Genomic DNA, 115343 nt, shown 5'->3' on the forward strand with positions numbered 1-115343 from the left:
TAGAAAACTGAGATATGAGCCTCGCTAAAAGCCTTAGTTTATGCTCCCATAGAAAATGCGAGATTTTGTGAGAATATACCGCCTGAAGGCCGGGGTAACATAGCAATACCTCTAAAGCATTCCTTGCCGCAGGGTCTCTTTCGTAAACGATATTTATATTTTCTCTTAAAGTCTTTAGCATCTTATAGTTCTCTATATATATTATATTAATTAATATAACAGAAATGCAAATAATTTAAAAGTGCGTAAGCATTATTTGCATTTATACTATATTATAGTATAATGATTCAATAACTGCAGGAACGACAAAAAACAATAAGATATAAGGCGGTCGCAATGGAAAAAGAGCCGGTAGAAGTAAAAATCGTTACCAAATGTCCTCCGCATGGTAGATGTAAAATGTACTCTTCCGTAGTGTGGCTTATTATTTCCACCTTTAAAAACGTCAAAATTTCGATTATACCGTCTGATTTTAGAGGCAAAGACGACCTCGACGGGCCTTGCGTTATAGTAAACGGAGAAGAGATAGAACCATCCAATACCATATATGTTTCCGGAGAAGATTTTATTAATAAGCTTAATGCGGCGGGTGCCATACCATATGATGGAGTGAGTCCCGATGCTTCCGTATTTGACGATATAATTGAAAAATGTTTAGAATAACGTAAAGGTCAAATCCTTTATATCTCCTTTTAAATAAATTGCATAAAAGTCATTCGTATCTCAATGCCTCGGCAGGATTCATTCTGGAGGCTTTGTAAGCAGGATAAAAACCGAAGAATATTCCTACCGCCAAAGAAAATATTAAAGAAATCACAACCGGTTCCGTCGTGACGATGGTCTTGAGCGGCGATAATAAAGATATCATATTGGAAAGGCCTATTCCGAAGCCTACACCAAGTAATCCGCCGAAAAGACTTAATACCGAAGATTCTATCAGGAACTGTTTCAAGATATCTTTTTTCTTCGCCCCCACGGTCATTCTTATCCCTATTTCTTTAGTCCTTTCCGTAACCGAAACCAGCATTATATTCATTATTCCTATTCCTCCGACGAGTAAAGATATGGCGGCTATGCTTCCGAGAAGAATAGTAAACGTATCCGCGCTTGAATTTGCGGTTTTCGCAATTTCAGAAAGATTTCTTACAAAGAAGTCGTTAGGCTTATGTAACGGAATATGATGTCTCTGTCTTAGGAGCGCGGTAATTTCCGATTGTGCCCTTATGGTATCTTTGTTGGATATTGCGGATACAGCTATAGCACGCACCCATGTCGTCCCTGCAATCTTTTCTAACATCGTGGTAATAGGTATTACCACGATGTCGTCTCGATCCCTGCCGAATGCGTTAAAGCCCTTGGCAGATAAAACGCCGATTACCGTAAAAGGAATGTTGTGTATGAGTACTATATGCCCTACGGGATCCATAAGTCCGAAAAGTTTAGTCGCTACGGTATCGCCGATGACGGCGACGTTTGCGACTGACGTCACTTGCCGCCGATCGAAGAATACCCCCTTTGCGACTGACCAGCTTCTTATCGTCGTAAATGTCGAGTTCGCGCCGTCAATCAATGTCGCCCAATTATTGCCTCGCCATATAACCTGCTGGGTTGCGTTAAGCATTCCCGAATCGGTTCTTACGGCAGGGAGTTTTCTAATTGCATATGCATCGTTCAGGGTTAACGTCGGTAGTATTCCGAATCCGCGATGAATGCCGCCCAAAGAAGATGAACCGGGGAGTACGAAAAGCAAGTTCGAGCCCATAGAATTTATTGAGTTTTGTATTGCCTCGGAGGCTCCCTGTCCTATGCTTATGGTTGCGATAACCGAGCTTACGCCTATAATTATTCCAAGTATTGTTAAAAGAGACCTTATTTTGTTTCTTAAGAGAGTTTTATAAGCGTATTCCAAGTCTAAAAAAAATGCAAATTTTACCTTTTTTTGCTTCATAGTCTTTTCTTCGCTCCGGTTATAATATTGCCGTCGTCGATACTCATCTCTAAGATATAATTGCCCCGTCTCTCATAGTAATAAGCCTTCTTCCGTAATCGGCTATATTTTTATCGTGTGTTACTAAAATTATAGTAGAGCCCCTTTCGGCATTTATTTTCAAAAAGAGATTCATCACGTCTGATCCCCTGACGGAGTCAAGATTGCCGGTAGGTTCATCCGCTATAATCATCGGCGCGTCATTTACTATTGCCCTTGCGATAGCCACTACTTGCTGCTCTCCGCCGGATATCTGGTTTGGGAATTTGTTTCCTTTTTCATAAAGATTTACGAGTTTTAAAGTTTCCGATGCCATATGTTCGGCTTCTTTGGAATGAAATCCCGAATAATAAAGCGGTAGCATTACGTTTTCAACAAGAGTAAGCCTTTGGACCAAATTAAATCCCTGAAAAACGAATCCTATTTTTTTGTTTCTGATTTCTGCAAGCTCATCGGATGTTAAATCGGATACGTCCCTATCCTCTAAAAAATAACTTCCAGAGGTAGGTTTGTCGAGGCAGCCCAATATATTCATAAGAGTAGATTTGCCGGAACCGGATGCCCCCATTATTGAAACAAATTCTCCGTTATTTATCTTAAGAGATATTCCCCTCAGCGCTTCGTATGGAATATCTCCGATCTTATAAATCATACCTATATCTTCAAGCCTTATAAGCGATGTATTTACCATTTAAAAGAAGAACCTCCTTCTATGCCTTCCCCCCGTTTGATAGTCTGATTCTACGCCTGTTATCACTTTAGTTCCGGCTTTAATGGCCATGGATATAATCCCGGTATAATCGTCATTATTTATGCCGAGCCTGACAATAACCGGTTTCGGTTTTTCATTTTTCAATATCCATATGACGCCTTCTCCAATTTTTAGTCTTTTGGATAAGTCGTTCAAAACATGTTTATTTTCGTTGGGCGGAATGAACCGTAAGGCGGAATTAGGCACGCCGAGTACCCCTTTTTCTTCCGAAACGTAAATTTTTGAAATTGCCGTCATTCCCGGAAGGGCTAATCTCTTTTTGTTTTTAAAATATATCGTGACGTTGTAGCTTACTACTCCCGAAACGGTCGTGGGATTTATTCTAATATTATGCACATAACCTTGAAATATTTTATCCGGATAAGCATATAAAGTAAAGGATGCCTCGTCGCCTTTCTTTATTTCTCCTATATCCGCCTCGTTGGTCGTCGTATCTATCTCCATTTCGGTAAGATCTTTTCCTATCGTAAAAAGATTAGGGGTTTGAAAATTTGAAGCTACGGTTTGACCGACAACCACGTTAACGTTTATTATTATACCGTTTACGGGGGAATATATTTTGGTGTATGAAAGATTTATATTATCTATTTTAAGTTGAATATCGGCGGCTTTAACGGCACCTTCTAAGTACTTAAGCTGAGCTGCGTTCTGAAGATAAATACTGTAAGAATTTTGTTCTGTTGCATGAGATATAAGGTTTTCTTTCCATAATTCCTTATCTCTTATATATGTCAGTTTGCCGTAATCCGCAATGGCTCTTTGCTTTGAAACGCTTGCCCTCGCCGATGAGAGATTGGCCTTATCCCGATCAATCCTTAAAATAAAAGGCGTCGGGTTTATTTCGGCAAGAAGTTGTCTCTTCTTTACTACTGAGTTGTACCAGACAAAAAGCCTTGAAAACGTTCCCGAAACCTGCGCGCCGACGTTTATCGTATTAATCGGATTTGCCGTACCGTCTGCCGTAATGTATTTCCGTATCGTTATGGGTTTCATGGTATAAAATTCGTAAGTCTGTTTTTTTACTCCGGATTTGATTATAAAATAATAAGAAATAAATATAACGAATAAAATAGCTAATGCTATTAAAACTATCTTTTTATTATTTTTCATTTTCATCCCTTATCTTTTATATTTTTTTGTTTAACGTAGTGTTTCAACATTAATCCTAAATCAGAATAGAGTTTTGCCTTCATGTAATAGTAAGTATATTCGGAATTTATATAATTCGTTTCCGCCGATGTATAGGCAGCATTTGCGGTTATTAACCGAACCATAGGGGTTATGCCGACTTCATAACCCTTCAGTGCAAGCTTGTATGCGAGTTTAAACGCCTTTTCGGATGACCTTAACGCCTTTATCCTTGAATATTGGCTTAAAATAGCGTAATAATCGCTGGAAATATTATAAATGAGATTATCTCGGGATAGTCGTTCATTCCAGATATTGCCGTTTAACACAGCCTTAGACCTGTCAATTCTATTTTTAGTCAGGAACCCGTTAAAAATAGGTATAGAAACGGACAGTCCCACTGAATAGTTTCTGTTTAGCGGGAACGAAGAATTCTCCCCCGTATATGATAAATCGACGTTAACGGTCGGAAAATAACCGCTGATAGCTTGTCTTACCGAAGCCCTGGATGCTTTTAGGGTATAAATAGCCTGCTTTAGACGCGGATTAAACCTAATTGCCGTTTTTATGAGGTTGGCAAGTTTACTTTGGAGAGATTTAAAGTCAAGCGTATTTATGAAATGGTATTTTTTAGACGCGGGAAGCCCTATGGAATTCAAAAGCGCAAGTCTCGCAATTTTTACGTTAAATATTGAGTTTATGTATGTCGCCTTTGCCTTTTCCATCGTCGCCTTCGCCGTTTTTACATCTAAAAGGTCTCCGGTTCCTACTTTATAAAATGCGGCAGCGGCTTTATACTGAATTTTATCGTTTTTCAGATTTTCCTTATCGGTTTTCATTAAATTTTTATTTTCAAAATATGTTGCAAAATTAAGTATTACCTTGTAAAGGTTACTGTTTACCGCGTAATTATATTCGGACTTTGCCGCCTTCATTTGATATTTAGCATTGAGATAGTCGTAGTATCGCGAACCGAAAGAATAAAGCATGTATGTTGCGTTGATACTTCCGGAATAGCTCCTTATGGAGTAATTTAATCCCGATCGGTAAGATATTTGTCTGTTAGAAATTATGCCGTTGTTGTTAACATTCATAAAGGAATTTTTTGAAAAATTGGCAACCCCGGAAATTTGAGGATAATATAGGTAAAGCGATTGATTTTTAGCATATACGGATGCCTTATAAGAGTATTCCGACGTCATTATCCCGGGATATCTCTTGAGAGTAAGTAACAGAGCCTCTCTTAAATCTATCTTTTTACCGGTTTTTAAGCCGACGATACCCCCGTTCAAGTTAATCGAAGCGGCAAAAGAGGTTTTATCCTGGCTCGGCAATATAATCAATAAAAAGGCAAAAATGAATAGAATAAAAAATAAACTTGTCGGTAATCTATCTATGGGCTTAGAATTTGGCATGTTTATTAATTTTTGCTGGTTTTAGATTAGGTTTTATATTATCATTGTAATGACCTTAAGGTCATTTGTCAACAATCATAAAATATAAATTTAAAAGATCGATTAAATCAAATGTCTTTTAGCTTTAATCTTATAAGTTTGGGATGCCCGAAAAATCAGGTTGATTCCGAAGAAATGTTTACAGGACTTAAAAACATCGGCATAAAGTTTGTCGATAGTTCAGACGCTTGCGACGTTTGCGTTATCAACACCTGCGGGTTTATAGAAGCGGCAAGAAAAGAATCCATAGGCGTTATCATGGAGGTAATACAAAAAAAACAAAATGGGAGCCCTAAATACATCGTAGTTACGGGATGCATGGTAAATAGCAATTTAGCCGTTCTTAAAGATGAATTGCCGGAAGTAGATCTGTTTTTACCTACGTTTGATGAACATAAAATAGTTAAAGAGATCGCCGCCCTTTCCGGCAAAAAAAATATAAAGAAAAATTCCGGCGATTTAAAAAAATTCGAAAGAGAACACTTTAATCTAGAAAGAACTGCATATATTAAAATTTCAGAGGGTTGCAACAGAACCTGTTCTTTTTGCACTATTCCGTCCATTAGGGGGCGCTATAAATCCAGACCTATAGATGAAATTAAGAGAGAAGCCGAATATCTGGCGCAAGCGGGGGTTAAAGAGCTTATAATAGTATCGCAGGATTCTTCCTGCTACGGTATGGATTTAAATATAAAAAATGGATTATACAAACTTCTGAGAGAGCTTGTAAGGGTTAAAGATATAAGCTGGATAAGGATACTTTATCTTTATCCTAAGAGCAGTTTATTCACTAATGAACTAATAAGCATTATAAGGGATGAAGAAAAAATCTTAAAGTATATTGATATGCCGATCCAACATATAAGCGGAAACGTTCTAAATCTTATGAAAAGAGGGGATACTGAAAGAGACATTGATATGTTAATACAAAAATTAAGAGACGGCATAGAGAATATCACTCTCAGAACATCCCTTATCGTTGGTTTTCCGGGAGAAACCGATAGTGATTTCGAGAAGCTCCTGGGATTTGTAAAAAACGTTAAATTTGACAACATGGGGGTATTTAAATATTCCGATGAAAAGGGCACGCTATCCTTCGAATATCCTGCTAAGTTTAATGGCAGAATCAAGAATGAAAGATATAGGTTATTAATGGAAACACAAAAGGGTCTTTTGCCTGAAATATTATCAAAACACGTTGGCAAGACCTATAATGCCATAATCGACGAGGTCGGCGATAAAACAATAAAGGCAAGGACATATTTTCAGTCTCCTGATGTCGATGGATGCACATATCTATACACAGTAAATTCAAACGACGGGCTCGAAATAAAATTAAAAAAAAGGTTTTTGCCGGTTAAGATAACGAAAATAAAGGGTTATGATTTATTAGGTACCTACGAAGCATTAAAAGTCTTGACTAAAGATTGAAAATAAACTAAAATGACAAAAGTTACCTTTTTAATAACCGTTTTAAAAAATATTAATGCCAAGGTATAACCAAATAAAAATTATCGGTACAAGAGAATGAAAATAGTCATAAATGAACAAAATAGACGAAATTTTGTATCACAAGTAGAGTCAATGCTTCATGATAAATTATCTAAGTGTTATCAGTGCGGAAAATGTTCCGCCGGTTGCCCGGTAAACTTTGAGATGGATTATACCCCGAATCAGATTATAAAAATGACGGAACTCGGCATGGAACATACCGTGCTTAATTCCAAAACCATCTGGCTCTGTGTTTCGTGTAACACATGTTCCACACGATGCCCAAAGGGTTTTGAGGTTGCTGAAATTATGGACGTATTGCGGGAAATAGCCGAGAAGAGGGGCATTAATTCAAAAGTCGAAAAAGAGATTCGAATGTTTCACGAAGTCTTCTTGAATAACGTAAAATCAAACGGGAGAATATTTGAATTAGAACTTGTAGGTAAATATAAGTTAAAAACGAGACATCTGTTCAGAGACGTATTTTTGGCTCCAAAAATGATTGAAAAGGGCAAACTTAAAATGCATGGGGAAAAGATATCTGATTTAAACCGAATAGCCAAGATTTTTAAGGACTTTGAGTAAAACATTAAAATTACCGGGAGAAATTATATAAATGAAATTAGCATATTATCCTGGATGTTCGCTTAAGGGAACATCATTTGAATATGAAGTGTCGTTATTAAAAATTCTTGAAGTATTAGATATAGAAATTAAAGAAATTCCAGATTGGAATTGTTGCGGAGCTTCGGCGGCACATAGCATAAATCACAATCTTTCCGTGGCTCTTCCGGCCAGAAATCTTGCTATAGCGGAAAGCGGAGGATACGAGTCTATTCTGGCTCCGTGCGCCGCATGCTCTAATAGGCTTAAAACGGCTGATTATGAACTTAAAACGGATGATATTCTGAAAGACAAGGTTGTAAACTCCTTAGGGATGCCTTATGCTGCTGATATTGATATAAATAACATGCTTGAGTTTTTAAGCGGCGTAGTGGGTGAAGACAAAATAAAATCTACGGTAAAGAAACCGTTAAAGGGTCTCAAAGTGGCTTCTTATTACGGTTGCTTATTGGTCAGACCCCCAAAGATTATGCAGTTCGATGACCCAGAGAATCCGGTATTAATGGATAATTTGGTTGCACTGACTGGTGCCGATCCGGTTGATTATTCTTATAAGACCGAATGTTGCGGTGCCATTAATTCTCTTTCCAACCCGGATGTCGTAACAACTTTGACCGGCAATGTTTTATACGATATTAAAAAACATGGAGCAGATCTCATAGTCGTTGCCTGTCCGCTTTGTCATTCAAATTTGGATGTGAGGCAGAGGGAGATAGAGAGAAAATATGGTGAGAAAATCGGTTTGCCTGTCCTTTTCGTAACTGAACTTTTAGGGCTTTCATTTGGAATAGATCCCAAAGATCTTGCAATAGACGGTCATATGGTTGCGGCAGATAAGGTTCTAAAGAAGATTAAGGAATTATAGAGATAACTTGCCGTCCGGATTTATGTGGTTAATAATCTGCATTTTGACAGGGTAGTTATATAAACGGTATCTTTAGGTTTGCATAAAAATAGTATGATAAGTAGAGTTAGTTAAGTAAAAATTGAGTTATCCGAGCGAGGTAAAGTGTTATGTCGAGAATAGGCGTATTTGTGTGCTGGTGCGGTTCTAATATTGCCGGAACCGTAGATGTGGAAAAGGTCAGGGATGAGGCGTCAAAAATCCCCGGCGTCGTTAGTGCCGTAGATTATAAATATATGTGTTCGGATCCCGGACAGAACAGTTTAAGGAACGTTATCAAAGAAAAAAATCTTACAGGTGTGGTCCTTGCTGCTTGTTCTCCCCATATGCATGAAAATACATTCAGAAAAGCTGCCGTCAAGGAGGGTCTAAACCCTTATTTCGTTGAAATTGCAAACATAAGAGAACAGGTTTCTTGGGTTCACGACGATAAAGAGAGGGCTACCTCAAAAGCGGTAGATCTAATGAAAATGATGGTGGAGAAGGTCAAAAGAGATAGATCTATTGACGACGTCAAGGTTCCCTTGCATAAGAAAACTCTAGTTATAGGAGGCGGAATATCCGGAATACAAGCCGCTTTAGATATTGCTAACGGTGGCATTGAGGTCTTACTTGTCGAAAAAGAGCCGTCTATCGGCGGGAGAATGATACAGTTGGACGAGACGTTTCCGACGCTTGATTGTTCTAGTTGCATAATGACACCTAAAATGGTTGAGGTAAATCAGCACCCCAATATAAAATTATATACTTATTCTGAGGTTACCGATGTATCAGGATATATTGGTAATTTTAAGATTAAAATAAAGAAAAAAGCAAGAAGTGTCGTCGAAAAGGATTGTACAGGATGTGGCAATTGCTGGAATGTATGCCCGATGCATAAGAATGTAAAGAGCGAATTTAACGTAAACCTTTCCGAAAGGACAGCTATATATGTTCCTTTTCCACAGGCAGTTCCGCTGATTCCTGCATTAGATAGGGCGGTTTGTCTCCATTTTAAAAAAGGGGGAAAATGCGTCAAATGTTATGAAGCATGCGGTCCAAAGTGCATAGATTTCAATTTGCAGGATGAAGTAGTGGAAGAAACGGTCGGTGCAGTTGTTGCCGCAACCGGTTATGATCTCATGGAAAATTCTTTATACGGCGAATATGGTTACGGTCAATATAAAGACGTTGTATCCGGTTTGCAGTTTGAGAGGCTTTTGTCTGCTTCCGGTCCCACGGAAGGACTTATTAAACGGCCTTCCGACGGAGTAACTCCTAAGACGATTGTTTTTATTCAATGCGTAGGTTCGAGAGACCCAGAAAAAGGAGTCCCGTATTGCTCTAAGGTCTGTTGTATGTATACGGCAAAACATGCAAAATTATTTGCACATAAGGTTCATGGTTCGCAAAGTTATGTTTTTTATATAGATATAAGGGCTACGAGTAAGGGGTATGAAGAATTTGTCCGAGGAACTATGGAGCAGGACGGCGCTATTTATTTAAGGGGTAGGGTTTCTAGAATTTATGAAGACGAAGGCAAGCTTATCATCAGAGGTGCGGATACTCTTTCCGGAAATCAGGTGGAGATTGCGGCGGATATGGTTGTTCTTGCAACGGGTGTAATACCGAAGAAAGGGTCAGATAAAGTAGCTCAGATGCTTGGAATATCTTATGATAAATATGGCTTTTATACAGAATCTCATCCTAAACTTCGTCCGACAGAGTCTTCTACCGCAGGGATTTTTCTTGCCGGTATGGCTCAGGGTCCCCGGGATATTCCGGAATCGGTAGTTTCCGGCTCGGCGGCGGCATCTAAAATACTGGGTTTGTTTTCAAAGGACGAATATGAGGTAGAAGGGACTATTGCCAGCGTTAACGAAGCAACCTGCGTCGCCTGTTTTTATTGCAGGAGGGTTTGTGCGTACAGTGCTATTAGCGGAAAAGATATCAAGGATAGAAGCGGAAAATTAATAAAGGTCGTTGCTAATGTTAATCCCGGACTTTGTGTGGGATGCGGGGCATGCGTAAACGCTTGTTTCTCTAAATCTATAGACGTCAAAGGATTTATGGACGATCAAATATATGCCGAGATTAGATCGCTGGCTGTTTAATTCATAAAATATATAGCAAGCCGTCACAGTAAGCGGCAAGAAATAAATATGAAAATCAGTGAAAAGGAGTTTGCCAGAAATGGAAGATAAAAAAGAAGAGCTTGCAAAAACGAGCGGTGATAATGACCCTCGAATTATTGCATTTGTCTGTAATTGGTGTACTTATAGCGGTGCAGACCTTGCCGGGACGAGCAGAATGAAGTATGCTGATAATGTGAGGGTGATCAAGCTTCCTTGTTCCGGAAGGATAGATCCTATATTTATCGTGGAAGCATTCAAAAAAGGTGCTAAGGGCGTATTGATTTCAGGTTGCCATCCTGGAGATTGTCATTATATAAGCGGAAATTATCATTCGAGAAGGAAGTATGCCATCTTTAGAAATTTATTGGGTTTTCTCGGGGTTGATTTGAATAGGGTAGAGTTTTCATGGGTTAGCGCTTCAGAGGGTAATAAATGGGTTCACATAATTAATGAATTTACCGATAAAATTAAATCGCTGAAAAATAGTTCAAACGATATATTTAAAAAATAATACAAATTAAACGTTAGTCTCTGCCCGTTTCTTTTTTATGCGGAAGTTGGAAAGGGATGGTGTAAGTAAGTTTAAAATTAACTTTTGGGATATCATATGGCAAACATAGATGAAAAGTTGCAAAAAATAGCAAGGGACCTCTTAGAAAGTAAGGAAGTTAGCCTAATAATCGGCTATACCGGGGGGTCACACCCACAAAAAATGCGTCCTGTGTTCGTTACGAAGCCGGAGGACGTGGACAAGTTATCGTTTAATCGTCACTCCGTGCAAGATTTGGCTGTATTCCTGAAGAAACAGGAAGTTAAAAAATTCGGCAGGATAGGTATAGTTGTTAAGGGTTGCGATGAAAAAGCACTTAATGTTCTGATACAAGAGTATCAAGTCTCAAGAGAAAATATAAAGATAATCGGTGTCGAATGCAACGGTGTGATAAGGCAGGACCTTGCCGATAAGGGTGAGACCGATCTTTCCGAAAATACCGTTTATGACAAGTGTCTTATGTGCAGCGAGCATACTCCTATATTACATGATTATCTTATCGAATGTGCCGACCCGCAGATCAGTATATCAGGCAATATTAAGCCTTTTGCAAAAATAGAAGAACTCGATTCTATGAGTTCTGAGGAAAGGGATGTCTTCTGGGAGAAGGAGTTTGATAAGTGCATAAGGTGCTATGCCTGCAGGCAGGTTTGTCCTTTATGCTATTGCTCCAGGTGCATTGTGGAAAAGAATATGCCGCAGTGGATAGACACAAATTTTGGCGAGATTGGCAATGCTCAGTGGAACTTGATTAGGGCTTACCATCTTGCGGGACGCTGTATAAGGTGTGGCGAATGCGAGCGTGCTTGCCCGGTGAATATTCCCCTTATGTTGATTAATGGAAAAATGGCAAGGAGTACGCATGACCTGTTTGGATATAAATCGGGGCTTGATATCGATGCCAAGCCGGTATTCGGAGTTTTTAACGAAAGCGATTTTAATGATTTTATAAAATAAAGAAAATAAATAAGGTTAGATGTAGGAGAATCTATCATAATGGAAGAAAAATACTATGAAATTTCGGCGGAAGATCTTAAAAAATTTGTAGATTCCATGATAAAGGATAATTTTGAAATAATTGCGCCGATGGATAGGGACGGAGATGTCTTTTACGGTAAAATCGGCAAGTTTGATGATGCTAATTTAGATATTCTTTTGCCGAAAATATCTTATAAAGAGTACCTTCTTCCTAAAACAGAGACTCTTTTCGAATATTCCTTTTCCGGCGTAGATATAGACATAAAAGACGGGATAGAGTCGGTTGAGGGAGAAAATCGGAAGAGGGTTATTTTTGGTGGAAGACCTTGCGATGCCGGTGCCGGGCCGATTATGGAAAAGGTTTTTAATTGGGGCTATAAAGACGATTTTTTTAACGAAAGGTTTAAAAATTTGACGATAGTTTCTATTGCATGTGAAAAGCCTGACGATTATTGTTTTTGTACGGAAATGCAGCTTTCTCCTGAGAGCTCTCACGGTTCCGACGTGCTTCTTAAAAAGACCGGAGATAAATATGCTGTCGTCATAGTGAGCGATAAGGGATTGGAACTGGTAAAGTCTTACTTGAATTTGTTTAAGGAAATAACCAAGGATGAATTCCCCCCGGATAAAGACTGGAAGAAGATTTTTGAGATAGAAAAGGCTAAGAGTTTTTTAGATAAAAATTTTAAGCATAATTATTTTCAGGACAGATTTTTATCCTGCATAGGGTGCGGAATATGTACCTATACATGTCCTACTTGTCATTGTTTTGATATCCAGGATGAAGGAGATATGAAGGAAGGTAAGAGAATTAGAAACTGGGATTCATGTCAGTTTGCCATATTTACTCTTCATACGTCGGGACATAATCCTAGAAATACACAAGGAGATAGGTATAGACAGAGGCTTATGCACAAATTTAAAATTTACAGCGAAAAATTTGACAAGTATCTATGTGTGGGATGCGGAAGGTGTTCGAGAAATTGTCCTCAGGATATCAATATTAAGGAAGTAGTTCAGGATTTGGCAAAATTGGCTTAGTATCATCGATAATTATAAGTAAAGTTTTTTATTTTTTAACCTGTAGCAGGAGTAAATAGTTAATGAAAAATATTTATTTACCGAAGTTGGCGGAGATAAAAGAGATAATTCAGGAAACTGTAGATACTAAAACGGTGCGGCTTACCATAGATAATGGTAGTATATTTTTTTTACCGGGTCAGTTTGGAGAATTTTCTTTTATTGGAGAAGGCGAGTCGACTTTCGGATTTTCGTCATCACCGCTTAGGAAAGAGTATTTCGAATTTAGTTTTCGGTCTTCCGGGAGGGCGACTACCGGTATAAACGGTCTAAATCCCGGAGATAAGCTGGCCTTTAGGGGACCTTACGGAAATCATTTCGATACATCTAAGATGAAGGGGAAAGATCTTGTCTTTATCGGAGGCGGTATCGGTATGGCGCCGGTGAAATCTATTTTAGAATATTGTCTTGACGAACGCGCCGATTACGGCAAGATAACTGTTTTATACGGCGCAAGGTCAGTAGGCGATCTGCTGTATAAGACTATTTTTGAAGATTGGAGAAAATATGAAAATACGGATGTGGTTATTACCGTAGATCCCGGCGGAGAAACCCCGGATTGGACAGAAAAAGTCGGTTTTGTTCCAACTGTTTTAGAGCAGTTGCCTCTGAAGGGGGAAAATACCATTGCCGTTGTATGTGGACCTCCTATCATGATAAAATTTGCATTAAAGTCTTTAGAGGAAAAAATGGGTTTTGATAAAGGCGATATTATTACTACGCTTGAGAATAGAATGAAATGCGGCCTGGGAAAGTGCGGGAGATGTAACGTTGGGAGTGTTTATGTCTGCAAAGACGGTCCTGTTTTCACGGCGAAGGAGATCGAAAGTCTTCCTGACGACTTTTAACGCCAATATACGATATGCAGTTACTAATCATTCATGCTGACGAGTTCGGTTATTCTTTGACCGGGAAAACTCCGGTTGCCGAAGAAATAGATTCCGTTAAGGGTGAGGTCTGTTTCGAAGAGCCCCTGGTGATTTTCTGTACTGTGGAAAGGGGTGATGCGAATGATATTGTCGAACGGGCTGTTAATGCGATTAAGGAAATTGCAAACAAATTAAAACCTCGGATATTAGTCTTATACCCCTATGCTCATCTTTCCAGTAATCTATCTGAACCGTCTTCGGCAATTGCCGTTCTCAATGCTTTAAAAACCGGTATCGAATCTTTTTATCCGGTATACAGGGCGCCCTTCGGATGGTATAAAAGTTTTAAAATAGCATGCAAGGGGCATCCGCTGAGTGAATCGTCCATACATATTTCCGGCGCTACTCCGCTTCTTAAAAAAACAAGAGAAGACGCAGTAAAAGACGTAAAAAGTAAGTTTCTTATTTTAAATTCCGACGGCGGCGAGACGGTAATAGATTTAAAAAACAAAGATATATTAAACGATGATGTACTTAAGGATTTTCCTTCTTTGAGAAAAGTTATTGCTTATGAGGAATTTAAGGTAAAAGAATGTGAAACTCCTCCATCCGTTTCGGCAATGAGGCGGCTTGAAATAGCCGATTACGAGGAAAATTCCGATTCCGGGCATTTAAGATTTTATCCTAAAGGGACGCTGTTATATAAACTGTTATCCGGTTGGGCAGAGGATATTGCCCTAAACAGTCTTAAATGTATGGAGATAGAGACTCCATTGATATACGACTGGAATAAGCCGGAGATTAAGGGGCAGGGTGAGTCTTTTCACGAGAGACACTATTCCGTTTTCGTGCCGGACGAGAAGTCCGAGACCGGCAGATTTGCGGTTTCTAAGGAATTCGTTTTGAGATTTGCCGGAGATTTTGGGCTTTTTTCCATGCTTAAGGATGCTAAAATCAGTTATAAGCAGTTGCCACTCAGATTTTATGAGTTTTCTAAAAGTTTCAGATACGAAAAACGTGGTGAGTTATCAGGCTTAAGAAGGCTAAGAAGTTTTACTATGCCGGATATTCATAGTTTCTGCCTTAATATAGAAGAGGGTTTTAATGAATATCAGGTGCTTTATAAAAAATACGCTGATTTAGCAGAGGCTGCCGATATAGAATATGCCATTGTATTCCGTATAGTGGAGGAATATTATGATAAATACAAAGACAAAATAGTGGAGCTCTTAAAATACTCTAAAAAACCCGCGCTTATTGAGGTATTATCTAAGATGAAGCACTACTGGGCGCTTAAGCATGAATTTCAGGGTATAGATTCCGTAAACGGCTCATGTCAGCTTTCTACCGTGCAACTTGACGTGGAAGACGCTAAAAGATACGGAATAAATTTTGTAAGTGATACAGGAGAAAAGACAGGTTGTATAATATGTCATTCATCGATTGGGGCAATAGAAAGGTGGATGTATCTTTTAATTGAAGAAGCACTTAAAAAGGATATCCCGGTTTTTCCGCTGTGGTTAAGTCCTACTCAGGTCAGAATTATTCCCGTGTCCGATAAGTTTGTCGATTTTGCGGTGAAACTTAAGGAAAACATTTATAAATCCGGCGTAAGGGTAGACCTTGACGACAGAGATTTCAGCCTGGGCAAGAAGATTATGTTTGCCGAAGAAGAATGGTCGCCGTATATTGTGGTAGTCGGACGTAAAGAGGTTGAAACCGGCATTCTTTCCGTTAGAAATAGGTATAAAGGGAGAAAAAATTTTAATCTTACATCTGAGGAGCTTGTAAAAGAAATTAAAAACGGAACAAAAGATATGCCATATAGGAATTTGATTTTACCCGATATGCTTTCAAAAAGGCCGGTGTTTTTCGGTTAATTCCAATATTGATGTTTTTACGAAAATAAAATATAAATCAGACTAATAAAATTAATTTAGAGGTATTTTAATGGACAACGACAATACGCTCAAGGATATAATAATTGAGGATGTTTCTCCCGTTAGTAAAAGAATTGATTTAAAACTTGACGAAGAAAAAACTAAATATATTTTTAATAAAAAACTCGTCGATGCTTCCAAAAAATCTAACATTAAGGGTTTTAGGCCAGGCAAAGCTCCATTATCTGTTATTGAAAAACATTACGGTTTAGAGCTTTATGGGGATGCTGTTGTAGAAGTATTAAATACAGAATTCAAAAAAATAGTTTCCGAACATAACTTGCATGTCGTAGGAGAGCCTAAACTCGAAAACAAGCAAGGCGGTGATAGCATTGACTTATCCGGGACAGGTGATGCCCTGACGCCTTCGGAAGGCGGTGAATATTCTATTACCTTCGAAGTCATGCCGACGGTTAAGGACTTAAATTTGGATATAAAGGTTAAAAGAATCAATAAAAGAGATATCACGAGTGATGTTATTGACGAAGAGATAAATTTTCTTCTTGAAAGGCTTGCGGAACCGGAGGAACTTAAGGATTTAGAGACCATTAACAAAAACGACAGATATTTCGTTAAAATAGATTATATCACTATTGACGGAGAAACGGGCAAAGAGGTCGACAGCGCAAAAGATTATTCCATAAGCATTAATTCAAGCATTATCGACAAATCTTTTGAAGCCTCTTTTGTCGGAAAGAAAAAAGGAGATGGTTTCGAATTCAACGATAAAGAGAGAAGCGTTATAGTCAAGGGGTTCATTAAAGAAATAGATAAAAAGATATTGCCAGAATTAAATACTGAAACAATTAAAAATTTCGGAGATTTTAAAGATGTTGAAGAATTTAAAAAATATGTGGAAAGGAACCTGGATAAATATGAGGAAAAGAGACACACGGATACCTTAAGGTCTGAGATATCCGAAGAACTTGTCAATCTTAACCAGATGGAACTTCCCGAGAGTGTCGTAGAAGAAAGTGCCGAGGCAAGATTGGAAGATCTTAAAAGACAGGATAAGTATAAAAATTTAAGTGATAAACAGAGTGGAGACATGATCAACATGTTGAAAATTATGGCCAAAAGGGATATTCTGCTCTATCTTTTGCTTTCCGAAACGGCGAAGTCGGAGAATATAACCTTATCAGAAACGGATTTTGAGGAATTTTATAAAAAAACGGCATTGGAATCCAACATGAAAGAAGAAGAAGTTAAGAGTTTTTATGCGGCGCAAGAGGCGCAAGAAAATTTAGGACAGGCATTATTGGATGATAAGATATTTGATTTTCTGATACAAAATAAGATATCATATATCGAAGAGTAAATAAAATTAATAAATAGGAGAATATTGGAGATGTCGCTTGTTCCGATTGTCATTGAACAAACTCACAGGGGAGAGAGGGCTTACGATATATACTCCCGTCTTTTAAAAGATAGAATTATATTCGTAGGGGATGCTATAGACGATACCTTTGCGAATCTTATAATAGCGCAGCTTTTATTTTTGGAATCAGAAGACCCGGGGAAAGACATTAATCTTTATATAAATTCTCCAGGAGGTATTATAACCTCCGGTCTTGCAATTTATGATACCATACAATACATAAAACCCGACGTTTCTACGTTGTGCATGGGGCAGGCGGCAAGCATGGGGGCCGTTCTTTTGGCTGCAGGGGCAAAAGGTAAGAGATTTGCCTTGCCGCATTCTCGGATTATGATACACCAACCTGCCGGAGGATTTCAGGGGCAGGCAACGGATATAGATATCCAGGCGAGAGAAATTTTGAGAATGAAGGAAGAAATAAACCAAATATTAGCATTTCATACCTCACGACCTATAAATAAGATAGTTGAAGATACCGAGAGGGATTTTTATATGAGCGGGGCACAGTCTGCCGAGTATGGTATTGTTGATAAAGTGGTAGAAAAAAAAGAAATTAAAGGCTTAAAATAATCGTTTTTTAAAAAAATGTAGTATATAATATAAATATGTATTAACGCTGTTACGGTAGGTATAAAGGCAATTGTTTAATAAATGAATAGAGGTAATTAAATATGGCGAGAAAAAATAATAATAACGACGATAACTCAGGAAAAGAGCTTTATTGTTCTTTTTGCGGAAAATCCCAGGACGAGGTCAGGAAACTTATAGCCGGTCCTTCGGTTTATATCTGTGATGAATGTATTAGTCTTTGCAACGATATTATATCTGAGGAAAATAAATTTGTCCCGTCAGAGGTTAAAGCAAAGAATTATCTTCATAAACCGGCAGAAATTAAAGCCTTTTTGGATCAGTATGTTATAGGGCAGGAAAGAGCAAAAAAGGTTCTTTCCGTCGCTGTTTATAATCACTATAAAAAAGTAGAGCATAATCTGTCATTAAAAAATGCCGGATATTCCGAAAATAAACTGTCGAAGGGTGCCGATCACGACGGTGCGGACGATAAGAACGATAATATTGATGTTGAAATGCAAAAGAGCAACATTTTAATAATAGGTCCTACCGGAAGCGGAAAGACTCTGCTTGCTCAGACGCTTGCCCGCATGCTTGACTTGCCTTTTGCTATTGCCGATGCTACTACTCTTACCGAAGCCGGTTATGTAGGCGAGGATGTCGAAAGTATATTGCTTTCTCTTTTGCAGAATGCCGATTATGATGTGGAAAAAGCCCAAAAGGGCATTATATATATAGACGAAATAGATAAAATAGCAAGGAAATCGGATAACGTATCCATAACGAGGGACGTATCCGGGGAAGGCGTTCAACAGGCTCTCTTAAAGATAATAGAGGGGACGGTCGCCAATGTTCCGCCGAAAGGCGGCAGAAAGCATCCTCATCAGGAATTTTTAAGAATAGATACGAACAATATTTTATTCATTTGCGGAGGGGCTTTTAACTGGCTCGATAAAATTATCGAAAAAAGGATGCATTCTCAGCCCATAGGATTTACTGCTGCCGTTAAATCCAGCAAACCCATTAATTCCTATGAAATAATAAAACAGGTTGAAACTCGCGATTTATTAAAATATGGACTTATTCCCGAATTTATCGGAAGGCTTCCGGTTGTAGCTACGTTGGAAGAGTTAGATGAAAGGGCGCTTATTGAGATTTTGACAAAGCCTAAAAATGCCTTAGTCAAACAATATCAGAAATTACTTGAGCTGGAAGACGTGAGCTTAAGATTTACTGATTCGGCTATTAAAGAAATCACTAAAAAAGCCATGGAGCATGGTTCGGGGGCGAGAGGTTTGAGGACTATTTTGGAATCGATAATGCTTGACGTTATGTATGAAATACCGACCGATCCGGCTATCAAAGAATGCGTCATAAACGATGACGTCATTATTAACAGCAGTCAACCTATTCTTCTCTATGAAAAAGATGCCGATGCAAAATCTATTTAAGTATATAGGAAAAATATTATAAGTTACCTTTTTTTGTTGACATATCTGTTAAAAACATATATATATTATATATACTTAAGTAAAACTCTTGTAAATGCTGAATTTATGCAGAGTTAAACCATTAAAAACCTTAAATAGTAGGGAGGAAGTTGGTATGACGAAGGCAGAATTGGTCGATGCAATTGCAAAATCATCTAAACTCACAAAGGCTGACAGCGAAAAGGCTCTTACCTCTGCAATTAACGCGGTCATAGGCGCTTTAAAGAAAGGAGACGCTGTAAGGCTCGTCGGTTTCGGTACGTTTGAAGTAATAAAGAGAGCTGCAAGGAAAGGCAGGAATCCGCAAACCGGAAAAGAAATTCAGATTAAAGCCTCTAAATCGCCAAAGTTTAAGCCGGGCAAATCTTTTAAAGAGGAGGTTAACTCCGGGAAATAATTAATTTCCGTTAAAGTTTCGGCGAAAATGGTTTATTCAAACCCCTCCTTATATTTAGGATGTAGGGTTTGTATTGCGTGTGTCCCTCCATTTTTATATTTTTCATGTTATAAGGTCTATTTAAAATTTATAAAAATGGGGGGCAACTTTTTTTGGGCGGATAGCTCAGCTGGTTAGAGCACCGGTTTTACAAGTCGGGGGTCACAGGTTCGAACCCTGTTCCGCCTACCAATTAAAGAAGCGGCAAATGAATCTTTTTTTGGGCAGAGAGTTATGAATTAGGTCGTTGCATTGATTTTTTATTTTTTATAGGTTATTATATTTAGTCAGCACTATTATTTTTTAAACGGGACCGTAGTTCAGATGGTTAGAACGCCGGCCTGTCACGCCGGAGGTCGCGGGTTCGACCCCCGTCGGTCCCGCCAAAAAATACTGCATTATTTATACGCCGTATACACTGCTCTCATACATCCAGCTATTAAATATTTTTACTTTTTAACTAATTTTGATATAATTATTAAATTCAAGAGATATTTTTTGTTCTTGCGAGAGTGGCGAAACTGGTATACGCACTGGACTTAGAATCCAGCGGGGCAACCCATGGGGGTTCAACTCCCCCCTTTCGCACCATTTAATGAGATTGTTATTCGCATATTCTTATTTTTTTAAAATTTTGGAGGTTTTATGTCCGGTCATAGCAAATGGAGTACTATTAAAAGAAAAAAAGGGGCATTAGACGTAAAAAGGGGCAGGATTTTTACCAATATTATTCGTGAGATTATAACGAGTGCAAGAATGGGGGGTAAAGACTTATCGTCAAATCCGAAATTAAGGCTTGCCGTCGAAGAAGCTAAAACCAACAATATGCCGAAAGAAAATATTGAAAGGGCAATAAAGAAGGGAGTCGGAGAGTTGGAGGGCGAGACTTACGATGAGATGATATATGAAGGATACGGTCCCGCCGGCGTAGCCTTACTCATAGAAACCTTAACGGACAACAAGAATAGAATCGTTTCCGAGCTTAGATATGCATTATCGAGGCACGGGGGGAGCCTGGGGGAGTCCGGATGCGTTATGTGGATGTTTGATAAGAAAGGTATAATAGGATTCGATGCCGCAGGTAATGAGGAAGATAATATTATGGAAATTGCCTTAGAAGCAGGTGCGGAGGATATAAAGATTGAAGACGGCGAAATATTAGTTTACAGTGACATCAAAGACTTTGAAGCCGTAAAATCGGTATTTGAATCTAAAGGGATAAAGGAAAAATTTTCGGAGATTTCATATATACCTCAATCAAACGTTGAACTTAAAGGCAAAGAATCTGAACGGATGATGAAGCTTATGGATGCGCTTGAAGAAATAGAGGGTATTCAAAATGTTCATGCGAACTTTGACATGCAGGATACGGTGGCTTAATTAATTTTAAGTGTTCGGCTCGTTGATTTAGCGGTAATATGTATAATCTAAAATTATCTTTTTATGAGTTATAGGATATTAGGGATTGATCCGGGTTCGCATTTAACAGGGTGGGCGGTGCTTGATTTACCATCTTTCGGAAAGAACATAGATTTGATATCATGCGGAGTTATAGATGTTGGGAAATCAGAATTTCCACATAATTTAAACAAAATTTTTGAAGAATTAAAAGTGGTAATAGAGGAATATAATCCGGGTTTTATGTCTATAGAGTCTGTATTTTCCGGCGTTAATCCGGCTTCCTTGATAAAATTGACACAAGCAAGGGGCGTTATATGCCTTTTGTCTTCCGTCTATGATTTACAGCTGAGGGAATATTCGCCAAGATTTGTCAAGAAAAGCATAACCGGATATGGAAATTCAAGCAAGAACCAGGTGAAGGATGCCCTTAAATTTTTTTTATCACTTAAAAACAACGAGGTGATATCCTTCTTGGACAATAATATATTGGACAATAATATATCGGATGCCATTGCGATTGCCGTTTGTTGCGCCACAGATATGGGTAGTTTTATCAAAAATTAAAAAATACGGCTGAATAATAATGATAGCATATTTACGGGGAAGAATAATATATAGGGATATCGAAAAATCCTTAATTATATTAGAGGTCAACGGCATAGGGTACGAAGTATACGTTCCAGTAGGGGGTAAGACTCCCGATATCGAACGTGAGACAAGCCTCTTTATATATATGTATGTCCGGGAGGATAAGATAACTCTTTACGGTTTTGATACGACTCTTCAAAGAGAGATTTTCGGTTTTCTTCTAAATGTAAAAGATGTCGGACCAAGGCTTGCTGTTGCCGTTATTTCAAATATAGATGCAAACAACTTCCTGAATATTCTAGCCACTCGGGATGTATCGGCACTATCCCGGATTAAAGGTATCGGAACGGCAAAGGCGGAACGCATAATAATGGAGCTTAAAAACAAGGTTCTTAAAAAGGTTGCGCTTTTAAGCGACGTAAACGCGCAGGACCTTTATGTAAATAACGGCATAGGCAAAGGCATAAATGATTTTAATCATTCCGAAAATAGAACCTCAAATGAGGATAAAACCGTTTTAAATGCAGGCATTAAGCAGTCCGCCGATATCGTAACGGAGTCTGCCGGAGCACTTGAAGCCCTCGGTTACTCTAAGTTTGATTCCATTAACCTTGCAGGCAAGGTATTCGGTATTCTTAAAACCGACGGGAAGGTGCCTGCCGGTACGGAAGATTTGATGCGTGAGTGTTTAAAATATATATATTCCAGAAAAAAATTATAATACGATATGAGTTCCTTTAAAAAAGAATTTAAAGATACCCCCATGCATCAATCAGACGCCTCAGTTTCCCCTGATAAAAACGATGCTTACGACTTTGATAACCCGGTAAGACCCTTATCCTTTGATGAATACGTGGGGCAGACGAAACTTAAGACGAATTTGCTTATCTTTATAAAGGCTTCTAAAGAAAGGGCATTGAATCTCGGGTACCATGACCTTGATCACCTATTATTTTTTGGACCTCCCGGTCTCGGCAAGACCACCCTTGCGAGTATCATAGCAAAAGAACTTGGGGTCAACATTAAAATAACATCCGGGCCATCCATAGAAAAAGCCGGTGATATTGCGGCTCTTTTGTCTGCGGTATCTAACGGAGATATAATATTTATAGATGAGATACACAGGCTGCCTAAGCCTGCGGCGGAGATGCTTTATCCCGCCATGGAAGACTTTAAGCTCGACATTATAATAGGAGAGGGAGCTACCGCAAAATCTATAAGAATTAACTTACCACGGTTTACCCTTATAGGGGCTACTACAAGAGCGGGACTTATTCCGTCTCCGCTTCGGGATAGGTTTGGATTTACGTCTAGGCTTGAATATTATGAAACAGATGAGCTTGCGGATATCGTAATCAGGAGTGCAAGGCTTTACGGTATAGGTATAGAAAATGACGCCGCTTTTGAAATTGCCAGTCGTTCCAGAGGGACGCCCAGGATTGCAAATAGATTGCTCAGGCGGCTAAGGGATTACATGGTTCATTTAAAGAAGGATAGAATAACCGCTGAGGTCGCAAAATTCGGAATAGAAAGCCTCGGAATCGATAATATCGGATTAGATGGCAACGATAAGCTCTTCTTGAGGACGATAATAGATAAGTTCGGAGGCGGACCGGTAGGTATAGATACCATTGCCCAGGCGATAAACGACGAAAAAGGCACTCTCGAGGATGTCGTAGAACCCTATTTGGTTTCATGCGGTTTTATAATGAGGACTAAAAAAGGCAGAATTGCTACGGAACTTGCCTATAAGCATTTTGGGCTGGCGAAGGGAGACTCCTTGCCCTGATGTTTATGCAGGTATTTACCGTATTATATATGTATGATTAAAAATGAAAACATAAAAACGGATAAAACAAAGCTTTTGCTTCACATATGCTGTTCTCCGTGCCTGATGTATCCATATACCGTCGTAAGCGGGAAATTCGATGTCGTTATGGGGTATTTTTATAATCCCAATATTCATCCATATAGCGAGTATTTAAGGAGGGAGGAGTCGCTAAAAAAATTTACGGACGATAAGGGCTTTAAGGTCATTTATGAAAAGAATTACGATATGGAAGAGTTTATCAGAAACGTGGCATTTAGGGAGGAGAATCGTTGTTATTACTGCCTAAGCAAGCGACTTGAAAAAACGGCAAGTCTTGCCAAATCGTCTAAATTTACTCATTTTTCTACCACCCTTTTATATAGCAAACATCAAAAACATGATTATATCAAAGAAGTCGGTCGTAATCTTGAAAAAAAATACGGTATTATTTTTTATTATGAGGATTTTAGGCTTAGATATAAAGAAGGTATCAAATTATCTCTCGAATATAACCTTTATAGACAAAATTACTGCGGATGTATTTATAGCGAAAAAGAGAGATTATTCCATCGCGTTTAGTTCGCACTTTATCGTGCAATATGTGCGAAAATAAATTCACACCTATAAAAATATTGACCATATAATTTTTATGATAGTAGTAACTTATTAATTTTATTAAGTTTTTATTTGTCTATATTTTTATGAGTAATGGCATATTTATTGCATTTATACAGTATAGAATAAAAAATACATTTGTAATTGTGAGGACAGGTGATTTATGGAAGATTATGTCGTACTAAAAGAAAAAGAGGGTGAATCGCAATGCACTGTTGCAAACATATTATATTTTAGGGGAATAGGACTGCATACGGGGAAAGATGCCTCGGTTATCATTAAGCCCGCCAAGGTTGATTCAGGCATTACCTTTGTCAGGAAGGATCTGAAACCCGCCGTTATGATAAAAGCCAAAGCCGGCAATATATGTTCTACTATGTTGAGAACAAGTATAGGTAATCCCGGAGAAACCCCTATGAGTGCCGGTTCCGCTGACTGTATTTCTACGGTGGAGCATCTGATGTCGGCGTTATGGGGTGCCGGCATAGATAATGCGTTAATAGAGGTTTACGGAAATGAAATTCCTGCTATGGACGGAAGCTCTATGGTCTTTTACGAAACTTTCAATGAAAGTGGAATCAGGGAGTTAAACGCAAACAGGAAATATATAGAAATACTTAAGCCGATAATAGTGGAAAACGGAGAAGGTGACAGAGACGTGGCTATAGCATTATATCCGTCGGAAGATTTTGAAATATCCTACACTATGGATTTTAAACACCTGCTGGTTCACTCCGGTTTTTTTGATATGAAAATAGATAGATTCAATTTTTATAGCGAAATCTCCAAAGCAAGAACGTTCGGCTTTTTAAAGGACGTGGAATATCTCAAAAAAAGCGGACTTGCACTTGGTGGAAGTCTGGATAATGCCTTAGTACTCGATGAGACATCCATTCTTAACAAGGAAGGGTTGAGGTACAAGGACGAATTCATAAGGCATAAGGTTCTGGATTTAATTGGTGATTTATACCTGTCCGGTTATAGAGTCAAGGGACGGGTGCTGGCTAAAAAAACGGGGCATGATATGAATTCTAAGCTGGTAAAAAAGATAGCGGAATATTTAACGGTTCGTAAAATTTCTCGAAACGGGTACGAAGCCGCCTGCCGTTCCGACGAAAACGAAAGTCCCGAGATAATGAGTAAGAGAGTTACGCAGTTTGCGTGAATATATAGCGCTATCCGTTTTCTAATCGTTTGACTCAATTCTTTATATCAAATTTAGCCGTATATCTCGGCAAATATCCTTAACATTCTGTAATATTTTTATGTTTTATACGATCTGAGTCGCAGGCAATTTTTTCATTTATTATCTGATAATTGTGTGATATAATTCAACAATATCTATGAGTAAAAAAGATAAGGAGGCTTGAAATGTATGAATAAAAAATTTGGAATACTATTAATTCTTTTGCTCTCTATTTTTATTGCCTCATCTTCATTAAGCGGGTGTGCGACCTCTAGGTCTACTGCTGCAAGCGGAGTAACCGGAGCATTATTCGGAGCCGGCACAGGCTTTGTCATAGGAGCATTAACCGGAGGACCGATAGGTGCGGTTATAGGAACTGCCGCCGGTTTATCCATCGGTTACGGTGTTGGTTATGCTACCGGAAAATATGTTGTTACCAGGGAAGGCGGAATCAGAGGCTTGTCCATGATAGATTCCCCATATAAATTAGCGAGTAACGAATTTGTTTATGCCCCGCCGGGTAGGTTAAAAATAGATTTTAATAAAGTCAAAGGTGTATTGATATCCAATTTTAAGATTTACACTACCCCCAAATCGGCAACGATTGGTAAAAAGATAAATCTGATTATGGAATATGACGTGCTTGGATCTCCGGTTAATATCAAAAATTCTTCTATCCGGGAAACAAGAGTATTAGAAGGATTAAGGGGAAAGATTTTTTATAATCATACGACGGGCGTAGATATCGGAAAAGAAGGTTACTATCAAACCGTTCTGTCGGTAATGATTCCAAAAAAAACCCCGAAGATTTATATTTACGAAGCTATTATTAAAATAAACGATGTTGTAACGGCGCTGAACTCTAAATTGGTCGTCGTAAAATAAAGAAGTTCATTTTTTTATTTTTATTTCATGTTCCGTTCCACTTAAAAGTCGTTTTATATTGGGATAATGTTTATATATTATCAAGATCGCGACCATAGAAGAAGCGGCAAATATATAAATATTTTTTAGCGTGTAAAATATTAAGAAAGGCATAAAAAAAGCACTTACCATTGAAGAAAGAGAGACATACTTAGAAAAAAGCAGTATTAGCAGAAATATTGAAAAAGCTATTATAACCGCTTCCGGAGAAATTGCAAGAAAAACGCCCAACCCCGTAGCTACGCCTTTTCCGCCTTTAAATTTTATAAATACGGAATAGCAGTGCCCCAACACCGGAGCGATAATTATAATAGATATAAGAATTAAGGATGCGGGGAATAATTTTATAGCAATAAAAACCGGTATAAAACCCTTAGCGGTGTCTACTGTTAACGTAATAATGCCGAACTTTCTACCTATTACTCTCGACACGTTAGTCGCGCCGAGGTTCCCGCTCCCCTCGGCAGCAAGATTTACCCCCTTTAGCCTTGCTATTACGGCAGAAGTAGGAAAACTCCCGATTAAGTACGAAGCTATTATATAAAATATTTCCGATAAAATAATCAAGCCCCTTTATATTTTAAACTTAAGCAACTTTTTCTCCGCAATATGGGCAATATTGAAGTCCCGGCATTAACGGTATTTTCATTTTACATTTTTTGCTGGGACAAATTTTGTTTGATCCTATTGTGTCTAATTTATTCGTTATTGCATTGTTTAACTGGTTGACGAATGTCTCAAATTTTTTTTCATCCTCTTTTTTAAAGCCTTTTAGGATTTCATCTATCAATATTGTGTCGCCCAAAAGTCTCTTTTCGAGATTTTTCCTATTGATATAAAAATATACCTTGAATTTATTTATTTCCTTTCTTATTATAATATCTTCATCTATAAATTTTTTAAAACTTTGGCTAATAATCGAAGGGGCAAGGCCGGTTTCCTCTTTAACCTTTTTGGTGGTTATCGGTCTTTTTTCACGTTTGATATAAGATCTGATTATCATTGCGTAAACCATAAATTCGGACGGTCCCATTAATTTAATCTGGAAGTTTGTAATGAGATATCTGCTTGTCCATAACGCGAGGGCAATGTAATAAAATTTATGATAGTTATCTGCCTCGGATAAAAAAATAGCAAGGTTTTCTTTTTGTAAGGCGCTTATAGTGTTATTGTTTTTTAATAAATTAATCGTCCCATTGATTAGATTGTTGATAACCAAGGTATCGGATTCGCCGAAATTACAAAACCTTAAAGCGATCATATTAATTTCATTAAATTTCTTAAGTTCGTTATAAGGGAGAATATAATTAGTTTTTCGTTTGTCCTCGGTCAGCGTGGATTTTTTAATCAATTTGGCATCTTGCAAGTTCTTTAACACGGTTGCAAGATGAGGAGTAGAAACATATAATCTATTTAATTCTTTATAAGAAACAATTATTCCGTTTTTCTCGTATTCTCTTTTCTCTTTTTCCAAGGAATGGGTAAATTTATATGCAAAGTATCCGAATATGGTAAACTCTATATCGCTTAGGTATGCGACATCTTTATATTCGGTTGGTATATTGGTTATCGTATCCTTTATTAATTTTTCTCTACTGAGAAAAAAAAGACTAAAAAGAATGTACAGCTTAGCCTTAAGTATTTTCATTTGGTATCTCCGATTAAATTAATGTTATATTTATATATGAAGACATAAAGCTTTAATAATAAATAAATCTATTTTATACAATTATCTTAATTAATTATAATATTTTTTTTTGTTAATGTAAAGGAAAACCTAATTTTCATTAGTAATTGAATTTTTTTGCAGGATATAATAAAATAAAGCATAATGAAAAAAGATAATCTTACCGGTTTAGAGTTTTTTATAGAAAAATACGCCGGCTCACTGAATCGGGAAGCTATTATAAAAGAAGATATTTTGAGGCAAGGGATTTCTTTCGATAAAATTAATGAGAAAGAAAATTTTTCGAGTAAGTCCTATTTTATTTTTTCGTTCAATGTAGATAACGACGACGATATAATCAATCAAAGATATCCGGAAGAAATTGCCGTTATGAACGGGCCTTATAATTTAAAACGAACTATCATTTCGGTTAGAATAAATAAGTCTTCTCCGTATAAAATTAAGTTTGATCAATTGTCCGAAGGGTATCGACTTTATCTTGACGACAGCTTTATAGGCGATGTCGCTTTTTCTCCGGAAAGGTCTTATATGCTTAAAACAACGGACTCCGGAAAATCGGTAAGGGATGTCGCTCCTACTATTGAATGGGGTTACTTGATATACCTTGCGGTTTTTAGGATGTGCCAATATTTCGAAAATGATGACGAATGCGCATTTTGCGATATGAATTCCAATTACGTAAATCAAAGAAAATCCAATAAAGGTTATTCGGCCGTCAAATCCGTAGAAGATATAATAAGCGCTCTTTCCGTAATCGAGTCTTCCGGTGATTCGGAAGCCGGTGCATATACTTTAACGGGCGGCAGTATTACAGACGATATTAAATTTAAAGGGGATACCGAGATAGATTTCTATGTTAAATTTATAGAGGCAATAGAAGAAAGGTTTAGCGGCAGGTGGATAAGCAAGGTTGTAGTGCAGGCGCATACGCCGAAAAATCTTAAGAGGTTAAAGGATGCGGGGGCGCATATTTACCACACGAACTTCGAAGTCTGGGATAAAAATCTATTCGAAAAAATTTGTCCGGGAAAATCTAAATCCATAGGCAGGAATGAATGGATAAAAAGAATAGCGGATTCCGCGTCTATTTTTGGGGAATGCGGGGTCATACCCAATTTTGTTGCCGGGGTTGAACTTTCCAAGCCGTTTGGGTTCGACGGTGTTGACGACGCTATAAATTCTACCGCTGAAGGCCTTGAGTTTTTCATGTCTAAAAATATTATTCCGAGATATACTACGTGGTGCCCCGAGAAGACGAGTAAACTCGGAAAGTTCGGGAATTTACCTGCCCCGTTGGAATACTACGTTAAGCTATTGATTAAGTGGCACGAGCTTCATTACAAATATAATTTGCCTATTCCGGAAGGTTATGGTGCTGCCGGTGCCGGAAAAGCAGAATTTTCAGTAAGCGCATTTATGGATGCTTTTTAATGTTGAAACCGTCTAAAATTTATGCTATCATGGAAAGACGTGTATATTCATATAGTTAACATAATTAAATATAATTAAAAAATTAGGGAGATTTCATTCTATGAATAACGATGAAAAAGAGATGAGCGGTCATACAGAGGACGGCGGCAGTTCCTGCGGGTGTGCCTCTGAAAGTAACGGCGGGCATGGAGGCGGCAAGAATCCATTCGACGAACAGTTACCCATTAAAGGAGTAAAAAATATTATAGCGGTTGCAAGTGGCAAGGGCGGCGTAGGAAAATCAACATTCAGTGTTAATCTTGCAATAAATTTAGCCCAGCAAGGGAAGAAAGTAGCGCTTATGGATGCGGATCTCTACGGACCCAGCATACCTACCATGATGGGAATCAATAAGAGACCGGATGTAACTTCCGATAACAAGATAGTACCTATAGAAAAATTTGATATTAAACTTATGTCTTTAGGGTTTTTGGTCCCGGAAGATGCTCCCGCAATATGGAGAGGACCCATAGTAATGCAAGTTATAACCCAGTTTCTAAAGGATGTGGAATGGGGCGATATTGATTTTCTCGTTGTGGATTTTCCTCCGGGTACCGGAGACATTCAGCTTACGATGGTTCAAACCGTTCCGATTAATTTCGCCATAGTTGTTTCGACCCCGCAGGATATTTCTCTCATAGATGCTAAGAGGGCTCTCGGAATGTTTGATAAGGTGCATGTTCCGGTTTTCGGAATAGTTGAAAATATGAGCTATTTTATATGTCCCCATTGTGATAAGCGTTCGGATATATTTAAGCATGGCGGAGCCAAGAAAACCGCTGAGAAACTAGGCGTAAATTTTCTGGGAGAAATACCTATAGTTGAAGAAATATGTGAACTGTCTGATAAAGGCGAGCCTATAATAACCAAAGATACACACCCCGAAGTGAAGTCGGTTTTCAATAAAATTTCTGATTCTTTAATTTTAAGATCGGAACAGAGGGTAGGTTAAGGCTGTAAACATAATAAATTTTAAATTTAGAAGGGGGAATTATTAAATGGCTTCAGAGAAGGTTTTAGCTTTTACGGATTCAAATTTTGATACTGAGGTTTTAAAATCCGATAAACCGGTACTTGTGGATTTTTGGGCGGTATGGTGCGCTCCATGCAGAGCAGTCGCTCCCATAATAGACGAAATGGCATCAGATTATGACGGAAAGGTCAAGGTAGGAAAGGTCAATGTCGATGAAAATCGGGTTGTTCCGGGCAAATACGGTATAAGGGGAATACCCACTGTTATTTTATTTAATGACGGAAAGGTTGTCGATCAGATTGTCGGGGCAGCTCCAAAAACCTCTTTTAAGCAAATGATAGATAAGGTCGTTACTAATTAAATATCGGCTGTTAATCAAAAACTTAATGTTACCTCTTTTATTGATTTGTTCGTTGATTTGGATATGGTAAAATTAATATTATCTATGGTAAATTTCTCACCCGGAACGGGTATGCGTCCGAGTCTATCCATTATTAAGCCGGATATTGTCTCGTAATCTGCTTCCGGGTGGTTTATCACGCTTATATTTAACAACTCCGATAATTCATTTAAAGTTAATCTTGCGTTAATTAGATATGTATTTTTGCCTATTTTTTTGTACAGAGGTTCTTCTTCGTCGGTTTCATCTCTAATTTCTCCCATTATTTCTTCAAGGATGTCTTCAAATGTTATTATACCGGAAGCCCCTCCGTATTCGTCTACTATGACGACCATTTGTTGACGGCTTTTTTGCATTTTTATCATTATTTCGGATATTTTGGAGGTTTCCGGTATGAATAATACCGGCCTTGCTATTTCACTTACGACTTTATTCGCATTTTCGGGATTATATATATCAAAGGCAAAGACGATGCCCGATAGATTGTCTATGCGGTCTTTATATACGGGAATTCTTGAATAATTAGTTTCCTCGAAAACCTGTCTTGCCTTGTCTGCGTCATCGTTTTCATTTAACGCTATCACGCTGATCAGTGGAATCATGATGTCTTTGGCGATTTTATTGCCGAATTCGAATATTCTTCTTATTATTTTTTTGTCGTATTCTCTAAATTCTTTAACATTGCTGCTTATAGTAAGGACCTTAATAAGCTCGTCTTTCGTAAGGAAAACATCTTTGGATTTGCTTTTAAGCAGCATATTTAATAATTTAGACAGGGCTATGAAAATGATATTAATCGGAAAAAATATAACCGAAAATACGGCTATTAACGGAATGCTTCTCAACATAAGGCTGTTTGCGTGTCGCCTATATAGCATTTTTGGAATTATTTCACCGAAAATTACCATAATCGGAGTAAGGAGTATTACTACGACAAGCGGCGTATAAGACTTTGCATACGCATATATAAACGTAGTCGCGAGAATAGTTGCCGACGTGTATGCTATGTTATTCCCTATTAGGGAGGTAGAGTAGGTGTTCTCCGGCTTCTTAGTCATTAACAGCAAAAATTTTGCAAGTTTGCTGCCCTTGGATTCTTTATGTTTGACCTTGATTTTATCGTAACTAATAATACCTATTTCGGAGCCGGCAAAGAATCCCTCGAAAAATATTGCCAGAACGATAAGAATTATATAAAGATATAAATTATACAAACTATTAGATATCATATTCATCCTCTATTTCGCCAAAAATTTCTTCCAATAAATCTTCCATAGTTACTATACCCTCCATTTTTCCATGCTTGTCGACCAATACTGCAATATGAATTTTTTTCCTTTGGAGTTCTCTGAAAAGTTCCAGGGCGTTTTTTGAAGAAGATATAAAATAAGGCTTTATCAAGAAAGAATTAAGCGTCCTTTTTTCTTCACCCTTGTTGTAAACCTTTGCTAAAATATTTTTAGCAAGGATTATCCCTATTATATTATCTTTTTCTTTAAAATATATCGGGATTCTTGAGAAATGATTTAACTCTATGAGTTCTATCGCCGTTAAAACAGGCGTATTTATATCTAATTCGAAGATGTCATCTTTTTTAGTCATAACATTTCCTACCTTTAGATATGAGAGCTTTAGAAAATTTTTAATGAATTCATATTCTTTTTCTTTTATTTCTCCTTCATTTTTACCTATTTCTATAATTATTCTCAATTCTTCGTTGGAGATAGATTCTTCCTTTTTCAGCTGAAGCCGCCTTGTCTTAATCCCTATTTTTTCTAAAAACAATCCCATAAGAAAAGTGGCGGGATAAAATATCTCCGAAACAAATAAAGATAATTCTACAGGTTTCTTAAGTGCTATTATTTTAGGAACTATCTCCGCTAAAATAATGAGTATAAGCGAGATGAATATAATTGAATAGAAAACCGGGACGTGATTGAAATATTTATGCAATATTAGGGCTCCGAGACTTGCAGTTATCACATTAGCGGTCATATTTCCGATTAAAATTATAACGAGAAATATTGAAGAGTTTTTTATTAAAAAGATGACCTTATTTTTTTTTCTTGAGTTTAATTCGTCTATATCGGCTTGCTTAATGGAAAAAATAGACGATTCAGAAATAGAAAAAACTGAAGAAACTACAAGAAATAAAACAAATAAAGTGAGAAGAAGCGTTAGATCCATAGATTTATAAGTGTTTAAACGTGAAGTTTTTCAGGCAATACCGCCGTCCGTCTTTAAAAAATCTGGCGCCCGTAAATTTATCCACGATATGTCCTATTTTTTTTATCTTAGTCCCCGTGGTTTTCGATAATTCTAAGATTTCTTCTTCTTTATCCGCCCCTGCCGTCCACAAAAGTTCATAGTCTTCTCCAAAAGAAACGGCATTATCGATGAAGTCGTCTATTTTTAAAATATTAGCAATATATTTTAAACGTTTATTAAAGGGAACTTCGTCTAATTTTATATTGCCGCCGTGATTCAAATCCAATACATTAAAGATATCCTTGGACAACCCGTCGCTAATATCGGTCAAAGAATTTGCAAGTTTTTTTGCGGATAGCTCTCTTCCAAGCTTTACCCTCGGCTTAGGAAGCTTAAATTTAGCTATAAAATTTTCTATAAGTTTTTTATCGGAACTCCTAATGTTCGGATTATTTTCATATATATACTTTTTATTGCTTTGAAGATAATATGCCATCCATGAATTTCCAAGTTCTCCGGAAACAAATATCTTATCGCCTATTTTAGAACCAAATCTTCTTACAACGTTATCATGCTTATAATCGCCTATTATCGTTACCGATATTGAAAATTCGGATGATTTGGATATATTGCCGCCCACAAGCGATACCTTGTATTTTCTTGCGGTTTTAATAATGCCGCCGATCGTCTGTCTAATTTCATTTTCGCTTACATATTCGGGTATAGAGAGAGATAGTGTAAACAGCCTTGGGATTCCGCCCATAGCAGCGATATCACTTATATTAACGAGAAGGGATTTTTCTCCTATCTCATGAAAATTATAAAAATCCAGCTTAAAATGCACGTTCTCGGTTATATTGTCGGAGCTGACGAGAATATGATTTTTATCTTTAAAAATGGCACAGTCATCACCGACGGAATTAATAATCAAGGATTTATTGAATTTTCCAGTCGCAAGACTCAGTTGTTTTATTTCCTCTATTAACCTTGTTTCGCTAAATTTTTTTTCTTTTTTTGTCACCCTTATTTTTGCTCAATATATTATTTGGTTTCGGTTTTAACGGCTTATCCGAATAGGTGTCTGATATGCCTATTATTGCATACTTTATAACCTCATCCATATGTTTCACCGGTATAATTTTTAAATTTTTCTTAACCAGTTGAGAAATTTCTTCCAGATCTTTTTTATTTCTTTCGGGAATCAGCACGGTTTTTATCCCCACTCTTAAAGCGGCCAAAGTTTTTTCTTTCAGTCCGCCGATAGGCAGCACGTTTCCTCTTAAAGTAATCTCTCCGGTCATAGCAATGTCTTTTCTGACCGGTTTTTTTAATAGTGCCGAAATTAAAGACGTTGCCATAGTAATTCCCGCAGACGGACCATCTTTAGGTATGGCGCCTTCCGGTATATGTATGTGTATATCGTTTTTTTCAAACGTATCCGGTTTTATGCCAATTTCATCTACTTTTGACCTTGCATAACTGATAGCGGCATGAGCGGATTCTTTCATTACGTCGCCGAGTTGACCGGTAAGGGATAATGCCCCTTTGCCTTTAACGATAACCGTTTCGATGTATAAAATTTCTCCGCCGAACGGTGTCCATGCAAGCCCCGTAGAGACCCCGATTTCATCGGTCTGCCTTCCTTCATCGGGAAGGATTTTAATAGTGCCGAGGTATTTATGTACATTTTTGTCGGTTATAACATATTTTTTAATTTTATTTTCGGCTATCAGCCTTGCAATCTTTCTGCATATCGTCCCTATTTCCCGCTCCAAGTTTCTCAAGCCTGCCTCCCGCGTATAGCCTGATATGACGGTTTTAACGGCGCTCGGTTTAAAAAGTATATAATCTCCCTTCAGGCCGTTCTCTTTAATTTGTCTCGGGACAAGGTATTTTTCGGCTATTTTTTCTTTCTCCTCCAGCGTATATCCTGATAGATTTATGATTTCCATTCTATCCCTGAGCGGAGAAGGTATCGCATCCGCGACATTTGCGGTTGCGACGAACATAACGTTAGACAGATCGAATGGAACGTTTAAGTAATGGTCTGAAAATGAAAAGTTCTGCTCCGGGTCTAATACTTCTAAGAGCGCAGAAGACGGATCTCCTCTAAAATCTGTTCCGACCTTATCGATTTCGTCTATCATAAAAACAGGGTTGTTTGTTCCTGCTTGCTTTATTCCCTGTATAATTCTTCCGGGTAAAGCCCCCACGTAAGTTCTCCTATGCCCTCTAATTTCCGCCTCATCATGCACCCCTCCGAGAGAAATTCTGATAAATTTTCTATTCATCGCCTTTGCGATAGATTTTCCCAAAGAGGTTTTGCCGACGCCAGGAGGTCCGATGAAGCAGAGTATCGGCCCCTTCATCTTTTTATTTAATTTTCTAACACTGAGATATTCAAGTATTCTTTCCTTTATTTTTTCTAAGTCGTAATGATCTTCGTCTAATATCTTTTTGGCAGTTTCTATGTTGAGATTGTCTTTTGTCTTTTTTGACCATGGAATATCGGTAAGCCATTCCAAATATGTCCTGATAGTAGATGCCTCTGCAGCATCCTGATGCATTGCTTCTAATCTTGAAAGTTGTTTCTCCGCTTCTTTTAAAACATCTGACGGCATTTTCGCCGCAAGCATCTTCTCCTTCAATTCGATAATTTCCTGGGTTTTTTCATCTGTTTCGCCTAGTTCCTGTTTGATTTGTCTTAGTTGTTCTCTCAGAAAATAATCTTTCTGGGTTTTTGTCATTTCTTCCTTTGCCTGAGATTGAATCTTGGCTTGCATAGAAAGAATTTCTATCTCCCTTGCCAATATATCATTTACTCTTTTAAGCCTCTCTATTTGATTGGTTTCTTCAAGTATTTTCTGCGATTCGTCTACCTTTAATCCCAAGTTCGATGCTACTATATCGGCAAGTCTCCCCGGATTATTTACGTTTTCTAATATTATCAGTATATCTTGAGAAGGGAGCCTGCCTAAGGAGACATATTTCTCTAACTGTTCCTTTACGTTTCTCATAAGGGCATCCACTTCAGGAGTGATTTCGGTTATATTTTCTTCCTTTATTTTAGATACGTTTACGAGGTAGAACGGCTTTATTTGAACGTAAGTTTCTATTTTGGCTTTTAATAAACCCTGTACTAATATTTTAACTCTTCCGTCGGGAAGCTTTAACATTTTCATAATCATTGCGGCAACTCCCACGTCGTATATATCGTTTTGCGAGGGTTCCTCAACGATTATATCTTTTTGAGCCGATAAAAGTATTAATCTATCCTTGGAAAGGGCTTCATCTACGGCCTTGATAGAGGCTTCTCTGCCTACAAAGAGAGGAATTATCATGAAAGGAAAAAGCACGATATCCCTGACGGGTAAAAGCGGAATAACCTCCGGCATTTGTATTTCTTCCGGTAAATCCTGCCGTTCCGTATCCTCTCCTTTTCCTATGATGATATCGCCTATACTGCTATCGGTGCTGCCGGTTAACTCTTCAAAACCGTCTATGCCGCGCATATTAAACCTGTTCATATTGTATTCCCCTGTTAATTATGTACATTGTATGTATTTATTATCGGCACTATATAATATATAGTAGATCTCATGCCCGTTATGCTTTCGTTATAGGTATAACCGCTTCTGCATTTACAAAAAGATCTCCTATTTCAAAGTTTATGCTTAAAACCCCGTTGGATAAAACAGCGTTTATATTGTCTTTGGCGGGAGCGATAGGTAATAAAATGAATTTTTCGAATCTGTCAAATTTTCTTTCTAAGCAAAAAAAATTAACGTTTGTTTTTATTTTCGGTTCCAATTTCCATCTTATTGCAAGAATATTGCCGTGAACCCCTATTGAAATATTTTCTATGGGGGTTCCAGGCAGCTCTATTTCTACCGTTAAATTACTTTTATTCATATAAATGTCGATAGGTGAGGAATTAGCCTTAAAAGAATAGGGTAAATCCTCTGACGAAAAAGGACTAAAATGATAATAAAAAAGCCTCTCTACCGCTTTTTTAAATTTTGTCATCTTTTTACTGAAACTTGCGTTTTCATCAAAAAATTCCATAATTCTAATCTACGCACCATTTCGATTTTTTTATAAATTCCATTAAACCGCTTTTAGTTTCATGATTTTTAAGTCCGTAAACTATTTGCGCTTTAAGCAAATCTAATTTGTCTCCTCCGTCGTACCTATCTCCTTTGAATTCAAGGGCATAAATCGGTTGAACCGAGAGGAGAGAACGGATAGCGTCGGTAAGTTGAATTTCGCCGCCTTTTCCTGGCTTTATATCTTTCAGAAAATCAAAGATATTTGGGGTTAAAATATATCTTCCTACTATAGCAAGATTGGAAGGTGCATCTTTAAGTTCCGGTTTTTCTACAAGGTCTTCAATTTGATATAACCCGTTTTTAATCTCTTTTCCCTGTATTATTCCATATTTTGAGACATCTTTGTCTTCGACTCTCTGGACAGCCAACACGGAATACCCGTAATTTCTATATATGTCTATCATTTGTTTCATAACCGGAATATCGGAATCTATAATATCGTCGCTTAAAACTACTGCGAACGGTTCTTCTCCGACCATATTTTGAGCGCATAAGACTGCATGCCCTAAACCTAATGCTTCTTTTTGCCTCGTATATGTAAGGTTAATACGGTCTGATATATCGTCTACCGATTTTAGCAAATGATGCTTCCCTTTTTCTTTTAATAAAATTTCGTGTTCTATCGATCTGTCGAAATAATTCTCTATGGCGGTCTTACCCCTACCGGTAATAATAATAATATCGGTAATTTTTGCACTCAAACATTCTTCCACTCCATACTGTATGAGCGGTTTGTCTACCAGCACAAGCATTTCTTTCGGGATTGATTTAGTTATCGGTAAGAGTCTTGTTCCGAGACCGGCAGCCGGAAACACTGCCTTATTAATCCTCATCAAAGTTAAAAACCTCCGCATATTTTGAAGCGATTATGAAATCAGTTTTATGTTTTCATTTAATATATCATAAATTAAAAATTTTTTAAAATTATTTATTGAGCAAATAAGCGATTATTTTTTTGATAATGTTTTAACTTTATGATAAAATATTTAGCATTGCATAAAGTAAAAGATATTATGAACATAATCGCTTAAATATATAAACGATATCTGGTAATTTTGAGATATTCGTATAGTTTATAAAACGGAGAGATGGCCGAGTCCGGTTGAAGGCGATTGACTCGAAATCAATTGTAGGTGCAAGCTTACCGGGGGTTCGAATCCCTCTCTCTCCGCCAGCTAAAAGTAATATATTCTATTTTTGATGTAAGTTTTGTAACGGTACTGCAAGGCTATGAAATTTAAATACGATATGGAATACGTCCTAAAGATCACCGGGCTGAGTAAAGAAAATATATCGGAATTACTTGAATATTTCGATGAACTCCCTCTGGTCGCTAAACTTGAGGCTTTTTATATAAGTAAGCTCATAGAAGAAGAGGATGAATTTGCGTTTCTTCAGCACCATTTTGATAAACAAAAAATAGGCGAGTATGGGTTTTCGTTATTCATTCTTGCGGTCAACAGATTGTATTGTTTAGAAACTAAGGATGCTGCCGATAAGAATCTTTCTTCATATATGCTCAATACCATTGCGAAGATGAAAATGCTCAGGAATCAGGATGAATAATATTAAAAGCGGTATCAAGCATAGTAACAAAGGTAATGGGGTCGTTAATGGTATTTATATAGCCGCCGCGAAAAGAAATTCCGGTAAAACTACTGTCTCTATTGCATTATCTCGCCTATTTAAAAATAGAGGTTTATCCGTTCAACCGTTTAAAAAAGGCCCAGATTTTATAGATTCGATGTGGCTCAATATTGCGTCCGGTAAAAAAATTTATAATTTGGATTTTTATTTTATGCCCAGAAATAAAATAAAAAAACATTTTTTGACGCATTCTTTGGGTTCAGATATTAGTATCGTCGAAGGAAATCATGGATTGCACGATTCTTTAGATATGCACGGAAGGTCTTCCAATGCCGAAATGGCGAAATTATTGGGTCTTCCTGTGATTTTCCTAATAGACGTCGGAGAGCTAAATAGGGGAGTAGTTCCGCTTATAATGGGTTTTCAGCAATTTGACAGGGACGTGAATATAAAAGGAATAATTCTCAACAAGGTCCATAGCAAGAGACATGAAAAAAATTTAATAAAAGCAATTCATTATTATACCGATCTAAAAATAGTGGGCAATATTCCGAATAATTTGGAATATTCCATAAAACAAAGACACCTCGGTCTCTTATCCACTCTTTCTTCCGAAGAAAGAGAAAATTTCGTTGCAGATATGTCCTCTAAAATTTCAGATTTTATAGATACGGATAGTATTATAAAGATTTCTAAAATAGCTAAAAAATCTTGTTCCGTTGTTAAAGATTCAGCGGTTTTGCCGCCGAACAAAAATAAGAAAAGAATTACTCGGAATACCGTTAAAATAGGCATTGCTTATGACAATGCATTTAATTTTTATTATAACGAAAATATCGAAGTCCTTGAGAGATTAGGATGCGAAATAATAAAGTTTTCTCCGCTCAAGGATGCGTTTCTTCCAGACGTAGATGCATTTTATATAGGCGGTGGGTTTCCTGAAATTTTTTCAGGAGAGCTTCAAGCAAATATAAATATAAGAAGGGAAATGAAACGAAGAATAGAGGAGGGTATTCCGGTTTATGCGGAATGCGGGGGGCTCATGTATCTATGTAAAAGCATATCTTACGAAAATAATTTTCATGAAATGGTCGGTGTAATAGACGCAAACGTGAAATTCACAAAAAAACCCAAAGGACACGGTTATACAAAACTCAGCCCTTTTTTTTACGATAGGAAGGAAGGATTATGGTTTAATAAAATTAAGTCAATAAAGGGACATGAATTTCATCATTCGTTTATAGATATGTCTTCCAGTATTAGTAGCGACTTAGTTTTTAACGTAAAAAAGGGTTTTGGGGTTAATGGTACGGGGGACGGCATTGCGTATAAGAATATCCTCGCCGGATATACACATATCTATTCGGCTTCTTCTTCCGGATGGTTTAAAAACTGGGTAGCCTTCATAAAAAAAACTAAAACCGTTTTGCAAAAAAACGAGTTTTTAACGTAATTTTATATATTTTTAATCGGATTTTTTGTTTCAATATATTTTTAGATAGAATAAAATATCGGTCATTTTTCTTGCAAAATCATTTTTTTCTTGACAAAAGTTGTATGAAAGATTTATAAATATAAAAAGTGTGATTATCGTTTAAGCCGTTCAATCTTAACAAATACATCATACATGTGTATGTATTGGTGGTTTTTTTGTGTGTTATTATGCATGTATTAATGCGCTTTAAATACGTGCATGCGTCGTTTTGATCGGTGGATTTTTTTGTATCAGTATCACACTCTTGCGTATTTTCGTATTAATTATAAATAAATTTATTCGAGGAGGTTTTTTATTATGGGTAAAAAACATGAAACCCCGCTTCTTGACGAACTAAAAAAGGGAAAGTGGGTCAGTTTTGTCAGGGAAATCGAAAGAGCGGCTGAGAAGAGCGAAAGAACTGAAGACCTTTTAGGTCAGGTTGAGCAATCTTACAGGGATAAAGTTACTCACTGGAAACATGGTGGTATGGCAGGTGTCAAGGGATACGGAGCCGGAATGGTCGGTAGATTTACCGAATTTCCTGATAAATATCCCGGTGTTAAAGAGTGTCATTCAATGAGAATTAACCAAGTATCGGGCTTTTTTTACAATTCGGATGTTCTTAGAAAAATTGCGAATATCGCCGAGAAACATGGTGGAGGACTTTTAAATTTACACGGTTCTACCGGAGATATCCAAGTTTTGGGTCTTAGGCAGTCCGAAGCAGAAGAAGCTTTTCAGGCATATGCAGAATTAGGATTTGATTTAGGCGGAGGCGGTTCCGATCTAAGAACTCCTTCCTGCTGCGTAGGTCAGGCAAGATGCGAGTTCGCTAATTATGATACTCTTAAGATTTGCTATGATTTAACACAAGCGTATCAGGATGAACTACATAGGCCGCTTTTTAATTATAAATTCAAATTCAAATTTTCTGGTTGCGCTAATGACTGTGTTGCATCGGCTTCAAGGTCAGATATGGCTTTTATCGGGACGTGGAAGGATAGCATAAAAATAAATCAGGATGAAGTAAAAAATTACGTAAAGAAATTTAATGTCCAGAAGTATGTTATTGATAAATGCCCTACAAAATGCATATGGTTTGAAGAAGATAATCTCGTCATAGACGATCCTAACTGCGTTAAATGCATGCATTGTATAAATAAAATGCCTAAGGCATTGAGACCTGGAGACGAAAAAGGCGCATCTATTTTATTAGGCGCTAAAGCACCGTTAGTTACCGGTCCCAGGATGGGCATGATGTTTATTCCGTTTTACGATATTTTGGAAGACAGCAAAAATAATTATGAATGGTTGAAACAGTTGATAAGCAACATATGGGATTTCTGGGATGAATACGGCGTCACGAGAGAGAGAATAGGAGAACTTATGCAGAGGGTCGGGGTCGTAACTTTCTTAGAAGGGATAGGATTAGAACCTACACCGGAAATGGTCGATCATCCAAGAAGCAATCCGTTTATTAAATTTGAGGACGAGGAAGCGGAAGAAAACGATTGATTTCATTGATGCAGGATATAATTATTTAATCTTTATTTAATTAAAATTGTCATATATAAATATTTGGAGGTTGTTATGCCGGAAGAGGCTAAAAATAAAAGATTGACGGACATTGGTCCACATGACTTTCATGATTATTTACCACCTGTTATCAAAAAAAATTACGGCAAATGGGCATATCACGAAATTTTAGATGCCGGAAGCATGGTACATGTTGCAGAAAGCGGTGATAAATTATATACGGTAAGAGTCGGTTCTCCAAGATTGGTGAGTGGTAGTTTTGTTAGAGATTTATGTGATTTAGCGGATAAATATTGCAGTGGTTACTTAAGGTTCACTACAAGAAATAACGTTGAGTTTTTACTTGAAGATGAAAAAAATATTGAACCCCTTAAACAGGATATTGCCAAATTAGGCTTAGCCGCAGGGGGTATTGGAAATGTAGTTGCAAATATTGTTCATACACAGGGCTGGGTGCACTGTCATACTTCTGCCAGTGATGCATCCGGTGTTGTAAAATCCGTTATGGATGACTTATATGGATATTTCGTTGAAGAAAAATTGCCGGCAAAAGTTAGAATTGCTTTTGCGTGTTGTCTTAATATGTGCGGTTCGGTCGCTTCGTCCGATATTGCTATACTCGGAACGCACAGAAAGCCGCCTAGAATAAATCAGGAGAGGCTTTTAAATTTATGTGAAATACCAAGTACTATTGCGGCATGCCCGACTAATTCCATAAGACCTGATACTCAGGACGGTAAACAGACCTTAAGGATTAATGAGGAAACCTGCGTATTTTGCGGAAGTTGTTATACGGTTTGTCCTGCGATGCCTATTGCGGACCCTGCTACTGACGGGCTTTCCATATGGGTTGGGGGTAAAGTGTCTAATGCGAGAACAAAGCCTACATTTTCAAAATTAGTTATTCCGTTCATTCCTAACGACCCGCCTAGATGGCCTAAGGTAGTTGAAGCGGTAAAGACGATATTGGATGCATACAAAGAGGGAGCGGAGTCAGGGGAAAGGGTTGTCGAATGGATAGAAAGGATCGGCTGGCCGAGGTTCTTTAAGATAACCGGGTTTAAATTTACCAAATATCATGTAGATGACTTTAGACTTGCTGAAACTACGATGAACTATTCGTCTCATACAAGGCTTTAATCTACAAATTAAAACAAACTAAGAGGAAAATATTATGACCGACGAAACAAAAAAAAGGTTGGAAGATAAAATTATCGGAACTGTTAAAGAATATACCGGTAAGAAGAGATTTAAGCCTATAGATATAGTAAAGGAGATGGAAAAAGAATTTTCCGGAGATGGCCTATCTAAAGCTGAGATTAAGGGAACCTTAAAGGAAATAATGGACGAAGGCAAGTTGGTCTATGGGTATGCCGGAGGGAGCTATCTGGCTATCCCTGAAGAAAGTAATTAATCGTAACTTCAACATGTCTCAATAATATTTTGGAATTATTATGAGGATAATTTTATGCTTGAATTAAAAAAAATTAAAAAACCGACGAAGGTATCGTTGAGTTCGGGAGTAGGGATGGAGCAGTCGCCTTTTAGACCTAAATATGTCGAAAAAAGGCCTCCCTGCATGGATACTTGTCCTAATGGTACGAGAGTTAGGGATTATATACAGTATATAGCGCAGAGCGAATCATACGAGAGGTCGCTGGATGAATCGTTGACGGAGGCTTTTTATCTGCTTACCGAATCTAATCCTCTGCCTTCTACGACCGGAAGGGTATGTCCCCATCCGTGCGAGGATGAATGTAATCGTAAATACAAGGACAAGTCTGTTGCGATAAACGCGATAGAAATGTTTGTAGGAGATTACGGAATAAAAAACAATTTAAGTTTTAAGAAACTTTCGGACACCCAAAGGAAGGAAAAAGTTGCCATAATAGGCGCCGGTCCTGCCGGTCTTTCCTGTGCCTATCATCTATCTATAAGGGGTTACGGAGTTACCATATATGAAAAATTTAAAGAACCGGGTGGATACTTAAGATATGGGATACCTTCCTTTAGGCTTCCGCTTGATGTAATAGATGCAGAAGTAAAGCGTATTAAGGATTTAGGAGTAGAAATAAAAACCGGTATCAATATCGGTTCTGATATCTCTATAGACAAACTCAAATCAGACTATGATGCCGTTTTTGTTGCCATCGGTACGCATGAGCCCATCAAGATGAGAATGGATGGAGCCGATGCGCCTAATGTTTATACGGGCATTGAGTTTCTTCAAAAAGCCGCTTCCGGAGAAATTAAAGATGCCGGCAAAGAGGTAGTCGTTATAGGGAGCGACAGCGCAATGGACGCCGGTATGGTTGCAAAAAGGCTTGGCGCAAACGTAACGTTTATTTATAATAAGGGAACACTGAACGATATTTCCGAGATAGAAGAAAAAGGCTCTACGGAGGTCAAGGAAGGTCATGCCGAAGGGATTAATTTTGAATTCTTATTCGCTTTGGATAAAATTATCACGGAAAACGGAAAAGCGACAACGGTACAGTTAAAAAAGATGAAGCTTTCCGAAAAAGACGCTTCAGGAAGGGTTCATCCTATTATAATAGAGGGTGGCGTGAATCTTAACCTCAAGCTCGACACGTTGATATATTCTTTTGGGCAAAAGCCTGATTACAAAGGATTAGAGGGTTTTACGAAAAACGAAAACAACGAATTTCTCAATGTGGATGATAAGTATCTGATTGCAAACGAAGATAAGGTTTTTGCAGGAGGAGATATATTAAAATTCGGATTAGTGACGGATGCTATCGGCATGGGCAGGTATGCCGCTTACTCTATACATGAAAAGTTGAGTGGGGAACCAATAAAGAAAGACGAGAGAACGGTTGTTAAATACGGAGATGCGGTAAACTATGAAGGCAAAAATATGTATTTGGCATATTTTCAAGAAGCGGAAAGACATGAAAGGACGGCAAGAGACGCTTCTGTCAGGATTAACGACTTTGATGGTATACTGAACGATTTAAGCATGGATGATTTAATTGCTGAGGCTAAAAGATGTATCAGCTGCGGCATGTGCTTCGATTGCGGTAGCTGTTTTGAATATTGCTCTCAGAGTGCCATCAAAAAATTACCTAAAGGACAGCATTTTGAATTTCATCTTGAAACATGTAATGGCTGTAAAAAATGTGCTGAAAGTTGTCCTTGCGGCTATATAGACATGATTTAATTTAATGTTGATTAATATTAAAAAATAAAATTAAAGGAGGATTCACTTTATGGCAAGTTTTGAATATAATGGGAAGACGATTGAAACAGACGACGAGGGGTATCTTCAAAATTTAGTTGACTGGGACAAGGGTCTTGCTGAAGTTCTCGCAGAGCAGGAAAGTGTGGAACTTACTGACAAGCACTGGAAACTTATCGAATGGATAAGGGATTATTTTCAAAAGTATCAAGTAGCTCCGGCTATTAAGTCTCTTGCAAGAGAGGTTATGAAGCTTGAAAATTTACCGGATAAAAAGGAAGCAAATAGATTTGTTTATGAATTATTTCCTGAGGGTCCGGCTAAACAGCTTGCTAAAATAGCAGGGCTTCCTAAGCCTACAGGCTGCGTTTAATTGATTCAAATTATAATTTTATTTATAAATTCATGAGTTTGCTCAAAGTTCAAGGTATAAGGGAAGGTCGGATAATTATCCGACCTTCCCTATGGAAAATAGGATTTTTATTAAAATAATATAATTTATCATTATTTATTTAGGGAGGGGAATATGGTGCCTCTTAATTTAACCACGGCAATATTTTTATTATTAACGTATACGGCTGGTTTAATTTTTGTAATAGGAGTAGTATTAAGAATATATCAATATGCAACGACTCCTCAGCCTATTAAGATTCCTCTTACGCCGGCTCCGTTAACTTCCGGTGGGGCTTTTATCCGAATTTTAGGAGAGGTCTTTTTTTTTAGAAGTCTTTTTAGATCTAATAAATGGACATGGATTTTCGGATATTCTTTTCATGTTGCGTTTTTCGTTTTGATATTTATGCATTTTTTAAGGCATTTTGTATACGTAAGTCCGTTACCCTGGTGGTACGGCATATTCGTAGGTATAGGAATAGTCTGCGGTATCGTTATGGTTTTGGCCCTTTTTCTTCTCTTCTTAAGAAGAATAATCATAGAGCGCGTTAAGTTTATTTCGTTGTTTGCAGATTATATCATACTGATTCTTTTAATGCTTATAGCGTTAGCAGGTTTGTTTTTGAATTACGTTATATCCCCGACCGCCTTGACTGTAATAGACAAGCATCTTGGTCCTTACGTAAACGGGATCTTAACCTTGCAATTTGCAAATATTCCGTCAAGCCCTCTTTTTTTAATTCATTATTCGCTTGTGTTGCTGCTTATAGCTTATATTCCATTCAGCAAAATAATGCATTTTGTGGGGATATTCTTTTCACCTACAAGAATCATGTCCGATAATCCCGTGGAGAAGAGATATTATAAGCCGCGCGCAAAAGATTTGTCGATTTAAAAGAGGAAAAAGCACATCTTGTTTGCGATATAGGCGATTTGTGATTTTAATTGTATTAATTTAACGGTTAAAAACGGAGGGATATATATATGGCTAAGCCAAAAGAGAAATATAAGGTTCCTGTTTTAGATGGAAAAATTCCTATACCTAAAATCGTTCCGGGGGCTTTTGCATATGAGCATATGATCGGAGCTCAAGAAGAAGATATGCAGGCATTGGGTTTTCCGGCTAAATTGCAAGACGGTTGGAAGGAAAAGGCTATCGGCGTGTTTAAAGAGATACTCGACCATAATAAAGCGGTCAGAGATTATATGGATATTTGTGTCAGATGCGGTGCTTGTACAGATAAATGTCAGTTCTTTTTAGGGACTTCGGATCCTAACAATATGCCTGTTCAGAGGCAAGAGCTTATGAGGAAGGTATACAGATATTACTTTACCCCCTCTGGATTTTTTAAGACGCTTTCTAATTCTCAAGAGTTGACCGAAGAAGTTTTGAAAGATTGGTACACATATTATTATCAGTGTTCGGAGTGTAGAAGATGTTCCCTTTTTTGTCCTTATGGTATTGATACCGCGGAAATCACTATGGCGGCAAGGCATATAATGGATTCAATAGGATTGGGACATAAATACGCAACCGAGGTTATTCATAAAGTATATAAAACAGGTAACAATATAGGGATACCGCCTCTTGCCTTAAGACGTACGCTTGATGACTTGGAAGAGGAAATGAATGAAGAATCGGGTAAAGACGTTAAAATTCCTATGGATGTGGAGGGTGCCGATGTTTTATTGGTACCGCCTTCCGCGGATTTTTTTGCAATGCCTCATATGGAATCGCTCAAGGGGTATGCAAAGGTGTTTCATAAGGCGGGTATAAGCTATACTGTTTCTTCATATGCCTCGGAAGCCGGTAATTTCGGTATGTTTTTGGGGAGCTATAAAAATGCCAAAGAAATTAATAAGCGAATCTGGGATGATGCCAGGAGATTAAAGGTTAAGAGAGTTATTATGGGTGAATGCGGACATGCATGGAGAGCCGCTTATAATTATTCTAATACAATGAACGGTCCATTTGATTTCTTGGATAGCAAATATAGACAGCCTACGCATATCTGTGATTTTACCTTGGGACTCGTAAAAGACGGGGTTATAAAGCTTGATCCTTCGGCTAACGACGACAAGGTGGTTACATTTCATGATTCGTGTATGATAGCGCGGTCATCGAGAATAGGTGATTTTGCCGGCGGTCAGTTTGTTATACCTAGGGAACTTATTAAAGCGGCAGCTAACAAATTTGTTGAGTTAAGGGTAGGCACGACTAAAGAAAAGACTTTTTGTTGCGGGGGCGGAGGCAGCCTGCTGGCAGAAGAGGTTATGAACGTTCGTATAGCCGGGGCTATGCCGAGAATGCAGACGATAAAGGAAGCGGTTGATAATCACGGCGTTAACTTTTGCGCTTGTATCTGTGCAATTTGCAAGACTCAATTTACGAAAATGTTTCCTATTTACGGGTTTGATGCCGAAATGGTTGGAGGAATCCATCAGTTAGTCAGTAATGCAATATTAATGTAAAGAAATAAAGTAGGCTTTGAATACAAACTTATAATTTAAACAGTTAAGGAGGGTTTAATGAAATTCGGTATTCTTGTCAAAGACGGTCCGTACATGCATCAGGCTATGGATACTGCATACAACTTTATAGTTGCGGCAATGGAGGCGGGGCATGAGATAACCGGCGTGTTTTTTTATAACGACGGGGTTTATAATAGATGTAGCGCTATGGAACCCCCGCGGGATGAAAGAAATATTATGAAAATACTTTCAGAGCTTGAGCTTAAGGGAGTAAAGATGATAGTATGCGTCGCCGCAGGAAAGAGAAGGGGAGTTGTTGATACAACGGTTTGCGACGCTAATGAGATATCGGGTCTCGGTCAGCTTTTAGAGCTTTGCATAGTGTCCGACAGGATGATAACATTTTAATATTATTTTTGGCAGGAATATAATATATATAATTTTGTAAATTATCTTTTATATAGGAGCCGGTAGAATGTCTGAACAGGAAAAAACTAAGGTAATGTTTGTTTGCAGGACAGCTCCGTACGGAGTTGCTTTTGAGCAGGAAGCAATTGAAGCAATGGTTATGTTTGGCGCATATGAGCAGGATGTGAGCGTAGCTTTTTTGGACGACGGAGTTTTCTCTTTAAAGAAGGGGCAGGATCCTTCATTACTCGGAAAGAAGAATTTTTCAAAGACATATGAGATTTTAAAGGATGATTTTGATATTTCCAATATCTATGTAGAAAAGGAATCATTAGAAGAAAGAGGCTTAAGCGAAGGAGACCTTGTTGCAGAGGTTGAAATTTTGGATAGAAATGCATTGAGACAAAGAATGAACGAGATGAAAGCACTTTTATCATTTTAATTTTAACGAGAACGGTAAAAACCTATACGATATCGGGAGGAAATAAATATGCTTCACATTATTAAAAAGTCACCTTATGAAACCAATGCTTTGAATGATTCTATTAATTATTTAATGAAAAATGATATAGTCTTATTAATTGAAGACGCCGTATATACGGTAAAAAAAGGAGGCAAATTTGAAAATACTGTAAAAGGTATTTTGCAAAATAATAAAGTTTATTGTCTTGAAGCGGATATAAAAGCGAGGGGGATTTCGGAAGGCGAAATCGTAGAAAACGTCAAATTAATAGACTACAAAGGATTTGTAGAAAAGGTCTGCGAACAAAATCCGTTAACATGGCCGTAAAGATATTCGTACGGTCACCCATTTGCGCTATTTTTATTGGTGCATCTTTAAATTAGTGATTGACATTTCTTTAAAATAATAATAAATATATTACAATTGTTTTTTAAAGAGATGATCGATCTATACCTGATTAGCAAGTTAATAAGACAAATGAAATTAAAATAAATACAAAATTATCGGAGGAATAAATATATGGCATTAGTCAATCCTCACGGCAAGGAAAAGAAATTAAAGCCCTTATTACTTTCGGGCTCCGAGCTTGAAGAGGCAAAGAGTTATGCAAAAACGTTAAAGAAGTTGTCTATGACGTCAAGAGAAACATCTGATCTCATTATGATGGGAATAGGGGCGTTCACTCCGTTAGAAGGATTTATGGGCAAGAACGACTGGAGAGGTGTTTGTGATAATTTTACCATGGAAGACGGAACGTTTTGGCCTATACCCATAACCCTTTCCATAGACAAGGAAATGGCAGCCGATGTTAAAATAGGTGAAGATATAACATTACTTGACTTGGAAACCTCTGAAATTATGGGAATAATTACGGTAAGTGAGAAATATTCTATCGACAAGGCATATGAGTGCGAGAAGATATTCAAAACGACCGATACGGAGCATCCCGGAGTTCAAAAAGTCATGGCCCAGGGAGATATTAACATAGCCGGAAAAGTCAAGGTATTAAGCGAAAGCTACTATCCTACTAAATTTAAAGATATATATATGCGTCCCTTAGAAGTGAGAAAAATATTTGAGGAAAAGGGATGGAGTACGGTGGCTGCTTTTCAAACCAGAAATCCAATGCATCGTTCTCACGAATACCTTGCAAAGGTGGCTATAGAGACTACAGACGGTGTTTTAATCCATCAGCTTATCGGCAAATTGAAGCCGGGCGATATACCTGCAAACGTGAGGGCAGTTGCTATTAATACCCTTATAGACAAATATTTTGTAAAAAATACTATCGTGCAGGCAGGCTACCCTATGGAAATGAGATATGCCGGACCGAGAGAGGCGTTGCTTCATGCGGTTTTCAGGCAAAATTACGGTTGTTCCCACTTGATTGTCGGCAGGGATCACGCAGGGGTCGGGGATTATTACGGACCGTTTGATGCTCATAAAATATTTGACGAAATTCCGAAAAATGCTCTTGAATTAAAACCGTTTAAAATGGATTGGACGTTTTATTGCCGTAAGTGCGACGGTATGGCGTCGACAAGGACGTGTCCTCATCCGAAAGAAGACAGGCTTGTATTAAGCGGAACTATGCTTAGAAAGCTCTTATCGGAAGGACAGGAAATTCCGGATCATTTTTCGAGGATAGAAGTATTGGCGATATTAAAAGATTATTATGCTTCTCTTTCTAAAAACGACAAGGTTGACGTCAAATTGAATAAGGCATCAAGGGGAGAAATATAATATAGAGCGTTATTTTGTTTAATAATAATAATAATATAATTAAGGAGGTATGAAAATGCCAAGTTTTGTAATTGCAGAAAAATGCGACGGTTGCAAGGGGAGAGATAAGACTGCATGTCAATATATCTGCCCTAACGACCTTATGGTCCTCAATAAGGACATAATGAAGGCTTACAACCAGGAAGCCGATCAGTGCTGGGAGTGTTATAACTGTGTAAAAATATGTCCCCAGTCTGCCGTAGAGATTAGGGCATATCAGGATTTTGCTCCTATGGGTGCTTCTGTTATTCCAATGCGTGGCTCTGATTCGATAATGTGGACTATAAAGTATCGGAATGGCAAGATTAAGAGATTTAAGTTTCCGATCAGAACGACACCGGAAGGTGGTATAGATCCGTATCAGGGAATACCGGAAGTAATTAACGAGGATTTAAAGAGTGAAATTCTATGCGATGAAATCGGTCAAACGCTTATCGTTCCAAAAAAAATAGTATAAAAAGATTAGGATTGATCGAATTGTTTTAAAATTAAATTTATAAAATAAGGGGATGATTTGTTATGGCTGAACTAAAGGGTTCAATGACAAGCGCTGAAGTTTTAAACAACTACACTATAGAAGAGATCGATACAGATGTTCTGATTGTAGGCGGAGGTATGGTAGGATGCGGAGCGGCATTCGAAATTAAAAAATGGGCTCCGAAAGACATGAAAATAACCATGGTTGAAAAGGCTGCGATAGATAGAAGCGGAGCCGTTGCAATGGGTCTTTCGGCAATCAATACGTATCTTGGAGATAATACTCCTGAAGATTATGTCAAACATGTTGCTAACGACCTAATGGGAATCGTAAGGGAAGATTTGATATACGATGTGGGTAGACATGTAGATGCTTCAGTCAAGTTATTTGAGAAATTAGGGCTTCCTATATTTAAAGAAGAAGAAAACGGCAAAAGCATTGAAGAAGGCGGTAAGCCTCTTAGGGCAGGAAGATGGCAGATAATGATACACGGAGAGTCCTATAAGGTTCTTGTTGCCGAAGCTGCAAGGAAAGCAATTGGTCAAGAAAATATTTATGAAAGGATTTTTATAACAGAACTTCTTATGGACGAAAAGCATGAAAATAGGGTTGCGGGTGCAATCGGTTTCAGCTTGAGAGAAGCGAAAATTTATATATTTAAAGCAAAATCCGTAATTATGGCTTGCGGCGGAGCGGTCAATGTCTTTAGACCGAGGTCTCAGGCGGAAGGAATGGGAAGAACATGGTATGCTATATGGAATGCCGGTTCTACATATGCAATGGGATATGAAGCCGGAGCAGAAATGACGACTATGGAAAACAGATTTGTTCCTAATAGGTTCAAAGATGGTTACGGTCCTGTAGGTGCATGGTTTACTCTGTTTAAATCAAGGGTCTTAAATGCACATGGTGAGGATTATATGCAAAAGTGGGGAGATATGCTTAAGGATTTTCCTCCGTACGGTCTAGCGAAGGTTCCGGCAACATGCCTTTGGAACCATGTTATGTTAAAGGATTGGATGGAAGGTAACGGCCCGTTTTATATGAATACGTCGGGAGCTATGAAGGCTCTTTTTGAAACGCTTCCTGAGAAAAGAAAAAAATCGCTTGAAGCCGATGCATGGGAAGATTTCTTGGATATGACGGTTTCGCAGGCCGGAATTTGGGCTGCAAATGATATTGATCCTGCAGAGACTAATTCTGAAGTTATGCCGACAGAACCATATTTTCTCGGTTCACATGCCGGAGCATGTGGAATGTGGGTTAGCGGACCTGCTGATGTTTCACCGAAAGAATATCAATGGGGCTATAACCGTATGACAACCGTAAACGGTCTTTTCACCGGCGGAGACGGCGTTGGAGCTTCAGGCCATAAATTTTCATCCGGTTCCTATGCGGAGGGAAGAATTGCTGCAAAATCTGCCGTAAGGTTTGTTTTGGACGATTCCGGATTTACTCCTACCGTTCATACCGACATAAAGGTTCTTGCCGAAAAGATATACGGGCCTATGATTACCTATGAGAAGTTTAAGGGTTATTCGACCGAGCCGAATATTAATCCAAATTATATTAGACCGAGACTGTATCTTTTCAGGTTAAATAAACTTATGGATGAGTATGTTGCCGGTACTTCTACATTCTATAGAACTAGCGAAGCAAATCTTTTGAAAGGATTAGAACTCCTAAATAAACTCAAAGAAGATTCATCTAAGCTTGCTGCTTCCAATCTACACGAGTTAATGAGGGCATGGGAAAATTACCATAGGTCTGTCGTCGGAGAGCTCCATTTGAGACACGTATTATTTAGGGAAGAAACCAGATACCCCGGCTTCTATTACAGAACGGATCGTCCTAAGTTAGACGAAAAAAACTGGAAATTATTTGTTAATTCCAAACTTAACAAGACTACGGGACAACCGGAATTATTCAAAAAGCCGTATATTGAGTTAGTTCCTAAGGACTAAGTCGGTTAACTGTTACTGATGATATATGATATAGTATTCTCTCCCTCCTCTGTTTGCGAGGGGGGGGGGATGGTTTTTTAGCCCGTTTTTCAATGGGTATGTGAAAAAACGGTTAAAGTTTGTATTTAATTAGAATCTTAGCAATGGAGATTTAAAGTTGAGTAAGTCAAATAATGAAAATCCTGTTCTTATAATCGGCGGAGGGCATAGCGGGGTTTCGACTGCTCTTGAAATTACGGAGGCAGCCAATAAAAAAGTTTATATAGTCGAAAAAAAGCATTACATAGGCGGAAGGGTTTTGCAGATGTATAAATATTTTCCTAAGCTATGTCCGCCGTTTTGTGGATTTGAGATAAACGTTAAACGAATGAAATCTTCAGGTTCCGACAATATAGAGTTTTTTGTTTCATCCGTCGTAGAAGAAATAAATAAGGAAAAAAATGGAAACGGATATAGGGTTAAAATTCGACAAAAACCGCAGTATATAAATGATAACTGCACAATTTGCGGGGAATGCGTCGCGGCATGTCCGGAGAGCAGGCCTAACGACTTTAACTATGATATGGATATGACGAAGGCTATATATCTTCCTAATATATCGGCATTTCCGTCAAAGTATACCGTAGATGATAAATACTGTAAATTTTCTTCGTGTAAAAAGTGCGAAGAAGCGTGTAAATATAGTGCAATTGATCTCAATGCGAAAGAAAATACTTTTGAGATTAATGTTTCGAATATTATTTTTGCTACAGGCTGGAAACCTTATAGCGTTGAAAAATTAGAAAATTTGGGTTTCGGCAAGTTTAAAAATGTCATCACAAACGTGATGATGGAAAGACTGGCTGCGGATAGCGGTCCGACAAAAGGTAGAATATTAAGACCGTCGGACAATAAAAATGTTAATAATGTGGTTTTTATTCAGTGTGCCGGTTCAAGAAACGAAAAACACCTTCCTTACTGCTCGGCAGTTTGCTGTATGGCTTCTTTAAAACAGGCGCTTTATTTGAGGGATAAAAATCCGTCGTCCTCCCCGACTATTTTTTATATAGATTTAAGGACTCCCGGAAGATACGAAAAATTTCTCAACAAAGCCGTATGTGATGAAAATATTAAATTTAATAAGGGTGTTGTAGGGAAAATATCCGAGGACCATGCGTCCGGCGATCTTATACTTGACGTAGAGGATATACTTTCAGGTAAGAAAATAAAATTTAAGACTGAAATGGTGGTTCTGGCTGCAGGGATGTATCCTAACATAAAAGACGATTTAAGCGAGATAAAAATAGGCGGCGATGTCAAAATAGATTTGGATGAGAACGGGTTTATATTCAATGAAAACTTTGCAGACGGTATTTTTTCCGCCGGAGTTGCCAAGTTTCCTTTAGATGTGTATATGTCCGGTCAATCGGCAACGTCAGCGGCACTTTCCGTACTTCAATACGATCATAATATCGATAAATAATATAAGCAAAATAAAAACGAAGCAGGCGACAGGTAAAAGTAAATAAGGATATAGATATAGTTTTAATAAGGAGTGAAAATGGATAATAATGTAGGGGTTTATGTTTGTTCCGGATGTGATATAGGAAAAAGTCTTAACGTGGAAAGACTTATTAATACCGCAAACGATGCTAAACCGGCTGTATGTATAAGCCATGAATTTCTTTGCGGAGGAGAAGGCGTAAGTCTCATAAAAAAAGACATTACTGAAAAATCGATTAATAAGGTGGTAATAGTCGCATGCTCTATGCGCTCAAAACAGGATGTATTTAATTTCGATCCGTTGTCTATATATACCGAAAGAGTTAATATTAGAGAGCATGTTGTAAGGATAAGTCCTCCTAATAACGACAATACTCAATTCCTTGCCGAAGACTATATAAATATGGGAATTGCCAAGGCTAAGAAGGCCGAACCTCCGATTCCACTTGTTCAGGATCTGAATAAAACGATTCTTGTCGTCGGCGGCGGCGTAACGGGTCTTAACTCGGCAATAAATTCCGCTAAAGCGGGATATAATGTCGTATTAGTCGAAAAGAAGCCTAATTTTGGCGGTTTTCCGTATTCAAAGTATAAAAAATGGGAAACCAAGCCCCCTTTTGATAAGAATGTTCACATAAAGGAGGGTCTTGACCGGCTCATAAACGAAGTCGAAACTTCAAATAATATCAAAATCTATAAGAATTCTAAAATAAGGTCAATATCCGGTGCTCCGGGAAGATTTAGCGTTGAAGTAGAACCCGTGAATGAGAACGATAAGGTCAATGTAGTAAATGAAGATGTCGGGGCTATTGTCGTTGCAACCGGGTGGAAGCCTTATGAAGCAAAAAAATTGGATTATTTAGGTTATGGCTTATCGCCTGATATTTTGACGAACGTAGAGCTTGAAGAACTTTACTCCGACTTATATCAGGACGGCAAAAATGAAGATTTTACCGTTAGCAGAAAGTCTAATAATGAGCAGGTTAAGTCTGTTGCTTTTATACAATGTGCGGGTTCGAGAGATGAAAATCATCTACCTTACTGTTCTACTGTTTGCTGCATGTCTTCCCTTAAGGAAGCCGCTCTGATTAGAAAGAATAATCCGGATGCAAATATTTATATAATATATAAAGATATAAGAACTCTCGGAGAATACGAGAATTTTTACAGGAAGATGCAGGATGATGAAAGAATCTTTATGGTTAAAGGGGTTATCTCCGACGTATCTTACGATAAGGCAAATAATATTATAGATTTGAATGTAAAGGATACGCTTTTTAAGGGAGATATAACTTTAAACGTCGAAATGGTCGTGCTGGCTGCGGGAATGGTTCCTAACTCCGGTGATGTCGCCATTAACGGAGAGATGAAAGCGGAAGTAAATAACGATTCCGACGCAATGCCGGGAGCATCTTGCGAAGTGGCAGGCCCCGATATGTCGGCACAGGTTGCTAAAAGCGGAATATTGAATCTTAAGTATAGGCAGGGCAAGGAAATGCCGGATCTTGTTTACGGATTTCCGGATTCTAATTTTATATGTTTTCCTTATGAATCAAGGAGAACGGGAATATATTCGGCGGGTTCCGTTAGGGCACCCATGGATACCGTTTTTTCCGTTGACGATGCAAAGGGTGCGACATTGAAAGCAATACAATGCATCGAGCAGACCTCAAAGGGTAGAGCGGTGCATCCTCGTTCTAACGATATGACATATCCTTTTTTTGATTTGTCGCGGTGCACACAGTGTAAAAGATGTACTGAAGAGTGTCCGTTCGGCGCAATTGACGAAGACGAAAAGGGGACGCCTGAGCCTAATCCGGAAAGATGCAGGAGATGTGGAGTTTGTATGGGCGCATGCCCGGTAAGAGTAATATCTTTTAAGAATTATTCTCCGGATATTGTAGCGTCTATGATAAAAAGTCTTTATATTCCAGAAGAAGAGGAAGACGATAATTATAGGATTCTCGTGTTTGCATGCGAAAACGATGCCTATCCGGCGCTTGATATATTAGGTATTAACAAAATGAATCTATCGTCGAATATAAGGGTAATACCCGTCAGATGTTTGGGCTCTATAAATAACGTCTGGTATGCCGATGCTCTATCCAAAGGCATAGACGGAATATTGTTGCTGGGTTGCAAATACGGTGATGATTATCAGTGTCATTTTACAAAGGGTTCGGAGCTTGCGTCTTACAGAATGGTAAATCTTAAGGAAACTCTCACAAGGCTTGTTCTCGAAGAAGAAAGAATACGACAAGTTCAACTTGAATTCTCCGATTACATGAAACTTCCGGAAATGGTGGAAGATTTCGTAAATACGATAAAATCACTCGGACCTAATCCATATAAAGGTTTTTGACAGGAGGTTAAATTGGAAAATATTACGATAAAGACTGATAATAATTTAGTAAGTTATATAAAAAACGTTGGCGAGAGCAATTTTAAGAAATGTTTCCAGTGCGGAACATGTTCGGCGGTTTGCCCATTGTCCACGGAAGACAGGCCCTTTCCTCGGAAAGAGATGATATGGGCAGGGTGGGGGTTGAAAGAGAAATTGACGAGCGATTTAGATCCGTGGTTATGTTATTATTGCGGTGAGTGTTCTAAAAATTGCCCGAGAAACGCCGAGCCCGGAGAATTAATGATGTCGCTTCGCCGCTTTCTTGTGGGCGCATATGACTGGACCGGAATATCAAAACTTTTATACGGCTCCAAATATGCGGAATATATTGCACTGTTTATAGTGGCACTTATTGTTTTTATCGAATGGGCCATCCTTTTCGGATTATCACCCGCTGCGGGGCTTGCAATAAACCAAGCGGTATCTCCGGATAAGGTAGATTATTTTTTTGACTGGCCGATGACCGTATTTTTAGGGGCTATGCTCACATCGTTTATTTACAACATGTACCGCAAAACCGTTTTAAGCGATAGCAGCGTTAAGATTCCTTTCAAGCTTTATTTTACGGAAGGGTGGTCGCTAATATTTAATTTCTTTACACAATACAGGTATGCAAAATGCGACGACGGAGAAGAATCCTTCTTTAAGAAACTCACGGACGGAAAGTATAATTTCTGGCTTACACATCTGTTTCTTATGATAAGTTATGTTGCATTATTTATCGGTATTGTCTTCTTTTTGAACTGGTTTCAGGAGGAAAATAGCTTTCCGTTTCTCCATATAATTCTATTTGATTATTTTGCAAGCATCGGACTTATATTCGGAACCGTTTATTTCGTGATTAAAAGGTTTACTAAAAAAATAGAGAGGAGTAAGTTTTCCCATCATACGGACTGGATGTTTATAATACTTCTTTTCTTGACTGCTCTTACCGGAATTATACTGCGGGCGGTTATAGTTTATAAATTTCCTACTGCATTGATATTTTACGTATATTTGATTCATTTACTGATTTTATTGCCAATGTTGGTTATAGAAGTGCCGTTTTCCAAGTGGTCTCATTTAGCATACAGACCCGTAGCCATATACTTTGCTAATGTAAAAGAGAAGGCCAAGAATTTAGGTAATGTAGAAACAACCGATTAGCGTTAGTAATTATTAATAATTTAATATGATTGATTCATTTAAATCTTAATTAGGAGGATGGTTATGAACGTTTTTGACGGCACCATGATTTTTGGAATCATTGCCGGTTTAATCGCAGTTATCTATAGTGTGACGGTAACGATATGGGCAATGAAACACGAAGAGGGTTCCGAAAAAATGAAGCAGATTGCGAGAGCTATCCAAGAGGGTGCGACGGCTTTTCTTAACAGGCAGTATAAAACTGTTGCAATTGTGGGAATTATTATTTTTGCATTAATATGGTTAGGTGGAATTTGGATTCAGCAGTTTGGAATCTTAACGGCATCCGGTTTTTTGCTCGGTGCTATTTTATCCGCTTTGGCCGGATATTTAGGAATGTTTAATGCCGTAAGGGCCAATGTAAGAACTGCTCAAATAGCGCATAAGGGTATAAAGGCTGCATTGCAGTTTGCGTTTAAAGGCGGTTCCGTTACCGGTCTAATGGTACTTGGTCTCGGAGTTTTAGGAATATCTCTCTTTTCGCTTGTAGCCTATTCTATCGGCGGTATAGACGTGGTTATGAATTCATTAATAGGCTATGCCTTTGGTTGCAGTCTTATAAGCGTTTTTGCAAGGCTGGGCGGCGGAATTTACACCAAAGCAGCGGATGTTGGCGCGGACCTTGTCGGCAAAGTAGAGGCGGGAATACCGGAAGACGATCCGAGAAATCCTGCCGTTATAGCTGATCAGGTGGGTGATAACGTAGGTGATTGCGCCGGAATGGCTGCGGATATTTTTGAAACATTTGCCGTTACAATAATAGCGGCTATGCTGTTAGCCTTTACTATTTTTCATAATAGCGGCACTCATGATTTATTGAGAGCAGTTCTTTATCCGTTAATACTCGGCGGTATTGCCGTGTTTTCTTCTATAATCGGAGTATTTTTCGTAAGTGCTCCCACAAAAGAGAAGATTATGCAGGGGTTGTATAAGGGAATAATTGCTACGGGTATAATTTCAGCCGTCTTTTATTACTTCTTTACAATGATTTTTATGAAAGGCGTAGGGCATTATCCTACTATTAATTATTTTTATTCGGCCATGGTAGGGCTGGTTCTTACGGGTCTTATAATAGTTATTACTGATTATTTCACATCGACGAGCTTCTCCCCCGTTAAATCGATTGCAAAGGCATCTACTACAGGGCATGCTACTAATATTATAGCAGGGCTTGCCGTCGGACAAATGTCTACGGCCCTCCCGGTTATCGTAATTGTATTCAGTATTCTTATCTCTTATCTCTTTGCGGGTTTTTACGGTGTTGCGATTGCCGCAGCCAGTATGCTTTCAATGGCGGGAATGATTATAGCGGTCGATTCCTTTGGTCCTATTACCGATAATGCGGGCGGTATTGCTGAGATGAGCAATCTTTCCGAGGACGTTAGAGAAACTACCGATGCACTTGATGCAGTAGGTAATACCACTAAAGCGGTAACTAAGGGTTATGCAATTAGTTCCGCCGCTATTGCCGCAATAGTGCTTTTCGGCGAATATTCAAAATTAATAGGGGATGGTGCAGTACATTATTCGTTTTCTATTTCCGAACCAAGAGTTTTAATAGGGCTTTTATTGGGAGCAATGCTTCCGTTTCTTTTTGCATCGCTTGCCATGAAAGCAGTCGGAAGCGCTGCCGGCGATATAGTCGATGAAGTTAGAAGGCAGTTTAAAGAGATGCCGGGTATTATGAAAGGAACGACTAAGCCGGAATATGGAAAATGTGTAGATATAGTTACAAAATCTTCATTAAAACAGATGGTTTTGCCTGCGTTTATACCTATTGCAGGTCCGATAATTTTCGGCTTGCTACTTGGACCTCAGGTACTTGGCGGGTTATTGTTAGGAACCATCATATCAGGGCTTTTCGTGGCTATTTCAATGACAAGTGGCGGTGCGGCATGGGATAACGCAAAAAAACTTATTGAGACCGGATTATACGGCGGTAAGGGCAGCGAGGCTCACAAGGCCGCGATTACAGGAGATACCGTCGGCGATCCATACAAGGATACGGCAGGACCGGCTATAAATCCTATGATAAAGGTTGTAAATATCTTTACTATCTTAATAATTCCGATAGTCTTGCTTTTGTGGCATTGATTCAATTCGAATTGCAATATGGATTTAAAAGGTGGGATGTTATCCCACCTTTTTTGTTTTTAGGTTTTTATCGAGGGTTTTTCAATAAAATTTATCTTGACATACGCGTTATAAAATAGCATACTTTAAACATTATAAAATTTTAATTTGGGGTTAATTTATGCAAAGTGAGCCTGACAGTAGCAGTTACAACAATTGTTTCAAAAAACCGAGGGCGATTTTAACGCGTCATTCGGAAGTTAAATGTTAAATGATATAAATTTATTATAGACACTCGTTGGCTTTGTCCGCCTATTTATTCAATCTTTTAATATTTGCCTCTTTCCGATAAACGCTAAAACTGCTTATTAAGGAGGTAGAAATTGAAAGATTATAAGGACAAGCTCGACAATCTCCCCATAGATATAAAACTCAGAGCGGCAGATAGGCTTAAAATCCACCTTATGAGACAAAAATACGGCTATTTTTCCCGTCTTTGTCTTTTAATAGCGCTGATAGGTCCCGGAATACTCGTTATGATAGCAGATAATGATGCCGGCGGAGTTATAACATATGCGCAAACAGGTTCCATATTTGGAATAGGTTTTTTTATTCCTTTTATGATAGTTATGCTTCCGGTTGCATATATAGTTCAAGAGATGACGGTTAGATTAGGCGCCGTAACGCATAGGGGGCATGCGGAAATGATATGGAAACGATACGGAAAATTTTGGGGTGCGTTTTCCTTAATAGACCTTGTCGTTGCAAATATATTAACCTTAATAACAGAATTTATAGGTATAACCCTTGGAATGCAGGTTTTCGGGGTATCCCCTATCATCTCTTCGATAGCGGCAATAATAATTATAGCATCTATTCAGCTCTTTTTGCGTTATTTTGCATGGGAATGGATTAGCTTAAGCATCGCATTATTTAATTTAATATTTATTCCTTTAGTGTTTTTTGTTCCGCATCTTCATTGGGATTCGGTAGCGAGAAGTTTTGTTTCATGGCATATACCGGGCGGGGTGCATACGCTTTTTATATATGTAGTGCTGGCGAATTTAGGAACTACAATAGCCCCGTGGATGCTATTTTTTCAGCAGTCTTCGGTTGTCGATAAAGGGCTTACCATAAAAGATATTAGGGACGGACAGATAGATACCTTTATAGGCTCGGTTTTTATGGTGATCGTGGCTATCGCAATCATCCTGATAACCGGTGCAACGGTTTACGGTTTTACGAGTACGCCTAATTTAGGTATCCAGACGATACTTTCTATTATATCCGCAAAGATGGGGTGGGTGGCTATGAGACTTTTTGCGCTTGGTCTTATAGAAGCGGGACTCATAGCGGCTATCGCAATTTCCGCGAGTACTTCCTGGGCAATGGGCGAGGCATTTGGATGGCCGAAGAGTATCAATATGCCGCCACTACAGGGCTGGAAGTTTTATCTGCCCGGCATTATAAGCCTGTTCATTGCGGGAGGGATTGTTTTAATTCCGAATGCGCCGCTCGGATTTTTAAATTTGACCGTTCAAGTAATAGCCACTATTTTTATGCCTGCGGCGATGATGTTCTTGCTACTCCTTTTAAACGATAAAGAAATAATGGGAGATTATACGAATAGACCGTGGCAAAATATATCTGCGTTTACTATTGTAGGTTTTTTGATAGTTATGGATGGGATATATGGGTTAATCGTGGTTTTTCCGCATATATTAACATAATAAAACCCTACTTTTAGTTTAAGTATTTGATTATAAATTTACTCAAGAGGTGTAAAAATGGATTCGGACGATAAGACTTCCAAACAAAATGACTTAGACAACGATTGGGAAAATTTTATAAAAGAAGAAGGCTTGGTGAACTATAACAAGATTCCGATAGAAAGGGCGGAGATTAAGGGATGGGTCAAGATAGCGTTTTGGTTTTTAAGGATATATATAATTATTATGGTAGTATTAGTGATTATAGGATTTTATAGGGTTCACTAAATTTTAATGGATACTCGGCTCTTATTTCTTTTGGATTGGAAAAATGTTTTAAGCAATATTTCCGATTCTTTCTTCATGACTCCGGATACGACTTCTATCCTACCATTAATAATAGGTAATGCCATGCCGCCCTTATAGTCCTTTGTTCCGTATACCAATCTCGTTATTCTGGATAAAACGATCGCGCCGCAGCACATAATGCAAGGCTCAAGAGTGACATATAACGTACACCCCTCAAGCCTCCAATTTTTGAGCTTTTTTTGGGCATCCATGATCGCTTTGATTTCTGCATGCATTATGCTGGATTTATCCTTTTCTACCGTATTAAAAGACGAAGATAATGTTTCGCCGGTTTTTTTGACGATAATTGCGCCTACCGGCACTTCGTCTGCTTCCAGCGCTTTCTCAGCCTCATTTATGGCTGATTTCATAAAATCGATATCTTCGTAATTATAGTCCGTCATGATTATGATTAGTAAATAATTATTGAAATTTATACATATATTGTGATATAAACAAAAAGGCGCATATTAATTATATTTTTTGTTTAGGAATAAATCAATAGATTCCATAGGTATTTTTATAGAGTGGATAATAAGAGACTCCCCGGATATTTAAGAAAAGAGATATTAAAGATCAAGACGAGGAAGGACATTTTTGAAACGGCTAAAGTTATTCGGGAGAAAGAACTCAACACTGTTTGTTCGTCATCGAGGTGTCCCAATCTTAATCTTTGTTATTCAAATAAAACCGCCACATTTCTCATGCTCGGAGATAAATGCACGAGGAAATGCCCTTTTTGCAATATAGATTACATAGATTATCAAAGTTATGTCAACACAACTTCTACCGTAGACGTTTTTGAACCGCGAAAAATAGCCTATGCGGTAAAATCGCTTGATTTAAGACATGCCGTGATTACGATGGTTACGAGAGACGATTTGGAAGACGGAGGGGCGGGGGTTTTAGTCAGAGCGGTTAAAGAAATTAGGGAAAAAACCGATTGTAAAATAGTTGAAGTTTTAACGTCAGATTTTAACGGCAACGAAAAATCCGTTACGGACGTATCCTGCAGCGGCATAAATATCTTTGGACACAATATAGAAACGGTCGAGAGGCTTTATAAAACGGTAAGGCCGTTAAGTTCGTACCGTCGTTCTCTGTATTTGTTAAAAAAAGTGAAAATAGAAAGGCCGGATGTTGCGCTGAAGTCGGGTATTATGGTCGGTCTCGGAGAGGACGATTCAGAGGTTTTTCAAACCATAGACGACCTCATAAATATCGGAGTAGATTTTATGACCATAGGTCAGTATTTGAGGCCTTCGTTGAAAAATATTCCGGTTCATAGGTTTGTGGATTTAGAGAGGTTTATAGATTATAAGAATTATGCGGAAAAGGGTGGAATTAGAAATGTATTTTCTGCTCCGCTTGTTAGGAGTTCCTTTGGAGCGGAAAAATTTTTTAAGCATTCTTATACAATAAATAGAGGCATGCCATCATGATAGAAGATTTTGAGACGATAAAAAGACTTCCGCCCTATGTTTTTGCCGAGGTAAACAAGATAAAAATGGAGGCCAGAAAGCAGGGTGACGATATTATAGACCTGGGAATGGGCAATCCCGATTCTCCGACTCCCGGTTATATAATAGAAAAATTAGTCAAGGCATCTAAAAATCCGAAAAACCATAGATATTCGGTATCGCGCGGTTTATATAAACTCAGGCTCGCCGTTGCCGATATGTATAAAAGGCATTACGGCGTAGATATCGATCCTGACGGCGAAGCTATCGTTACTATGGGCATAAAAGAAGGGTTAAGCCATTTAATGCTTGCAATTATTAACAAAGGAGACGTTGCCTTAGTACCGAATCCTACTTATCCGATACATGCTTACAGCGTTGTTATTGCCGGGGGAGATGTGAGGAGCATACCCTTGGTTCAGGGTGAGGATTTTTTTAAAAATATCATGACGGCATTGAGACAGACGTGGCCTAAGCCGAAGGTTATAATATTGAATTTCCCGCATAATCCTACAACTGTTACCGTCGAGCCTGATTTTTTTGAAAAGTTGGTTGATTTTGCAAAGGAAAACAATATGTACGTAATTCATGACAACGCATATGCTGATTTAACGTTTGATGGCTATAAAGCCCCGAGCTTCTTACAGGTTAAAGGAGCAAAAGATGTCGGAGTGGAGTTTTTTTCCATGTCTAAAAGTTATAGCATGGCGGGCTTTAGGGTAGGATATGCCGTGGGAAACAGGGTTCTAATAAATGCCCTTTCGAGAATCAAGAGTTATCTTGACTACGGGATGTTTCAACCCATTCAAATAGCTTCCATCATCGCATTAAACGAAGAGGCGGAGCATAACGCCGTTTCTGAAATGGTTTTGCATTACAAAAAAAGACGCGATATTTTGATTGAAAGTTTCAAAATGGCGGGGTGGAATATTGAAAAGCCTAAGGCAACTATGTTTGTTTGGGGGAAAATACCGGAGAGGTTCTTGAGCGCGGGGATTAAATCGCTTGAGTTCTCAAAATTATTGCTTGATAAGGCAAAGGTCGCAGTGTCTCCAGGTGTGGGTTTCGGAAATTACGGCGATGAATACGTGCGTTTTGCGTTAGTAGAAAACGAAATGCGCATAAGGCAGGCATCAAGAGGAATAAAGCATTTCATAAATAATGAAGAATTTTTTAGTAAAGTGGTTTAACGGCTATAGAAAGGGAGTAAAACTTCAAATATGAAAAAAGGAATTAACATCGGTCTTTTGGGATTCGGAACGGTAGCATCAAGCTTTTACCATATATTTAATGAGAGAAAAAAGGAGATAAATTCTTTTCTTTCGGTTCCGGTAAATATCAAAAAAATATTTGCGCGCGGAGGCAGTCATCCCGTTCCCGAAAATATAAAGAAATTTTTAGTTAAAAATCCGGATGAAATACTTGAGGATAAGGAAATAGATATCATTATAGAACTTATCGGGGGGATTTCTTCGGCTAAAGAATTTATAAATCGGGCTATAGACAGCGGAAAAAGTGTAATTACGGCGAACAAGGCTCTTTTAGCCGAGCACGGCGAGGAAATATTTAGAAAATGCATAGATAAAAAAACACATATAGGTTTCGAAGCGGCCGTAGGCGGAGGAATTCCTATCCTGAGAGCTATAAAGAACGGGCTTGTAGGGGATAACATAAGATCGATTTATTCCATAATCAACGGAACATCCAATTTTATACTTTCAAAAATGGCTAAAGACGGCGGAAAATTCGAAGAAGTCCTAAAAAAAGCCCAGGAAAAGGGGTACGCCGAAGCCGATCCCTCATTAGATATTAACGGAACCGACAGCGCACATAAGCTTGTAATTCTTGGAAGATTAGCTTTTTCCACAAGTTTATCCACAAAAGATGTTATAATAGAAGGGATAGAAGACATAAACCAGTTGGATATAGGTTTTGCGAAAGAGTTGGGGTATGCTGTAAAACTGCTTGGAATACTTAAAAACGAAGATTCTAAAATAGAAATAAGGGTACATCCTACTTTAATACCTTCTTCTTGTCTTTTATCAAAAATAGATGGGGTGTTTAACGCATTTTTAGTAAATGCGGAATATGCGGGACCGTTAAGTTTAACCGGCTACGGCGCAGGCGGTAATCCTACTGCCGGTGCGATTATGGGCGATTTAATGGAAATAGCTTCCAAAATAATAAATAATGACAATCATCATGATTTTATTATCTCTAAGAATATAGATAAACTGAAAGTTAAAATTAAAAAAGAGATAATTTCAAAGTATTACCTAAGGTTTTCCGTTATGGATAGACCGGGCGTTCTTGCGAAAATATCCGGAATTCTCGGTGAAAACTCTATAAGCATAAGCTCTATGATTCAAAAGGGTAGAAAGGTTGAAGGTTCCGTTTCGATAGTTATTATGACTCATGAGGCTGGAGAAGAGGAATTATTCAGAAGTATTGCATTGTGCGACAGACTCAATGTCGTTTCGGCAAAAACAACTGTTTTAAGAATTGAGGATAATATATGATTAATAATAAACGTAAAGAAAAAAACGCTGAGAAATCGCAGGAAAAGAGGCACGGGGAGGGGAGATTATAAGTTGATACTTACTAAATACGGCGGTGTAATAAGGAGATATCGGGAGTTTTTGCCCGAAATAGACGATAAACATATCGTTACACTCTTAGAGGGCAATACCCCTTTAATAAAATCGATAAATATAAATAAAATTATAAACCGGGATATTGAAATATATTTTAAATACGAAGGACTAAATCCGACAGGTTCATTTAAAGACAGGGGTATGACTATGGCGGTATCGAAAGCGGTATCGAGCGGGTCAAAAGCCGTAATTTGCGCTTCGACCGGAAATACCTCCGCCTCCGCCTCCGCCTACGCCGCAAGGGCGGGGATAAAGTCGTTCGTTTTAATTCCGGAAGGAAAGATCTCCTCCGGAAAACTTTCTCAGGCATTGGCTCACGGTGCCACGGTAATGCAGATACGGGGAAACTTCGACGATGCTTTGGTTATTACAAGAGAAATCGCAAAAGACTATGAAGTTACGCTTGTTAATTCCGTGAATCCTTACAGATTAGAGGGACAAAAGACCGCAAGTTTCGAGATTATCGATGAACTCGGTGCCCCCCCGACTCACCATATTCTTCCGGTCGGAAATGCCGGCAATATAACTGCATATTGGGAGGGATACAAGGAATATTTTGATGCCAAAAAAATAGACAGACTGCCTAAAATGCTTGGTTTTCAAGCAGAAGGGTCTGCCCCGATAGTTTTAAATCATATAGTGAAAGAGCCGCATACCGTTGCGACCGCTATTAGAATAGGCAACCCGGCAAGCTGGCAAAAAGCGGTTTCGGCAAGGGATGAATCCGATGGGTTGATAGATTCGGTAAGCGACGAGGATATATTAAAGGCGTATTCCATGCTCGCTTCAATGGAAGGGGTATTCTGCGAACCGGCTTCGGCAATCACGCTTGCCGGATTAATCAAATTAAATAAACGGGGATTTTTTAAAAAAGGAGACGTTTGTGTCCTTACCCTTACGGGGCATGGGCTTAAAGACCCGGGTAATGCCATAAAAGTCTCGAAAGAGCCGGTTGTTGTTCCGTGTGATAAACATTCCGTTCTAACGGTTATGGGGTTAGCGTAATTTAATCGAATAATGTTTTATCAGGAGGATTAATAGTAAGCATGTCAAACCGTAAATATGTTATTTTATGTCCTGATGGCATGGCAGATTTTCCATTAGAGGAGCTTGGAGGGAAAACGCCGTTAGAGTATGCTAATACTCCTAATATGGATGATATTGCGAATAAGGGTGTCATCGGTTTAATAAAAACTATCCCGGACGGGTGTATTCCCGGAAGCGATATCGGTTCTATGTCGATATTAGGGTATGACCCGGTCAAATATTATACGGGTAGGTCTCCATTAGAGGCTGCGAGTATGGGTGTTGAACTTGGGACGAAAGATGTTGCGTTCAGGCTTAATTTTGTCAATATAATAGGAGAAAACGGAAAAAGGTTTATGCATGATTATTCGGGCGGACATATTACTACCGGAGAAGCGATAGAAATAATAGAGACCTTTCAGAAAAAATTAGGCAGTCGGCATTTTAGATTTTATACGGGAGTGAGTTATAGGCATCTTATGGTTACCGATGATATTGACATAGACGGTCTTCAAACCGTTCCGCCGCACGATATACCGGATATGCAGATAGACGAATTTTTGCCTCACGGAGGAACTTCGAGCGACAGGATATTAGATATAATGAAAAATGCAGAGATAATACTAAAAGATCACGATGTGAATAAAAAAAGAATTGCGTCGGGAAAGCTTCCTGCAAATTTTGTTTGGCTCTGGGGGCAGGGCTATAAGCCTTCCATGCCTACAATGAGAGAAGAATATGGTATCGAGGGTTCGGTCATTTCCGCAGTAGATTTAGTAAAGGGTATTGGAAAATATGCAGGGCTCCGCGTTATAAACGTTCCGGGGGCAACCGGATATTTAGATACCGATTATAAAGGCAAAACCGATTACGGCATGGAATCTTTGAATTCTAGCGATTTTGTTTATATTCACGTAGAAGCCTCCGACGAAGCCTCGCACGAGGGAAGTGTTAAAGATAAAATAAAAGCCATAGAAGATTTTGACCGGTTTATCGTAGGCGGAGTCATGAAAGGTCTTAAAAAATATAATGAATTTACGATAATGATTTTACCCGACCATTACAATCCGGTTAAACTTAAAAAGCACACGTCGGAACCTGTCCCTTTCTGCGGTTTCTCCACAAAAATGGAAAATACCAAGAACAGGTATCGTTCCGATCATTATTCTGAAATTTCGGCTAAAGACGGCGGCTTGTTTTTTAATTCAGGCCCGCTGTTATTTAAGGCTTTTTTAGATTCATTTGAGCGGTTTACTTAATAATATTAATTTTTTTACTTGATTTTAAAAAAATGTTTTATTATAATCCTTTGCAGCTTAAAATTTTATTTTTTTATTATTTTAACTTAAATTGATTAGCAGGGAGGTAGTCAATCTATGGCATCATATCAAAAGCTTATCGAACCCAAAGAAGGTTCAAAAATTAAGGTATTGGGTCCTAATAAATTTGAAGTCCCCAGCGACCCGATTATTCCTTTCATAGAGGGTGACGGAATCGGTGCAGATTTAACGAGGGCTATGCATATTGTAATTAATGCGGCTGTTAAAAAGGCATACGACGGTAAAAAAAAGATCAACTGGCTTGAGATTTACGCCGGAGAAAAGGCGGTTGAGAAATATGGAGAAGGACAGTATCTTCCCAAAGATACGATAACAGCTCTTAAAGAATATTCGATAGGTATCAAGGGTCCGATTACTACACCGGTAGGTGGCGGCTTTAGGTCGTTAAACGTTACTATCAGGCAGGTGCTTGACCTTTTTGCATGTGTTAGGCCGGTTAAGTATTACGAAGGAATACCTTCACCCGTTAAACACCCCGAAAAAGTAAATATGATAATATTTAGGGAAAATACTGAGGATATTTATGCAGGTATTGAATTCAGGTCCGGCAGCGAAGAGGCTAAAAAGCTTAGAGATTTTTTGATTTCAATGGATGTTAATATTAAGGAAAAAATAAGAGAGGACGCAGGCATCGGGATAAAACCCATGGGACCTTTTGCATCAAAGAGACTCATAAAAAAAGCGATTCAATATGCCATAGATAACGGCAAAACGAGTGTTACTTTGGTTCATAAAGGCAATATAATGAAATTTACCGAAGGTGCATTCAGGGATTGGGGCTATGAACTTGCAAAGACCGAGTTTGGCGACAAACTGATTCCTGAAGCCGAGGTTACGGGTTCTACGGACAAAATTATTATAAAGGATAGGATAGCAGATTCTATGTTCCAGCAAGGGCTTCTTCGCCCCGACGAGTATTCCGTTCTTGCATTGCCGAATCTTACCGGTGACTTTATGTCCGATGCTTTAGCCGCACAGGTCGGCGGTCTTGGTATGGCACCCGGTGCAAATATGTCCGATACCATGGCTATTTTCGAAGCAACTCATGGTTCTGCCCCTAAATATACGAATCAGGATAAGGCAAACCCCGGTTCTTTAATTCTGTCGGCGGTTATGATGCTTATACATATGGGATGGAAGGAAGCGGCGGATCTTGTAGAAAAAGGGATTAAAGAAACGATAAAGCAGAAATACGTAACATATGACCTTGCAAGGCAAATGACGGGAGTTACTGAAGTTAAATGCTCTCAGTTTGCCGAAAGAATTGCCGAAAATATGTAAATTAATATAAATTAAGACGGCATTTCTGCCTTAGCGGATATCTCCGTTTCTGTGCAGTTGTCAAAATATATTCTTCCATATGTCTAAAACAGTGTTTTTTGGCACAGACGGAAATGCCTTTTTTAAGTTAAAACGGGGTTTTTATGAAACTTTATGAATACGAAACATATGATACCGTATTTAAAAAATACGGCGTTCCGACTCCAAGATATATGGTCGTTCAACATTCCGGAGAAAATGTGGTCGATTTTGTAGAACAGAACGGAGAGGTAGTTATAAAATCTCAGGTTCTTGTCGGAAAGAGAGGAAAAGCCGGAGCGGTTAAATTTGCTAAAACCGGAGACGAGGCAAATGAACATGTTCAGGCATTAATGGAGACGGACGTATACGGCGAAAAGCCGGTTAGCGTTATTATCCAGGAAAAGGCGGAAATAGTAAAAGAACTTTACGTAAGTTTTACCTATTCGTCAAGACCGAGAAGACCTGTTTTTGTTATATCGCTTGAAGGCGGAATGGACATAGAGGAGCAGGACCCGTCTAAAATATTTACATACGAAATAAACCCTCTTGAGGGTCTTTTTCCGTATAAAGTCAGAGAATATTTAATTAAAATAGGTTTTAATTATAAATCGGAATTGAGGCTGCTCTCAGAGGTTATTGCCAATATGTACAGGGGGTTTTGGAATTCGGAATCAAGACTTTTAGAAGTTAATCCTTTAATTATTGCCCGCGATAAAGTGAATCCCAAAAAACGAAAGATTTTAGCGATAGATGCCGTAAATATGATAGATGACGATGCAAGGATTGCTCCCTCTAAAATTTATACCGCAAGGGGGGCTATGGGAAGGCCCCTTACTCAAAGAGAGTCGGCAGCACATTTAATAGACAGAGACGACCACAGGGGGAAAGCGGGTTCTTATGTCGAATTGGACGGTGATATAGGAATGATGACATTCGGAGGCGGCGGTTCGACTATTACGGCGGAAACAGTTTTTGCGCTGGGAATGAAACCCGCAAATCTTACCGATATCGGCGGAAATCCGCCTGCGGAAAAGATGGTCAAAATTTCTAAAATTATTCTTTCAAAGCCGGGACTCAAAGCAATGCTTGTTTGCGGCGGGACGGCAAGCAATACGAGAATAGACGTTACGCTGGGAGAGGGTCTCGTATCGGCCATAGAAGAAATGAGAAAAGACGGGACATTTCCCGAGGGATTAGCATGGGTCGTTAGGAGAAGCGGTCCGGAATATCAGAAGGGATTAAAAATGCTTTACGACTGTTTCGTGAAAAACGGTATAGAGGCGGTAATATATGATTCTGAACTTCCCCTCACGGAGGCGCCGCAAAAGTTGTATGAGATTTTAAAGTCTAAAAATATTATATAATATGATAGGAGATTATTTATATGAAAGGCACTAAATTCTTAAATGACGGTACCGGCGTTATTGTAATCGGCATTACCGGCAGAGAGGCTTCTCAAGTTGTTGCCGAGTCGGAAAGTATTTATCCCGGCATCGTAAAATGCGGTGTAACGCCCGGAAAGGGCGGAACGGTTTTGATGGATACTTGTCCGATTCCCGTTTTTGATACCGTAAGAGAAGCATTAAAGGTTGATGAATTAAAGCAGTCCGTGAATACGGGCTTAATATATGTCCCTCCTACTTCCGTCCTCGATGCGGTTTATGAATTGATCGATAACGGCATTAAGCTTATGTACATCATTACAGAGCATGTTCCTATCAGGGATTCCATAATAATATATGAACTTGCAAAGGAAAAGGGAGTCACTATCGTCGGCGGGACGTCTCTCGGATGTTTCGTTCCTTCGGTCGGCAGGATAGGTGCCATAGGCGGTAAGGACCCGAGTGTCGCATTTCGAGACGGCTCTATAGTCGTTCTTTCGAAAAGCGGAGGGCTTACCGTTACTACGTCGGAAATGCTTAAAAGACGCGGTTTCGGTATCTACATGGCTTTAGCCGTAGGGGGCGATATTATTGCCTGCACGACTTTTGCCGATGTTCTTCCCGAACTTGAAAAGGACGAAAATGTTAAGGCATGTGTTATAATGGGGGAACCGGGGGGCACATACGAAGAGCAGGTTGCAGAGCTTGTAGCTAATGGTGTCTATACTAAGCCTTTAGCCGTTTTTGTTGCAGGCGTGTTTCAGGAAAATATGCCGGAAGGGGTTTCTTTCGGGCATGCGGGTGCCATTGTAGAAAGAGGTATGGGAAAGGCAACCGATAAGATAAAGAGGCTCGAGGAATTGGGCAAAAAAACGGGAACGATAAGGGTTGCTAAATTTTACCATGAGCTCGTCAATGCCCTTATCTTCTTAGGGGCGAAAAGAGATTTTGAGGATAGCTCCTCCGATGACGTGAAGCCGCTTTACAGCACTTTAAAATAAGTGATTTTTGTATTTAATAAGTAAATGATAAAAATATAAAGTTAAAGGAGTTTGAGTTTATGTCTGAAATAAATTCACAAAAAGAGTGGCGAACGGCCGTTACGTCTAATCAGGACGGAAAGATTCTTATAAGAGGCTATAATCTTGATAATTTAATTGGGAATAAATCTTATGCAGAGGTCTGTTTCTTGCTTTTAAAGGGCGAAATGCCTACCATAAATGAAGCGAAGATGTTGGACGCCATTTTTGTTTCATGCATAGATGCAGGTATTGCCACACCTTCGTCCGTTGCCGCAAGAACGGTATTTTCCGGTGGGAATTCACTTAACGCCGCTGTTGCAGGTGGGATTCTTACTCTTGGAGATGCCCACGGGGGTGCTATTGAAAAGTCGGCAAAGATGTTTCAGGATTATATAAAAGGCAAAGAAGGTATTAAAGACGAAGACATTAAAGAAACGGCAAAAAACATGGTTGACGACGCTCTTAAGAATAAAAAAAGACTTCCGGGTTACGGTCATAAACTTCATACCATTGATCCTCGAACAAAGAGGCTCTTAGAAGTTGCGGGAGATTTAAATTTTGGCGGTAGTTATGTCAATCTTGCCGTAGCAATAGCGGATGAATTTAAGGTTAAAAAGCCCGAACGAAAACTTCCGCTTAACGTAGACGGCTGCATTGCCGCAATAATTTCCGATATGGGATTCGATTATAGACTCGGCAAGGGTTTCTTCATAATTGCCCGCTCCTGCGGACTTGTCGGTCAGGTCTTTGAAGAATGGATGAGGGAAAAACCCTTTAGGAGATTGGCCCCTGATTTGCACGAATATGACGGGATGCCCGAACGCGGATAATCAAATCCGTTCTTGTTTTTTTAAAATATTGTATTGGCGTACAATATAGGATATAATATAAGAATTATTGTGTAACATTGATAAAATAAATATATTGAAATCAGGGGGGGAGTACGATTATGGATGATAAATCGTTGACTATTGAGTTTGCCAGGGTTACCGAACACGCCGCGATATCGGTCGCACGGTTTATCGGCAGGGGAGATGAAGAAGCGGCGGACAGGGCTGCAGTAGAATCCATGAGAGGCTCTCTCGAATATATAGATATCGACGGAACGATAGTTATAGGCGAAGGCGAAAGAGACGAAGCCCCTATGCTTTACATAGGAGAAAAAGTCGGCAGCGGAAAAGGACAAAAGGTTGACATAGCCGTTGACCCGCTGGAAGGAACTACTTTGGCTGCAACCAGCGCCCCTAATGCAATTGCCGTTATGGCAATAGGCGATCATGGAAATTTTTTACATGCCCCTGATACATATATGGAAAAAATAGCCGTAGGTCCTAAAGCAAGAGGCGTTATTGATATAAAGCTGTCTTCGACTGAAAACCTTCAGAGAATCGCGGAGGCGTTAAACCGATATATCGAAGATTTGACCGTCATAATCCTTAAACGCGAAAGACATAAACCCTTAATAGAAGAGGTGAGGAAGGCAGGGGCGAGGATTAGGCTTATACAAGACGGAGACGTTGCCGGCGCGATAGCAACCGCAAAGGAAGATTCTGGCATAGACGTTCTTATGGGCATAGGCGGCGCTCCCGAAGGTGTACTCGGCGCAGCGGCATTAAGGTGTGTTGGGGGCGATATGCAGGGCAGGCTTGTATTTAGGAACGAAGAAGAAAGGGGACGCGCCCTTAAAATGGGTATAAAAGATTTTGATAAAATTTACGGTATTCATGATCTTGCTGCCGGTGACGTAATATTTGTTGCGACAGGCGTAACTAACGGGGATTACCTCAACGGAGTTAAATTTTTTCAAAGCGGAGCAAAAACTCATTCGGTCGTCATGAGGTCTAAGACCGGAACCATCAGATATATAGAGGCCACGCATTATTTTAATTATAAAGAGATAAAATAATGCGTGATTAAAAAGGGGGAAAGCGCATGAAGGTTTTTATCACGGGAGGAACGGGATTCGTAGGTTCGGTCATTTCCGAAAAGATTAAATCCTCAGGGGCTTCCGTTACCCTTTTGGAGCGTAAAAAAAATAAAGTTCCAAAGTTAAAGAAATTGGGTTTTGAGGTTTTTGAGGGGAGGCTTGAGGAAAAGAATGTTATTGACAATTTCCTTTCTCTTAATAAATTTGATGCAATAGTAAATCTTGTTGGAATAATAAGAAGCACGCCCGGTTTTTCTTTCCGAAAGGTTCACGTAGATTATGTGAATACATTGTTGGAGTTGGCTAAGAAAAATGGAATAAATAGGTTTATCCATATGAGCACTCTCGGTGCTTCGGTTAGCGATTCAAAATATTTTTCCACAAAATACGAGGGTGAGTCGCTCGTTAAACATTCGGGTTTAAAATGGACTGTTTTTGAGCCTTCTTTGATTTTTGGAGATAATGCGGCTTTTTTTGACGACCTCATAAATTTAGTAAAAACAAGGGCTCTTGTTCCTATAATCGGAACCGGAGAAAATAAGTTTACTCCCATAGACGTATTTTCGGTTGCCGACGCATATAATAATTCTTTGTATAACAATAAAACCATTCATAAGTCGTTTCAGTTGTGCGGTCCGGATATTTATACTTTTGAAGATATCATAGATTTGATCATGGAGTTCTTACCGCCTAAAAAATTAAAAATCCATACCCCCCTTTTTATCGTTGAAAAATCTTTAAGTATCGTCGAAAAACTATCTGCGCCGTTCAAAAATATACCGATAACATCCGACCAGGTTAGAATGTTAAAGTATGATAGCATATGCAGCGGAGACGCGAGCGAATTTGACGAGCTATTGAAATTAAAAAAGACGCACTTAAAAGATTGGCTTAAAAGATATTTATTAAAAAAATATAATTAAATGCTGTATCCGGCAAAATGGAAGACGAAAAAATTTTAATAGTTCAGCTTTCCGATCCTGAAAATGAGCCGGAAAAATGCATAGCAAGTTTGATATTAGCAAGAACACTGGCGATAATGGAAAACGATATTCGTATATTCAGCATGGCAAAATCTCCGTTGCTTTATACGAAAAACATAGCGGAAAATTCACTTATAGATAAAAGATTTAAGAATTTAATAGTTGAAAATGTTACCGATTTGCTAAAAAATTCACCCTCCGTATATATATGTTCTAAAAGTAAAGAACTTCTCGGGTTAGACGAAAGCATGTTTATTCGACCCTTTCAAATTGCCGGAATGTCGACGTTGCATAGCTTGAAACAAACGGCGGATCAAACCTATTTCTTTTAATAATTCCTTATCTTTTTTAACGTCTTGCTCCGACTTATTTTATTTCTAAATATATTTTTTAAATTAACTTGACTTTTACTAAAATCAATAATATTATTTAAAAGTGGTAAAAAGTGGTAAAAAGTGGTAAGCATTTAATTACGTTGAAAATAACCATGATATTTGTTGAATAATTTAATTATTTTAACAATTTATTTCTTTATGTTTAGCGGCAGATATAACCATTCGATAGACGATAAAGGGCGAGTTAAGGTTCCCCAGAAGATTAAGGATTCTCTTGTGTCTGTTTACGATAATACGACAATCGTAATTACCAATCTCGATAAATGTTTAGTTGCATATCCCACAGAAGAATGGCGTAAATTAGAAGAAAAAGCCCTTAAACTCCCTTCGATGCAAAAAAACGTTTTAGAATTTTTACGATATTTTTTTTCGGGTGCGGAAGAGGTTGAATTTGACAAAATGGATAGAATGCACATTTCTCAATCCCTTAAAATTAGCGGAAATTTAAATAAGGAAGTGGTACTTGTGGGAATAATAAACAGATTTGAAATATGGGACAGAGATTTGTGGGATGCAAATTTTGAGGGAGCAAAATCCAATTTTGAATCTATTGCGGCTACTATGTCGCAGGTAGGTTTTTAGCATGCCGGTATCGGGGGCATTACGGCGACAAAAGTTGGGACGACACATACCGGTATTATTGAAAGAGGCCGTGGATATTTTAGAAGTAAAGCCCGAAAATATTTATATTGACGGGACGCTGGGTGGCGGAGGTTTTTCTGAAGAAATATTAAAAAGGTTACAAGCGGAGCATTCGGATCGCGACGGTTTACTTATAGGGATAGATAGAGATGCCGAGGCAGTAAAAGATGTTCGGACTAAACTTGAAAATGAGTTTGGTAAAAAAAATTTTAAGGCGATTAATGCTAATTTTAGCGCAATCGATGAAATCGTGAAAGCGGAAAATTTAAAAGGGATAGACGGCATTGTTCTCGACCTCGGTATCAGCTCTATCCAGCTTGAAAGCGGTAGAGGGTTTAGTTTTAACGAGGAAGGCATTCTTGATATGCGAATGGGTATAGAAACGGAACTAACCGCATATGACGTGGTAAACGGTTATGCCGAAAAAAATCTTGCCGATACCATATGGAAACTCGGCGACGAAAGGTTCTCAAGGAAGATAGCAAAAAAAATAGTGGAATACAGGAAAAAAAAACCGATCGAAACACCCTTGGAATTGGCAAGTATTATAAGAAGTGCGGTTTATAGAGGCTCTGGTAAATCTAAAAGGTTCAGGACCGACCCGGCGACAAAGACATTTATGGCATTGAGGATATTGATAAACAAAGAATACGATTCGTTAATAGAATTTTTGGGAAAGCTTAAGTATGTTTTAAACAACGGGGGTATAGCGGCAATAATATCCTTTCACTCCGGGGAAGACAGGATAGTCAAGAATTTTATTAGAGAAAACCCCGATTTTAAGCCTGTAAACAAAAAACTTATAGTCCCGGGGGATGAAGAAATAAATATGAATCCGAGATCCAGGGGTGCAAAATTGAGGGCTTTTTATTATGTCTAAGATAAAGCCGTATTTTATTGTTTCTGTGATAATGCTAACTATTTTGGGAATGTTTTACGTATGGACTAAAATGGAAAGCATAAAATTAGGGTATGACATTAATAAGCTGAGTGTCGTAAAGTTAAAACTTGAATACAGCCATAAAGAGCTTCTGATTAAGGAAGCGGCTTTGAGTTCGCCCTTGAGAATTTATAATATTGCCAAAAAAATGAATTTTATTTACCCAAAAGAAGGCGAAATCATAATAGTTCATGATTAGATTATGGAAAACAACTTTAAAACTGAGAATGCTAATCGGTTTTATCGCTATAGTAATTTTTGGGGGATTGTTAATGAGCAGGGCCTTTTATTTTCAGATAATAGAGGGTGGAAGGTTAAGGTTGCTTGCGCGCGAGCAGTTTCATACACAAATATATTTTACTCCGGAACGCGGAAACATTTATTCGTCTGACGGGAGCATACTTGCCACGAGTATTAATATGCCGGGTATTGCAGTGGATCCGTTGATGATAAGGCATAAGCTTAAAAATGCCGAAAAATTATCCGGTTTGACGGGAATAAGTTTTAAAAAAATAATAGAAATATTAAATAAAAAAGTTCAATTTGCATGGATTAACAAGAGGGTTTCGGCAGCTTTAGCAAAAAATGTGGGAAAACTAAGAATTGCCGGTGTCATAATAGTTAAACAACCGGTAAGATATTATCCGGACGGAAAATTACTTTCCCATGTTTTAGGTTTTGTAGGAATTAACGATAACGGCTTATCCGGAATCGAGTATAAATACAATAATTTTTTAAAAGGAAATAGACGTGCATTAAAGGTTTTACACGACGGTTTGGGACAGTATATATTTATTAGGGGTTTCGGGCTCAGAAAAGCTACACATGGGGATAATATTTACTTAACCATAAATAAGCAACTGCAATTTATTACGCAATATTATTTAGATAGGGAGGCAAAAGCAACACAATCCAAGGGTGCTTTTGCGATACTTATGAATCCTAATACCGGTGCAATCTTGGCGATGGCGGATTATCCCAGTTTTAATCCCAATTATTACTGGAAATATTCCGCAAGATACTGGAGGAATAGGGCCGTTACCGACGACTTCGAGCCGGGCTCTATCATGAAGCCTTTTATAATATCCGGTGCACTGCAGGATGGCATCGTAAAGCCCGATACCGTAATAAACGGTTATCATGGTTCTTATCACTTCGACGGCATAACCGTTCACGACGTAGAAAACAAATTCGGTCGTTTGAATATAAATCAACTGATCGAATATTCATGCAATGTCTGCGCCTGTCAGGTAGGTATGAAAATGGGAAAAAAAAGAGTATGGTACTGGCTTAAAAAATGGGGATTCTTAGATAGACCTCATGCGGGATTACTTGGAGAATCTTCGGGAATAATCAGGCCGCTTAGCGTATGGTCCAAGATAGGTCCCTGTGAAGAATCGTTCGGGCAGGGTGCTGCCGTAACGGGGCTGCAAGAGGCAGTTGCGCTTTCCGCCATAGCTAACGGCGGTTTATTAATGAAGCCGTATATAATTAAAAAAATAGTCGATCCTTACGGCAAAGTGCTTTTTAAAGCTAAGCCCAAAATAATTAGACGGGTTATTAACACAAAGACCGATAAAGAAATTAAATATATGATGAGATTGGTCGTCAAGGGAGGCACGGGAGAGTATGCCAAGTTAATAAATTTTAAAGTGTCCGGAAAAACAGGAACGGGCCAGGTCATAAATCCAAAAACGGGCAAATATTATAAAAATAAGTACACTGCTTCTTTTATGGCGTTTGTTCCGTATAGACACCCGAAATTAACAATGATAGTAGTTCAGGAAGACCCGTTAAAAATCAGTTACTACGGGGGGGCGGTAAGCGCTCCGGTAGTACGCGACGTGTTTAAAAATGCCTTGGATATATTAAACGTATATCCGAGAGGAAATGCATATGGAGAGCAGTTTAGCCAGGGTAAAGATAGCGGCGGGGGGAACAAGGTTAAAAAAGCCTTCGTTCGCCATGGAGTAATGTCGGATTTAAAAGGGGATACTATTTACAAGGCACTGGAATTTTTTAGCAGATACAATATAAAGGTAAAGATATACGGCAGTGGATTCTTATACTATCAAAGTGTTCGTGCGGGCTCCGATTTAAATAATAAAAAAACCGTCATACTTAAATTTAAGCCAAGAGGCAGGTCGTCATAAAGGGTTTTAAGATTATGAAACTTAAGCATATTCTGAGTTATAAAGACGATAGTGATTTAAAAGCCATTGTATACGGCAGCTCCGATATTGATATCGTCGGAATATCCAATGATTCCCGCAATATAAAAAGGGGATATATGTTTGCCGCAAGGAAAGGGGCAAAAGTGGATTCTAATATTTACATAGAGGAGGCGATATCTAAAGGTGCCTCGGCAATATTAACGGATAACGGCGAAACGGCAAAAAGGCTTATAGGTAGAAACGTGGCGGCGATAGTCGTCAGGGATGCCTTAAAGGCATATGCCGCCGCTTCTAAGAACTTTTTTAACAATCCGGCGGATAAGATAAAGACCATAGGGGTAACGGGAACGAACGGCAAAACGACAACAACATTTTTAATACAATCTATCCTGGAGGATTCAGGATGTCGAACGGGATTGATAGGAACGATAGATTGTAGAATAGGATCTGATATTACCTGCTCCAAAAATACTACGCCCGATGCCTATGAGCTGAATAAAATGCTTGACGATGCGGTTAGATCGAGCATCGGTTATTGCGTTATGGAGGTCTCTTCTCATAGTTTAACGCAAGATAGGGTTTACGGCATTTCTTATGACGCCGCCGTTTTTACCAATTTAACGCGGGATCATCTTGATTACCATGGGGATATGGAAAAATATTATACTGCAAAAAAGAAGCTTTTTTTTGAAATACTTTTGAAAAGCGCTAAAAAGCAAAAATTTGCCTTAATAAATAATGACGATACTTACGGAAAAAGACTCATACTGGAATTAAGGGAAGAAAAGAGTGAGTTTACTTTAATTACTTACGGTTTAAATAAAGATAGCGATATATTTGCACAAAATATAGTCTACAGCAAGGATGGATTAAAATTAGATATAATATTGCCCGATAAAAAGGAAATCAGGGGAATTTCTTCCAAGCTTATAGGAAGCCATAACGTCTACAATATACTTGCCGCCGCTTCTGCCGCTTATGCCCTTTCTGTTCCGGTGCAACATATAGCCGCCGGCATACGGTCGTTAAACAGTGTCCCTGGAAGAGTCGAAAAAGTGAATATTGCAAATGCTGAAGCCCCTATGGTTTATATAGATTATGCCCATACGGACGATGCGCTTGCAAGAGTCTTGTCGGTATTAAAGGGTATCAACGGCGGTAGGCTGATAAGCGTCTTCGGTTGCGGAGGTGACAGGGACAAGGGAAAGAGGCCACTTATGGGCAAGCATTCTGCCGATATAGCGGACATTACCATAATTACGTCCGACAATCCCAGAAGCGAGGATCCGTTAAAAATTATAAAGGAAATAAAAACCGGCATCGAAAATGCATTGTTTGTCGATATAGATGCGAATAAGAATACATCGCGGCTTGAGGGGAGTGATCATATCTGCGTCATAGTGGAAGATAGGGCAAAGGCAATAGAACTGGCACTCTCCGTTTCCCGTGTCGAAGATACCGTTTTGATAGCAGGCAAGGGACACGAGGACTATATGATAATCAAAAATAATAAATATCATTTTAGTGATAAAGAGGAAGTACTAAAATATTATGAAAATAGAATATAATTTAACCATAGACGAAATCTTGGACTCTACCGATGGAAGAACTGTAATTACCGGGGATGGAACTAACCCTCTTGTTTTTAACGAAATAATTACCGATTCACGGGAAGATTTTTCAAGTAACAGTATATTCATTGCACTAAAAGGAAAGAATTTTAACGGTGAAGATTTTGTGGATGCGGCATTTAAAAAAGGGGCATCCTGTGCTATCGTTTCATGGAATTTTCTCGAAGTTTACGACATATCTGTATATCCGAGAAAAATCATAATAGCGGTCGAAGATGCCGTTTCGGCATTGGGAAGCATTGCCGAGATATATTTAAGACGGTTTGATTTAAAGAAAAAAATAGCTATAACCGGCTCTTGTGGAAAAACGACGACTAAAGAAATGGTTTACCGAATAATTTCCGCAAAATACGGTAAGGAAAAAATTCTTAAGAACAATTATAATTACAACAACTTGATAGGAGTTCCCAAGGCTATTCTCAATTTAAATAATAAACATGAGTACATTGTTTTGGAGATAGGAACCAATAAAAAGGGAGAAATAAGGAAACTCTCAGGTATTATATCGCCAGATATCGGAGCGATAACTAATATCGGTAAGTCCCATCTTGCGGAATTTAAAGATATTAAAGGCGTTTTAAAAGAAAAATCAGACCTCACATTAAGCTTAAAGGGTGATTCTTGTTTAATAATAAACGCGGATGACGAAACATTATCCAAAACATATAATAAATTGTCAGAGACAAACAGGCTTTCGTTTGGATTTGGACTAAAACATTATGGGGTCATCATGCCGGATATTTTGTGTGAAAGCGCCAAGGTAAATAAAAAGACCGGCGGTACAAACTTGAGGCTTTCTTTTAAAGGTAAAGAATATTTCTCTAATATTGGTTTTCAGGGGATTCATTTAATATATGATCTCCTATGCGCCCTTTTAATCTCATATGTTTGCGGCGTGGATTTAGAGTCCGGATTAAAGGCGATGGAAGATTTCATTCTTCCGGAGGGAAGAATGAAGGTAATTTCCGGTATTTCCGACGAATGTATTTTGATTGATGATACTTATAACTCCAGTCCTGATTCACTTATGGCGGCGTTGGATTTTGTAAAAACGTATTATGCGGATAAGAAGAAAATATTAGTTTTGGGAGACATGTTGGAACTGGGAGACTCTTCGGATATCGAACATGTTAACATCGGACGGGAGATCGCCGATTATGCCGACTATATTTTTTATAAAGGCGATTATATAGATAGTATACGGAGGGGGCTTTCCGAAGTCGGATTTGACGATAACAAGCTGTATTTATTTAGAGATAAAGAAATTTTTAGAGAAAAATTTCAAAAATTAGATAAAAAAAACAGTGTCGTTTTAGTAAAAGGCTCAAGAGAAATGAAGCTTGAAGAATGTTTTGAGGGCGAAAAGATATGCTAAATTTAAATCTTGATTTTCTTAGATATATTACATTCAGGGCGTCCTATGCAATAATCTTGTCGTTAATACTGTCTATCGTGTTCGGAAAGGTATTTATTAAAATATTAAAAAGGATGAAGGTAGGGCAGATAGTGAGAGAGGACGGTCCGAAATCCCATATAAGCAAAAAAAAAGATATTCCGACTATGGGGGGTTTTTTGATATTATTTAGTGCGATAATCCCGGTATTGTTGCTTGCAAGATTTTACGATTTTTATCTCTATATGGGTTTATTCACGCTTCTCGGTTTTGGACTTATAGGCTTTGCCGACGATTTATTGAAACTTAGAGGGCGTTCTTCTAAGGGATTAAGGGGCAAATATAAATTTACGCTGCAGAGTTTAGCGGCGCTTTTGATTTCCGCCTTATTATATTTTCATGACGAATCGTTGGGCGTGATCGTCATTCCATTTGTTAAAGACTATTATTTAAATATAGGCCCGTATTTCATCTTATTTGCATCGTTTATTATAGTCGGTTCTTCTAATGCCGTTAATTTAACCGACGGGCTTGACGGCCTTGCCATAGGCGTGTTTGCTATTGCTATCACGGGTTATCTTATATTTTTGTATGCTGCTTCGAATTATGGATTCACAAGCTATTTGTCTATCCCATATATGCAAAATATAGGGGGCGTAATTATTTTATGCGCCGCGCTGCTTGGATCTTCCATAGGTTTCCTATGGTTTAATTCGTATCCGGCCTCTATTTTTATGGGGGATATCGGTTCTATATCTTTGGGTGCCATTCTTGGTTATGTGGCAATAATTTCGAAACAGGAAATATTGCTTGTTATAATAGGATTCGTTTTCGTGATAGAGGCTCTAAGCGTAATATTTCAAGTAGGTTCTTATAAGCTTAGAAAAAAAAGAATATTCAGGATGGCGCCCATTCATCATCATTTTGAAATGGAGGGTGTGCCCGAACCTAAGATAGTGATAAGGCTATGGATTATATCTTTAATATTAACCGTATTTGCTCTTTCCACCCTAAAATTGAGGATTTTTTGATGAATACGCTTATATTAGGTTACGGAAAAACCGGAAGAGCCGTTCATGATTATATTGGCCAAAGCAATGTAATCGTGTATGACGACATTCTATCGAATGAAGAAATTGACGGGTTGATTAAAGCGGCAAATTTAAAGGACAATAAAGCCCCCGTATTTTTCAATAAAATCAACAAGAATGTTTTTTTTAGGAAATATTTAAAAGATATAGCGCAATGCGTAGTAAGTCCGGGAATAGAAAGGAATCATAAGGTAATTTTAGAGCTGAAAAAATATAATATTCCGATTTATGGAGAAATAGAATTTGCCCATAGAATGTTGAGATTAAAGAAATCGACAGTACCAACAAAAATTATTGCAATTACCGGAACAAACGGGAAAACTACTGTGGCTACTCTTTGCGAGAGTGCCGTTAAAAAAGCCGGTTTAAGCGAAAAAATATTTGTCGGCGGGAACCTCGGGGTTCCTTTTATTTCAGGAATAAACGATTTTAACGATTTTATTTTAGAGGTATCAAGTTTTCAGCTTGAATGGATCTATGATTTTAAACCGGATATTGCGGTTTTGCTTAATGTAGAAGACGACCACTTAGACAGGTACGAAAACATAGATGAATACAAACTTACAAAATATAAATTATTTAAGAATTTAAGGTATAACGATGCCGCTGTTCTAAACTATGACGATTATGATTCGGCAATTTTAAAAAATATCGTCGGTTCCAATGTGATTTTGTTCGGTTTCGACGAAAACAAATGTAATGTTTATTTTAAAGACGACGCCATTAACCTGAGACTTAAAAATATCATAGGTCTTGACGCCGTTATACCGTTGGAAAATATAAAATTAAAGGACAAAAAAAGATTTGTTATTTACGATATGATGGCCGCCGCCTGCTCTTTGGTACTGTATGGAATTTCCCCGGATGTCATAACGGCCGCATTCGAGGATTACGAATCCTTGGAGCACAGGGTTGAATATGTAGGGAATGTCGGCGACATAGAATTTTACGATGATTCTAAGGCTACGAATCCCGCTGCGGTAATTAGTGCCCTTCAATCGCTGAGCGAGGATGGAGAAAATAGGGATATAGTCCTTATATTGGGCGGAAGAGATAAGGGATTCGATTATGAACGCCTTATCCCTTCCATAAAGAATAATAATGTAAGAACATGCGTTTTGATAGGAGAGACAAGGGGTATTATAGGCGATACGCTTAAAGGCAATATTGAGTTGATTACCGTTGCAGGCAACATGGAAAGCGCGGTAAAAGAGGCTTTTTTTTGTTTAATAAACGATAGCGAAAGAACCGGAACGGGTACCGTTTTGCTTTCTCCCGCATCTTCCAGTTTTGATATGTTTAAGGATTACAACGAAAGAGGCGATATATTCAAAAAATGCTACCTTAATCTAAAGAATAATTTTATCTGATTATGATTAATTACGGAAAGACATTTATAAGAAAATACGATATAACTTTATTTCTGACCGTTATAGTACTTATAGCTCTCGGCATAGTAATGGTATATTCGACGAGTGCGATGGTTTCCATAGTTAAATATGGCGTGAGTTATCATTTTGTCGCAAGAGAGGTTGTATATGTAATAATATCTGCATTTTTTATATGGTTTTTAATGAAAAACGATTATCATATATTTAAGTCGTTTTATAAAATTATTTTATTAGGAATAATAATTTCAATGATTTTATTATTTGTTCCGCATGTAGGCATGAGCGTCGGAGGTTCTAAAAGATGGATAGATTTTAAATTTTTTAGCGTAGAACCGTCAGAATTTTTGAAAATATTTTTTATAGTATATTTGGCTAATTTTCTGGAGAAAAAAAGGGATATGCTGAATAATAATCGTTATTCATTAATTTTCATAGCCCCTCTCGTATTTATGGGATTTTTAGATATTTTACTCTTAAAAGAACCCAATTTCGGAACGGCGTCTATCCTGTTCTTTATGACGATTATCATGTTGTTTGCCGGCGGAGTATCAATACTTTACCTCATTATCACTACGATTATAGGAAGCGTTGCCGCATATTTTCTTATTTTTACCGTAACGTATAGAATGAATAGAATACTTGCCTTTCTCCACCCCTTTCACGATAAAACCGGTATAGGTTTTCAAATTATACAGTCTATGTATGCGTTTGCAAGGGGAGGGCTTTACGGTGTCGGTTTGGGGAACGGAAAGGAAAAGTTATTTTTTCTTCCTACCCCGTATTCCGATTTTATATTCTCTACCGTAGGAGAAGAACTCGGGTTTATAGGTGTTTTTATATTTATTTCACTATATTTAATTTTGGGATATAGGGGATTGAAGATTGCCATAAATGCACCGGACCTTTTTGGAACCTATCTTGCTTACGGTATCACATTTGTTATTGTTTTGAGCGCATTTATAAACATAGGCGTTGTTCTTGATTTTTTACCTACTAAAGGACTTGCCTTGCCGTTTATAAGCTATGGAGGAAGTTCTTTGCTGGCGGCATGCATAGGCATAGGTATTTTGCTTAATATATCTTCGCAAAGTATAAAGAGGAAAAATATATAGATGAACCTCATAATAGCTGGCGGAGGAACCGGCGGGCATTTATTTCCGGGCATTGCGGTTTACGAAAAGTTAAAAAGTATTAATGATATAAAAGTTTATTTTATAGGAACCGAAAAAGGAATAGAAAACAGGCTCAAAGACAATTATGATTTTGAATTTTTTAAAATAAACGTTAAGGGATTTTCAGGAAAAAGTCTTATGGATAAGGTAGCGTCTTTGAAGGGATTTATTAAGGCGGCAAGAGATATTGGCGCCCTTTATGGCAAAATAAAGCCGGATTATGTTTTAGGCTTAGGGGGCTATATCTCTCTTATGCCACTCGTTACGGCAAGGTTCGGCGGTATAAGGAGCGGAGTCATGGAGCAAAACGTCGTACCGGGTCTTTCCAATAAAATACTGGCTTTATTAGGAATAACGGTTTTTGCCTCTTTTGAAGAAACAAAAAAGTATCTGACCTTTTCTAAGGTTATCGTCACCGGAAATCCGGTCAGGCAATCTATCTTGGAATCGGTTTCGACGGAAACGAATGAAGAGAAAGAATTTACGGATAAAAATGAGTTAAAGATATTTGTTTTCGGAGGGTCTCAAGGCGCTTCTTCTCTCAATAAAGCCGTAATAAATATGCTGTCTCTGTTAGATAAAGAAATATCCGATCGCTTGGTCGTTTATCATCAGACCGGCGAGCATGATTTGGAATCGGTTAAAAGTTTTTACGATGGGAGCAAAATAAAAAAATATGATATCTTTTCGTTTACCGACAATATTAAGAAATACTATTTATCCAGTGATATGGTCATATGCCGGGCGGGAGCGGGCACTTTGTCGGAATTAATTGCATTGAGAAAACCTGCGGTTTTAGTGCCTTATCCCTTCGCGGCAAAAAACCATCAGGATAAAAATGCAGCGGTGTTTTCGAAAAAAGGCTGTTTTTATAAAATACGAGACGACGAAAATCTTTCAAAAGAATTATTACAAACAACTTGCAAAATATTTTATAATAGAAAATTATTGAAATACATGTATGATAATTTGAAAACGATAGAAACGAAAGATTCGGCATTAAAAATAGCAAATGTAATATTAAATAGAGAATAACGACATGAAGCGAAATTCTAAATTTAAGGAGCATAATAATGAAAAACAGCGTCAAAAGGATTCATCTTATAGGAATCGGCGGTTCCGGTATGAGTGGCATAGCAGAGGTTCTTATCAATTCTGGCTATAAAGTAACGGGTTCGGACATCGAATACAGTCGGACTATAAAAAAAATAGAATCCATCGGCGGCGAAGTTTTTATCGGACATAGCCCTGATAATCTTAAGGGGGCTGAAATCGTAGTATATTCTACGGCTATTAGAGAGAACAACACGGAACTTATGGATGCGAGAGACAGAAAACTAACGGTATTGAGGCGGGCGGAGATGCTTTCAGAGCTGTTATCTTTAAAAAAAGGCATTGCTATAGCCGGTTCGCACGGTAAAACAACTGCTACGTCTATGATAGCGTCTATATTCGGAGAGGCGGGCGGAGACCCTACTTTTGTCGTGGGCGGAAAGGTTTTCGGTTTGGATATGCACTCTAAGGTAGGCAAAGGGGAGTTTATGGTTGTCGAAGCGGATGAGAGTGACGGCTCCTTCTTGAAGCTTAAGCCGGATTATTGCGTAGTTACGAACATTGATTACGAGCATCTTTCCTATTACGATGGTATGGAAAATTTAAAAACGGCATTTGTAGATTTCATAAATAATATTTCTCCATTAGGTCTTGCCGTTTTATGTGTCGATAATCCTATATTGAGGTCATTATTTACAAAAATAAACAAAAAATATTTTACTTACGGTATAGAACAAAAAGCCGATTATTATGCCTTGAATATAGCGTTGGAGAGAGATTCATCTTCTTTTGATGCATATTACGGCAGGAGATTAATAGGAAAATTTAACTTATTTGTTCCCGGTATTCACAATGTTTTAAATGCCCTTTCGGCTATCGCATTGAGTTTGGAGTTGGGGATAAAAACCGAATTTATCCAAGAGGCACTTAGGTGTTTTCATGGCGTAGAAAGAAGGTTTCAAATTAAAAAATCAGACGATAGGCTCATAATAGTGGATGACTATGCACACCATCCCGTTGAGATAGCGGCTACGCTTAAGGCTGCAAAAAACTGGAATAGGCATATTATTGCCGTTTTTCAACCGCATAGATATTCCAGAATGAAAGATTTGATGGAAGGATTCGTAAACTCTCTCAAGCTTGCCGACTCCGTTATAATTACGGATATCTATTCTGCCGGGGAATTAGAAATAGATGGGGTTTCGTCTATGGCATTATCTGAAAGAATGAGGCGGGAAGGCTATAAAAACGTCTATTACGTTCCGGATAAAAAAGATATAAAGTCTAATTTAAGAAATATATTAAAGGGCGGCGAAATGGTAATATTTCTTGGGGCAGGGGATATAACCAAGAGCTGCGATGATTTTGTCCATAGCAGGGCTAAGGGCGAAAAAACATCGGAAGCATATTATGAAGAGGTGGACGCCGTAAACGGCAAAGCGGTTTGCGACAAAATAGTTTCTTTGAAATAGCGACTACTTTTTATTTTATTATGAAAATAATATGGATAAAAATAAACGGGCTGATTTGATAAACGAACTGAGGACGGCGCAAATAGAGTTCCTCGAAAACGAATATATGTCGTCCTATTCTTCTATCAAGATAGGGGGTGTGGCAGAACTGATCGTTTTTCCGAAGAATGAACGTGAATTGCTTTTTATAACAGACATATTCAGGGTTTATGCATGCGGTTATTATGTTATCGGCAGGGGAACAAATACCCTGTTCAAAGATACAAACATTTGTCTGCCGGTTATTTCTTTCAAACAATTTAAAGCAACCTATTCGGAGAGCAAGAAGAGCGGATCTGAGATAGTTTTAGGGGTCGGCTCCGGCGCGGTTTTATCAAAAGTTTTAAGGTATGCTATGGAAAATAATTTCGGCGGATGTGAATTTTTTTACGGAATTCCGGGTACGCTGGGGGGCGCCGTTAGAATGAATGCCGGTTCAAAAGAAAGCGTTATGGGGAATATTGTAGAAAAAATAGATATTATTATGGACGACGGAGCCAAATTAACCATAGAAAAGAGGGATTTAGAATTTTCATACCGTAATTTAAAAATCAGGGGTGTAGATAGCGGTTATTTCATAACGAATGTACATTTAACGCTCTTTAAATCATTAGGGGCTAAGATATTTGAGAATATAGAAATTTTTAAAAAACGGAAGTTGTTTCAGCCGTTGAGCGAATACTCTTTGGGCTGTATATTTAAAAATCCGGAAGGATTGTCTGCCGGAAAAGTTATAGAAGAAATAGGTTTTAAAGGCTTCTCTAACGGGGGAGTACAGGTTTCGGAAAAGCATGCAAATTTTATAGTCAATAAAGGCAGCGCGAAACCGGATGATATTATGTCTTTAATAAAAATTATTCAGGAAAAGGCATTGTCGAGCAGGGGCATAGAATTGAATACGGAAATAAAAATAATTTAAAATAGGCGGATAAATTAAATCTATATGAGGGAAAGCTTAAAAAACTTGAGGATAGGCATTCTGTCCGGCGGAAAATCCGAGGAAAGAGAAATCTCCCTCAAAACCGGGCATGCCGTATTTAATGCCCTTAAAGAAATAGGGTATAACGTTATGTTTTTTGATATAGACGAAAATTTTGTCGATAATTTGAAAAAAATAGACGTTTGTTTTATTGCACTCCACGGCACTTACGGGGAAGACGGAAGGGTTCAGGGTGCATTAGATTTGTTCGGTGTTCCGTACACCGGCTCCGGCGTTTCGGCAAGCGCAATTGCCATGGACAAGATTAGGTCAAAGGTCCTATTGGATTATTATGGACTAAAGACACCTCCTTTTGTTGCGGTTAAAAAAGGAAAGGATATCGGCAGTATTAAAAAAAGGCTTGAAAAGATTACGCCGGCGTATTTTATTAAGCCTAACTCTTCCGGCTCCAGCATAGGGTGTCGCATAGTTGATTCCTTAGACGACGGATTAGCGGATGCATTGAATAATGCCTTTAAATATGATGATGAAGCGCTAATAGAAAAACATATAGAGGGGAGGGAAATACAATTTGCCGTAGCTTTCGGTATGCCGCTCGGTTGCATTGAGGTCAAGCCTAAAGATTTTTTTTATTCTTACGACGCAAAATATACCAAGGGGAAGACGACTTACATATTAGATCCGGGACTAAAACCGGAAGAATACGAGGCATGTGAATCGGCGGCGATTCGCGCCCATGAGATTATAGGGTGCAGCGGTATTTCAAGAACAGACATGATGCTTGCGGGTAACGGAGATGTTTATATATTAGAAGTTAACACCCTTCCGGGATTGACCGAGCTGAGCATCGTTCCTATGATTGCAGGCAAAAGAGGTATAAGTTTCGGTGAATTGGTTGAAAATATAATTGAAGATGGGATTTTTAAAAAAAAGGACGAATAGAAAACTTAATTATTTTATATATTTAATTTATATAACGGGTGTGGTTGCGTCTATCTCGGTTATCGGGTTTTTTGGATACACAACCTATAATTATTTTCTTTTTCAAAAAAAAATATTTACTCTTAAGAAAATAATTATATTGGATAGCAATATGAGTCGCAAAGAAAAAAATAAAATTATCGGGATATCCGGGCTGAGTAAGGGAGATAACTTAGTGGGTATTAATATGAAGAGGGTTTCGAGACTAATTGCTTCGGACATGTGGGTCAAGGATGTGACCGTTTATAAAAAATATCCGGATAAAATTATTATTATTTTAAAACAAAGAAATATTTTTGCGATGATAGCAAATAATGGAAATCTTTATTATATAAATCGGGAAGGGTATGTTCTGGGAAGGGCGGATTACGAAAAAGGTTACGGTTATCCGATTATCACGGGTCTAAATGCCGACAATGCAGGCAGTTATTTTGATAGATTAAAAAAGGTTTTATATTTTTTAAAGATTTCAAAGTTTTCCGTTATTTATAATCTTATAGGCGAGATAAACATAGAAAGAGATGGCGGGATAGCGGTTTACACCGATAATGGTTTATACATAAAATTTGGAATAGATAATTATAAAAATAAGCTGAAAACGCTTAAAAAACTATTTTACGAAATTAATAAAATCCACATTAAATATAAAAATTACATAAATTTAGAATATAAAAATGAAGCGGTCATTGAAGTAAATTCCGGCTCAAGAGTACTGCCGGCAAAGTATAAAAATCTATTTATAAGACCGGATGTTTATAAATAGAAATAAGTTTTTTACATATAACGAGAATATGTTGGTAAACATTGAGTATTGAAAGCGAAGAGAAAATCAAGGGGTTAAATTGGAAAAGAACAATGATATTTTTGTGGGATTAGATATTGGAACGACTAAGGTATGTGCTATAGTTGCCGAAGCCAAGGGTCTTTCGATAGAGATAATAGGGGTAGGCACAAGTAGCGCAGCCGGACTTAAAAACGGGGTTGTCGTGAATATAGAAAATACCGTAGATTCCATTACTAAAGCAGTAGAGGATGCTGAGCTTATGGCGGGATATCAGGTTCAAGAGGCCATTATAGGTATCGCTGGTTCACATATACGCGGTTTTAACTCACACGGTATCGTGACAGTAAAGAGCAGAGAGGTAACGCAACAAGACATAGACAGAGTAATATCTGCGGCTAAAACCGTAGCCGTGCCGATAGACCATGAGGTTATTCATGTTATTCCTCAAGGATTTGCGGTTGACGATCAGGATGACATTAAGAATCCGATAGGAATGAGCGGGTTAAGGTTGGAGGCAAGCGTCCATATGGTTACGGCTTCGAGTATAGCGGCGCAAAATATCGTAAAGTGTGCAAATAAATCTGGGATCGGTGTTTCCGAAATAGTTTTAGAACAGATCGCCTCAAGCGAGGCGGTTCTAACGGAAGATGAAAAAGAATTGGGTGTTGCACTTATAGATATTGGCGGAGGAACCACTGATGTTGCCATATTTTACGGCGGGAATATTATACATACCTTTGTTATTCCAAAGGGCGGGCAGAGCGTAACGAGCGATGTATCTAAAGGGACCACGACCGTTCCGCAGGAAGCCGAAAAGATTAAGATAAAATTTGGTATAGCAAAGGAATCGCTTGCCGGAAAGGATGAAATAATTGAAATTCCGGGATTCGGCGGCAGGCCGCCAAGACCTATTTCTAGACAGCTTCTCGGAAATATTATAGAACAGAGAATGGCAGAAATTTTTACATGGATTAGAAAAAATATTGAAAAGAATGGATTGGAAAATAAAATTATTTCCGGTTACGTAATTACGGGCGGGGCAGCCCTTATAGACGGTTCCACCGATCTCGCGGTAGAGATCTTTAACGCCCCGGTAAGAATAGGCTATCCTCTGAGCGTAGGAGGATTAACCGACGTTATAAACTCCCCTATATATTCTACAGGGGTAGGTCTTGTTAAATATGCGCATAGAAATAGAAACGTTAAAAATAAAAGCTCTCTTCATTCTAAGGGTGAAATTAATCTATTCATTGCACTGAAGAGCTGGTTTTCTAAAATATTGGAAGATTTTTTTTAATTTAATTTTTTATGATGGATCTATAATATACACTATAAATAGGGAGGCAATCATGTTGGAATTTGCGGAGAATAGTGAATTATCGGCAAAAATAAAGGTTATAGGTGTCGGAGGTGGAGGCGGTAATGCCGTTAATACCATGATAGCGGCGGGGTTTTCCGGAGCGGATTTTATTGTTGCCAATACCGATGCTCAGGCATTAAAGGCAAGTGCTTCCAGCATAAAAGTTCAGCTGGGAGAAAAAATAACTAAGGGACTCGGAGCGGGAGCTAACCCGGAGATAGGAAGAAAATCGGCTATTGAAGACAGGGATAAAATTAAGGAAATAATAGAAGGCTCCGATATGGTATTCATAACCGCGGGGCTTGGCGGCGGAACCGGAACCGGGGGCGCACCGATAATTGCCGAGGTGGCTAAAGAAGTTGGTGCATTAACGGTGGCAGTAGTAACGAAGCCTTTTCTTTTTGAGGGCAACAGAAGAATGAAACAGGCAGAGGACGGTCTTAGAGAACTTAAGGCCGTGGTAGATACGGTTATTACGATTCCGAATCAAAGATTGTTAGCCGTTGCCGGAAAGTCTACGTCGTTTTCCGATGCCTTCAAAAAGGTTGACGGAATTCTCTTTCAGGCAGTGAAAGGCATATCAGATTTAATAAACGTGCACGGTATCGTTAATGTTGATTTCGCGGATGTTAAGACTATAATGTCGGAAATGGGCATGGCCCTTATGGGGACCGGTTTTGCGGAAGGCGAGAATAGGGCGTTAGAAGCGGCTCAAAAGGCTATTGCCAGTCCTCTGTTGGAGGATGTAAAAATAGAAGGTGCTATGGGGCTTTTAATAAATGTTTCGGGGGGACCGGACATGACGCTTTTCGATATAAATGAGGCCGCTGAAAAGATTAAATCAGAGGCTCACCCGGATGCTAATATAATATTTGGTGCCGTGATAGACGAGTCTTTAGTAAATAAAATGATGCTGACGGTCATTGCTACCGGGTTTGAATCGGAAAATCGTTCCGTTTTATTGACCCCGGTTCAGGGTTCCACTCAAAACAGCGATAAAATCGTCGCTCCTCTGCCCGACAGTACGAATATCAGTAGCGATAACAGTAGCGAGATAGGCAAGGAAGGCAGTGACACATACATGAATAGATTTAAAGACGAAGACGGGGATGAGGATTACGAAAACGAAAGATACGATATCCCTACCTTTATGAGAAAACAGGCGGATTAAGAGCATTACTGCGCGTTGTCATAAAGTACTTACTACGGATAAGGTATGAGGGTTGGGTCTGGACTAAAAGAGCGGAAAGCCTGTCTTTAGGAACGGGGGTATTTCTAAAATATTATATGCATATCCCGCATCTCTTGCATCCTTTAAAACATTGAGATGTTGTTTTAAATTTTTTACTTCTTAAATATTCTTTTAAAAGATATTTTTTGGTAACCCCCTGGTCTATTATGTCCCATGGTAAGAGCTCATCCATATCGAATTTTCTTATAAAATCATTTATATTGTAACCGGTCTCCTTTACGGCGTTTTTTAAGTTTACCCTGTTCTTAAAAGAATATATTAAGATATCTGACGATAGCCTTGAACCCCTTGCAAAAAAGGCTTCCATAAAAGCATTTTTAACGGTGTTTATTTTAATATTAAGATTAGGCAGCCTTCTGAGATTGTCTAATATATAATTTGCTTTGCGCTTAAGTATATTCGGATCTTCAAGGTTTTCCCATTGCAGGGGCGTCCACGCTTTAGGTACAAACGGCGAGAAGGAGACAGTAAGCGAGCCTATTCTTTTGTTTATTTTGGACGAAGAAACGAACTCCTTTTGCATCGCATTAATAAGTTCTATCGTTTCGTCTATATCCTGTTTCTCTTCGTAGGGCAGCCCGAACATAAAATACGACTTTATATTTATTATGCCTTTTCTGACGATATTCTTAAGCACACCTACTATTTTGTCGTTGGCAATATCTTTGTTTATAAGCCTTTTAAGCTTAGAGGAGCCCGTCTCTATGCCTAAAGTTACCGTTTTTATGCCCGTTTCTTTTATCAAGTCGAGGTTATTTTCGTCAAGACAGTCAAAGCGTATTGAGGATAAAGAAAACGGTTTTTGTGAATCTAACGAAAACTGCATTATTTTTCGAATATTTTCACTATCCATAGTGCCTAATCCTACGAACCCCGCTTTATCATTTTTGTTTAAAGATTTTATTTTACTTAAAACATTTTCTTGATTTGATTCTCTTAATGGCAGATATATATAGCCTGCGCTGCAAAAGCGGCACCCCCTTTTGCACCCCCTTTCTATTTCAATCATATTCATATTGCCAAGTTCTGAGAATTCCGTAGTGATGACGGAAGAAGAAGCAAAATCCTTATCTACCCATGTCCTTTTTATTTTTTTAGGAAAATCAGGAAGATTTTGAATTTCTCTTAAAACATTCGGTTTTTCTTTATCGAATATAAAGTTATAAGCGGATGGCACGTAAATACCTTTAATTTTTCCTCCACTTGCTATGACCTCGCTTTTATTTTTCTTTTCGATATCATTAAAAAAATCGGGGAAAATAGCCTCGGCTTCCCCGATAAATAATATATCGAAAATAGGAGCGACCGGCTCGGGGTTCATAAACGCTATTACTCCGCCTGCCATAATAAGCGGGAAAGAATCATTCCTGTTTTTGGATAAGAAAGGAATTTTCTCGACATCCAAGATAAAAAGAATATTGTGAAAATCGTTTTCATAACTTAAAGAGAAAAATATAAGATCGTAATTTATTAATCTTCTTCTCTTTTCGATAGATATGATGCCCTTAGACGTATCATCCTGCAAGAAAGCCCTGTCACACGATATAAATCCGGACTCGTTTATTAATTCGTAAGCCCTCAAGAAGCCGAGATTCGACATTGCGACTCCGTAATAGTTTGGAAATACGATAACGGCATTCAAACGAGCGTCCATGTGTTTTATAGATACGTTTCGCTCAGATTTGAGATAAAGGTCGTATAACTCGTCGATATTCTTAACATTATCATGTATATTGCGACTTACGGTCATGCGTTGAGTATTATTGCGCATAAATTTATTTATATTGAATTTTATCTTCATCCTTATTATTATATTAATAATATATTTTATAATATATAGGAGTGTAGTGCAATGAGAGGAGGGCGCGTCATGCCAGTTAACGTCCGGAGCAATAACAGCGAAGTTGCAGTATCGGTAATGCGATTAGTCAAGAAATATAAAGATGTCGTCGCGGTTAACGATATTTCTTTTAGCGTAAACAAGGGCGAGTTCTTTGCTTTTTTAGGCCCTAACGGTGCAGGTAAAACTACTACGATAAAAATTTTGTGCACGCTTATTCGTCAGACAAGCGGTAATGTATATATAAACGGTTACGATACAATAAGGAACAGAAAGGACGTCAGAATGTCTATAGGGCTCGTGTTTCAGGACCCTACTTTAGATAATGACTTGAGCGCTCTTGAGAACCTTAACTTCCACGCAAGGCTTTACGGTATGAATAGAGAGAGTGTCGGGGAAAGAATAGACCACATCTTGGATTTTATAGATTTATACGATTATAAAGATAAGCCGATAAAGTTGCTGTCGGGCGGAATGAAAAGAAGGCTTGAGGTTGGAAGAGGGCTTTTGCATTCCCCGTCCGTTCTGTTTCTCGACGAGCCTACCGCTGGTCTCGATATTCAAACAAGGATAAATATGTGGGATTTTATAGATAAGCTCAGGAAAGAAGAAGAAACTACGGTATTTTTAACCACGCATTACATAGAGGAAGCCGAAAACTGCGATAGAATAGCTGTTATAGATAAGGGTAAAATAATAGCGATAGATACGCCGTCAGAGCTTAAAAAATCGGTAAAATCCAAAGACGGTAATGTCCCGACCCTTTCGGACGCTTTTATATCTCTTGTCGGCAGGGAGGTAAGAGGCGAAGCGGGCACTGCAATAGACAGAATGAGGGAACTCAACAGGGTCTTAAGGAGATAAATTGCGATATGTGTTGTTATTCCTTATCTGATATAAATTTGGTCTTAATAGGCAAGCACTTTTAGAATAATCTTTGCTGAGGCTTCAATGACCATAGTCCACCTTAGAGCGTCAAGCGGAGTTTTACCCCATGCAAATGAGCCGTGTGATTTTATCATGAACACGCCGTTTTCTTTGAATATATCTTTTGCTTCAAATGTGGTTTTTAAGTCATCATTTTTAATGTTCTCCATTAAATTAAGCGGAAAAACATATATTTTCGGAAAAAAATATGCAGATTCGAAATCAAGAGGGACTATTTCGTCTAACTCCGGGTATTTTTCGTGAAGGCTTTTAAATAAGCATGGGTCAGGTTCGGCTTCTCTATTTTCGATATTGCTATTTTTATGCGGGTTTAAAGTCAAAGCGATTGCATTTAAGGGATGAGAATGAAAAACCGCCGAACCCGGAAAACTCTTCAATATGAATCTGTAAATGTCTATTTCCGATGACGCATCACCGTCCATACTTTTCGTATCTTTTTTAGATTTTATTAGCGGAACTGTCGTAAAATCATGAGATTGTAAATCAATAAGGCTTCTACCGGTTTTTGTGATTAGGACGTTATCTCCTATTCCCATGCCGATATTTCCGCTATGCGTGTCTATAAGCCCTTTATCAAAAGCGATATTACAAACCCGTCTTAATTCTAAGATCTTTTCATCAAATTCAATGCTGTTTTTTTTCATAGTATGTTTAATTTTATTTTAAAAATAGATTCATTGCAATTATTTTTTTATATTGAACGATGATTTGATTGCCGCTTAGTTTAGTGATATAATAATAAAATAATAGGTGAGGGGGCGTAACGGTTTCGACGGTGATATTAGGGTCATAAGTTGCATGTCGAGGACGCTTTGTAGGCTCGTTAATCATTCGAAGCACACATATAATCGCAGACAATTACGATTACGCATTAGCCGCTTAATCGGCTAACGTCTTTGAAATTTCTACCTGTAAGATTTCGAAGATGACAATTTGCAGGTTATAGCGTAAAGGTCTCCTTTACTTTTACGCCGAACTCTTAGAGGATGGCTAAAAAAAGGTCTTGTTTGTTCTTTGCTTTTTGAAGCCATATCTTTAAAGAATAAACTAAACATGTAGATGCTCTGATTTTAAATCTTCGGACGCGGGTTCGACTCCCGCCGCCTCCACCAATCAAAAAAGACCGGCTCCGTCCCTACAGAGAAAAACTCTTGGGTGACGGGTTTGTTCCTGCTTTTACATTGACGATAGACTCATTTACACTATTCTCCAGCCTTTCATCCTCTGTTTTATACGGTTGAAGTCAGAATCTCGTTTGGTTGGGCAATCCTTATTATGTCAATGAGTTGAACCGGTTTGTTTGTGCCTGATAGAACCGCAGATTCAATTACCGATGTCAGAACACAGATAATGAAAAAGTTATTATATGATAAAAAATATTTGACAAAGTATAAATTGGTTTGTATATTGTGAAAGTAGGTATGTGATATGGAGATAATATGAAGGTTCAAGAATATCCAATACAAAAAACTTACCGATAAAAACATATCAATCCCTTTTGTAAGTTCACTTCTTTTCACTCTCTATAATTGCTATTTCGTCCGGGGTCAGGTCGTAGAGTTTGTAGACAAGTTGATCTATTTCTCGTTCTTCAGGGGATGTATCTGCTCCTTTTTCTTTCCCGGCTATGATTTTATTTAATAATTCCTCAAAAGGTTTTTGCTGGGATGCGAGGGTTTTGGGGATGGGAAGTTTGATTAAAAATGCTTTCAGATATCTAACTCCATTTTTTCCAAGTTCTCCACCAGCATAAAATGTCTTAAAAAAATATGCAATAGGATTAGAATTCAATAAAGAAATTAAATATTTTGTATTTTTGCCTGTTAAAATAAAAGTTGTATTGGCTGGATAATATTTATTCTCATCATAATAAAATTGCGGTTTTCTTACTATCTCCTGATACATCACTTTATCCTTCTCAAATTCTTCGTAATAGGCGCATGCACGCAAATTCCACCAATTTAGTCCCTGATCGCCCCTTTTTTTTGCTCTATCTTCAAATTGTAAAAGATGTTTAAAAACAGCAGGATATAATTTGGGAATATCAATATCTAACCCTGTAGCAAGCAGCCACAACCCTGCCCACTCGCAACTATACCTCTTAATATCCCTGCCTCGCAGAATAGGTTTTAATATCTCCGCACTCTTAGAGTCTTCTTTGCACAGCCGCTCTTTTGTAGGTGTATCTACAATAAAGGCTTCGTTTAGACCGGTTTTCACACCATAATATATTTCAACATCCCACTCTTTCAAAGGTTTCCCTATGCGTTCAATTTTTTGTTTAAGTTTCTGTTCTTCGGGCGAAAGGATAATCCAACTGCCTTCGGACAGGTCGGTCAAAATGGTAAAAGATTTATCGGTTAATTGTTCAATGGGTTCTTTACCGGTTAATGTCAGGGCTTGCAATTTTATTTTATTTGGTTTGCTGTTTTTCACTAATAGAATAGCCGTGTCAACCGTTGCCGTATCAAATACATCGGGACCTAAATCAATGAGCTTGAGAGGATTTTTTTTACTAAAGAATCTGCGCAACGATATTCCATATTTTGTCCGCATCCATTTATTTGAAGTGATATAACAAAGTAAACCTTTATCTTTCAGTAGTTTCATCCCTTTTTCATAAAACAAAGCGTAAATATCACCGGTACGTTCAAAGGTCTCATACCCTTTGTTATCATATAAATCTGCATAATGACGGGTGTTGTCAGCCATTTTTTGCAACTGAATATATGGCGGATTAGCAATTACCACATCAAACCCATACATTTGACTATGCTTGGAATCGGTTTTCGCATAAAATATTTCAGAAAAATTGAGCTGCCACATAAAAAAATGTTTTATCTTTTTTCCACTAGTACATTCTTCTGATTGTTTTGCCTCATATTCAGGATCAAATCTCAATATTTTATAGAGTTTTTCCTTATCCTGTTTGATTAATTTATCTCTTTGCTCTTTTCTGGGCAATATTGAATACTTCTCTTCTATAACCTTAATCTTTTTAAAATAATTCAATTTTTTGTTTTTTAATTCAATCGTCAATATATTTATCTGCAAATTATCAATTTCTTCTTTTAGCTCTAATTTTTTCACTGTATTAGATTCACTTAAAAAGTCATCCTGCTTCTGTTGAAGACGCTCTATTGCTTTACCTGCCTCATCTTTAAACAACTCGCTTGCGGCATTTAAGTCAATTCCCGAGATTAAACTGTTACCCTGCATAATCCGGTAATCCAGGTTCGGCAGTGGTTTGATATTCTTAATATTATCCTCATCTACTATCAGTGACAGCCACAATCGCAGTTTGGCAATCTCCACCGCGCCGGGGTCAATATCCACACCATAAAGGGAGTGTTCAATAGAGCGGCGCTTGAATTCATAAGCTGTTCTGTTGCTGTCATTAATAAAAATTGACAGCACATTTCTTGCCTTGACAATCTCGCTCATCATCCCTACCGGAAAAGCACCGGAACCCACAGCCGGGTCACAGACGGTGATGTCAGCCAGTTTCCGGTCAATCAGTGCGGCGTTGCTGCGTATGCTTTCGGGCAGTTTTAATTTATAATCAGATGTTTTTTGCTTCCCTTCTTTTATATTTTGTCCTTTTATCAGTGCTGTTACTTCGTTTTCACTGACATGTTCGCCGGTGTAAATCAGGGTTTCAATATCTTCTTTTGAAGGAATTAGAGATTGCTTCGCTTTGCTCGCAATGACTTCGGTATGTAAATAGTTGATCAAACTCTGCCGGCACATGTAATGGACAATTTCGCGGGGAGTGTAATAGACGCCAAATGTTTTGTTGAATTTGTTCTCCTCGCTTTTTTTGCCGCTTTTTAATGCTTTTTTGAATTCATCATAATTATCAGGGCGGATGGCATTGAATTTCTCGTAGGCTTTCCCAAGCAGTTCCGGATCGATGGCCACTTCCTGTTCCATGGGTTCATCTTCTTTTACGGTAAAGTTATAGCGGTCGAAAATATCGAGGATACCGTCGCCGGTATCGTCTTCTTTGGTATTCATTGTATTGGAAAAAAGCTCGTTGGGAATCGTAATATTGGTATTCACCCAGTCGTAATTGCCGATAGGATCAAAAAGTCCGCCGTTCAGAAAGGGGATTTTGCAGTCAAACTGGCTGTAATAACCGTCGTCATCACTACGATCTCGGCGTAATGCCTCATAGAAGAGCGGTTCTAAAATGTCATCGAAGAAATTGTTATAACCGCCATGTTTTTTGTTAAACAGCTCCCGCAAAAATTGTTTTGAGCCGGTGCCCCAGTTATTATTACGCCCTACACCGAACCAGCCCTTTTTCTGCAGAAAATAAAGAAAAATAATCTGCCCGAGTAGCTTTTTTGCGAAGTTGACCGTATCAACACCCTTGGCATAGAAGTCAGCTTTGATTTTCGGATCATTTTTAACAACCCTGTCCAACTCTTCCTTGGTGCGAAGAAAAAGATCACGGTACTTGGAGAAAAATTCTTTGGTAACCGTTTCAATATCAAAGGCTTCTTCAATCTCCTTTAGGGTTGGGGTTTGTTCATCATTTGCAAGGATATTGACCAGACGGCTTTGGGCGGTGTGGCTTTTCTCATTGGCACCCACGAGAAACGACCAGCGTCGGGCAGGGGTAAATTCTTCTTTCACCTTCATTTGGCCGGTTTTGGTGTTTTCAAATTTGTAATCCATCTTGACTAGTGAAAACCGCCAATCATCTTCATCCGGGGCAACAAACGCAAACAGACCGGCATCTTTTTTGCCTCTATCAACAAGATATCTGCCAGCAAAATTTCTTTGCGTGGTGCGAGCATGATCAAGCGAATAGCCCTTTTGAAGATATGCGATTATTATATCAATCTTTTCCCCTTCGGGTGAGCTGAAAGTTCCAATGCGTTCATATGTTTTAATAACGGCTTTAAATGCCTCTTTTACGTAACCATGAACGTGAAAAACCTTGGATTCATCAATGCTATTTAAAAGGTTTCTCATAAAATTGATAAATCTCTCTCTATCAAAAGAGCGTTCAAATGTATCCTTGATAATTTTTTTTGCCTGTTGTTTATTCATGTTTTATCCCTCAGAACTGTTACAAGCCCTTTTTTGACGTTTTTAATGGTGTTACCATGCAAAATAATATTCAATACTGTATCATATGTGCAATTATTGGTCTTTAACGGTCAATTAGGCAATTTACGGCCATTTCATATTAATGACTATGTCCGATAAATGTCTGAAACATGTCCGTTATATCCGATAAATGTCCGTTAAACCAACTCATATTTCCGGCCTCTCTTTTCACCAATTTCTTTCAAAATATTTTTATTTATTAAATCTTGGAGGTCTCTGTATAAAGTTTTTTCAGAAATGTTTTTAATTAACGTCTTATAAGAAGATAAGGTTATAATCTTATCTTCTTTGATGTATTTAACTGCTAAATGTTCATTATGCCATATTTGTTTATATTCAACAGTCTGAGATTCTTTATTTGTCATAATTATTTTCCAGTCAGACCTGTTTGTGCAGTGCACACAGACAGGTATAACGAGAGGATCACCTCACGCTTACCAAATATTATTGGGTTCTTCTCTGCATAGTGGCTTTGCAGCAGCCGTTCGGGGATATTGGACTGTAAGACTGCCAGCACTTTGAAAGGATTTATCAGCTCACCCCTAAGCGTAGTCAGCGCTTTTAACGTATTTTTTGTCGTCTGTTTGGGCAAACCGCCTTCCTCAAGCTGAGTCGATACTTTCTTGATGTAAAGTTCCTGATCTTCGGTAAGTTTCTGCGTGTTTTTGAAGGTTGCCTTTATAATGCGCAGGATATTTGCGGAGCTGTCGTGTCCTCTTCTCTTTTGAGGTTCAGCTATTTCTTCGGTCATAGCAGTACTAAAGGCAACCTTGTTGCTGTCCAAAAGGTCATATATCCCGCTTGGCAGCCTTTCTATTTTTTCATCCGGGCCGCTTTCAAGTAGTTTTGCCGCTGTCATAAAATCGAGTTCTTCTGCTGTTTTCTTTGCCTGCGCCATGAAAAATTTCTGCAGTTTCCCGCGGCGAAAGTAGGTGATGAGCGCTTCCGTAGTATTCAAGCTGGAAGCCTGAACTACTTTGCCTGTACGAGCTTTCTTGGGCAGGTGTTTTATTTTTTCAAAGAGACTGGCATCCTTTTCGCGGATATCCCTGATAACATGTAGATATTTCAGTTCGCTATCCTCGGTTTCATCATCACCTTCCAGCGTTTTCTTTGAAATCAACCGATCAAACAGCTCGTGAGAGCCGATTGGCTCGCCTTCGGTTAAAAGCTCTGCATCTCCTCCAAGAAGAGTCAGAAAGGCATTGATTTTAGCCTCAGCAGCTTCTTTCAGCTTGATCTGATCGTTGGATTGTTTGGTAGGGAAAAAATTAAAGGTATGAATAACATCAAACGCCGTATCAACTCTGTTGATGCGGCCTACTCTCTGCATCATTTTGGTCGGATTCCACGGAATATCATAATTGATCACTACATTGGCGCGATGCAGGTTGACACCCTCAGAGAGAACTTCAGTGGAAATAAGTATGCGGTAATCATTTTTCCTGTGACGGGCCCTGGCGTCAAAGTTTTCAGTCACTTTATCACGTACGGACTCGCCTGAACCCCCTGTAAACAAAAGAACCTTGTCTGGATATTCTTCATTTATTTTTTCGAAAAGATAATTAGCAGTCTCCTTCGATTCGGTAAAAATAATAAGATGATTCTTCTGTAAAATCCTGTTTTTTGACAGTTCATGTATAAACTTTATGAGTTTCGGATCTCGGTTTACATTTTGCCACAATTCTTTGATTTCTACCAAAGTAGCGCGATCGTATTCCAAGTCATTTTTGAGTTCTTTTTTAAAATCTTTGCTCTCATATCTTTCAGCTTTGCCTTCATCTACCAATCGTTGAATCGCTGCATCATCATCATTGTCAAGAAATTCAAATATTTTACCAGTGTGTTTTTTGCTGACATAAACATTGCCGCTATCAAGCTCTTTTATGAACATTTCATAGGAATGCAAAAATCTGTTCACTGAATTTCTAAAGGCAAAAAAACTGCTTTCCAGGCGTTTAATCAGTAGTATTTTCATAAATCGCCCCATATTTTTTTGTGCTAATTCTTCAGGTTGAGTAATCTTGCCTGTATAATACAACATAGGCATATAGCGCGCATATTTGAACTGCAAGACAATAAGATTGATTGTTTTTGTGAATATATCGTCTTCGTTATCATTGAGCTCGTAAAACAGCGGCTCAGGTTTTTTTACCTCTGGAAATTTTAGTCTCTGTTCTTTTATGTCCTTGCTGAAATATTTTTCAATCTCTCTTCTGGTGCGGCGAACCATTAAATATTTTAACACCTTTTCGCGTATTTCTCTTGCGTTTGCTTTTACAATATCTATATATTCCGTATAGTCATTTTTTCTATCAAGATTTTTAAGCCTTTTATCAAGTCCGTTAAAAAAAGATTCCAGATCGGGCAGATTAGGGATGGTACTTTTTTTGGTTTTCTGAAATAGCTTAAGCAGGCTTAAAATATCCTTTGGTGTGTTATTATATGGAGTTGCCGTCACAAGGATAACTCGTTTGCCGCGGCAAATTTCCGCCAGTTTCTCATAGCTTGCAGTTGTTTCCGTTCTGAAGCGATGAGCCTCGTCTATAATAATATTTGTATATTTATCTGTTCCTTTATGCAGCAGTTTGTCCAGTTTGCCGAGTGATTCACAATATGCCGGAACATTGAAATCTGAAAATACATTGGGCCAGGAACCTGGATTAGATTTTTCCAAAAGCACCGGCGGGGCGATAACAAGTATTCTGCCGTCCAGTTGACCAGCCAGCATGGCCGAGATATAGGTTTTTCCCAATCCAACAACATCCGATATGAATACACCGCCATATTCCAGAAGTATCTTTTTAGCGTTTAAAACTGCCTGCTTCTGATATTCGAGCTCTTTGAACTCCTGCGGAAAATTTTTAATAAATACCTCACCGGTATGACCCAGCTCATCTTTGAAATATTCGTAGAGAAACTTCAGGTATAGCTGATAAGGAGTGATATTTTGAGTCAACCAGGTTTTGTCCTGAATAGTCTGAACATATTTTTCGCTGACATCTACAGCGTTATTCCATAATTCCTCAAATTTGTTTTTTGCAAAATCATAATCACTTCTATTTTTCAGTTCCACATTGAATTCAAGATTATCAATTAGCCCCGATCGCGTGAAATTGCTGGAGCCGGTGATAACACGGCCGATATCCCTGTCGCCTTCTCTGAAAGTCATGATGTAAAGTTTGGCGTGAACATTTTGTGACGGATAAGCCCTGATCTCCAGCTTGCCGCCTCCGATCCATTCGATAAATTTATGAACACCTTGCTCAACATCTCTATTATCCTCTGATACTTCCATCTCTTTTTGTACAAGATTTTCAACTTGCTGTTTGGTTTCTGCATGAGATAAATCAAATATTTGCCGGGAGGGTTCATAGGCATCTTTCATCATATCAAAAGTCTGACTGTTTGTGCTGATACCGATAAGAATTCTAATTTTTTCTGTAGTTTCCAAAGATTTATAGATTGCATAAAACCCGCTCGAGTAAAAGTATCCCGTGAGGCAATCGAAAAGTGCCGAATCTTTGATAAGGACTCTGAAGCGATCTTTCAGATCTTGACCCCTCTCGTTTGTGATAAATGATAAGTCGGTGTTCATCTGCACTCCATTATTTCACAGCTATCATATGAACAAGAATAGTAAAACATGTGGCTATGTCAAACAAACCCGGCGCATGTTTGTGACATAGAGGCATACCGTTGATCTATTCTTACTTCTTATTGTTTCTTCTTTATGCAAAGACAATAATATTTTTTAGACGCTTCAGGTTTTTCTGTTTTATATCTATCATTTTGTTGTTTAGTATCACTTATATTGCTACCGAATGTTATAAAAGTCAAGTATATCATGTTTGTATGATGATATATTGATAATGCCAAAGTAAACGGGTGTTGTGTCGGTATATTTAAGAATATCGAATAATTTTATTGGTTATGCCAACCAATACAGCTAATATACTATGAATGACATAAATAGGCTATTTATCAATAGCTATCTGCTTGAAATACAAGACAGCCCCGCACCTTTTTGTTATCGAGCCTCTGCTTGGGCAACGAAGGGATTACTGACCTGGTGACGAGATGATCTTCAACCTTATCCTCGGCAAGGCAAGGCTTAGGTAGGGGATGCCAACTGTAACGGTAAAACTATCTATGATTCCGGAATCAAAACCCTTCGGAACATCAAAGCCGTCATTCTGTCTCTTGGACCTGATTCATCGGATAAGGCAACCGATAACCCTAAACTTTTTGACTCCCACACGAATTATATATAACGAACACCTCACCCTTGAGCTTGAATTCCATATCCTGACCAGAAATCTCCTGCGGAGACTCTCGTTTTTACATTATTTTCATTGCAGCAGATACCCTTCAGAATGGGATTTCAACGAAATAATTAAAAAGGCTAAAGGAGTAAAAGTCTCAGTCTAAAGCCTGAAGTGGTATGAGCGGGAAAGATACTCTGCAAGACAGAATACCGGGATGAAGATAGGAAGCTTTTGTCGGAGAGATAACATTTGAGGGCGCATTGGAACCGTTTATGGATTTAATCAGAGCCGGAAAGGGAACGGGTTTCAGGCTCGGGAAGTATATAAGATAGTGTAGAAATATTTCGGAAATATCGTTTCTTCTATTTTTCTTGACAAGCAGTATATTTTCTGATATGAACAGCTTAGAAGCTGTTTTTTATATCAGGTGCGGTGTTATGGATGAATGAATTAACCGGCAAGAACATTAGACGGTAATCTTAGCCGATATCCATAGACCCGATTAGGGCATGCAGAAGAAGGAGGATAGATGATGGATGAGTTTAGATTGAAGACCTTGACGCCGATTTGGACAGGTGGGGTAGAGAGAGACAATAGGATTTTACATTTAACCGGACAAGGGTTTAATACAGTGGTGGTATGAAGTGTTGATCCGCGGGCTTGATTGTTATGCGTGTGATCCCGTAAATGACGGATGTCAGTTTAAAATAACACAAGACGAAAAAGATAAAATTAAACAAGGGGAAATTAAAGTTAATACCATTGCTAAGGCAAAAATCTGTCCTGCCTGTTATATGTTTGGATGCACCGGCTGGAGCGGAAAAATTTATCCTGTAATTAAAGGAACCAAATACAAATAAGCCAATACAATTTTTATCCTCACGAGGCACTCCCTTCACTCTCCATTTTCTTGAACAAAAGAAGTTTGATCCCGAAGAAGAGATATTGCTGAAAATGACCTTAAAGCTTATCGCTGACTATGGAGCCATAGGTGGAAAAACTATTTTTAAACCATCAGAGATAGAACATAAAAACACAAAATTTCACCACAGAGATTTCGGAATACTTGCAAGAGATGAGCACTCGAATCTGCCTACAGAGAAAATACAAACGGATGAGGTAGTTCCATATATAGAGAAATTCAGACCGGCAATAGATAGGTTGGTACTTCATCTCGTAAACGACAGGATGCTAAGGAAGATTTCTACTGCAATCCCGGGAACGCAAGTATATATCTGAAAAGAGAAGTAATGAAAAAGCATTTCGCTGAATATGAAAAACATATGAACCGTGAATTCAGACATAATGAATCGGGGCAAAATACAACAATAAGAAAATATTCAGATGCAAATCTACGCAACTGAACTCAGATAGATAATTATGTTTTGTATAATATCTTATGATACATCTAATGACAGGAAGAGAAACAAGATAGCAAAAACTCTCATTGATTTTGGCACAAGAGTGCAGTATAGTGTCTTTGAATACGTAATAAATGATAAGCTTCTGATAAAACGTGCATAGGGGAGGTCTTAAAAGTGTCAGTAATTCCGGGTTACAGAAAAACAGGTTATAACCCGTTAATATTATTGGTCAAAAAAGGGGTACTGTCAGAAACACAGACTTGATGAATAAAGTATTGTGATGAGTGAAGGCCGTGAAGCGTTCCTATCAAAGAATTGTTCCCTTTTTTTGTAAAAATGTGCTTTGTTGAAATAAATATGTTTTTGATTTAATGAATTATTCCGGTATCATGGTATTCAGTTTAATAACTAATGTTATGCGTAGATAAAGCATAAGGAATTAAGATGAGACATACAATTATTAATGGTGACAGTCGGCAAATGACTGAACTTGAAGATAAATCTATTGATCTAATTATCACCTCGCCGCCATATTGGCAACTAAAGGATTACGGAACTGAAAATCAGATCGGCTATAATGACAGTTACGAAGAATATATTAATAACTTAAATCTTGCATGGAAAGAAAGTTACAGGGTTTTAAATAACGGTTGTCGATTGTGTGTTAATATCGGAGACCAATTTGCACGAGCTGTATATTACGGAAGATATAAAGTAATACCTATTCGAACAGAAATTATTAAATTTTGTGAAGCTGTCGGATTTGATTATATGGGAGCTATAATTTGGCAAAAAAAGACAACATCAAATACTACCGGTGGAGCTTCATTAATGGGAAGTTATCCAATGCCAAGAAATGGAATTTTATCTATTGATTATGAGTTTATTCTATTGTTCAAAAAACTCGGAACCCCAATAAAACCAAACAGAGAGTTAAAAGAACAATCAAAAATGACCAAAGAAGAATGGAAAGAATATTTTACAGGTCATTGGAATTTTGGTGGAACAAAACAAGACGGACATATAGCAATGTTTCCCGAAGAATTGCCAAAAAGACTTATTAAAATGTTTTCTTTTGTCGGAGATACAGTTCTTGACCCGTTTCTTGGCAGCGGAACAACTTCTCTTGCTGCAAAAAATCTGAATAGAAATTCTGTTGGTTATGAGATAAATTCTGACTTTATACCCCATATAAAGCATAAATTAAATATAAATCAAGACATTATTTTTAATTCTGATTATAGTGTTATAAAACAAGAAAAAATAAATACTAATTTTGAAAAAGAGATTGAAAAATCACCATATATTTTCAAAGACTTTCATAAATTCGACAAAAAGACCGACCCCAAAAAGCTTCAATTCGGATCGAAAATAGACCAAAACGGCTCAACAAAAAGAGAAGAATATTATTCAATAAAAGAAATAATTAGCCCTGAATTAATCAAATTAAATAACGATTTAGTTGTCCGACTTATTGGAGTTAAAGAAAAAAAGGAAGTTAATGAGAAAGCTGTGGCGTTTTTACAACTCAAAACAAAAGGACAAAAAGTTTTTCTAAAATATGATGAAACAAAATATGATGAGAATAATCATTTAATGGTTTATTTATATTTGAAAAATAAAACTTTTCTCAACGCACACTTGATAAAAAACGGTCTTACAGATGTTGACACTATATTTAATTACAGGAATAAAGAAACATTTATTAAGTATTTAAACAAGAAAACGGTATAATGGCAAAGAAAGAATTTAACAAATATGCAAAACTTTTTGGAAAAAAGGAAAAAGTATTAAATTATACAAGCAACACTTACCAGCTTACAAGGCCTAACAAAGTTGACGCCGTTATGGCTTTAATCCGTGAATGTCAACCGAAAGCACTTAAAGAATGGGAAGAATTCTACTTTGAAAAAGCTTATATCAGGAAAAAAGATAGAGTTAAAATAACGAAAGAAACATTAGACGAACTTGGAGAAAGATTATATGCGAAAATAACTGAAGTCGTAATTCCGGAATGGACAGCAGCATTTGAAGACTTAACACTGCAAAACTGTAAGGATTATATCTATGAAGTTACGATTGTTCGCACTTATGATGGATTTTTACTTGAGAAATCTGTTATTAATGATGGACTTGCAAAAATATTTCCTGAAATTGAATTTGAAGAGAGCGACCCTGAATTAGACCACGCCGGTGATATTGATTATCTCGGCAAAGTTGGAGACAAAGCCTTTGGTATTCAAATAAAACCAATTACTGCAAATACAAATTTTGGGAATTATAAAATCACAGAAAGAATGAGTGTAAGTTTTCAAGAGTTTGAAGAAAAATTTGGCGGAAAAGTTTTTGTAATTTTCTCAACTCGAATTGATGATAGAAAGGTCATTAAAAACAAAGAAATTATTGAAGAAATAAAAACTGAAATTGAGAGATTGAAGAACGCATAACAAGTGGCTGCATCTGACGCCATCCCGCTACGCCTGATATCTAATCGCTCAAAACGGCGATCCACAAAAAGAGCCAATTACCTTTGCCCTGCAAACCCGTAAGCAGGAGCTTTTGATCGTTTGCAACTAATTGCCCGAATGGATGCCTGTAAGCGCCTCAGAGAGTCCGAAAGGGTTATTTTCTTCAATTTTGCTTACTCCATACCCGACCGCTGTTTTTGCCCCGATACCATGTTCAAATAAAGCATTTTTAACACATTCTTTAGTAACTTCTAAAATATTCCCTTTCTTGCCTCCCGGCTCTATCTCTCTATCGTCTTTTATTTTAACGCCGATATAGATGTCAAACTTTACATTTTCAAGCGTGAGGAAAAATATTGGTATTGGGTTCTGATCGTCGGTTGGCCATTTTTCCTTACCACTGTAATATTCTGGATAGTGAGGGTTCATGATGTCAAGTTTAATTTTATCGTTACGCAGGTTCACCGGGAAGGCATCAAAAAATATGACGGCACCCTTACGCTCCTCTTTGAAGAAACTATCTTTAGTGCAACCGAATATCGTACAAAAGTCCTCATTCTCTAAAGCTTTCTTTTCTTGTAGTTTACCAATATTTTCCGGGGTTTTGCATTCTTCTATTTCCTTTGGTGATAACGAGAAATGCTTTGTTATACTCCAGTTCCTCGTTACCCCCTTTAACGCGCTGCCGGGAATGTATGGAATGCCGTAGATGTGATGCAGTGTCATGGACGTCTCGTATACCGATTCGTTGCCAAGACCGATAACCATGCGCCAATCTGGAGTAAATTCTAGACATTCAATCTTATAACCACTAAGCTTAAGAGACTTTACTATATTTGCATGGTTGTTTTCGATATCGTTGAGTGATTTTTCGTTAAAGGCTGGCGTTAATTTTATATCGGGAATATTTTTATTTTTTTTTTGATAAAGCTTAAATTTACCTTTATCAAACCTTGCGGCTTTATTGAGTTTTAAAGCAAAATTATCTATATCAGTTATCTTAAGCTTTTTTCTCGTGTCGATTGGTAGCTTTGTATTATTGAAGGTTATATCATCTAAAAAATCTTCTTCTTTTTGATCTTTAGTCATTATTCTCCCTCTTCCTTTACCATTCCCTCAGAAAAACGTTTTAGCCAGTTTAAAAAGGCTAAAGTTTCGATGGTTAGCATGCGGTATTTTTGTGATTCTTGTTTAACTATAGAGTCAATCAGTTCTTCTTCTTTCTTCAGTTTAATTTTTATTAGAGGAGATTCTTCTGTCAGCCATTTTTGTATATCTTCATATAATTTTCTATAAGCTTGTTTCTCCGGCGAATCTATTTTATTCTTATTATTTTTCTTGGCGAAGACAAACGTTAAAGCCGCTCCGAGTCCATTTGTTTTTATCATCATCGGAAGCTTCTTTACATAAGCAGAATACTTAGGCATAATATTTTCTTGCGTTGCCATTTTCGCACACTTATAAGCGAAACTGGCACGCTTTTGTTCCATGTTACCAATTATTGTTTCAGGCATTATTCACCTCCTTCCATGATACGGTTTTTACCAGCCCCTTACCGATTGTTGCGTTGCCCCCGACCTGGATAACAGTAGGCAGGAATGTGGTAAAGAATTCGAGGATCGCTTCCTCTTGTTTATTTTTTTTAAATACTTTTGATTCATGATCTTTTTTATGATACGCCGTACTCGCCATCGCGAGAGAATACATGACGGTCTCGGTGGGGAGGTACTCTTCTGTGAAGAGAGCGCCGGGCTGCGCCGTACCGGTTTCATTGTTTATCTTATTCCTGGTAATCACCTCAGTCGAGAGGTTGACAATGTCAGAGAAGTCGTCGTCAGTGAGGATGACGAGGCGATTGTTTATATCATAAATGCCTAACGATTCAAGTTTTGCAGCAATTGTTTTTGTATATTCACTACATTTAACATTGAATAAATACTCTTCAAGGATAATGCTTTCTTCTATGGTCAAATATTCTAAGTTTGCAACAGTATTTTCCGCTGGTAAGCCCTTTAACCAGTCAATTTTGCAATTTTCACATATTTTAAAATCCTCCCTGAACCGTTTCAACACTGCGCGGCATGTGATCCACGCAAACACCCCTTTCATCGACTTTACCGGGAATAAAAGCAGGCGCGCATCAGTGATCGCGAGTGATGCAGCGCGGTCGTTGTTTTCATCAGGACCAAAGAGGGTATCGATAGCCTCGCTAAAATCTTCATAAGAAAGCTCCTTTATGTCTTTTAAATTAGTTGCGAGATTCTTAACGCGATCATCTGCAAATGATTTGGCCGTTTTATCCAGATACTCATTGAACACTTCCCTTATTGCTCCTTTTAGGCTTGAACCCTCTATTTTCGGAAAGCCTGTGTGCCGCTCGCGCTGGATAGGCTGGTCGATTACACCAAGCTCACTACCGCTACCGGCGTGCAGTGGTGAGAGCGCTATCAAAAAAAACGGTTTAGCTGTTTTAAACATTTTGTATCTCCTTTATTGTTCATTTTATATTTTAAGTTTATCTGTTAAATACTCTTCAAGCTTATCAATTCCCCAGACTTTTAATGTCGCCCTTTTTGCAGCACTAATGGTGCTTCTTAAAACTTTAGTCGTATCTTCATTGCCTACAATTTCTTTGATTTCATTTTCCTTTAGCGGTACTATCAGTATCGGCAATCCATAAATGCCACTGACAGCGTAAGTTGAGTACTTTGTGCTCTTGGCGACATCACTGGACATAGAGCCGGTTTTCAGCTCAAATATTATCAATTTACCCGAAGATGTGGCCAAAACTATATCCAATTCATCGATTTGACGATTATTTGCCCCCCCCATCTCTTTATCAGAAAAGCTTATTTTATGTGAGACTATCATTTCATTTACAGGTAATTTTTTGTCAATGATAATCTCTTTTATTTTTGCCGCCACCATAAATTCAAATGGCTTTCCGAAAGCGCCTGTTTTCTCATCTTTTAGTTCATTTAATAAATAATCATTAATATTATTATTGTCCTTAAAATTATCAAAGTTTTCAGAACCCTTTTTATTCGCTGCTAAACACTTTTTTCTAAAATCATCATTATTGACCAGACGTTCAAATGAAGGAATTAATTCATTAAGAGGCGTTAATTTCTTGCTATATTTATTTGCTTTGACCTCACCATCTCCATTTGAAAAGTTTACTTTATAATCAAAATTATTTGAATGTTCTTCAAACCCCATAAGTCGTAACGCTAAATCAACAGTTATTTCTTTTAGGTCAGCGCTAAACTCATCTCTCACCTTTTGGGATGGCTTATCTTTTTCACTTTTAAAAACAAATATTCTATTTGAGTTGCCCTCAATGTAGCATAAGTAATCACCTTCTCTTTCGCAGAAGATTTTGTTTATCGCTAACAATAAGTGCCTTTGACCCCCGGTTATGTTCCATAGTATTGGACCGCTTATATCTTTTAGCTTATCTTGTATTTCTTTTGTCATATTATTAATTGACTCTAAGTTATCATTATTAATGATTATATCCTTTATTTTATCTTTACCCACAATGCTTTTAAGATTGTTATCCCAATGCTCATTTTCACTGATCCATTTTTTTTTGTTCCCTGTTTCCCCAAACGTTACATTGTACACTTCTTCTGCGTTAAACTTTTTAATGGTAATGTAATTCACCATCTGGTTTAGTGTTGAGCAGATTACTTGTATTGTTGGCAAACTATTTTCGTTGCTCATATTTTCTCCATTAATTTAATTGCATGCTGCTACAAAAGCAAATCCGAAACCTTCATGGCTTCTTTTGCCATGGTTTTTGAGGTGTATATTAGCTAAATCATCTACAGATACGTCTCCTAATTCATAATAAAATACAGATCCCGCCGGAATTGCTTTGTACATCGGCTTATGCCACCTCTTATTCATGTCCCAGCCACCTGCCAAAACAGGTTTACCAATAGAAGCGGCAACAGGTTTTATCTTAACACCTTTAAATGTCGGCAGCCAGCCGCTATCAAAAATAGCGGGGGTTAAAAAAATAACTTTGAACAATTTGCGGGCAGTAATTAGATCTTCAATTTGAGATAAGTTAAACTTATCATTATCCCATAAGCCGTCATCACTTCCTTCAACGATAGCGCCTTTCCCCTCCGATCCTACTTTTATTATTTTAGTCAGCTCCTCAAAATTGCTTATTCCGTCAAGCTCGACGCTTATCGAAGTATCCTCTTTGAACCTGTTCATGTTTGCTCGATATAAAGCCCCCTCTTTTGCAGTGTGGTCGTGTTCCCTGGCGATTCCAACCTTCGGCTCTAAAGCGACAAAAAAATTAACATTTCGTAAATCATAAATTTTATGTATTCCATGAAAATAGTATTCAAGCATTGTTTCTGACATGAAGTAATCGCCTGCATCTGCTTTTTTCAAGTCATTATCTTCAGTGCCGATTAAGTGTTTTATACTGCTCGCATTTTTGGTAAGGGAATATTCAGCATTATCTACAGCCTCAAGCGGAGCAAGCATTCTACCGTGACTCTTATCGGTTGAGGAAATACCTATATCCAGCGGCATGGGGTAATATCGGCAGTATGAGCGATTTAATGCTAACGATCTTATTTTAAAACTGCCGGAGTAATCGTCCTCTACTGCTCTACCTATTTTAGTTTCCATATCACCCTTAAGAAAACTTTCAAGCCCGTTTTCCTGTTGAAATATATAACAGGATCTGATTGCTCCGAAAATAGTGGACGGCAGAGGAGGGAATATTCCATTCGCGACTGTATCCACCCCCATGCGGAAAGGTTTGCCGTCGCCGAAGAATAATGTATCAAGAGGTTTCAGTTTCAGTACTGTCATCTGCTTCACTTCCTGTTTTTTTGTTTTTGTAAATTTCAAGTAATTTCTTTTTACATATATTCTTTGAAAAAAATCTGGCCGCCTCAAGAAGAGAAGAAAAGTTGTCAATGTCAAAATAATATTTATTAACGTGCGGTTCATGCAAATTGAAATAGAAAAAATGTGATAGCTCTTTATGCAAATTGTATTCTTCAAGTTTTTTTATGGCGTCTTCTTTTTTTAGATTTTGCTTTGCGCGTACAATAAGCCTCTCAAGCTCTGTCAAAGCCATATCCTCAGCGTCATTCAATTCATCGTATGACCACTTGCTTCCATCAAATAGCGGGGTCATCTCCTGCTTGAAAGCGAAAACATATTTATCACTGAAATCTTCCGACAAACTCACTAGTTTTTCTATCAAATCAAAGTTTTGCCACTTCCCGACTGTTTTGAACAAGTTACCAGAATGCGTCATAAGCCCGAGCCCGAAGGTGTTTTTTGAGGCAACATCCTTTGCTTCTTTCTCCATCTTGCGCGCCCAACTTATCACATCTGACAACGGTGATTTATAATGAGCGATAACGATACCGGCAGAAAAGGTAATTTTTTTT

104 protein-coding genes, 4 tRNA genes, 1 other RNA gene and 1 pseudogene (2 of these 110 only partly in view) are annotated in these 115343 nt (G+C 38.2%); 85 read left to right on the plus strand and 25 right to left on the minus strand.

The genetic code is table 11. The annotated features are described in order from the left end of the window. Positions 1-181, minus strand: the 5' portion of a protein-coding gene (gene cysE, locus ACMCNP_RS06270; RefSeq protein WP_419315311.1) for a serine O-acetyltransferase. The gene continues 470 nt to the left of window position 1, outside the view; 181 of the gene's 651 nt are visible here — the first part of the coding sequence; it begins with the start codon at positions 179-181; the stop codon falls past the left edge of the window. Positions 182-336: 155 nt separating this feature from the next. Between cysE and ACMCNP_RS06275 the strand changes: the two genes are divergently transcribed. After that, positions 337-663 carry a hypothetical protein gene (locus ACMCNP_RS06275; protein ID WP_419315314.1) on the plus strand — a complete coding sequence of 109 codons (327 nt, stop codon included), beginning with the start codon at positions 337-339 and terminating at the stop codon, positions 661-663. Positions 664-712: 49 nt separating this feature from the next. Here the strand turns inward: ACMCNP_RS06275 and ACMCNP_RS06280 are convergent, their stop codons facing one another. Genes ACMCNP_RS06280 through ACMCNP_RS06295 form a run of 4 tightly spaced genes read right to left on the minus strand, consistent with a single transcriptional unit; the run spans position 713 to position 5302 of the window. Next, on the minus strand, positions 713-1948 hold the full coding sequence (locus ACMCNP_RS06280) for an ABC transporter permease (protein WP_419315317.1): 1236 nt from the start codon (positions 1946-1948) through the stop codon (positions 713-715). 49 nt (positions 1949-1997) lie between these two features. Continuing rightward, on the minus strand, positions 1998-2678 hold the full coding sequence (locus tag ACMCNP_RS06285) for an ABC transporter ATP-binding protein (protein ID WP_419315320.1): 681 nt from the start codon (positions 2676-2678) through the stop codon (positions 1998-2000). Further along, positions 2679-3869, minus strand: a complete 1191-nt coding sequence (locus ACMCNP_RS06290) for an efflux RND transporter periplasmic adaptor subunit (RefSeq protein WP_419315322.1) — start codon at positions 3867-3869, stop codon at positions 2679-2681. Positions 3870-3871: 2 nt separating this feature from the next. Further along, positions 3872-5302 carry a TolC family protein gene (locus ACMCNP_RS06295; RefSeq protein ID WP_419315325.1) on the minus strand — a complete coding sequence of 477 codons (1431 nt, stop codon included), beginning with the start codon at positions 5300-5302 and terminating at the stop codon, positions 3872-3874. A gap of 111 nt (positions 5303-5413) precedes the next feature. Here ACMCNP_RS06295 and rimO point away from each other — a divergent pair, with 111 nt between their 5' ends. From rimO to ACMCNP_RS06410, 23 genes are all read left to right on the plus strand, one after another. Continuing rightward, complete coding sequence (rimO, locus tag ACMCNP_RS06300; protein ID WP_419315329.1) at positions 5414-6772, plus strand: 30S ribosomal protein S12 methylthiotransferase RimO; 1359 nt, start codon at positions 5414-5416, stop codon at positions 6770-6772. A gap of 96 nt (positions 6773-6868) precedes the next feature. After that, the gene (locus tag ACMCNP_RS06305) at positions 6869-7417 is read left to right on the plus strand and encodes a 4Fe-4S dicluster domain-containing protein (RefSeq protein WP_419315332.1); all 549 of its coding nucleotides are present in this window, start codon (positions 6869-6871) and stop codon (positions 7415-7417) included. A 31-nt stretch (positions 7418-7448) separates the two neighbouring features. Next, the gene (locus ACMCNP_RS06310) at positions 7449-8321 is read left to right on the plus strand and encodes a CoB--CoM heterodisulfide reductase iron-sulfur subunit B family protein (protein WP_419315335.1); all 873 of its coding nucleotides are present in this window, start codon (positions 7449-7451) and stop codon (positions 8319-8321) included. 149 nt (positions 8322-8470) lie between these two features. After that, complete coding sequence (locus ACMCNP_RS06315; RefSeq protein ID WP_419315338.1) at positions 8471-10453, plus strand: 4Fe-4S dicluster domain-containing protein; 1983 nt, start codon at positions 8471-8473, stop codon at positions 10451-10453. 79 nt (positions 10454-10532) lie between these two features. Further along, positions 10533-10985: a hydrogenase iron-sulfur subunit gene (locus ACMCNP_RS06320; RefSeq protein ID WP_419315341.1), complete on the plus strand. Its 453-nt coding sequence runs from the start codon at positions 10533-10535 to the stop codon at positions 10983-10985. A 96-nt stretch (positions 10986-11081) separates the two neighbouring features. Then, a complete protein-coding gene (locus ACMCNP_RS06325) occupies positions 11082-11981 on the plus strand; it encodes a 4Fe-4S binding protein (protein WP_419315343.1) in 900 nt (299 codons plus the stop codon). A gap of 39 nt (positions 11982-12020) precedes the next feature. Next, positions 12021-13043, plus strand: coding sequence for a 4Fe-4S dicluster domain-containing protein (locus ACMCNP_RS06330; RefSeq protein WP_419315346.1), 1023 nt, complete (start codon positions 12021-12023; stop codon positions 13041-13043). Positions 13044-13105: 62 nt separating this feature from the next. Further along, positions 13106-13930, plus strand: a complete 825-nt coding sequence (locus tag ACMCNP_RS06335) for an FAD/NAD(P)-binding protein (protein ID WP_419315348.1) — start codon at positions 13106-13108, stop codon at positions 13928-13930. A gap of 14 nt (positions 13931-13944) precedes the next feature. After that, complete coding sequence (locus tag ACMCNP_RS06340) at positions 13945-15831, plus strand: threonine--tRNA ligase (protein WP_419315351.1); 1887 nt, start codon at positions 13945-13947, stop codon at positions 15829-15831. A 70-nt stretch (positions 15832-15901) separates the two neighbouring features. Then, on the plus strand, positions 15902-17209 hold the full coding sequence (gene tig / locus ACMCNP_RS06345) for a trigger factor (RefSeq protein ID WP_419315354.1): 1308 nt from the start codon (positions 15902-15904) through the stop codon (positions 17207-17209). Positions 17210-17239: 30 nt separating this feature from the next. Next, positions 17240-17839: an ATP-dependent Clp endopeptidase proteolytic subunit ClpP gene (gene clpP, locus ACMCNP_RS06350; RefSeq protein WP_419315356.1), complete on the plus strand. Its 600-nt coding sequence runs from the start codon at positions 17240-17242 to the stop codon at positions 17837-17839. A 101-nt stretch (positions 17840-17940) separates the two neighbouring features. Beyond that, positions 17941-19290, plus strand: a complete 1350-nt coding sequence (gene clpX, locus ACMCNP_RS06355; RefSeq protein WP_419315359.1) for an ATP-dependent Clp protease ATP-binding subunit ClpX — start codon at positions 17941-17943, stop codon at positions 19288-19290. A 154-nt stretch (positions 19291-19444) separates the two neighbouring features. After that, on the plus strand, positions 19445-19726 hold the full coding sequence (locus tag ACMCNP_RS06360) for an HU family DNA-binding protein (RefSeq protein ID WP_419315362.1): 282 nt from the start codon (positions 19445-19447) through the stop codon (positions 19724-19726). Between the two features lie 154 nt (positions 19727-19880). Then, positions 19881-19957 (plus strand) — tRNA-Val (locus ACMCNP_RS06365). Positions 19958-20074: 117 nt separating this feature from the next. After that, positions 20075-20151, plus strand: a tRNA-Asp gene (locus ACMCNP_RS06370). Positions 20152-20271: 120 nt separating this feature from the next. Next, a tRNA-Leu gene (locus ACMCNP_RS06375) sits at positions 20272-20356 on the plus strand. A gap of 54 nt (positions 20357-20410) precedes the next feature. After that, positions 20411-21145 carry a YebC/PmpR family DNA-binding transcriptional regulator gene (locus ACMCNP_RS06380; RefSeq protein ID WP_419315365.1) on the plus strand — a complete coding sequence of 245 codons (735 nt, stop codon included), beginning with the start codon at positions 20411-20413 and terminating at the stop codon, positions 21143-21145. A gap of 63 nt (positions 21146-21208) precedes the next feature. After that, on the plus strand, positions 21209-21730 hold the full coding sequence (gene ruvC, locus ACMCNP_RS06385) for a crossover junction endodeoxyribonuclease RuvC (protein ID WP_419315368.1): 522 nt from the start codon (positions 21209-21211) through the stop codon (positions 21728-21730). 19 nt (positions 21731-21749) lie between these two features. Continuing rightward, a complete protein-coding gene (gene ruvA, locus ACMCNP_RS06390; RefSeq protein WP_419315371.1) occupies positions 21750-22475 on the plus strand; it encodes a Holliday junction branch migration protein RuvA in 726 nt (241 codons plus the stop codon). 42 nt (positions 22476-22517) lie between these two features. Further along, the gene (ruvB, locus tag ACMCNP_RS06395; protein ID WP_419315911.1) at positions 22518-23543 is read left to right on the plus strand and encodes a Holliday junction branch migration DNA helicase RuvB; all 1026 of its coding nucleotides are present in this window, start codon (positions 22518-22520) and stop codon (positions 23541-23543) included. A 33-nt stretch (positions 23544-23576) separates the two neighbouring features. Then, a complete protein-coding gene (locus ACMCNP_RS06400; RefSeq protein WP_419315374.1) occupies positions 23577-24143 on the plus strand; it encodes an epoxyqueuosine reductase QueH in 567 nt (188 codons plus the stop codon). A 199-nt stretch (positions 24144-24342) separates the two neighbouring features. Next, positions 24343-25344 carry a UDP-3-O-acyl-N-acetylglucosamine deacetylase gene (lpxC, locus tag ACMCNP_RS06405; RefSeq protein ID WP_419315377.1) on the plus strand — a complete coding sequence of 334 codons (1002 nt, stop codon included), beginning with the start codon at positions 24343-24345 and terminating at the stop codon, positions 25342-25344. A 210-nt stretch (positions 25345-25554) separates the two neighbouring features. Next, positions 25555-26250, plus strand: coding sequence for a hypothetical protein (locus ACMCNP_RS06410; RefSeq protein ID WP_419315379.1), 696 nt, complete (start codon positions 25555-25557; stop codon positions 26248-26250). A gap of 6 nt (positions 26251-26256) precedes the next feature. Here ACMCNP_RS06410 and plsY read toward each other — a convergent pair whose 3' ends face one another. After that, a complete protein-coding gene (gene plsY, locus ACMCNP_RS06415; RefSeq protein ID WP_419315382.1) occupies positions 26257-26856 on the minus strand; it encodes a glycerol-3-phosphate 1-O-acyltransferase PlsY in 600 nt (199 codons plus the stop codon). Positions 26857-26875: 19 nt separating this feature from the next. After that, positions 26876-27937, minus strand: a complete 1062-nt coding sequence (locus ACMCNP_RS06420) for a hypothetical protein (protein ID WP_419315385.1) — start codon at positions 27935-27937, stop codon at positions 26876-26878. Between the two features lie 183 nt (positions 27938-28120). On the opposite strand from ACMCNP_RS06420, the gene ACMCNP_RS06425 reads away from it, so the two are divergent. From ACMCNP_RS06425 to trxA, 3 genes are all read left to right on the plus strand, one after another. Next, entirely contained in the window at positions 28121-29407 is a 1287-nt protein-coding gene (locus ACMCNP_RS06425) for a radical SAM protein (RefSeq protein WP_419315387.1), read from the plus strand. A gap of 100 nt (positions 29408-29507) precedes the next feature. Next, positions 29508-30398 (plus strand): Mrp/NBP35 family ATP-binding protein, encoded by an 891-nt coding sequence (locus ACMCNP_RS06430; protein ID WP_419315389.1) that lies wholly within the window; start codon positions 29508-29510, stop codon positions 30396-30398. A 46-nt stretch (positions 30399-30444) separates the two neighbouring features. After that, complete coding sequence (trxA, locus tag ACMCNP_RS06435) at positions 30445-30780, plus strand: thioredoxin (RefSeq protein ID WP_419315390.1); 336 nt, start codon at positions 30445-30447, stop codon at positions 30778-30780. Positions 30781-30794: 14 nt separating this feature from the next. Here the strand turns inward: trxA and ACMCNP_RS06440 are convergent, their stop codons facing one another. From ACMCNP_RS06440 to galU, 6 genes are all read right to left on the minus strand, one after another. Further along, positions 30795-32054, minus strand: a complete 1260-nt coding sequence (locus ACMCNP_RS06440) for a hemolysin family protein (RefSeq protein ID WP_419315393.1) — start codon at positions 32052-32054, stop codon at positions 30795-30797. After that, the gene (locus ACMCNP_RS06445) at positions 32038-33006 is read right to left on the minus strand and encodes a CNNM domain-containing protein (RefSeq protein ID WP_419315396.1); all 969 of its coding nucleotides are present in this window, start codon (positions 33004-33006) and stop codon (positions 32038-32040) included. Before ACMCNP_RS06445 ends, ACMCNP_RS06440 begins: the two co-directional genes overlap by 17 nt. A gap of 4 nt (positions 33007-33010) precedes the next feature. Continuing rightward, positions 33011-34048, minus strand: a complete 1038-nt coding sequence (gene thiL, locus ACMCNP_RS06450; RefSeq protein WP_419315399.1) for a thiamine-phosphate kinase — start codon at positions 34046-34048, stop codon at positions 33011-33013. Then, complete coding sequence (gene lon / locus ACMCNP_RS06455) at positions 34023-36422, minus strand: endopeptidase La (protein ID WP_419315915.1); 2400 nt, start codon at positions 36420-36422, stop codon at positions 34023-34025. Before lon ends, thiL begins: the two co-directional genes overlap by 26 nt. Before the next feature lie 211 nt (positions 36423-36633). Then, complete coding sequence (locus ACMCNP_RS06460; RefSeq protein ID WP_419315402.1) at positions 36634-37092, minus strand: Hsp20/alpha crystallin family protein; 459 nt, start codon at positions 37090-37092, stop codon at positions 36634-36636. Between the two features lie 4 nt (positions 37093-37096). Beyond that, complete coding sequence (gene galU, locus ACMCNP_RS06465; RefSeq protein WP_419315405.1) at positions 37097-37969, minus strand: UTP--glucose-1-phosphate uridylyltransferase GalU; 873 nt, start codon at positions 37967-37969, stop codon at positions 37097-37099. Positions 37970-38218: 249 nt separating this feature from the next. On the opposite strand from galU, the gene ACMCNP_RS06470 reads away from it, so the two are divergent. The 22 genes from ACMCNP_RS06470 to ACMCNP_RS06575 all read left to right on the plus strand — a co-directional run bounded on the left by ACMCNP_RS06470 (position 38219) and on the right by ACMCNP_RS06575 (position 62036). Beyond that, positions 38219-38310, plus strand: a tRNA-Ser gene (locus tag ACMCNP_RS06470). A gap of 56 nt (positions 38311-38366) precedes the next feature. Next, complete coding sequence (locus tag ACMCNP_RS06475) at positions 38367-38702, plus strand: hypothetical protein (protein ID WP_419315408.1); 336 nt, start codon at positions 38367-38369, stop codon at positions 38700-38702. Further along, positions 38695-40176: a cobyrinic acid a,c-diamide synthase CobB gene (locus ACMCNP_RS06480; RefSeq protein WP_419315410.1), complete on the plus strand. Its 1482-nt coding sequence runs from the start codon at positions 38695-38697 to the stop codon at positions 40174-40176. Before ACMCNP_RS06475 ends, ACMCNP_RS06480 begins: the two co-directional genes overlap by 8 nt. A gap of 339 nt (positions 40177-40515) precedes the next feature. Further along, positions 40516-41715: a dissimilatory-type sulfite reductase subunit alpha gene (gene dsrA, locus ACMCNP_RS06485; protein WP_419315413.1), complete on the plus strand. Its 1200-nt coding sequence runs from the start codon at positions 40516-40518 to the stop codon at positions 41713-41715. A gap of 75 nt (positions 41716-41790) precedes the next feature. Beyond that, complete coding sequence (gene dsrB, locus ACMCNP_RS06490) at positions 41791-42876, plus strand: dissimilatory-type sulfite reductase subunit beta (protein ID WP_419315415.1); 1086 nt, start codon at positions 41791-41793, stop codon at positions 42874-42876. Positions 42877-42910: 34 nt separating this feature from the next. After that, positions 42911-43150, plus strand: a complete 240-nt coding sequence (locus ACMCNP_RS06495; protein WP_419315417.1) for a hypothetical protein — start codon at positions 42911-42913, stop codon at positions 43148-43150. A gap of 54 nt (positions 43151-43204) precedes the next feature. Next, the gene (locus ACMCNP_RS06500) at positions 43205-44917 is read left to right on the plus strand and encodes an NAD(P)-binding protein (protein WP_419315420.1); all 1713 of its coding nucleotides are present in this window, start codon (positions 43205-43207) and stop codon (positions 44915-44917) included. A 49-nt stretch (positions 44918-44966) separates the two neighbouring features. Beyond that, positions 44967-45308 (plus strand): TusE/DsrC/DsvC family sulfur relay protein, encoded by a 342-nt coding sequence (locus ACMCNP_RS06505; RefSeq protein WP_419315424.1) that lies wholly within the window; start codon positions 44967-44969, stop codon positions 45306-45308. Between the two features lie 153 nt (positions 45309-45461). Next, positions 45462-46223 (plus strand): respiratory nitrate reductase subunit gamma, encoded by a 762-nt coding sequence (locus ACMCNP_RS06510; RefSeq protein WP_419315427.1) that lies wholly within the window; start codon positions 45462-45464, stop codon positions 46221-46223. A gap of 89 nt (positions 46224-46312) precedes the next feature. Further along, positions 46313-47800, plus strand: coding sequence for a sulfate reduction electron transfer complex DsrMKJOP subunit DsrK (gene dsrK / locus ACMCNP_RS06515; RefSeq protein ID WP_419315430.1), 1488 nt, complete (start codon positions 46313-46315; stop codon positions 47798-47800). A gap of 57 nt (positions 47801-47857) precedes the next feature. Beyond that, positions 47858-48208 (plus strand): sulfurtransferase complex subunit TusD, encoded by a 351-nt coding sequence (gene tusD, locus ACMCNP_RS06520; protein ID WP_419315433.1) that lies wholly within the window; start codon positions 47858-47860, stop codon positions 48206-48208. A gap of 67 nt (positions 48209-48275) precedes the next feature. Then, positions 48276-48650, plus strand: a complete 375-nt coding sequence (gene tusC / locus ACMCNP_RS06525) for a sulfurtransferase complex subunit TusC (RefSeq protein ID WP_419315436.1) — start codon at positions 48276-48278, stop codon at positions 48648-48650. A 48-nt stretch (positions 48651-48698) separates the two neighbouring features. Continuing rightward, a complete protein-coding gene (gene tusB / locus ACMCNP_RS06530) occupies positions 48699-48998 on the plus strand; it encodes a sulfurtransferase complex subunit TusB (protein WP_419315439.1) in 300 nt (99 codons plus the stop codon). A gap of 192 nt (positions 48999-49190) precedes the next feature. Further along, positions 49191-50414: a sulfate adenylyltransferase gene (gene sat, locus ACMCNP_RS06535; RefSeq protein WP_419315441.1), complete on the plus strand. Its 1224-nt coding sequence runs from the start codon at positions 49191-49193 to the stop codon at positions 50412-50414. A 55-nt stretch (positions 50415-50469) separates the two neighbouring features. Further along, positions 50470-50910, plus strand: a complete 441-nt coding sequence (gene aprB, locus ACMCNP_RS06540) for an adenylyl-sulfate reductase subunit beta (RefSeq protein WP_419315918.1) — start codon at positions 50470-50472, stop codon at positions 50908-50910. 62 nt (positions 50911-50972) lie between these two features. Then, positions 50973-52895: an adenylyl-sulfate reductase subunit alpha gene (gene aprA, locus ACMCNP_RS06545; RefSeq protein ID WP_419315443.1), complete on the plus strand. Its 1923-nt coding sequence runs from the start codon at positions 50973-50975 to the stop codon at positions 52893-52895. A gap of 157 nt (positions 52896-53052) precedes the next feature. Beyond that, positions 53053-54357: an NAD(P)-binding protein gene (locus ACMCNP_RS06550; RefSeq protein ID WP_419315446.1), complete on the plus strand. Its 1305-nt coding sequence runs from the start codon at positions 53053-53055 to the stop codon at positions 54355-54357. 78 nt (positions 54358-54435) lie between these two features. Continuing rightward, positions 54436-56739 carry a hydrogenase iron-sulfur subunit gene (locus ACMCNP_RS06555; RefSeq protein ID WP_419315448.1) on the plus strand — a complete coding sequence of 768 codons (2304 nt, stop codon included), beginning with the start codon at positions 54436-54438 and terminating at the stop codon, positions 56737-56739. A 12-nt stretch (positions 56740-56751) separates the two neighbouring features. Beyond that, complete coding sequence (locus ACMCNP_RS06560) at positions 56752-57927, plus strand: 4Fe-4S dicluster domain-containing protein (RefSeq protein WP_419315451.1); 1176 nt, start codon at positions 56752-56754, stop codon at positions 57925-57927. Positions 57928-57990: 63 nt separating this feature from the next. Beyond that, positions 57991-60060: a sodium-translocating pyrophosphatase gene (locus ACMCNP_RS06565; RefSeq protein ID WP_419315454.1), complete on the plus strand. Its 2070-nt coding sequence runs from the start codon at positions 57991-57993 to the stop codon at positions 60058-60060. Between the two features lie 362 nt (positions 60061-60422). After that, positions 60423-61769: an NRAMP family divalent metal transporter gene (locus ACMCNP_RS06570; protein ID WP_419315457.1), complete on the plus strand. Its 1347-nt coding sequence runs from the start codon at positions 60423-60425 to the stop codon at positions 61767-61769. A gap of 57 nt (positions 61770-61826) precedes the next feature. Beyond that, a complete protein-coding gene (locus ACMCNP_RS06575; protein ID WP_419315459.1) occupies positions 61827-62036 on the plus strand; it encodes a hypothetical protein in 210 nt (69 codons plus the stop codon). Here ACMCNP_RS06575 and ACMCNP_RS06580 read toward each other — a convergent pair. Then, a complete protein-coding gene (locus tag ACMCNP_RS06580; RefSeq protein ID WP_419315462.1) occupies positions 62033-62467 on the minus strand; it encodes a nucleoside deaminase in 435 nt (144 codons plus the stop codon). The genes ACMCNP_RS06575 and ACMCNP_RS06580 overlap by 4 nt on opposite strands. A gap of 156 nt (positions 62468-62623) precedes the next feature. Here ACMCNP_RS06580 and ACMCNP_RS06585 point away from each other — a divergent pair, with 156 nt between their 5' ends. The 28 genes from ACMCNP_RS06585 to ftsZ all read left to right on the plus strand — a co-directional run bounded on the left by ACMCNP_RS06585 (position 62624) and on the right by ftsZ (position 93821). Continuing rightward, positions 62624-63538 carry a lipoyl synthase gene (locus tag ACMCNP_RS06585; RefSeq protein ID WP_419315465.1) on the plus strand — a complete coding sequence of 305 codons (915 nt, stop codon included), beginning with the start codon at positions 62624-62626 and terminating at the stop codon, positions 63536-63538. After that, on the plus strand, positions 63535-64746 hold the full coding sequence (locus tag ACMCNP_RS06590) for an aminotransferase class I/II-fold pyridoxal phosphate-dependent enzyme (RefSeq protein ID WP_419315469.1): 1212 nt from the start codon (positions 63535-63537) through the stop codon (positions 64744-64746). Before ACMCNP_RS06585 ends, ACMCNP_RS06590 begins: the two co-directional genes overlap by 4 nt. Positions 64747-64776: 30 nt before the next feature. Next, on the plus strand, positions 64777-66075 hold the full coding sequence (locus tag ACMCNP_RS06595; protein WP_419315471.1) for a homoserine dehydrogenase: 1299 nt from the start codon (positions 64777-64779) through the stop codon (positions 66073-66075). A 72-nt stretch (positions 66076-66147) separates the two neighbouring features. After that, on the plus strand, positions 66148-67215 hold the full coding sequence (gene thrC, locus ACMCNP_RS06600; RefSeq protein WP_419315474.1) for a threonine synthase: 1068 nt from the start codon (positions 66148-66150) through the stop codon (positions 67213-67215). Positions 67216-67256: 41 nt separating this feature from the next. Continuing rightward, the gene (locus tag ACMCNP_RS06605) at positions 67257-68495 is read left to right on the plus strand and encodes a cofactor-independent phosphoglycerate mutase (protein ID WP_419315477.1); all 1239 of its coding nucleotides are present in this window, start codon (positions 67257-67259) and stop codon (positions 68493-68495) included. Positions 68496-68612: 117 nt separating this feature from the next. Next, positions 68613-69857 (plus strand): isocitrate dehydrogenase (NADP(+)), encoded by a 1245-nt coding sequence (gene icd / locus ACMCNP_RS06610; protein WP_419315479.1) that lies wholly within the window; start codon positions 68613-68615, stop codon positions 69855-69857. 143 nt (positions 69858-70000) lie between these two features. Then, positions 70001-71242: an ATP-grasp domain-containing protein gene (locus tag ACMCNP_RS06615; RefSeq protein ID WP_419315482.1), complete on the plus strand. Its 1242-nt coding sequence runs from the start codon at positions 70001-70003 to the stop codon at positions 71240-71242. 20 nt (positions 71243-71262) lie between these two features. Continuing rightward, complete coding sequence (locus ACMCNP_RS06620) at positions 71263-72261, plus strand: succinate--CoA ligase subunit alpha (RefSeq protein WP_419315485.1); 999 nt, start codon at positions 71263-71265, stop codon at positions 72259-72261. Positions 72262-72320: 59 nt separating this feature from the next. After that, the gene (locus tag ACMCNP_RS06625; protein ID WP_419315488.1) at positions 72321-73112 is read left to right on the plus strand and encodes a citryl-CoA lyase; all 792 of its coding nucleotides are present in this window, start codon (positions 72321-72323) and stop codon (positions 73110-73112) included. Positions 73113-73231: 119 nt separating this feature from the next. After that, entirely contained in the window at positions 73232-74188 is a 957-nt protein-coding gene (glpX, locus tag ACMCNP_RS06630) for a class II fructose-bisphosphatase (protein ID WP_419315491.1), read from the plus strand. A gap of 26 nt (positions 74189-74214) precedes the next feature. Beyond that, positions 74215-75132: an NAD-dependent epimerase/dehydratase family protein gene (locus ACMCNP_RS06635; protein WP_419315494.1), complete on the plus strand. Its 918-nt coding sequence runs from the start codon at positions 74215-74217 to the stop codon at positions 75130-75132. A gap of 17 nt (positions 75133-75149) precedes the next feature. Continuing rightward, the gene (locus ACMCNP_RS06640; RefSeq protein ID WP_419315497.1) at positions 75150-75524 is read left to right on the plus strand and encodes a DsrE family protein; all 375 of its coding nucleotides are present in this window, start codon (positions 75150-75152) and stop codon (positions 75522-75524) included. A 165-nt stretch (positions 75525-75689) separates the two neighbouring features. Then, positions 75690-76169 carry a division/cell wall cluster transcriptional repressor MraZ gene (gene mraZ / locus ACMCNP_RS06645; protein ID WP_419315499.1) on the plus strand — a complete coding sequence of 160 codons (480 nt, stop codon included), beginning with the start codon at positions 75690-75692 and terminating at the stop codon, positions 76167-76169. A 1-nt stretch (position 76170) separates the two neighbouring features. Further along, positions 76171-77109: a 16S rRNA (cytosine(1402)-N(4))-methyltransferase RsmH gene (gene rsmH, locus ACMCNP_RS06650; RefSeq protein ID WP_419315502.1), complete on the plus strand. Its 939-nt coding sequence runs from the start codon at positions 76171-76173 to the stop codon at positions 77107-77109. Further along, positions 77102-77368 carry a hypothetical protein gene (locus ACMCNP_RS06655; protein ID WP_419315504.1) on the plus strand — a complete coding sequence of 89 codons (267 nt, stop codon included), beginning with the start codon at positions 77102-77104 and terminating at the stop codon, positions 77366-77368. Before rsmH ends, ACMCNP_RS06655 begins: the two co-directional genes overlap by 8 nt. 73 nt (positions 77369-77441) lie before the next feature. After that, positions 77442-79322, plus strand: a complete 1881-nt coding sequence (locus ACMCNP_RS06660) for a penicillin-binding transpeptidase domain-containing protein (RefSeq protein WP_419315507.1) — start codon at positions 77442-77444, stop codon at positions 79320-79322. Between the two features lie 14 nt (positions 79323-79336). Further along, positions 79337-80911 carry a UDP-N-acetylmuramoyl-L-alanyl-D-glutamate--2,6-diaminopimelate ligase gene (locus tag ACMCNP_RS06665; protein WP_419315510.1) on the plus strand — a complete coding sequence of 525 codons (1575 nt, stop codon included), beginning with the start codon at positions 79337-79339 and terminating at the stop codon, positions 80909-80911. Further along, positions 80895-82349, plus strand: coding sequence for a UDP-N-acetylmuramoyl-tripeptide--D-alanyl-D-alanine ligase (locus ACMCNP_RS06670; protein ID WP_419315513.1), 1455 nt, complete (start codon positions 80895-80897; stop codon positions 82347-82349). The genes ACMCNP_RS06665 and ACMCNP_RS06670 overlap by 17 nt, the downstream gene beginning before the upstream one ends. Continuing rightward, on the plus strand, positions 82343-83398 hold the full coding sequence (mraY, locus tag ACMCNP_RS06675) for a phospho-N-acetylmuramoyl-pentapeptide-transferase (RefSeq protein ID WP_419315516.1): 1056 nt from the start codon (positions 82343-82345) through the stop codon (positions 83396-83398). The genes ACMCNP_RS06670 and mraY overlap by 7 nt, the downstream gene beginning before the upstream one ends. Further along, positions 83398-84828, plus strand: coding sequence for a UDP-N-acetylmuramoyl-L-alanine--D-glutamate ligase (gene murD / locus ACMCNP_RS06680; protein ID WP_419315519.1), 1431 nt, complete (start codon positions 83398-83400; stop codon positions 84826-84828). Before mraY ends, murD begins: the two co-directional genes overlap by 1 nt. A 2-nt stretch (positions 84829-84830) precedes the next feature. Next, a complete protein-coding gene (ftsW, locus tag ACMCNP_RS06685; RefSeq protein WP_419315521.1) occupies positions 84831-85961 on the plus strand; it encodes a putative lipid II flippase FtsW in 1131 nt (376 codons plus the stop codon). Then, positions 85962-87056: an undecaprenyldiphospho-muramoylpentapeptide beta-N-acetylglucosaminyltransferase gene (gene murG, locus ACMCNP_RS06690; RefSeq protein WP_419315523.1), complete on the plus strand. Its 1095-nt coding sequence runs from the start codon at positions 85962-85964 to the stop codon at positions 87054-87056. A 38-nt stretch (positions 87057-87094) separates the two neighbouring features. After that, entirely contained in the window at positions 87095-88546 is a 1452-nt protein-coding gene (gene murC, locus ACMCNP_RS06695; RefSeq protein WP_419315526.1) for a UDP-N-acetylmuramate--L-alanine ligase, read from the plus strand. 31 nt (positions 88547-88577) lie between these two features. Then, complete coding sequence (gene murB, locus ACMCNP_RS06700; RefSeq protein ID WP_419315528.1) at positions 88578-89504, plus strand: UDP-N-acetylmuramate dehydrogenase; 927 nt, start codon at positions 88578-88580, stop codon at positions 89502-89504. A gap of 24 nt (positions 89505-89528) precedes the next feature. After that, positions 89529-90467 carry a D-alanine--D-alanine ligase gene (locus tag ACMCNP_RS06705; RefSeq protein WP_419315531.1) on the plus strand — a complete coding sequence of 313 codons (939 nt, stop codon included), beginning with the start codon at positions 89529-89531 and terminating at the stop codon, positions 90465-90467. Continuing rightward, on the plus strand, positions 90439-91269 hold the full coding sequence (locus ACMCNP_RS06710; RefSeq protein ID WP_475393018.1) for a cell division protein FtsQ/DivIB: 831 nt from the start codon (positions 90439-90441) through the stop codon (positions 91267-91269). The genes ACMCNP_RS06705 and ACMCNP_RS06710 overlap by 29 nt, the downstream gene beginning before the upstream one ends. A 79-nt stretch (positions 91270-91348) precedes the next feature. Next, positions 91349-92587, plus strand: a complete 1239-nt coding sequence (gene ftsA, locus ACMCNP_RS06715; RefSeq protein ID WP_419315536.1) for a cell division protein FtsA — start codon at positions 91349-91351, stop codon at positions 92585-92587. Positions 92588-92639: 52 nt separating this feature from the next. Continuing rightward, positions 92640-93821 carry a cell division protein FtsZ gene (ftsZ, locus tag ACMCNP_RS06720; RefSeq protein WP_419315538.1) on the plus strand — a complete coding sequence of 394 codons (1182 nt, stop codon included), beginning with the start codon at positions 92640-92642 and terminating at the stop codon, positions 93819-93821. A 112-nt stretch (positions 93822-93933) separates the two neighbouring features. Here ftsZ and ACMCNP_RS06725 read toward each other — a convergent pair whose 3' ends face one another. Continuing rightward, positions 93934-95703 carry a radical SAM protein gene (locus ACMCNP_RS06725; protein ID WP_419315541.1) on the minus strand — a complete coding sequence of 590 codons (1770 nt, stop codon included), beginning with the start codon at positions 95701-95703 and terminating at the stop codon, positions 93934-93936. 69 nt (positions 95704-95772) lie between these two features. On the opposite strand from ACMCNP_RS06725, the gene ACMCNP_RS06730 reads away from it, so the two are divergent. Then, positions 95773-96606, plus strand: coding sequence for an ABC transporter ATP-binding protein (locus ACMCNP_RS06730; protein WP_419315543.1), 834 nt, complete (start codon positions 95773-95775; stop codon positions 96604-96606). Between the two features lie 44 nt (positions 96607-96650). Here the strand turns inward: ACMCNP_RS06730 and ACMCNP_RS06735 are convergent, their stop codons facing one another. Beyond that, a complete protein-coding gene (locus ACMCNP_RS06735; RefSeq protein WP_419315546.1) occupies positions 96651-97334 on the minus strand; it encodes a class II aldolase/adducin family protein in 684 nt (227 codons plus the stop codon). 110 nt (positions 97335-97444) lie between these two features. On the opposite strand from ACMCNP_RS06735, the gene ssrA reads away from it, so the two are divergent. Beyond that, positions 97445-97802, plus strand: a transfer-messenger RNA (tmRNA) gene (gene ssrA / locus ACMCNP_RS06740). A gap of 394 nt (positions 97803-98196) precedes the next feature. Here ssrA and ACMCNP_RS06745 read toward each other — a convergent pair. The 3 genes from ACMCNP_RS06745 to ACMCNP_RS06755 all read right to left on the minus strand — a co-directional run bounded on the left by ACMCNP_RS06745 (position 98197) and on the right by ACMCNP_RS06755 (position 105409). Beyond that, on the minus strand, positions 98197-101751 hold the full coding sequence (locus ACMCNP_RS06745) for an Eco57I restriction-modification methylase domain-containing protein (protein ID WP_419315549.1): 3555 nt from the start codon (positions 101749-101751) through the stop codon (positions 98197-98199). A 197-nt stretch (positions 101752-101948) separates the two neighbouring features. After that, positions 101949-102176 (minus strand): hypothetical protein, encoded by a 228-nt coding sequence (locus ACMCNP_RS06750; protein WP_419315552.1) that lies wholly within the window; start codon positions 102174-102176, stop codon positions 101949-101951. A gap of 2 nt (positions 102177-102178) precedes the next feature. After that, positions 102179-105409: a helicase-related protein gene (locus tag ACMCNP_RS06755; protein ID WP_419315554.1), complete on the minus strand. Its 3231-nt coding sequence runs from the start codon at positions 105407-105409 to the stop codon at positions 102179-102181. Between the two features lie 1296 nt (positions 105410-106705). Between ACMCNP_RS06755 and ACMCNP_RS06760 the strand changes: the two genes are divergently transcribed. The 6 genes and pseudogenes from ACMCNP_RS06760 to ACMCNP_RS06785 form a co-directional block, all read left to right on the plus strand. Next, positions 106706-106939, plus strand: coding sequence for a hypothetical protein (locus ACMCNP_RS06760; protein WP_419315921.1), 234 nt, complete (start codon positions 106706-106708; stop codon positions 106937-106939). Between the two features lie 94 nt (positions 106940-107033). Further along, positions 107034-107318 carry a hypothetical protein gene (locus tag ACMCNP_RS06765; protein WP_419315556.1) on the plus strand — a complete coding sequence of 95 codons (285 nt, stop codon included), beginning with the start codon at positions 107034-107036 and terminating at the stop codon, positions 107316-107318. A gap of 141 nt (positions 107319-107459) precedes the next feature. Beyond that, a complete protein-coding gene (gene cas2, locus ACMCNP_RS06770; RefSeq protein WP_419315559.1) occupies positions 107460-107603 on the plus strand; it encodes a CRISPR-associated endonuclease Cas2 in 144 nt (47 codons plus the stop codon). 320 nt (positions 107604-107923) lie between these two features. Then, positions 107924-109177, plus strand: a complete 1254-nt coding sequence (locus tag ACMCNP_RS06775) for a DNA methyltransferase (RefSeq protein WP_419315561.1) — start codon at positions 107924-107926, stop codon at positions 109175-109177. Next, a complete protein-coding gene (locus tag ACMCNP_RS06780; protein WP_419315565.1) occupies positions 109177-109890 on the plus strand; it encodes an MjaI family restriction endonuclease in 714 nt (237 codons plus the stop codon). Before ACMCNP_RS06775 ends, ACMCNP_RS06780 begins: the two co-directional genes overlap by 1 nt. A gap of 37 nt (positions 109891-109927) precedes the next feature. After that, positions 109928-110079 (plus strand): annotated as a pseudogene (locus ACMCNP_RS06785) (DNA damage-inducible protein D); the annotation flags it as partial. Here ACMCNP_RS06785 and cmr6 read toward each other — a convergent pair. The 6 genes in view from cmr6 to cas10 are tightly spaced (at most 24 nt apart) and all read right to left on the minus strand, a layout consistent with a single transcriptional unit that may run on beyond the window. Further along, positions 110017-111000, minus strand: coding sequence for a type III-B CRISPR module RAMP protein Cmr6 (cmr6, locus tag ACMCNP_RS06790; protein ID WP_419315568.1), 984 nt, complete (start codon positions 110998-111000; stop codon positions 110017-110019). The pseudogene ACMCNP_RS06785 and the gene cmr6 overlap by 63 nt on opposite strands. Continuing rightward, positions 111000-111425 (minus strand): type III-B CRISPR module-associated protein Cmr5, encoded by a 426-nt coding sequence (cmr5, locus tag ACMCNP_RS06795; protein WP_419315571.1) that lies wholly within the window; start codon positions 111423-111425, stop codon positions 111000-111002. Before cmr5 ends, cmr6 begins: the two co-directional genes overlap by 1 nt. Next, the gene (gene cmr4, locus ACMCNP_RS06800; RefSeq protein ID WP_419315574.1) at positions 111418-112389 is read right to left on the minus strand and encodes a type III-B CRISPR module RAMP protein Cmr4; all 972 of its coding nucleotides are present in this window, start codon (positions 112387-112389) and stop codon (positions 111418-111420) included. Before cmr4 ends, cmr5 begins: the two co-directional genes overlap by 8 nt. A gap of 24 nt (positions 112390-112413) precedes the next feature. Then, entirely contained in the window at positions 112414-113637 is a 1224-nt protein-coding gene (locus ACMCNP_RS06805) for a hypothetical protein (protein ID WP_419315577.1), read from the minus strand. 15 nt (positions 113638-113652) lie between these two features. Then, positions 113653-114753 (minus strand): type III-B CRISPR module-associated protein Cmr3, encoded by a 1101-nt coding sequence (gene cmr3 / locus ACMCNP_RS06810; protein ID WP_419315579.1) that lies wholly within the window; start codon positions 114751-114753, stop codon positions 113653-113655. Beyond that, a protein-coding gene (gene cas10 / locus ACMCNP_RS06815; RefSeq protein ID WP_419315581.1) for a type III-B CRISPR-associated protein Cas10/Cmr2 crosses the window boundary here: on the minus strand, positions 114725-115343 show its 3' portion. Its footprint extends 1199 nt past the window's final position; the window shows 619 of its 1818 coding nt (coding positions 1200-1818); the start codon falls outside the window, past its right edge; the stop codon is at positions 114725-114727. Before cas10 ends, cmr3 begins: the two co-directional genes overlap by 29 nt.

Origin of the sequence: Candidatus Acidulodesulfobacterium sp. H_13, assembly GCF_048541835.1 — a bacterium.
Taxonomy (GTDB): domain Bacteria; phylum SZUA-79; class SZUA-79; order Acidulodesulfobacterales; family Acidulodesulfobacteraceae; genus QIJE01.

What these genes read in the sequence shown, in the direction of transcription:
- ACMCNP_RS06660 (WP_419315507.1), top strand. Translation starts at nt 77,442, where the DNA reads ATGAGCAGGGCCTTTTATTTTCAGATAATAGAGGGTGGAAGGTTAAGG.
- ACMCNP_RS06750 (WP_419315552.1), bottom strand. Translation starts at nt 102,176, where the DNA reads ATGACAAATAAAGAATCTCAGACTGTTGAATATAAACAAATATGGCAT.
- ACMCNP_RS06710 (WP_475393018.1), top strand. Translation starts at nt 90,439, where the DNA reads ATGGGATTTTTAAAAAAAAGGACGAATAGAAAACTTAATTATTTTATA.
- ACMCNP_RS06615 (WP_419315482.1), top strand. Translation starts at nt 70,001, where the DNA reads ATGAAACTTTATGAATACGAAACATATGATACCGTATTTAAAAAATAC.
- ACMCNP_RS06735 (WP_419315546.1), bottom strand. Translation starts at nt 97,334, where the DNA reads ATGAAAAAAAACAGCATTGAATTTGATGAAAAGATCTTAGAATTAAGA.
- ACMCNP_RS06565 (WP_419315454.1), top strand. Translation starts at nt 57,991, where the DNA reads ATGAACGTTTTTGACGGCACCATGATTTTTGGAATCATTGCCGGTTTA.
- cmr6 (WP_419315568.1), bottom strand. Translation starts at nt 111,000, where the DNA reads ATGACTAAAGATCAAAAAGAAGAAGATTTTTTAGATGATATAACCTTC.
- ACMCNP_RS06330 (WP_419315346.1), top strand. Translation starts at nt 12,021, where the DNA reads ATGGAAGAAAAATACTATGAAATTTCGGCGGAAGATCTTAAAAAATTT.
- dsrK (WP_419315430.1), top strand. Translation starts at nt 46,313, where the DNA reads ATGGCTAAGCCAAAAGAGAAATATAAGGTTCCTGTTTTAGATGGAAAA.
- ACMCNP_RS06410 (WP_419315379.1), top strand. Translation starts at nt 25,555, where the DNA reads ATGAATAAAAAATTTGGAATACTATTAATTCTTTTGCTCTCTATTTTT.
- ACMCNP_RS06765 (WP_419315556.1), top strand. Translation starts at nt 107,034, where the DNA reads ATGACCTTAAAGCTTATCGCTGACTATGGAGCCATAGGTGGAAAAACT.
- rimO (WP_419315329.1), top strand. Translation starts at nt 5,414, where the DNA reads ATGTCTTTTAGCTTTAATCTTATAAGTTTGGGATGCCCGAAAAATCAG.
- ACMCNP_RS06320 (WP_419315341.1), top strand. Translation starts at nt 10,533, where the DNA reads ATGGAAGATAAAAAAGAAGAGCTTGCAAAAACGAGCGGTGATAATGAC.
- galU (WP_419315405.1), bottom strand. Translation starts at nt 37,969, where the DNA reads ATGAGGATTAATAAGGCAGTGTTTCCGGCTGCCGGTCTCGGAACAAGA.
- ACMCNP_RS06705 (WP_419315531.1), top strand. Translation starts at nt 89,529, where the DNA reads ATGAGGGAAAGCTTAAAAAACTTGAGGATAGGCATTCTGTCCGGCGGA.
- ruvB (WP_419315911.1), top strand. Translation starts at nt 22,518, where the DNA reads ATGCATCAATCAGACGCCTCAGTTTCCCCTGATAAAAACGATGCTTAC.
- tig (WP_419315354.1), top strand. Translation starts at nt 15,902, where the DNA reads ATGGACAACGACAATACGCTCAAGGATATAATAATTGAGGATGTTTCT.
- ACMCNP_RS06480 (WP_419315410.1), top strand. Translation starts at nt 38,695, where the DNA reads ATGAATAATATTAAAAGCGGTATCAAGCATAGTAACAAAGGTAATGGG.
- ACMCNP_RS06590 (WP_419315469.1), top strand. Translation starts at nt 63,535, where the DNA reads ATGATAGAAGATTTTGAGACGATAAAAAGACTTCCGCCCTATGTTTTT.
- aprB (WP_419315918.1), top strand. Translation starts at nt 50,470, where the DNA reads ATGCCAAGTTTTGTAATTGCAGAAAAATGCGACGGTTGCAAGGGGAGA.
- cmr4 (WP_419315574.1), bottom strand. Translation starts at nt 112,389, where the DNA reads ATGTTTAAAACAGCTAAACCGTTTTTTTTGATAGCGCTCTCACCACTG.
- ACMCNP_RS06280 (WP_419315317.1), bottom strand. Translation starts at nt 1,948, where the DNA reads ATGAAGCAAAAAAAGGTAAAATTTGCATTTTTTTTAGACTTGGAATAC.
- sat (WP_419315441.1), top strand. Translation starts at nt 49,191, where the DNA reads ATGGCATTAGTCAATCCTCACGGCAAGGAAAAGAAATTAAAGCCCTTA.
- ACMCNP_RS06755 (WP_419315554.1), bottom strand. Translation starts at nt 105,409, where the DNA reads ATGAACACCGACTTATCATTTATCACAAACGAGAGGGGTCAAGATCTG.
- ACMCNP_RS06400 (WP_419315374.1), top strand. Translation starts at nt 23,577, where the DNA reads ATGATTAAAAATGAAAACATAAAAACGGATAAAACAAAGCTTTTGCTT.
- ACMCNP_RS06595 (WP_419315471.1), top strand. Translation starts at nt 64,777, where the DNA reads ATGAAAAAAGGAATTAACATCGGTCTTTTGGGATTCGGAACGGTAGCA.
- ACMCNP_RS06730 (WP_419315543.1), top strand. Translation starts at nt 95,773, where the DNA reads ATGCCAGTTAACGTCCGGAGCAATAACAGCGAAGTTGCAGTATCGGTA.
- ACMCNP_RS06665 (WP_419315510.1), top strand. Translation starts at nt 79,337, where the DNA reads ATGAAACTTAAGCATATTCTGAGTTATAAAGACGATAGTGATTTAAAA.
- ACMCNP_RS06580 (WP_419315462.1), bottom strand. Translation starts at nt 62,467, where the DNA reads ATGAAATCAGCCATAAATGAGGCTGAGAAAGCGCTGGAAGCAGACGAA.
- tusC (WP_419315436.1), top strand. Translation starts at nt 48,276, where the DNA reads ATGTCTGAACAGGAAAAAACTAAGGTAATGTTTGTTTGCAGGACAGCT.
- clpP (WP_419315356.1), top strand. Translation starts at nt 17,240, where the DNA reads ATGTCGCTTGTTCCGATTGTCATTGAACAAACTCACAGGGGAGAGAGG.
- icd (WP_419315479.1), top strand. Translation starts at nt 68,613, where the DNA reads ATGGCATCATATCAAAAGCTTATCGAACCCAAAGAAGGTTCAAAAATT.
- lon (WP_419315915.1), bottom strand. Translation starts at nt 36,422, where the DNA reads ATGCCGGAGGTTATTCCGCTTTTACCCGTCAGGGATATCGTGCTTTTT.
- ACMCNP_RS06340 (WP_419315351.1), top strand. Translation starts at nt 13,945, where the DNA reads ATGCAGTTACTAATCATTCATGCTGACGAGTTCGGTTATTCTTTGACC.
- murD (WP_419315519.1), top strand. Translation starts at nt 83,398, where the DNA reads ATGAATACGCTTATATTAGGTTACGGAAAAACCGGAAGAGCCGTTCAT.
- ACMCNP_RS06310 (WP_419315335.1), top strand. Translation starts at nt 7,449, where the DNA reads ATGAAATTAGCATATTATCCTGGATGTTCGCTTAAGGGAACATCATTT.
- murC (WP_419315526.1), top strand. Translation starts at nt 87,095, where the DNA reads ATGAAAAACAGCGTCAAAAGGATTCATCTTATAGGAATCGGCGGTTCC.
- aprA (WP_419315443.1), top strand. Translation starts at nt 50,973, where the DNA reads ATGGCTGAACTAAAGGGTTCAATGACAAGCGCTGAAGTTTTAAACAAC.
- tusB (WP_419315439.1), top strand. Translation starts at nt 48,699, where the DNA reads ATGCTTCACATTATTAAAAAGTCACCTTATGAAACCAATGCTTTGAAT.
- ACMCNP_RS06670 (WP_419315513.1), top strand. Translation starts at nt 80,895, where the DNA reads ATGAAAATAGAATATAATTTAACCATAGACGAAATCTTGGACTCTACC.
- cmr5 (WP_419315571.1), bottom strand. Translation starts at nt 111,425, where the DNA reads ATGCCTGAAACAATAATTGGTAACATGGAACAAAAGCGTGCCAGTTTC.
- ACMCNP_RS06440 (WP_419315393.1), bottom strand. Translation starts at nt 32,054, where the DNA reads ATGAATATGATATCTAATAGTTTGTATAATTTATATCTTTATATAATT.
- ACMCNP_RS06780 (WP_419315565.1), top strand. Translation starts at nt 109,177, where the DNA reads ATGGCAAAGAAAGAATTTAACAAATATGCAAAACTTTTTGGAAAAAAG.
- ACMCNP_RS06505 (WP_419315424.1), top strand. Translation starts at nt 44,967, where the DNA reads ATGGCAAGTTTTGAATATAATGGGAAGACGATTGAAACAGACGACGAG.
- ACMCNP_RS06305 (WP_419315332.1), top strand. Translation starts at nt 6,869, where the DNA reads ATGAAAATAGTCATAAATGAACAAAATAGACGAAATTTTGTATCACAA.
- murB (WP_419315528.1), top strand. Translation starts at nt 88,578, where the DNA reads ATGGATAAAAATAAACGGGCTGATTTGATAAACGAACTGAGGACGGCG.
- ACMCNP_RS06805 (WP_419315577.1), bottom strand. Translation starts at nt 113,637, where the DNA reads ATGAGCAACGAAAATAGTTTGCCAACAATACAAGTAATCTGCTCAACA.
- ACMCNP_RS06445 (WP_419315396.1), bottom strand. Translation starts at nt 33,006, where the DNA reads ATGGATCTAACGCTTCTTCTCACTTTATTTGTTTTATTTCTTGTAGTT.
- ACMCNP_RS06290 (WP_419315322.1), bottom strand. Translation starts at nt 3,869, where the DNA reads ATGAAAAATAATAAAAAGATAGTTTTAATAGCATTAGCTATTTTATTC.
- ACMCNP_RS06275 (WP_419315314.1), top strand. Translation starts at nt 337, where the DNA reads ATGGAAAAAGAGCCGGTAGAAGTAAAAATCGTTACCAAATGTCCTCCG.
- ACMCNP_RS06335 (WP_419315348.1), top strand. Translation starts at nt 13,106, where the DNA reads ATGAAAAATATTTATTTACCGAAGTTGGCGGAGATAAAAGAGATAATT.
- ACMCNP_RS06725 (WP_419315541.1), bottom strand. Translation starts at nt 95,703, where the DNA reads ATGAAGATAAAATTCAATATAAATAAATTTATGCGCAATAATACTCAA.
- ACMCNP_RS06640 (WP_419315497.1), top strand. Translation starts at nt 75,150, where the DNA reads ATGGAAGACGAAAAAATTTTAATAGTTCAGCTTTCCGATCCTGAAAAT.
- murG (WP_419315523.1), top strand. Translation starts at nt 85,962, where the DNA reads ATGAACCTCATAATAGCTGGCGGAGGAACCGGCGGGCATTTATTTCCG.
- ACMCNP_RS06620 (WP_419315485.1), top strand. Translation starts at nt 71,263, where the DNA reads ATGAAAGGCACTAAATTCTTAAATGACGGTACCGGCGTTATTGTAATC.
- ACMCNP_RS06745 (WP_419315549.1), bottom strand. Translation starts at nt 101,751, where the DNA reads ATGAATAAACAACAGGCAAAAAAAATTATCAAGGATACATTTGAACGC.
- ruvC (WP_419315368.1), top strand. Translation starts at nt 21,209, where the DNA reads ATGAGTTATAGGATATTAGGGATTGATCCGGGTTCGCATTTAACAGGG.
- trxA (WP_419315390.1), top strand. Translation starts at nt 30,445, where the DNA reads ATGGCTTCAGAGAAGGTTTTAGCTTTTACGGATTCAAATTTTGATACT.
- ACMCNP_RS06475 (WP_419315408.1), top strand. Translation starts at nt 38,367, where the DNA reads ATGAAATTTAAATACGATATGGAATACGTCCTAAAGATCACCGGGCTG.
- ACMCNP_RS06605 (WP_419315477.1), top strand. Translation starts at nt 67,257, where the DNA reads ATGTCAAACCGTAAATATGTTATTTTATGTCCTGATGGCATGGCAGAT.
- ACMCNP_RS06315 (WP_419315338.1), top strand. Translation starts at nt 8,471, where the DNA reads ATGTCGAGAATAGGCGTATTTGTGTGCTGGTGCGGTTCTAATATTGCC.
- cas2 (WP_419315559.1), top strand. Translation starts at nt 107,460, where the DNA reads ATGTTTTGTATAATATCTTATGATACATCTAATGACAGGAAGAGAAAC.
- ftsW (WP_419315521.1), top strand. Translation starts at nt 84,831, where the DNA reads ATGATTAATTACGGAAAGACATTTATAAGAAAATACGATATAACTTTA.
- ACMCNP_RS06295 (WP_419315325.1), bottom strand. Translation starts at nt 5,302, where the DNA reads ATGCCAAATTCTAAGCCCATAGATAGATTACCGACAAGTTTATTTTTT.
- cmr3 (WP_419315579.1), bottom strand. Translation starts at nt 114,753, where the DNA reads ATGACAGTACTGAAACTGAAACCTCTTGATACATTATTCTTCGGCGAC.
- dsrB (WP_419315415.1), top strand. Translation starts at nt 41,791, where the DNA reads ATGCCGGAAGAGGCTAAAAATAAAAGATTGACGGACATTGGTCCACAT.
- ACMCNP_RS06575 (WP_419315459.1), top strand. Translation starts at nt 61,827, where the DNA reads ATGGATTCGGACGATAAGACTTCCAAACAAAATGACTTAGACAACGAT.
- dsrA (WP_419315413.1), top strand. Translation starts at nt 40,516, where the DNA reads ATGGGTAAAAAACATGAAACCCCGCTTCTTGACGAACTAAAAAAGGGA.
- glpX (WP_419315491.1), top strand. Translation starts at nt 73,232, where the DNA reads ATGGATGATAAATCGTTGACTATTGAGTTTGCCAGGGTTACCGAACAC.
- lpxC (WP_419315377.1), top strand. Translation starts at nt 24,343, where the DNA reads ATGGAAGATTATGTCGTACTAAAAGAAAAAGAGGGTGAATCGCAATGC.
- ACMCNP_RS06775 (WP_419315561.1), top strand. Translation starts at nt 107,924, where the DNA reads ATGACTGAACTTGAAGATAAATCTATTGATCTAATTATCACCTCGCCG.
- ACMCNP_RS06380 (WP_419315365.1), top strand. Translation starts at nt 20,411, where the DNA reads ATGTCCGGTCATAGCAAATGGAGTACTATTAAAAGAAAAAAAGGGGCA.
- ACMCNP_RS06655 (WP_419315504.1), top strand. Translation starts at nt 77,102, where the DNA reads ATGTCTAAGATAAAGCCGTATTTTATTGTTTCTGTGATAATGCTAACT.
- rsmH (WP_419315502.1), top strand. Translation starts at nt 76,171, where the DNA reads ATGCCGGTATCGGGGGCATTACGGCGACAAAAGTTGGGACGACACATA.
- ACMCNP_RS06430 (WP_419315389.1), top strand. Translation starts at nt 29,508, where the DNA reads ATGAATAACGATGAAAAAGAGATGAGCGGTCATACAGAGGACGGCGGC.
- mraY (WP_419315516.1), top strand. Translation starts at nt 82,343, where the DNA reads ATGCTAAATTTAAATCTTGATTTTCTTAGATATATTACATTCAGGGCG.
- clpX (WP_419315359.1), top strand. Translation starts at nt 17,941, where the DNA reads ATGGCGAGAAAAAATAATAATAACGACGATAACTCAGGAAAAGAGCTT.
- ACMCNP_RS06510 (WP_419315427.1), top strand. Translation starts at nt 45,462, where the DNA reads ATGGTGCCTCTTAATTTAACCACGGCAATATTTTTATTATTAACGTAT.
- ACMCNP_RS06555 (WP_419315448.1), top strand. Translation starts at nt 54,436, where the DNA reads ATGGATAATAATGTAGGGGTTTATGTTTGTTCCGGATGTGATATAGGA.
- ACMCNP_RS06460 (WP_419315402.1), bottom strand. Translation starts at nt 37,092, where the DNA reads ATGGAATTTTTTGATGAAAACGCAAGTTTCAGTAAAAAGATGACAAAA.
- ACMCNP_RS06425 (WP_419315387.1), top strand. Translation starts at nt 28,121, where the DNA reads ATGAAAAAAGATAATCTTACCGGTTTAGAGTTTTTTATAGAAAAATAC.
- ruvA (WP_419315371.1), top strand. Translation starts at nt 21,750, where the DNA reads ATGATAGCATATTTACGGGGAAGAATAATATATAGGGATATCGAAAAA.
- ACMCNP_RS06625 (WP_419315488.1), top strand. Translation starts at nt 72,321, where the DNA reads ATGTCTGAAATAAATTCACAAAAAGAGTGGCGAACGGCCGTTACGTCT.
- tusD (WP_419315433.1), top strand. Translation starts at nt 47,858, where the DNA reads ATGAAATTCGGTATTCTTGTCAAAGACGGTCCGTACATGCATCAGGCT.
- ACMCNP_RS06500 (WP_419315420.1), top strand. Translation starts at nt 43,205, where the DNA reads ATGCTTGAATTAAAAAAAATTAAAAAACCGACGAAGGTATCGTTGAGT.
- ACMCNP_RS06360 (WP_419315362.1), top strand. Translation starts at nt 19,445, where the DNA reads ATGACGAAGGCAGAATTGGTCGATGCAATTGCAAAATCATCTAAACTC.
- ACMCNP_RS06495 (WP_419315417.1), top strand. Translation starts at nt 42,911, where the DNA reads ATGACCGACGAAACAAAAAAAAGGTTGGAAGATAAAATTATCGGAACT.
- ACMCNP_RS06285 (WP_419315320.1), bottom strand. Translation starts at nt 2,678, where the DNA reads ATGGTAAATACATCGCTTATAAGGCTTGAAGATATAGGTATGATTTAT.
- ACMCNP_RS06635 (WP_419315494.1), top strand. Translation starts at nt 74,215, where the DNA reads ATGAAGGTTTTTATCACGGGAGGAACGGGATTCGTAGGTTCGGTCATT.
- ACMCNP_RS06325 (WP_419315343.1), top strand. Translation starts at nt 11,082, where the DNA reads ATGGCAAACATAGATGAAAAGTTGCAAAAAATAGCAAGGGACCTCTTA.
- ACMCNP_RS06420 (WP_419315385.1), bottom strand. Translation starts at nt 27,937, where the DNA reads ATGAAAATACTTAAGGCTAAGCTGTACATTCTTTTTAGTCTTTTTTTT.
- ftsZ (WP_419315538.1), top strand. Translation starts at nt 92,640, where the DNA reads ATGTTGGAATTTGCGGAGAATAGTGAATTATCGGCAAAAATAAAGGTT.